General features: G+C 71.7%; 98 protein-coding genes, 1 tRNA gene and 2 pseudogenes (1 of these 101 only partly in view). 33 read left to right on the forward strand and 68 right to left on the reverse strand.

Annotated elements, in window-relative coordinates; all coding sequences use genetic code 11:
• Positions 1-184 precede the first annotated feature (184 nt).
• From ACIRJR_RS16790 to ACIRJR_RS16830, 9 genes are all read right to left on the reverse strand, one after another.
• A complete protein-coding gene (locus ACIRJR_RS16790) occupies positions 185-1,192 on the reverse strand; it encodes a LacI family DNA-binding transcriptional regulator (protein WP_403780462.1) in 1,008 nt (335 codons plus the stop codon).
• Between the two features lie 229 nt (positions 1,193-1,421).
• Positions 1,422-2,507 carry a pectinesterase family protein gene (locus tag ACIRJR_RS16795; RefSeq protein WP_403780465.1) on the reverse strand — a complete coding sequence of 362 codons (1,086 nt, stop codon included), beginning with the start codon at positions 2,505-2,507 and terminating at the stop codon, positions 1,422-1,424.
• 196 nt (positions 2,508-2,703) lie between these two features.
• Positions 2,704-3,945: a PP2C family protein-serine/threonine phosphatase gene (locus tag ACIRJR_RS16800; protein ID WP_403781903.1), complete on the reverse strand. Its 1,242-nt coding sequence runs from the start codon at positions 3,943-3,945 to the stop codon at positions 2,704-2,706.
• A 41-nt stretch (positions 3,946-3,986) separates the two neighbouring features.
• Positions 3,987-4,787, reverse strand: a complete 801-nt coding sequence (locus ACIRJR_RS16805; RefSeq protein ID WP_403780467.1) for an alpha/beta fold hydrolase — start codon at positions 4,785-4,787, stop codon at positions 3,987-3,989.
• A gap of 301 nt (positions 4,788-5,088) precedes the next feature.
• Positions 5,089-6,543 carry a family 43 glycosylhydrolase gene (locus tag ACIRJR_RS16810; protein ID WP_403780470.1) on the reverse strand — a complete coding sequence of 485 codons (1,455 nt, stop codon included), beginning with the start codon at positions 6,541-6,543 and terminating at the stop codon, positions 5,089-5,091.
• Complete coding sequence (locus ACIRJR_RS16815) at positions 6,525-7,445, reverse strand: arabinan endo-1,5-alpha-L-arabinosidase (RefSeq protein ID WP_403781906.1); 921 nt, start codon at positions 7,443-7,445, stop codon at positions 6,525-6,527. Before ACIRJR_RS16815 ends, ACIRJR_RS16810 begins: the two co-directional genes overlap by 19 nt.
• A gap of 254 nt (positions 7,446-7,699) precedes the next feature.
• On the reverse strand, positions 7,700-8,887 hold the full coding sequence (locus ACIRJR_RS16820; RefSeq protein WP_403781910.1) for a cytochrome P450: 1,188 nt from the start codon (positions 8,885-8,887) through the stop codon (positions 7,700-7,702).
• 32 nt (positions 8,888-8,919) lie between these two features.
• On the reverse strand, positions 8,920-10,209 hold the full coding sequence (locus ACIRJR_RS16825; RefSeq protein WP_403780473.1) for a cytochrome P450: 1,290 nt from the start codon (positions 10,207-10,209) through the stop codon (positions 8,920-8,922).
• Positions 10,210-10,412: 203 nt separating this feature from the next.
• Positions 10,413-11,039, reverse strand: a complete 627-nt coding sequence (locus ACIRJR_RS16830) for a proteophosphoglycan 5 (RefSeq protein WP_403780476.1) — start codon at positions 11,037-11,039, stop codon at positions 10,413-10,415.
• A gap of 146 nt (positions 11,040-11,185) precedes the next feature.
• Between ACIRJR_RS16830 and ACIRJR_RS16835 the strand changes: the two genes are divergently transcribed.
• From ACIRJR_RS16835 to ACIRJR_RS16845, 3 genes are all read left to right on the forward strand, one after another.
• Positions 11,186-11,455, forward strand: coding sequence for a hypothetical protein (locus ACIRJR_RS16835; protein ID WP_403780479.1), 270 nt, complete (start codon positions 11,186-11,188; stop codon positions 11,453-11,455).
• 157 nt (positions 11,456-11,612) lie between these two features.
• On the forward strand, positions 11,613-12,512 hold the full coding sequence (locus tag ACIRJR_RS16840) for a hypothetical protein (protein ID WP_403780482.1): 900 nt from the start codon (positions 11,613-11,615) through the stop codon (positions 12,510-12,512).
• Between the two features lie 332 nt (positions 12,513-12,844).
• Complete coding sequence (locus tag ACIRJR_RS16845; RefSeq protein WP_403780485.1) at positions 12,845-13,846, forward strand: SGNH/GDSL hydrolase family protein; 1,002 nt, start codon at positions 12,845-12,847, stop codon at positions 13,844-13,846.
• 376 nt (positions 13,847-14,222) lie between these two features.
• On the opposite strand, the gene ACIRJR_RS16850 is transcribed toward ACIRJR_RS16845, so the two are convergent.
• From ACIRJR_RS16850 to ACIRJR_RS16870, 5 genes are all read right to left on the reverse strand, one after another.
• Positions 14,223-15,347, reverse strand: a complete 1,125-nt coding sequence (locus ACIRJR_RS16850) for a lytic polysaccharide monooxygenase (protein WP_403780488.1) — start codon at positions 15,345-15,347, stop codon at positions 14,223-14,225.
• A 245-nt stretch (positions 15,348-15,592) separates the two neighbouring features.
• On the reverse strand, positions 15,593-16,726 hold the full coding sequence (locus ACIRJR_RS16855; protein ID WP_403780491.1) for a cellulose binding domain-containing protein: 1,134 nt from the start codon (positions 16,724-16,726) through the stop codon (positions 15,593-15,595).
• Between the two features lie 611 nt (positions 16,727-17,337).
• The gene (locus ACIRJR_RS16860; RefSeq protein WP_403780494.1) at positions 17,338-18,120 is read right to left on the reverse strand and encodes a maleylpyruvate isomerase family mycothiol-dependent enzyme; all 783 of its coding nucleotides are present in this window, start codon (positions 18,118-18,120) and stop codon (positions 17,338-17,340) included.
• 131 nt (positions 18,121-18,251) lie between these two features.
• Positions 18,252-18,932 carry a class I SAM-dependent methyltransferase gene (locus tag ACIRJR_RS16865; RefSeq protein ID WP_403780496.1) on the reverse strand — a complete coding sequence of 227 codons (681 nt, stop codon included), beginning with the start codon at positions 18,930-18,932 and terminating at the stop codon, positions 18,252-18,254.
• Positions 18,929-19,318: a hypothetical protein gene (locus tag ACIRJR_RS16870; protein WP_403780499.1), complete on the reverse strand. Its 390-nt coding sequence runs from the start codon at positions 19,316-19,318 to the stop codon at positions 18,929-18,931. The genes ACIRJR_RS16865 and ACIRJR_RS16870 overlap by 4 nt, the downstream gene beginning before the upstream one ends.
• A gap of 76 nt (positions 19,319-19,394) precedes the next feature.
• Between ACIRJR_RS16870 and ACIRJR_RS16875 the strand changes: the two genes are divergently transcribed.
• Both ACIRJR_RS16875 and ACIRJR_RS16880 read left to right on the forward strand, forming a co-directional pair.
• A complete protein-coding gene (locus ACIRJR_RS16875; protein ID WP_403780502.1) occupies positions 19,395-19,796 on the forward strand; it encodes a helix-turn-helix domain-containing protein in 402 nt (133 codons plus the stop codon).
• 82 nt (positions 19,797-19,878) lie between these two features.
• On the forward strand, positions 19,879-20,289 hold the full coding sequence (locus ACIRJR_RS16880) for a VOC family protein (RefSeq protein ID WP_403780505.1): 411 nt from the start codon (positions 19,879-19,881) through the stop codon (positions 20,287-20,289).
• Positions 20,290-20,394: 105 nt separating this feature from the next.
• Here the strand turns inward: ACIRJR_RS16880 and ACIRJR_RS16885 are convergent, their stop codons facing one another.
• Together ACIRJR_RS16885 and asnB are read right to left on the reverse strand one after the other, a co-directional pair.
• On the reverse strand, positions 20,395-20,856 hold the full coding sequence (locus ACIRJR_RS16885; protein ID WP_403780508.1) for a pyridoxamine 5'-phosphate oxidase family protein: 462 nt from the start codon (positions 20,854-20,856) through the stop codon (positions 20,395-20,397).
• A 267-nt stretch (positions 20,857-21,123) separates the two neighbouring features.
• Positions 21,124-22,719, reverse strand: coding sequence for an asparagine synthase (glutamine-hydrolyzing) (gene asnB / locus ACIRJR_RS16890; protein WP_403780511.1), 1,596 nt, complete (start codon positions 22,717-22,719; stop codon positions 21,124-21,126).
• A 79-nt stretch (positions 22,720-22,798) separates the two neighbouring features.
• Here asnB and ACIRJR_RS16895 point away from each other — a divergent pair, with 79 nt between their 5' ends.
• The 3 genes from ACIRJR_RS16895 (at position 22,799) to ACIRJR_RS16905 (ending at position 26,018) form a co-directional block, all read left to right on the forward strand.
• Positions 22,799-23,560, forward strand: coding sequence for an IclR family transcriptional regulator (locus tag ACIRJR_RS16895; RefSeq protein WP_403780514.1), 762 nt, complete (start codon positions 22,799-22,801; stop codon positions 23,558-23,560).
• A gap of 418 nt (positions 23,561-23,978) precedes the next feature.
• Positions 23,979-25,082: a peptidoglycan-binding protein gene (locus ACIRJR_RS16900; protein ID WP_403780517.1), complete on the forward strand. Its 1,104-nt coding sequence runs from the start codon at positions 23,979-23,981 to the stop codon at positions 25,080-25,082.
• Positions 25,083-25,361: 279 nt separating this feature from the next.
• Positions 25,362-26,018, forward strand: coding sequence for a YceI family protein (locus tag ACIRJR_RS16905; RefSeq protein ID WP_403780520.1), 657 nt, complete (start codon positions 25,362-25,364; stop codon positions 26,016-26,018).
• On the opposite strand, the gene ACIRJR_RS16910 is transcribed toward ACIRJR_RS16905, so the two are convergent.
• Positions 26,010-27,020 carry a GlxA family transcriptional regulator gene (locus tag ACIRJR_RS16910; protein WP_403780523.1) on the reverse strand — a complete coding sequence of 337 codons (1,011 nt, stop codon included), beginning with the start codon at positions 27,018-27,020 and terminating at the stop codon, positions 26,010-26,012. The two genes, ACIRJR_RS16905 and ACIRJR_RS16910, sit on opposite strands and share 9 nt — an antisense overlap.
• 72 nt (positions 27,021-27,092) lie before the next feature.
• Here ACIRJR_RS16910 and ACIRJR_RS16915 point away from each other — a divergent pair, with 72 nt between their 5' ends.
• Positions 27,093-28,424, forward strand: coding sequence for an MFS transporter (locus tag ACIRJR_RS16915; protein ID WP_403780526.1), 1,332 nt, complete (start codon positions 27,093-27,095; stop codon positions 28,422-28,424).
• Between the two features lie 73 nt (positions 28,425-28,497).
• Positions 28,498-29,013 (forward strand): GNAT family N-acetyltransferase, encoded by a 516-nt coding sequence (locus tag ACIRJR_RS16920; protein ID WP_403780529.1) that lies wholly within the window; start codon positions 28,498-28,500, stop codon positions 29,011-29,013.
• A 31-nt stretch (positions 29,014-29,044) separates the two neighbouring features.
• Here the strand turns inward: ACIRJR_RS16920 and ACIRJR_RS16925 are convergent, their stop codons facing one another.
• Entirely contained in the window at positions 29,045-30,364 is a 1,320-nt protein-coding gene (locus tag ACIRJR_RS16925) for an aminotransferase class I/II-fold pyridoxal phosphate-dependent enzyme (protein WP_403780532.1), read from the reverse strand.
• A 47-nt stretch (positions 30,365-30,411) separates the two neighbouring features.
• Here ACIRJR_RS16925 and ACIRJR_RS16930 point away from each other — a divergent pair, with 47 nt between their 5' ends.
• The 3 genes from ACIRJR_RS16930 to ACIRJR_RS16940 all read left to right on the forward strand — a co-directional run bounded on the left by ACIRJR_RS16930 (position 30,412) and on the right by ACIRJR_RS16940 (position 33,666).
• Positions 30,412-31,755 carry an MFS transporter gene (locus ACIRJR_RS16930; RefSeq protein WP_403780534.1) on the forward strand — a complete coding sequence of 448 codons (1,344 nt, stop codon included), beginning with the start codon at positions 30,412-30,414 and terminating at the stop codon, positions 31,753-31,755.
• A 180-nt stretch (positions 31,756-31,935) separates the two neighbouring features.
• Entirely contained in the window at positions 31,936-32,736 is an 801-nt protein-coding gene (locus tag ACIRJR_RS16935; protein ID WP_403780537.1) for an SAM-dependent methyltransferase, read from the forward strand.
• A 426-nt stretch (positions 32,737-33,162) separates the two neighbouring features.
• Positions 33,163-33,666: a lamin tail domain-containing protein gene (locus tag ACIRJR_RS16940; RefSeq protein WP_403780540.1), complete on the forward strand. Its 504-nt coding sequence runs from the start codon at positions 33,163-33,165 to the stop codon at positions 33,664-33,666.
• Between the two features lie 223 nt (positions 33,667-33,889).
• Here ACIRJR_RS16940 and ACIRJR_RS16945 read toward each other — a convergent pair whose 3' ends face one another.
• From ACIRJR_RS16945 to ACIRJR_RS16955, 3 genes are all read right to left on the reverse strand, one after another.
• Positions 33,890-34,909 carry an alpha/beta fold hydrolase gene (locus ACIRJR_RS16945; protein ID WP_403780543.1) on the reverse strand — a complete coding sequence of 340 codons (1,020 nt, stop codon included), beginning with the start codon at positions 34,907-34,909 and terminating at the stop codon, positions 33,890-33,892.
• 261 nt (positions 34,910-35,170) lie between these two features.
• Positions 35,171-35,446 carry a hypothetical protein gene (locus ACIRJR_RS16950; RefSeq protein WP_403780547.1) on the reverse strand — a complete coding sequence of 92 codons (276 nt, stop codon included), beginning with the start codon at positions 35,444-35,446 and terminating at the stop codon, positions 35,171-35,173.
• A gap of 180 nt (positions 35,447-35,626) precedes the next feature.
• The gene (locus tag ACIRJR_RS16955; protein ID WP_403780550.1) at positions 35,627-37,153 is read right to left on the reverse strand and encodes a hypothetical protein; all 1,527 of its coding nucleotides are present in this window, start codon (positions 37,151-37,153) and stop codon (positions 35,627-35,629) included.
• A 242-nt stretch (positions 37,154-37,395) separates the two neighbouring features.
• On the opposite strand from ACIRJR_RS16955, the gene ACIRJR_RS16960 reads away from it, so the two are divergent.
• On the forward strand, positions 37,396-37,908 hold the full coding sequence (locus tag ACIRJR_RS16960; protein ID WP_403780553.1) for a GtrA family protein: 513 nt from the start codon (positions 37,396-37,398) through the stop codon (positions 37,906-37,908).
• 26 nt (positions 37,909-37,934) lie between these two features.
• Here the strand turns inward: ACIRJR_RS16960 and ACIRJR_RS16965 are convergent, their stop codons facing one another.
• Positions 37,935-38,447, reverse strand: coding sequence for a DUF1772 domain-containing protein (locus tag ACIRJR_RS16965; protein ID WP_403780556.1), 513 nt, complete (start codon positions 38,445-38,447; stop codon positions 37,935-37,937).
• A 454-nt stretch (positions 38,448-38,901) separates the two neighbouring features.
• Between ACIRJR_RS16965 and ACIRJR_RS16970 the strand changes: the two genes are divergently transcribed.
• A complete protein-coding gene (locus ACIRJR_RS16970) occupies positions 38,902-39,780 on the forward strand; it encodes a septum formation family protein (protein ID WP_403780559.1) in 879 nt (292 codons plus the stop codon).
• Positions 39,781-39,891: 111 nt separating this feature from the next.
• Complete coding sequence (locus tag ACIRJR_RS16975; protein ID WP_403780562.1) at positions 39,892-40,692, forward strand: N-formylglutamate amidohydrolase; 801 nt, start codon at positions 39,892-39,894, stop codon at positions 40,690-40,692.
• Between the two features lie 12 nt (positions 40,693-40,704).
• On the opposite strand, the pseudogene ACIRJR_RS16980 reads toward ACIRJR_RS16975, so the two are convergent.
• The 6 genes and pseudogenes from ACIRJR_RS16980 to ACIRJR_RS17005 all read right to left on the reverse strand — a co-directional run bounded on the left by ACIRJR_RS16980 (position 40,705) and on the right by ACIRJR_RS17005 (position 47,065).
• Positions 40,705-40,966, reverse strand: a pseudogene (locus ACIRJR_RS16980) (hypothetical protein).
• A 210-nt stretch (positions 40,967-41,176) separates the two neighbouring features.
• Complete coding sequence (gene rbsD, locus ACIRJR_RS16985) at positions 41,177-41,566, reverse strand: D-ribose pyranase (RefSeq protein ID WP_403780565.1); 390 nt, start codon at positions 41,564-41,566, stop codon at positions 41,177-41,179.
• Positions 41,563-42,501: a ribokinase gene (locus ACIRJR_RS16990; RefSeq protein ID WP_403780569.1), complete on the reverse strand. Its 939-nt coding sequence runs from the start codon at positions 42,499-42,501 to the stop codon at positions 41,563-41,565. The genes rbsD and ACIRJR_RS16990 overlap by 4 nt, the downstream gene beginning before the upstream one ends.
• Positions 42,502-42,520: 19 nt before the next feature.
• Positions 42,521-44,485, reverse strand: coding sequence for a substrate-binding domain-containing protein (locus ACIRJR_RS16995; protein ID WP_403780572.1), 1,965 nt, complete (start codon positions 44,483-44,485; stop codon positions 42,521-42,523).
• Positions 44,475-46,052, reverse strand: a complete 1,578-nt coding sequence (locus tag ACIRJR_RS17000; protein ID WP_403780575.1) for a sugar ABC transporter ATP-binding protein — start codon at positions 46,050-46,052, stop codon at positions 44,475-44,477. Before ACIRJR_RS17000 ends, ACIRJR_RS16995 begins: the two co-directional genes overlap by 11 nt.
• On the reverse strand, positions 46,049-47,065 hold the full coding sequence (locus tag ACIRJR_RS17005) for a LacI family DNA-binding transcriptional regulator (protein ID WP_403780577.1): 1,017 nt from the start codon (positions 47,063-47,065) through the stop codon (positions 46,049-46,051). The genes ACIRJR_RS17000 and ACIRJR_RS17005 overlap by 4 nt, the downstream gene beginning before the upstream one ends.
• A 553-nt stretch (positions 47,066-47,618) precedes the next feature.
• On the opposite strand from ACIRJR_RS17005, the gene ACIRJR_RS17010 reads away from it, so the two are divergent.
• Both ACIRJR_RS17010 and ACIRJR_RS17015 read left to right on the forward strand, forming a co-directional pair.
• Entirely contained in the window at positions 47,619-47,996 is a 378-nt protein-coding gene (locus ACIRJR_RS17010; protein ID WP_403780580.1) for a hypothetical protein, read from the forward strand.
• Complete coding sequence (locus tag ACIRJR_RS17015; RefSeq protein ID WP_403780583.1) at positions 47,997-49,283, forward strand: caspase domain-containing protein; 1,287 nt, start codon at positions 47,997-47,999, stop codon at positions 49,281-49,283.
• Between the two features lie 246 nt (positions 49,284-49,529).
• On the opposite strand, the gene ACIRJR_RS17020 is transcribed toward ACIRJR_RS17015, so the two are convergent.
• Positions 49,530-49,617, reverse strand: a tRNA-Leu gene (locus ACIRJR_RS17020).
• Positions 49,618-49,806: 189 nt separating this feature from the next.
• Here ACIRJR_RS17020 and ACIRJR_RS17025 point away from each other — a divergent pair.
• Positions 49,807-51,144, forward strand: a complete 1,338-nt coding sequence (locus tag ACIRJR_RS17025; protein WP_403780586.1) for a DUF2254 domain-containing protein — start codon at positions 49,807-49,809, stop codon at positions 51,142-51,144.
• Positions 51,145-51,215: 71 nt separating this feature from the next.
• On the opposite strand, the gene ACIRJR_RS17030 is transcribed toward ACIRJR_RS17025, so the two are convergent.
• The 17 genes from ACIRJR_RS17030 to ACIRJR_RS17110 all read right to left on the reverse strand — a co-directional run bounded on the left by ACIRJR_RS17030 (position 51,216) and on the right by ACIRJR_RS17110 (position 73,061).
• Positions 51,216-52,286 carry a sugar phosphate isomerase/epimerase family protein gene (locus tag ACIRJR_RS17030; RefSeq protein WP_403780589.1) on the reverse strand — a complete coding sequence of 357 codons (1,071 nt, stop codon included), beginning with the start codon at positions 52,284-52,286 and terminating at the stop codon, positions 51,216-51,218.
• 41 nt (positions 52,287-52,327) lie between these two features.
• On the reverse strand, positions 52,328-53,719 hold the full coding sequence (locus tag ACIRJR_RS17035; RefSeq protein ID WP_403780592.1) for a nucleotide pyrophosphatase/phosphodiesterase family protein: 1,392 nt from the start codon (positions 53,717-53,719) through the stop codon (positions 52,328-52,330).
• The gene (gene eboE / locus ACIRJR_RS17040; protein ID WP_403780595.1) at positions 53,716-54,891 is read right to left on the reverse strand and encodes a metabolite traffic protein EboE; all 1,176 of its coding nucleotides are present in this window, start codon (positions 54,889-54,891) and stop codon (positions 53,716-53,718) included. The genes ACIRJR_RS17035 and eboE overlap by 4 nt, the downstream gene beginning before the upstream one ends.
• Before the next feature lie 3 nt (positions 54,892-54,894).
• Complete coding sequence (locus tag ACIRJR_RS17045; RefSeq protein WP_403780598.1) at positions 54,895-55,743, reverse strand: TatD family hydrolase; 849 nt, start codon at positions 55,741-55,743, stop codon at positions 54,895-54,897.
• Positions 55,740-56,378, reverse strand: coding sequence for an EboA domain-containing protein (locus ACIRJR_RS17050; RefSeq protein WP_403780601.1), 639 nt, complete (start codon positions 56,376-56,378; stop codon positions 55,740-55,742). The genes ACIRJR_RS17045 and ACIRJR_RS17050 overlap by 4 nt, the downstream gene beginning before the upstream one ends.
• Positions 56,372-57,256, reverse strand: a complete 885-nt coding sequence (locus ACIRJR_RS17055) for a sugar phosphate isomerase/epimerase family protein (RefSeq protein ID WP_403780604.1) — start codon at positions 57,254-57,256, stop codon at positions 56,372-56,374. The genes ACIRJR_RS17050 and ACIRJR_RS17055 overlap by 7 nt, the downstream gene beginning before the upstream one ends.
• Entirely contained in the window at positions 57,253-58,428 is a 1,176-nt protein-coding gene (locus tag ACIRJR_RS17060) for an SCO3242 family prenyltransferase (RefSeq protein ID WP_403780606.1), read from the reverse strand. Before ACIRJR_RS17060 ends, ACIRJR_RS17055 begins: the two co-directional genes overlap by 4 nt.
• A complete protein-coding gene (locus tag ACIRJR_RS17065) occupies positions 58,425-59,543 on the reverse strand; it encodes an inositol-3-phosphate synthase (protein WP_403780609.1) in 1,119 nt (372 codons plus the stop codon). Before ACIRJR_RS17065 ends, ACIRJR_RS17060 begins: the two co-directional genes overlap by 4 nt.
• A 95-nt stretch (positions 59,544-59,638) precedes the next feature.
• On the reverse strand, positions 59,639-63,334 hold the full coding sequence (locus tag ACIRJR_RS17070) for a ThuA domain-containing protein (protein WP_403780612.1): 3,696 nt from the start codon (positions 63,332-63,334) through the stop codon (positions 59,639-59,641).
• A gap of 363 nt (positions 63,335-63,697) precedes the next feature.
• Positions 63,698-64,702, reverse strand: coding sequence for a sugar phosphate isomerase/epimerase family protein (locus ACIRJR_RS17075; RefSeq protein ID WP_403780615.1), 1,005 nt, complete (start codon positions 64,700-64,702; stop codon positions 63,698-63,700).
• A gap of 12 nt (positions 64,703-64,714) precedes the next feature.
• Positions 64,715-65,935 carry a Gfo/Idh/MocA family protein gene (locus ACIRJR_RS17080; protein ID WP_403780618.1) on the reverse strand — a complete coding sequence of 407 codons (1,221 nt, stop codon included), beginning with the start codon at positions 65,933-65,935 and terminating at the stop codon, positions 64,715-64,717.
• Positions 65,936-65,982: 47 nt separating this feature from the next.
• Entirely contained in the window at positions 65,983-67,020 is a 1,038-nt protein-coding gene (locus ACIRJR_RS17085) for a substrate-binding domain-containing protein (protein WP_403780621.1), read from the reverse strand.
• Positions 67,021-67,097: 77 nt separating this feature from the next.
• Complete coding sequence (locus tag ACIRJR_RS17090; RefSeq protein WP_403780624.1) at positions 67,098-68,150, reverse strand: ABC transporter permease; 1,053 nt, start codon at positions 68,148-68,150, stop codon at positions 67,098-67,100.
• Complete coding sequence (locus tag ACIRJR_RS17095; protein ID WP_403780627.1) at positions 68,147-69,670, reverse strand: sugar ABC transporter ATP-binding protein; 1,524 nt, start codon at positions 69,668-69,670, stop codon at positions 68,147-68,149. The genes ACIRJR_RS17090 and ACIRJR_RS17095 overlap by 4 nt, the downstream gene beginning before the upstream one ends.
• Before the next feature lie 263 nt (positions 69,671-69,933).
• Positions 69,934-71,115 (reverse strand): ROK family protein, encoded by a 1,182-nt coding sequence (locus ACIRJR_RS17100; RefSeq protein ID WP_403780630.1) that lies wholly within the window; start codon positions 71,113-71,115, stop codon positions 69,934-69,936.
• Between the two features lie 243 nt (positions 71,116-71,358).
• A complete protein-coding gene (locus ACIRJR_RS17105) occupies positions 71,359-72,036 on the reverse strand; it encodes a GntR family transcriptional regulator (protein WP_403780633.1) in 678 nt (225 codons plus the stop codon).
• Positions 72,037-72,110: 74 nt separating this feature from the next.
• Positions 72,111-73,061 (reverse strand): beta-ketoacyl-ACP synthase III, encoded by a 951-nt coding sequence (locus ACIRJR_RS17110; protein WP_403780636.1) that lies wholly within the window; start codon positions 73,059-73,061, stop codon positions 72,111-72,113.
• Positions 73,062-73,298: 237 nt separating this feature from the next.
• On the opposite strand from ACIRJR_RS17110, the pseudogene ACIRJR_RS17115 reads away from it, so the two are divergent.
• Positions 73,299-73,515 (forward strand): annotated as a pseudogene (locus ACIRJR_RS17115) (Fe-S-binding domain-containing protein); the annotation flags it as partial.
• Positions 73,516-73,521: 6 nt separating this feature from the next.
• Positions 73,522-74,370 (forward strand): formate dehydrogenase accessory sulfurtransferase FdhD, encoded by an 849-nt coding sequence (gene fdhD, locus ACIRJR_RS17120; protein WP_403780639.1) that lies wholly within the window; start codon positions 73,522-73,524, stop codon positions 74,368-74,370.
• 82 nt (positions 74,371-74,452) lie between these two features.
• Here the strand turns inward: fdhD and ACIRJR_RS17125 are convergent, their stop codons facing one another.
• Positions 74,453-75,484, reverse strand: a complete 1,032-nt coding sequence (locus tag ACIRJR_RS17125) for a bile acid:sodium symporter family protein (RefSeq protein WP_403780642.1) — start codon at positions 75,482-75,484, stop codon at positions 74,453-74,455.
• Positions 75,485-75,600: 116 nt separating this feature from the next.
• Between ACIRJR_RS17125 and ACIRJR_RS17130 the strand changes: the two genes are divergently transcribed.
• The 3 genes from ACIRJR_RS17130 to ACIRJR_RS17140 all read left to right on the forward strand — a co-directional run bounded on the left by ACIRJR_RS17130 (position 75,601) and on the right by ACIRJR_RS17140 (position 79,473).
• Entirely contained in the window at positions 75,601-76,494 is an 894-nt protein-coding gene (locus ACIRJR_RS17130) for a LysR substrate-binding domain-containing protein (protein WP_403780645.1), read from the forward strand.
• A 218-nt stretch (positions 76,495-76,712) separates the two neighbouring features.
• Positions 76,713-78,512, forward strand: coding sequence for an AMP-dependent synthetase/ligase (locus ACIRJR_RS17135; protein WP_403780648.1), 1,800 nt, complete (start codon positions 76,713-76,715; stop codon positions 78,510-78,512).
• A gap of 124 nt (positions 78,513-78,636) precedes the next feature.
• Positions 78,637-79,473, forward strand: a complete 837-nt coding sequence (locus ACIRJR_RS17140) for an aldo/keto reductase (RefSeq protein ID WP_403780651.1) — start codon at positions 78,637-78,639, stop codon at positions 79,471-79,473.
• 219 nt (positions 79,474-79,692) lie between these two features.
• Here the strand turns inward: ACIRJR_RS17140 and ACIRJR_RS17145 are convergent, their stop codons facing one another.
• Positions 79,693-80,436, reverse strand: coding sequence for a class I SAM-dependent methyltransferase (locus ACIRJR_RS17145; RefSeq protein WP_403780654.1), 744 nt, complete (start codon positions 80,434-80,436; stop codon positions 79,693-79,695).
• Between the two features lie 63 nt (positions 80,437-80,499).
• Between ACIRJR_RS17145 and ACIRJR_RS17150 the strand changes: the two genes are divergently transcribed.
• Positions 80,500-81,468 (forward strand): LysR substrate-binding domain-containing protein, encoded by a 969-nt coding sequence (locus ACIRJR_RS17150; protein ID WP_403780657.1) that lies wholly within the window; start codon positions 80,500-80,502, stop codon positions 81,466-81,468.
• Positions 81,469-81,504: 36 nt separating this feature from the next.
• On the opposite strand, the gene ACIRJR_RS17155 is transcribed toward ACIRJR_RS17150, so the two are convergent.
• From ACIRJR_RS17155 to ligA, 5 genes are all read right to left on the reverse strand, one after another.
• Positions 81,505-81,810, reverse strand: coding sequence for a 4a-hydroxytetrahydrobiopterin dehydratase (locus tag ACIRJR_RS17155; RefSeq protein ID WP_403780660.1), 306 nt, complete (start codon positions 81,808-81,810; stop codon positions 81,505-81,507).
• A 111-nt stretch (positions 81,811-81,921) separates the two neighbouring features.
• A complete protein-coding gene (locus ACIRJR_RS17160; RefSeq protein WP_403780663.1) occupies positions 81,922-82,665 on the reverse strand; it encodes a YoaK family protein in 744 nt (247 codons plus the stop codon).
• Between the two features lie 225 nt (positions 82,666-82,890).
• Positions 82,891-85,182 (reverse strand): protein translocase subunit SecD, encoded by a 2,292-nt coding sequence (gene secD, locus ACIRJR_RS17165; RefSeq protein WP_403780666.1) that lies wholly within the window; start codon positions 85,180-85,182, stop codon positions 82,891-82,893.
• Between the two features lie 830 nt (positions 85,183-86,012).
• Entirely contained in the window at positions 86,013-86,861 is an 849-nt protein-coding gene (locus ACIRJR_RS17170; protein ID WP_403780669.1) for a rod shape-determining protein, read from the reverse strand.
• A 135-nt stretch (positions 86,862-86,996) separates the two neighbouring features.
• Positions 86,997-89,093, reverse strand: a complete 2,097-nt coding sequence (ligA, locus tag ACIRJR_RS17175; protein ID WP_403780672.1) for an NAD-dependent DNA ligase LigA — start codon at positions 89,091-89,093, stop codon at positions 86,997-86,999.
• A gap of 238 nt (positions 89,094-89,331) precedes the next feature.
• Between ligA and ACIRJR_RS17180 the strand changes: the two genes are divergently transcribed.
• The 3 genes from ACIRJR_RS17180 to ACIRJR_RS17190 all read left to right on the forward strand — a co-directional run bounded on the left by ACIRJR_RS17180 (position 89,332) and on the right by ACIRJR_RS17190 (position 92,042).
• Positions 89,332-90,267 carry a DUF1996 domain-containing protein gene (locus tag ACIRJR_RS17180; protein WP_403780675.1) on the forward strand — a complete coding sequence of 312 codons (936 nt, stop codon included), beginning with the start codon at positions 89,332-89,334 and terminating at the stop codon, positions 90,265-90,267.
• Between the two features lie 85 nt (positions 90,268-90,352).
• Entirely contained in the window at positions 90,353-90,979 is a 627-nt protein-coding gene (locus ACIRJR_RS17185; RefSeq protein WP_403780678.1) for a DUF305 domain-containing protein, read from the forward strand.
• Positions 90,980-90,986: 7 nt separating this feature from the next.
• Positions 90,987-92,042: a LacI family DNA-binding transcriptional regulator gene (locus tag ACIRJR_RS17190; RefSeq protein WP_403780681.1), complete on the forward strand. Its 1,056-nt coding sequence runs from the start codon at positions 90,987-90,989 to the stop codon at positions 92,040-92,042.
• Between the two features lie 43 nt (positions 92,043-92,085).
• On the opposite strand, the gene ACIRJR_RS17195 is transcribed toward ACIRJR_RS17190, so the two are convergent.
• Complete coding sequence (locus ACIRJR_RS17195; protein ID WP_403780684.1) at positions 92,086-94,374, reverse strand: alkaline phosphatase family protein; 2,289 nt, start codon at positions 94,372-94,374, stop codon at positions 92,086-92,088.
• Between the two features lie 102 nt (positions 94,375-94,476).
• Positions 94,477-94,893: a hypothetical protein gene (locus ACIRJR_RS17200; protein WP_403780687.1), complete on the reverse strand. Its 417-nt coding sequence runs from the start codon at positions 94,891-94,893 to the stop codon at positions 94,477-94,479.
• A gap of 173 nt (positions 94,894-95,066) precedes the next feature.
• Between ACIRJR_RS17200 and ACIRJR_RS17205 the strand changes: the two genes are divergently transcribed.
• Both ACIRJR_RS17205 and ACIRJR_RS17210 read left to right on the forward strand, forming a co-directional pair.
• Complete coding sequence (locus ACIRJR_RS17205) at positions 95,067-95,843, forward strand: MBL fold metallo-hydrolase (protein ID WP_403780690.1); 777 nt, start codon at positions 95,067-95,069, stop codon at positions 95,841-95,843.
• On the forward strand, positions 95,840-96,460 hold the full coding sequence (locus ACIRJR_RS17210; RefSeq protein ID WP_403780693.1) for a DedA family protein: 621 nt from the start codon (positions 95,840-95,842) through the stop codon (positions 96,458-96,460). The genes ACIRJR_RS17205 and ACIRJR_RS17210 overlap by 4 nt, the downstream gene beginning before the upstream one ends.
• A gap of 31 nt (positions 96,461-96,491) precedes the next feature.
• On the opposite strand, the gene ACIRJR_RS17215 is transcribed toward ACIRJR_RS17210, so the two are convergent.
• The 4 genes from ACIRJR_RS17215 to ACIRJR_RS17230 all read right to left on the reverse strand — a co-directional run bounded on the left by ACIRJR_RS17215 (position 96,492) and on the right by ACIRJR_RS17230 (position 100,511).
• Complete coding sequence (locus ACIRJR_RS17215; protein WP_403780696.1) at positions 96,492-97,517, reverse strand: MBL fold metallo-hydrolase; 1,026 nt, start codon at positions 97,515-97,517, stop codon at positions 96,492-96,494.
• A 13-nt stretch (positions 97,518-97,530) separates the two neighbouring features.
• Positions 97,531-98,769: a pyridoxal phosphate-dependent aminotransferase gene (locus ACIRJR_RS17220; RefSeq protein WP_403780699.1), complete on the reverse strand. Its 1,239-nt coding sequence runs from the start codon at positions 98,767-98,769 to the stop codon at positions 97,531-97,533.
• Between the two features lie 117 nt (positions 98,770-98,886).
• Positions 98,887-99,741 (reverse strand): SMP-30/gluconolactonase/LRE family protein, encoded by an 855-nt coding sequence (locus ACIRJR_RS17225; RefSeq protein ID WP_403780702.1) that lies wholly within the window; start codon positions 99,739-99,741, stop codon positions 98,887-98,889.
• A complete protein-coding gene (locus ACIRJR_RS17230) occupies positions 99,738-100,511 on the reverse strand; it encodes an IclR family transcriptional regulator (protein WP_403780705.1) in 774 nt (257 codons plus the stop codon). The genes ACIRJR_RS17225 and ACIRJR_RS17230 overlap by 4 nt, the downstream gene beginning before the upstream one ends.
• A gap of 237 nt (positions 100,512-100,748) precedes the next feature.
• Between ACIRJR_RS17230 and ACIRJR_RS17235 the strand changes: the two genes are divergently transcribed.
• From ACIRJR_RS17235 to ACIRJR_RS17245, 3 genes are all read left to right on the forward strand, one after another.
• On the forward strand, positions 100,749-102,245 hold the full coding sequence (locus ACIRJR_RS17235; protein WP_403780708.1) for a bifunctional phosphatase PAP2/diacylglycerol kinase family protein: 1,497 nt from the start codon (positions 100,749-100,751) through the stop codon (positions 102,243-102,245).
• A gap of 98 nt (positions 102,246-102,343) precedes the next feature.
• Positions 102,344-103,165, forward strand: a complete 822-nt coding sequence (locus ACIRJR_RS17240; RefSeq protein ID WP_403780711.1) for a methyltransferase domain-containing protein — start codon at positions 102,344-102,346, stop codon at positions 103,163-103,165.
• A 60-nt stretch (positions 103,166-103,225) separates the two neighbouring features.
• Complete coding sequence (locus ACIRJR_RS17245) at positions 103,226-103,579, forward strand: VOC family protein (RefSeq protein ID WP_403780714.1); 354 nt, start codon at positions 103,226-103,228, stop codon at positions 103,577-103,579.
• Positions 103,580-103,683: 104 nt separating this feature from the next.
• On the opposite strand, the gene ACIRJR_RS17250 is transcribed toward ACIRJR_RS17245, so the two are convergent.
• The 9 genes from ACIRJR_RS17250 to ACIRJR_RS17290 form a co-directional block, all read right to left on the reverse strand.
• Positions 103,684-104,601, reverse strand: a complete 918-nt coding sequence (locus ACIRJR_RS17250) for an arginase family protein (protein WP_403780717.1) — start codon at positions 104,599-104,601, stop codon at positions 103,684-103,686.
• Positions 104,602-104,737: 136 nt separating this feature from the next.
• Positions 104,738-105,184, reverse strand: a complete 447-nt coding sequence (locus ACIRJR_RS17255) for a hypothetical protein (protein WP_403780720.1) — start codon at positions 105,182-105,184, stop codon at positions 104,738-104,740.
• Positions 105,185-105,666: 482 nt separating this feature from the next.
• A complete protein-coding gene (locus ACIRJR_RS17260; protein WP_403780723.1) occupies positions 105,667-106,758 on the reverse strand; it encodes a glutamate--cysteine ligase in 1,092 nt (363 codons plus the stop codon).
• Between the two features lie 138 nt (positions 106,759-106,896).
• Positions 106,897-107,130: a DUF1049 domain-containing protein gene (locus tag ACIRJR_RS17265; protein ID WP_403780727.1), complete on the reverse strand. Its 234-nt coding sequence runs from the start codon at positions 107,128-107,130 to the stop codon at positions 106,897-106,899.
• Between the two features lie 113 nt (positions 107,131-107,243).
• Entirely contained in the window at positions 107,244-109,031 is a 1,788-nt protein-coding gene (locus tag ACIRJR_RS17270) for a CocE/NonD family hydrolase (RefSeq protein WP_403780730.1), read from the reverse strand.
• A 130-nt stretch (positions 109,032-109,161) separates the two neighbouring features.
• Complete coding sequence (locus tag ACIRJR_RS17275; protein WP_403780733.1) at positions 109,162-110,106, reverse strand: LD-carboxypeptidase; 945 nt, start codon at positions 110,104-110,106, stop codon at positions 109,162-109,164.
• Positions 110,103-112,103 carry a S9 family peptidase gene (locus ACIRJR_RS17280; RefSeq protein WP_403780736.1) on the reverse strand — a complete coding sequence of 667 codons (2,001 nt, stop codon included), beginning with the start codon at positions 112,101-112,103 and terminating at the stop codon, positions 110,103-110,105. Before ACIRJR_RS17280 ends, ACIRJR_RS17275 begins: the two co-directional genes overlap by 4 nt.
• Before the next feature lie 53 nt (positions 112,104-112,156).
• Positions 112,157-113,500 carry a M20/M25/M40 family metallo-hydrolase gene (locus ACIRJR_RS17285; protein WP_403780739.1) on the reverse strand — a complete coding sequence of 448 codons (1,344 nt, stop codon included), beginning with the start codon at positions 113,498-113,500 and terminating at the stop codon, positions 112,157-112,159.
• Positions 113,493-114,212, reverse strand: the 3' portion of a protein-coding gene (locus ACIRJR_RS17290) for a M55 family metallopeptidase (RefSeq protein ID WP_403780742.1). 114 nt of this gene lie beyond the right edge of the window; the window shows 720 of its 834 coding nt (coding positions 115-834); its start codon lies beyond the right edge, outside the window; the stop codon is at positions 113,493-113,495. The genes ACIRJR_RS17285 and ACIRJR_RS17290 overlap by 8 nt, the downstream gene beginning before the upstream one ends.

Here is a 114,212-nt window from a genome sequence, read left to right on the forward strand (position 1 = left end):
GGGGGCCGGGGGGCGGGCGCGGGGCGGGCGCGCCGGCGCGGGGGGGGGCGCGGGGCCGCGGCGGCCCCCCGCGGCGCCGCCGCCGCCCCCCCCCCCCCCCCCCCCCCCCCCCCCCCCCCCCCCCCACGCCGCCGTCCCACGACGGCCGGAACCCACTCCCCCCGCACGAGCCGGACCGCGCGGCTCACACCGGAGCCGGCCCCGTGCTCGCACGCACCGTCAGAACCGGCCTCAGAAGCTCCACCTCGTCCGTGCCACGCCCGGCGAGTTTCGCGACCACCTGCTCCACCGCACGCCGCCCCATCTCCTGCGCCGGAATGGCCACGAAGGTGAGCCGCACCGAGGCCTGCGTGGCCACCTGTTCGGGGCAGACGGCCACGACGGACACGTCCTCCGGCACGGCGCGCCCCTGTTGCTGGAGCAGATTGAGCAGCGGCTCGACGGCGGCCTCGTTCTGGACGATGAACCCGGTCGTGCCCGGCCGTTCGTCGAAGATACGGCCCAGGGTTCCGGCCATCGCGGCGTACCCGCCCTCGCAGGGCCGGTGCAGGATCCGCATCTCCGACTCCTGCGCCGCCGCGCGTATACCGTCCACGGTCCGTTCGGCGAATCCGGTGTGCCGTTCGTAGACGGCGGGGGCTTCGCCGATCACCGCCACCTCGCGGTGCCCGAGGCCGGCGAGGTGATCCACGCAGAGTGCCCCGGTGGCCTCGAAGTCGAGGTCCACACACGTCACCCCGGAGGTGTCGGCGGGCAGGCCGATGAGGACGGCGGTCCGGCCGGAGTCGCGGAGCAACGGGAGCCGTTCGTCATGGAGTTCGACGTCCATGAGGATCATCGCGTCCGCCAGTGAGCTCCCCGCGATCCGGCGGACGGCCGCCGGGCCCTCCTCGCCGGTGAGCAGCAGGACGTCGTAGCCGTGCGTGCGGGCGCTCGTGGCGACGGCGATCGCGATCTCCATCATCACCGGCACGTACATGTCCGTGCGCAACGGCACCATGAGCGCGATGATGTTGGACCTGCTGCTGGCCAGGGCGCGCGCACCGGCGTTGGGGTGGTAGCCGAGTTGCTGGATACTGTGCTCCACGCGTTCCCGGGTGGAGGCCGAGATCGACCGCTTGCCGCTGAGGACGTAGCTCACCGTGCTCGCGGAGACTCCGGCGTGCTGGGCGACCTCGGCAAGCGTGACCATTCGGCTTCTCCCCTACAGATGGTGACCGCAAGGGAGAGCGGGTGAAGCGCTTCGACGGCGCCCTGCTGTGCTCCCCATCGCACTCTGACATGCACAGACACCGAGGAGCCTAGACTCGCTCACAGGTAGTGTCCAGGAGTTGAGTCGAAGCGCTTCGATCCGCTGTTCCCGAACAGGGCCCCTGCCTCTGCGGACACGCGTCGCCAGGGACCCTGCCGCTCACCGTGACTCAGGACGCCGACGGTGTCCAGCCTGCCAGCCAGTCGGCGGTCTCCTGACCCGCGGCCTGGGAGTCGGTGAGCTGCGGGCGGTTGCTCCCGGCCGTCCCCGACCCCGGTCCGGTGTTCTTGTACTCCGCGAAGCGGTCGTCCTTCCAGGAGAAGCCGCTCATGTCCGTCCAGGGGGCGGATTTGACCGCGGAGCTGAGCGTGGTGCCGCGGAAGGTGGCCATCGGGTCGAGCGAGGCGTCACCGCCCGCGTGCCAGGGCCGGCCGAGGTAGAAGGACGACGCCGAGACATCTCCGGCGACGGTCGACCGGGTGATCAGGAATCCCTTGCGGTCGGCCGCGGTGCTGGGCGCGGCGATGTAGCCGGCGCTGCTGCCGTCCCACCGCTTCTTCAGTGTGATCACCGACCTGTCGATCACCGCGGTGGCGCGACCGAAGATGAAGTCGACGTTGCCGACGACGTACGAGTCGGTCATGTAGACACGGCCGAGGGTCGCCTTGGAGGCGGTGTCGAGCAGCAGGGTGTCCTGGTCGCCGGTGACGATCACCGAGTCCAGGAAGACCTTGTCAGCGGCGGTGCGCAGGGCCACCGCCTGGAGGCCGCTCATGTTCTGGTTCGCGCCCTCGTCGAAGTCGTTGGAGATCGTGAGGTTGCGCGCCTGGAAGCCGTTGGCCTCGGCCGCGACCGTCGCGCTGCCACCGGTCCCGTAGGTTCCCGATCCGTCGGGCTTCTGGGTGCCGGAGGCGTTGTCGTACACGATGACGGTGTCGTTGCGGCTGGAGCCGCTGCCCTGGAGGGTGACGTTCTGCTTGGTGGAGGGGATCTTCACCAGCTCGCGGTAGGTCCCCGGCTTGATGGAGACCACGACCCGTGCGGTGTTGCCCGCGGGAACGGCGTCGACCGCCGCCTGGACGGTGGAGTACTGCCCGCTGCCGTCCTTGGCGACGGTGAGGGTGGTCGCCGCCTCCGCTCCGGACGCCGCCCCGGACGTCCAGACGGTGGTGACGGCCAGGAGCGCCGCCGCTCCTGCGGCGGCGGCCGTGCGCGGTCCGGGGTGGGGGGCGGTGCGTCGTCGGCTGACTGCCATGACCTGAATCCGTTCGTCGGGAATTCGTCGCGAATCCGTCGGGAAGAGGTGGGGTTCCGGGCAGTAGTCGCCGCGGCCGCCCCGAAGGTTGCCGGGCTCCGGTGCCATGACCGGAGATGCCGTGCACACCTCGCCCGGACATCGCACCGGGCCCGCTCGACGGAGCGCCGCGCCGGGGGCTGAAGACGGTTCCTGATCACTTCCGTCCGGCGCCGGTCTCCTCACCGTCCGGGTGCTCAGCGCGGGGCACGCCCATCGCCAGAAGCGCGGTGTCGTCGTCGAGCCCCTCGCCGAACGAGTCCAGCAACTCGGTGACTGACGCGACGACACCGGACGCGGAGGCGGGGGCCAGGCACCGCGCGAAGTCCAGGAGCGCCGCGTCGCCATAGCGCCCGCCGGCGTCCGGGGTGCGCGCTTCGGTCAGACCGTCGGTGTAGAGCAGCAGCGTGTCACGGGGACCGAGTTCCGCGGTGGCTGTGCTGAACTGCGCGTCGGGCACCACCCCGGCCAGCTGCCCTCCGGGCGTGGGCAGGTAGTCGGCGCTGCCGTCGGCGCGCAGCAGCAAGGCAGGGGGGTGGCCGCCGCCTGCCAGGACGACGTGGAATCCGGTGCCCTCCCCCTCGGATGTGAGCAGGCCGAAGATCACGGTGCAGAAGCGGGGTTCGTCTTCCTGGAACTCACGGTTGAGGGCCGTGTTGAGGTTGGCCAGCACCCTGGCCGGCACGGGATCGGACACCGCGGCGGCCCGCAGGGTGTACCGCGCCAGCGACGTCACCACGGCCGCGCTCGCGCCCTTGCCCCGCACGTCTCCCATGAAGAACCCCCAGCGCCCGGGGGCCAGCGGGAACAGGTCGTAGAAGTCCCCGCCCACCTCGTCGGGGGACGCGAAGTGGTAGCGCGCGGCGACGTCCAGGCCCGGAACGGGTTGGAGGGTCGGCGGGATCAGGGTGCGCTGCAAGGTCGCGGCAAGGCGCCGCAGGCGTTCGCGCTCGTGCTCGGCCTCCTGCCGCGCCCGCAGGAGTTCACGCTCGTAGGCACGCCTGTCCCGGGCGTCCAGGACGGTGGTGCGAATCAGCAGTGGGTTGCCGTCGCTGTCCTGTTTGACGGTGGAGGTGACCAGGACGGGCAGCCGGCCGCCGTCCGCCGCCTTGAGCTCGAGTGCGATGCCGCTGACCTCGCCCTGCATGTGCAAGAGCGGCGAGAGGTGTGTCTCGTGGTACAGCTTGCCGCCGATGGTCAGCAGGTCGGAGAACCGCTTGTGGCCGACCAGTTCCTCGCGCCGGTGCCCGAGCCACTTCAGCAGGGTCTCGTTGACCCTGGCGATCCGGCCGTCCATCAGAGTGGAGAGGTATCCGCACGGCGCGTTCTCGTACAGGTCCTCCGCGCTGTCCTCCAGCAGGGCGGAGAACGGCAGCTGCTCCTGGTCGCGGTCCCCCACGGCCCACGATTCGTCGGGCTCGTCGCCGCCCGGGGGCACCGTCACGGTCCCTGCACGAAGGCGGCGATCGCCTCGGCCGTCTGCTCCGGGGCGCTCAGCTGGGGGCAGTGGCCCGTCGAGTCCAGGGTGACCAGCTGACTGCCGGGGATCTGCGCGTGGACGAACGCGCCGACCCCGCGCGGTGCGAGCGTGTCCCTCGCGCTCTCGGCGACGAGGGTCGGGACGCTCACCTCGGCGAGATCCGCCCGGTTGTCGGACAGGAAGGTCACCCGGGCGAACACCCGGGCGATCTCCGGGTCCGTTCGGCAGAAGCTGTTCGTCAGCTCCTCGGCCAGCTCGGGACGGTCCGGATTGCCCATGATCACCGGGGCCATTGCCGCGGACCAGCCCAGGTAGTTGCTGTCCAGCGACTCGAGCAGTTCGTCGATGTCCTGCTCGCTGAATCCGCCCTTGTAGTCGCCGTCGTCGATGTAGGACGGCGACGGGGTGAGAAGGATCAGCCCGTCGAAGAGCTGGGGCTCCCGCACGGCGGCGAGGACGCCGATCATGGCGCTGACGGAATGCCCGACGAAGGTCACGGGTCCGAGGCCGAGCTCATGGCAGATCTCGATCACGTCCTGCGTGTAGCCGTCCAGGGTGGAGTACCGCTCGGGGCTCCAGGCGGACGCATCGGACCGTCCGGCCCCCACATGGTCGAAGAGGACCACCCGGAAGTGCTTCTCCAGCTCGGGCCGGACGAGGCGCCACAGATTCTGATCACATCCGAAGCCATGGGCGAGCATCACCACCGGGCCGCCCTCCCGGCCTGTCACGGATATCCGGTTCCTCTTCCGCACGTCCATGGTTACATCCTGACACCTCCGGCACGCGACGGCTCGGTCTGCCGTGACACCCCGCTCACCTGCGGCCATCACACTCGGCGACCGTCGATGTGCGGAACGCCGGTCCGCCGGGGGCCGTCCGCTCGCCGCCCTGCTCCCACGCGTCCAGGCGGTGATCAGGAGCACCGGCCGCCGCTCCTGTCCGGGCCGCGCCGCGCACCTGGCGCAGGACGCGGCCGGGCCGACCGGCTCTTTCCCGTGCGGCCCGTGGGCTGCGCCGGGACGTCCGGGGCCGGAAGGGTCTCGGACGTCCCGGGCACTCTCAGCCGACCGGGTTGAGCTTGAACTGCTGGCAGGTGTTGTTCAGCCAGGTCCACTGCCGTACGTCCGCACCGTCGGCCGTCGAGCAGTCCGCCACGTCGGCGACCTTTCCGGTGGCCTGGTTGACGATGCGCACCCAGCCTCCGGCGTCGGTGGTGACGAAGCGGAAGCGCTGGCAGGTGTTGTCGAGCCACGACCACTGGCGCAGGTTCGCGCCGTCGGCCGTCGAGCAGTCCGCGGTGTCGAGCACCTTGCCCGTCGCGGCGTTCACCAGTCGGCTCGTGTCGTCCCCCCGGTCCTCGACGCGCCACCGCTGCTTGGCACTGCCGTCGCACGTCCACTGCCGGACGTCCGCTCCGTCGGCGGTGGACGCGGCACTCACGTCGAGGCATTTCCCGGTGGCCCGGTTGACCACGGTGTAGGCGGTCGGGGTCGCCGCCGTCTCGCCGGAGGGCCCGGCCGACGTCGTACCGAGGGCGACGGGCGTCCCGAGGTTCGGGGTGCCGTCGGAGTTCCAGCCGAACTTCTGCGCCCGCGCCGTACGCCCGTTGTCGCAGCCGTCGGACGCGGAGTCGTTGGCATGGTAGACGATCCAGCTCTCCGTGCCGTCGGGCGAGGTGAAGAAGCCGTTGTGTCCCGGCCCGTAGACCCCGGCGGCGTCGTTCCGCTGGAAGACGGGGGTGGACTTCTTCGTCCACGAGGAGGCGGAGAGCGGGTCGGAACCGGTCAGCGTGAGCTGACCGAGCTTGTAGTCGGGGGTCCAGCAGCCGCTGGCGGAGTAGACGATGAACGTCTTCCCGCCCCGCTGGAGCACCTCGGCCCCCTCGTTGACCGTGCCTCCCGATCTCTCCCAGTCGTAGGTGGGCGTCGAGATCGTCGAGAACGATCCGCTGAGCGTGTACGGGTTGGACATCGGGGCGATGACGAGGTTCTGCGTGCCCCCGCCGCTCGCGCTGCCCAGCAGGTACATGGACCCGTTGACCGTGAGCACGCTCGGGTCCAGCATCCAGCCGCTGCCCAGCTGGTTCTTGTACGTGTAGGGCCCCATCGGGTCCGCCCCCGTGCTCTGCAGCACGTGCACGCGCTGGGTGGGGTTGTAGTCGGTGATGTTCTGGCCGGCCACGAAGTACAGGTACCAGCGGCCGCCCGAGTAGTGCAGTTCGGGCGCCCAGATGTTGCAGCAGCGCGAGGCGGCGTCGCCCTGCCAGACCTGGACGCTCGGCGCGGTGGCCAGCCCGGCCAGGGTGGGCGACTTCCGCATGGTGATGACGTCGGTCCAGCTCGTCGACACCAGGTAGTAGCTGCCGTCGTGGTACGAGATCCAGGGGTCGGCGCCCTTCTGCGCCTTCACGGGGTTGGTGTACGGGCGGCCTTCGGCGGCAGACGCCGATGTCGGCTGCCCCAGGGCGAGCGCCAGCAGGAGGGCGCTCAGGAGGGTCAGTAGGCGACGGGCCATCCGCTGCTCCAGTTCAGGAGGTTGACGCCGAGCTTCGGGGTGCCGTTGTCCTGGCCGTCGTAGTAGTGGTAGACGAGCAGGTCGCCGTCGGAGTCCGCCAGGATCGACTGGCCGCCGGGGCCGATGTAGCGGCCGTGCGACTCCATGACGGGCGTCCCGCCGTTGCTGCGCATGTCGACGCCATTCTTGTCCTTGTAGGGACCGGTGACACCGGTCGCCCTGCCGACCTTGATCTTGTACGTGGAGCTGGTGCCGGCGCAGCAGGTGTCGTACGAGGCGAACAGGTAGTAGTAGCCGTTGCGCTTCACGACGGAGGGAGCCTCGATGGCCTTGGTCCCGGTCGGCCGGGAGGCCAGGGAGCGGCGGGTGGTGTCACCGGCGTACTGCTTGCCGGTCGACGGGTCGATCCGGATCATCTTGATCCCGGTCCACCAGGAGCCGAAGGACAGCCACCACTTCCCGTCGTCGTCGACGAACAGGTTGGGGTCGATGGCGTTGTAGTCGCTCGACGAGCTGGAGGTGTAGACGATCCCGTAGTCGCTCCAACTGCCCGCCTGGCCGGTGGTGGAGGCCGCCAGGCCGATGGCCGACGTGTTGGAGCCGAACGATGAGACGGCGTAGTACATCAGGTACTTGCCGCCCCGGTAGGAGATGTCCGGGGCCCAGGGGTCGGACGCCGAGGAGTAGTTCTTCCACCAGCTCGGCTTGGTGGTGAAGGCGTTCCCGGAGCGGCCGAAGGCGGTGCGGTCGGTGGAGGTGCGGAGCTGGAGGCCTTCACCGGTCGAGTAGAGCAGGTACTGACCGGACGAGCTGCGGACCATGCTGGGGTCGTGGACGACGACGTCACCGTTGACGACGCCCGGGTTGGGGTAGGCGGACGCGCTGCCCGGCACGAGTGCCATCAGGAACGCGGCGGGGAGGACGGCGAGGGTTCTCCTCAGAGTGCGGCTCACGAGGGACCTCCTTGTGGGTCGGGGGTGGGGAGTTCACCCCGCTGTCGCCGCCGGAACCCGTATGGGTTGCCGTGCCCACCTCAAATTCTCCGAAGAACCGGACGGCGTTCGAAACCCCGGACAGCCGCCCGTGATGCGGAGCCGGCGCGGACCGGAGACCGCACTCCGGTCCGCGCCTCGCCCCTCCCTGCGGCGCGCGGCCCTCAGCCGTTGAGCAGAACGGGGAAGGCCTCCATGTCGTTCTGCGTCATCACGGGGAGCTTGCGTATCTCGTCGTCGCCGATCGCGAGCCTCAGGTCAGGGAAGCGCCCGAACAGCGCGGGCAGCGCGATGCCCGCCTCCACCCGGGACAGTGCGGCGCCGGGGCAGATGTGGGGCCCGTGGCCGAAGGTCATGTGCCGGATCGGCGTCGGGCGGGTGATGTCGAAGGCCTCGGCTCCGTCGCCGTGCTGGACGGCGTCGCGGCCGATGGCCCGGTAGGAGATCACCACGCCCTCCCCCTTGGCTATCACCTGGTCGCCGACCTGGATGTCCTCGGTGGCGAACCGCATCAGCAGGTGCGTGGTGGGCGTGTCCCAGCGCAGCGTCTCCTCGACCACCGTGTCCCACGGGATCTCCCCGTCCAGCACCTTCCGGAGCTGGTCGGGGTGGGCGAGAAGGGCGCGTACGGCGTTGAGGATGAGCCCGATGGTGGTCTCGTGCCCGGCGGCGACCATGGCCTTGAGATTGCCGACGACCTCCTCCTCGGTGAGCGGCTTCCCGCCCTCCTCGGCGAGGATCAGCGCGCTGGTGAGGTCGTCGGTGGGGCGGGCGGTCTTCTCCCTCACCAGTTCGGCGTAGAAGACGTCGAGCTCGGCCAGCAGGGCCAGCCGGTCCTCCTGCGGGGTGAGCATCGAGAAGAAGGCCTTGTACTGCCGGGTCAGCATGGGGTGCAACGCCTCGTCCACCCCCATCAGGAGGCCGACCACCTTCATCGGGAGCGGCTGGGCGAACACGGCCTTGAGGTCGACCACCCCGTCTTCGCCCCGGGCGGCGAGCGCGTCCAGCAGCTCCTCGGTGAACTTCTCGATGGCCGGGCGGATCGCCTCCAGCCGACGGGGGGTGAGGGCCTGGGAGGTCTTCGCCCGCAGCCGGCGGTGCTCCTCACCGTCCACGGTGAACATGGAGCGCCCGGCGTCGATCATGCCGATCAGCGGCCAGGCATGGGTGACCTCGCCGCTCTGCCAGAGACCCCAGGCGTGCAGGTCCTTCACCAGGCGCGTGTCGACCAGGAGCCGGCGGGCCTCGGCATGGCTGGTGACGGTCCAGGCGGGGACCCCGAGCAGCTCGATGCGGGCGAGCGGGGTGGAGGCCCGCAGCCTTTCGGTCTCACCGTCGAGGTCCTGGACCATGGGGTCGATGACGACGGTCGCGTACGGGCAGTTCACAGCGGGTCTCCTGTCGTGTGTGCGGGAGCGAACCGGACGGGAAGCGCGTTCATCCCGCGCAGGAAGGCGGACGGCCGCCGGACCAGCTCCTCGGCGGGGACCGCGAGTTCGAGGTCGGGCAGCCGGTCGAGGATGACCTCGATGGCGGTCCGGGCGATGGTCTCCGCGATCTCCTGTGCCGGGAAGGGGCAGCGGTACTCCCCGTGACTGAACGCCAGATGCGATCCGTTGCCCGCGCGGTGCCCCGCGCCGGCCGATCCCAACTCCTGGCGTATCAGCGGGTCGGTGTTGGCCGCCCCCAGACCGAGCAGGAGCATGTCACCAGCGCGGATGGTCCGGCCGCCGAGCTGCGTGTCGCGGACCGCCCACCGCCCGGCGAGGATCTGGGTCGGGCTCTCCTCCCAGAGGACCTCGTTCATCGCGTCGCCGACGCTGCGGTGCCCTCCCGCGAGGGAGTCGGCGAACTGGTCCTCGGTGAGCATCAGCCGCAGGGAGTTGCTGATCCAGTCGGCGGTCGTGAGGTGCCCGGCGGCCGTGACGGCCATGAGATCGAGGGCGTACTCCTCGTCCGTGAAGGGCTCCGGGTCGGCGAGCATCCGGGAGGTGACGTCGTCGCCGGGTACGGCCCGTTTGGCCGCCACCAGCCGCTGCATGTGCTCACCGAAGCGGCCGTACGCCTCCTGGGCGCCGGGCCCGCCGTCGGCGAGGTCCTTCAGGACCCGGGCGATGTCCGCTCCCTCCTCGTCCGGGAAGCCGACGAGGCGGGCGAGGACGAGCACGGGCAGCGGTTCGGCGAACTCCACGACGAGGTCGGCGGTCCCCCGGGCACAGATGGCGTCGATGAGGCGGTCGGCCAGCTGTTCGCAGTGCTCCCGGATCTCGAAGGGGTCCGCGGCTTCGAGCGCGGGCACGACCATCTCGGAGTGCCGCCGGTGCTCGGCGCCCGCGGTGAAGTAGATGGAGGGCATGGGCCGTCCGACCATGGGGAGCAGCGGCCAGTCCTCCGGTATGTGCTCCCACTGGTTCCACAGGCCGACATCGCGGGGGAACAACTCCCCGTCGCTGGTGACCTGGTGGAGCTCGCGGTATCCGACGACCAGCCAGGCCGGGAAGCCGCCGGGGAGCTCCACGGGCACGACGGGCCCGTAGGAGTGACGCATGGACCGGTACACGGCCTGCGGCTCGGTGTGGAATTCGGGCCCGCTCAGCGGCACGGCGGCGGTCAGGACGTGCGCGGGACAGCCTCCTCCGGGTGCGGACGCTGCGGATAAGGAGGGGGTCGTCATCGTACGGACTCCTGGGAGACGGCTTCGCGCGTTGCGGCCATACGATCAACGCGCCCCCACTATAGGGAGGTTGCGTGAAGCTTTGGGCACCGATCGCCATGAGTTCCGGCGGCAGCGGTCACCGCCTCGCGGCCCGGGTCCAGGACACGCGGCGGCAGGCGTGCGGTGAGAGCCTCCGGACGCGGGGCTTCACCCCCACCGGTTCACCCTTCGAGAAACACGCGGGCCGCCTCCGCCCCTTCCCGCGCATCCCAGCCGGCCGGCACGACGGCTGCCACCAGGGCGGGGTCGACCGCGGCGTCAGCGGCGATCAGCGCGTCGATGCCGTCTTCGGACGTTTCGCGCGGCCCCGTGGCAGCCGGGTGCCGAGCGGCGGCCCGGACCGCTTCACGCGTCCGCCCGTCACTGAGCGCAGGGAGCCCCACGCTCGTGAACCCGTCATCGAGCCCGTACTCCGCGCGCTGCCAGGTGCTGCCGTCGAAGCCGTACACGAAGCCGAGGAAGAGCTCCGCGTCCCTGACCCGGCGGACGGGCGGCTCCCACCAGCCGGGCGCACCGGCCAGCAGGTCGGTCTCCTTCTCCTCGAAGAAGTCGGCGGCCTCGGCGTAGTACGTCTCCGAGTCGTTCCGGTCCTGCCCGAGCAGTACCGCCCTCCCCTCGTCGAGGCGGTGCAGGTCTGCCCAGCTGCCGTGTCCGTCGTCGTAGTGCCAGACCGGCCCGAGCGCCCGGCACCGCTCTCCGTGTCCTGAGGCAGCCCGCACGGCGGCCAGTGCCGCCCAGCGCCCTCGCAACGCTGTCGGGTCAGGAAGGTCCATCGGTACGAGGCCCACGGTCGGCTCCTCACGACGGTTGCCCGGTGGTCACCCCGTCTGGTGCCCGGAATCCGGCTTCCGCCACGCACAACGGTCCTCCCGGACGATGGAGTCGTCCGGCGAGCCGACGCCTCATCGCCCTCAAAGCGGGTACGGAGGTGAGCATGGCTCTCGTGAAACGTGTTGCTCTTGCTCCTCGCGCGGTGCGGCAGCTACGGCGCGTCCGCTCGGTGTACATGGTGGGGATACTGCTGTCCGCCCTCGGCCTGCTCTCCCTCGACGACTCGGCGGAGGGCGGAGTCCGGCGGATGGTGATCGCGGGCGTCCTCCTTCTGGTGTTCGCCGCGCTTCTCGCCCTGACCGCTGTGCAGCTGTGGCGGCACGGGCGGACCGAGCACTGCAGCACGGCGAAGAAGCTCTCACCGCTCGTCTGACATCCGCCCGCGGGACCGGCTACGTGGCGGGCCGGGTCCACCCCTCGTCGGGCCGCGCCTCGCCGTGCGATCAGGCGCGGCAGGCCGTGGCGTCCGCCGGCAGGGGCCTCGCCAACGGCCACGGCCTCCGCCGGCCATCGGTATACGCTGCCTGATCATGCGCGTATCAGCACGTAGAACGGCCGTAGGCGCCACCGCTCTCGCCACGGTCCTTCTGGCCGCGGTCACCGGTTGCTCCTCCGGCTCCGACGACGGCGGTTCACCCCTGCTCGCGGGGCTCGGAACACTGGCCGGCGACAGCAGCACGAAGCAGGTGACCTTCCTGGACGCCGCCGCCCTGCGGAAGGCCGGCAAGGGCGACTCGAAGCGGTTCACGTCCGTCGCGCAGCCGGGCAGCGCTCTGCTCAGTCCGTACGGGTCCCGCCTGTTGGGACGGGGCTTCAGGGTGACCCAGATCGACACCGCGGTCGACACGAGCGAGGCGGGCCGCTGGGAGGGCTCGTTCGACGCGTCGTCGATCACCAGGTCACTGAAGTCCGAGGGCTACACACGGACCGAGAGGGACGGCGCAGAGGTCTGGACCCACCCCGGGAAGACGGGCCCCTCGCTCCAGGTCTCCGAGGACGAGATCGCGTACTCCACCCGGGGCTCCGACCCGATGTCCGCCGTCGACCCGAAGGACGGCTCCTCCCTGGCCGACGACAAGGTGTTCCGGCGCGCGGCCGAGTGCCTGGGAGACGTGTACCGCGCGGACTTCAACCCGACGAGCTCCGGCAAACCCGTATCCATGGCCGCCTTGGGACAGCGGGCGTCCTCCGCCTCCGAGAACACGGAGGTGCTCTGCTTCGTGGTCAGGGACGACGCGACGGCCCAGGAGCTGAAGACGGAGCTGCGGGCAACGGTCAGCGACGAGGCACCGAAGTTCGACGGCACGAAGGTCACGGTAGAGAAGGGTGACCAGCCCGTGGTGCGCGCCGTGGTCCCGGACACGGCTGACCAGCGACCGGGCCGGCTGATCATCTCGGACATGGAGCTGTGGATGACCGCGGCCCGGTGACCACCGGACGGCCCGGTCTCATCGGTAGAGGTACGACAGGCTGCCCCCGCCCTCGCGCACCTGAGGGACTGGCGCACGACGGCCGAGCTCCGTTCCACAAGTCGCCCGTGTGCACTGTCCGTTGACACCTGTCCTCCCCTCAAAATCGGTTGACGTCCAGGGGTGGGATGCCGGACGTTCAGCCGTGACCCACCGAGGCGCCACAGGAACGGAGCGATGAGACGCAGATGGCTTTCAGGGTAGGGAACCCGAAATCAGGGCGCGGGAGGCGCCCGGCGGCGCCCAACGCAGCAGACGCGGCATCGTCGTACGAGCTGAGGCAACTGGGCCCCGTGCAGGGCGTATCGGAGCAGGCGCACATCGCAGGACGGGTCAAGGACCTGGGGAAGACGGTGCAGTTCAGCTGGCCCGGGGTGTACTTCGAGGGCCGCTTCCGCGGGACCGGCCTCGGAGTGGTGCTCGACTGCGCGGCCGCCGACTACGACGTCCAGGTCGACGGGGCCACAGTGGCCACCCTGGTCACACCCGGCGACACCACGCACTGGGTCAACGGCCTGCGGGACGGCGAGCACACGGTCCGGGTCGTCAAACGCAACGACACCCCGGGGGACACCAGCACGTTCGGAGGCTTCGTCGCCGCGCCCGGGGGCGCCGTACTGAGCAAGCCGGCGCCCCGGGACCGCCAGATCGAGTTCATCGGGGACTCCCTCACAGTGGGCTACGGCAATGTCTCGGGCTCCCGCGACTGCGATCCGGAGCAGCTCAAGCGGAACACCAACACCGACCTGAGCCACAGCGCCCTCACCGCCCGGCAGCTGGACGCCGATTACCAGATCAACGGCCTCTCCGGCCTCGGCATGGTGCGCAACGTCGCCGGCATCGTCCCGGACGTCACGTACCGGACCTACTACGACCGCGCCCTGTTGAACGTGGACGGCGACGTCTGGCAGAACCCGGGGACGTGGCGCCCCCAGATCGTGGTGGTCAACCTCGGCTCCAACGACTTCTCCGACCTCACCGCCGGTGAGCCGTGGACGCCCGACAGCCTCTCGGCCTCCTACCGCACCGCCTACGGCGAGTTCCTCCGGGAACTGCGGACGCGCTACGGTGCCGGCACCACCCTCGTGGCCATCGGCTTCGACAGGAACGCCGAGCATGTGCGGCAGGTGGTGGAGGCGCGTAACGACGCCGGAGACAGCGGGGTCCGCTACTGGTTCCTCGATCAGTCGGGCCTGGACTTCCTCGGATGCGACGGGCACACCTCGGCTCACGACGACCGGGTGATCGCCGACCGGCTCGCCCCGTTCCTCAGCAGCCTGCCGACGGGATGGTAGGGGGCATGGAGGAACATGACGACCCGTGAACCGGCGGGTCAGGGACCGCTGCCACCCGCCGTCCCCTCCGCCACCCCTGCACGTCACGACCGGGCCGCCATCGATGGGCAGTCGGGCGAACCGTCTCTCGGCCGGCCGGCTGCCGCCCACCCCACCGTCGCTACGAGCGCCGGGCCGAGCACTTCCCCGCCTTCGCCGGCCGAGCGGCACTCCTCATCCGGCACCGCCGACCGGCCACTGCGTTCAGGGCCTGAGCCGCTTCTGCCGCACGTCGCCGGCGGTAGCGGTGGTGTCGGTCGGCGGTGGCCTGTCAGCAGGGAAGCACGACAGCGCCGGCTCCCCGGGATGCGGGAGCCGGCGCTGCCTCTGCCGGCGGCTACGGGGTGACGCAGCCGATCGAGCCGACCGGGAGGTTGTTGCCGGTCGATGTCGCCGTGAATCCGAAGGTGACGCTGCCGTCCGGTGGGATGGACCGGTTGTAGTCGAGATTCCTGACCACGACCGTGCCGTCGGACCCAGCGGTCAGCGCGCCGTTCCACACGCTGCTGACCTTGGCTCCGACGCCGGGTGTCCACTTCACCGCCCAGCCGTCACGGGCCGTCGTGCCGTGGTTCATGACCTCGACGGACCCCTGGAATCCACCGCTCCAGTAGTTGGTCACGCGGTAGACGGCCATGCACCCGCTGTGCGGGTCGGTCGGCGTGGGGGTCGGGTCCGGGGTCGGCGTGGGGTCCGGCGTGGGCGTCGGGTCCGGGGTGGGCGTCGGGTCCGGGGTGCTGCCCGAGCCCCGGATGCCGGTGACCTCGCCGTTGCCGCCGTCGAAGACGACGTCGGAGCAGGAGAAGAAGTTCTCCTGGCTGTCCGAGCGCACCCACTGGATGAACATCACCGCGTCACCCGAGCGGCCCGAGGGCAGGTCCAGATCCCAGTAGTAGTGACCGCCGTCCGTGCCCGGGGAGCCCGTCTGGGGCGGGTTGGTGACGGTCTCGATCAGGTCCAGGTCGTCCCAGCCCAGCTCGGTGCTGGGCGAGTAACCGGGCTTGGACAGGTACACCCGGAAGGAGCCCGGGTGCGCGGCCCAGTTGCTGTGCTTGACCTGGATCGTCCGGCCGGCCGTCAGGTGCGTCCGGGGCCAGTCGGAGCGGGCGGCGTTGTATCCGGTGAAGTTGTACGGCGACCGGTCGCCGGCGCTGCACAGCTTTCCGTCCGGGACGTAACCGGCCCCCCGTCCACCCGCGTTGGAGTCGAGCACGGCGAACCAGTTGTACAGCGCCGTCGCGCCGCTCTCGCTGAGCGCGGCCTTGCATGCCGGGTTGGTCGGGTCCAGGGCGCCGGTGCTGGTCTTGGCGTCCAGCCAGCAGAGGTAGGTACGCGAGCCCGGAGTCATCGTCACGCCGTGAGCCTGCGCGTTGCCCTGGCCCAGCAGGGTCAGGGCGATTCCGCCGAGCAGGGTCGCGAACACCGCCGCCAGGGAAACAAGTTGTCTCTTGCGTCGAGCCATGGTGTCTCCTGTACCTGTGTGGGGACTTCTTCCGATTGCGCCTGTCTCCTGCTGTCACCGTCCGGTGAGGGGACCCTCGCCCCGCGGGGAAGGCGCCCGCCTTGATGGGCGAGGGATCTGGGGGTGCCGTGCGCGGACCGGGGGGTGGGCCCGGGGCGGCTCGGCGGCGAGGCGGGCGGGGAGAGCGTGGGCCGCCCCGCACTTGGGGGAAGGCGAGAGGGCGGGCCCTGGTCGTCCCGCCGGACTCAGGCGCAGCGGGCGCCGTTGAGGCTGAATCCGGACGGCTGCGAGAACGTACCGCTGTAGGTCCCCTGGAAACCGAACGTCTGGCCGGCCCCGGCCGCTATCCGGGCGCTGTGCGCGAGGCCGGTCGCCGTCACCGCTCCGGACGCCCCGCTGACGGTGGCGTTCCACGCGTTGGTGACGCGCTGCCCGGAAGGCAGGGTGAAGGACAGCTTCCAGGAGTCGACGGAAGCCGAACCGGTGTTGGCGACCGTGACGTCGGCGGTGAAGCCGCCGGTCCAGACGTTCGTCGCGTAGGTCACCTTGCAGGCCGTCACCGGGTCCCCGGGCCCACCCGGATCGCCGGTGCCCGGAGTCCCGAGGTTCACGGTCGAGGAGAAGGAGTTCACCGCGAGCCCGGCACCGTTCTGCCATGGCTCGAAGCCCGCCTGGACACTGGTGAGATACCAGTCGTTCTGCGCCATGCCGCGGGAGACGGTGTTCCGGACGAAGTCCATGACGTCGAAGCTCCAGCTGGCGACGGCCGACGGGGCGACGAAGGAGATGACGTCGTTGGCCCCGTTGCTGCCCGTCCACACCTGCCAGGTTCGCCCGCCCACGGAGGCGGTGCCGACCTGCGAGCCGATCGGCTGGATCGGACCGACCTTGTTGAACCAGATCATGATCTCGGTGCGGTTCACCCCGTCCTTCTTGGGCGTGGGGTCCAGCCAGATGTCGTACGACGCGTTGTACACGGCGTCGCCGACATAGCCGTAGGAGATGCTGCTGGGGGCACCGGCGATACCGCTGATCTGCGCCGGGAGGTTCGTCCCGGGCGAACAGTTGGTGTAGTGACAACCGTTGAAGACCGAGGGATAGGACTTCGGGGCGCCGTTCGTGGGGACGGAGCCGTCGGCCTGAGTCACCCTGAAGCCGCTGTCGGTAGCGGTGACGCACTGGGGGGCGCTGGTGCCCCAGCGGTTGTTCTGGACCACGTAGCGGCCCTGGATCGGCGTCGAACCGTACTGTTCGCAGATCAGGGTGTCCGCGTGGGCCGCCGGAGCAGCGGCCAGGACGGCCGCCACCGTGGCGAGAGCGAGGAGCAGCGCGCCGAGCAGGCTGCGCGAGGTTCTGGTTCCGTGCGGTGACGCTCGCATGGGGGGCCTCTCCAGGAGGGATGACCGGTGGGGCGATCAGGGAATCGGGAGCGCCCAGCCGTCCTGAGTTGGGAGCGCTCCCACCCGCTGGTTCTAGGGGACTGTAGGAGCGTCTACGTGTCCCTGACAACCCATCGGGACGGAATGCGGCAAACGGATTCCGAAGGGGCAGGTCAGGGGAAGGGGTTCAGCCGCGCGACTTTGGGAGCGCTCCCGAAGCGAGGCGCCCGGAGAGTTCCGGCGCCTCCGTGCCGGGCCGGTCCCGCCGGTCACCGGCCGGGTCCGCAGGATCACATGGCACCAAGGCGACCTCCGCCTGGTCCGCCTCCTCCAGCAGCAGCCGCACACGCAACCGCCCGCCGGAGAAACCGACGGGCCGTCACGAAAGATCCGGAGTCAGCCCGTGTTCGGAGAGTGCGTCGTCGCGGTCAGTGGTTCGGGGTACGGCCGTACTCGCCGACAGGCAGGTACGGTCCGATGAACTAACAGCCCGCATCGGATAGTTGTGCTCGCATCACGGAACACGGCCTCCCGGATCAGACCGTGCCGCGCGAGCAACTCCCATAATGATCACTGCGCACCCCAGGTGCGCGGTCCTACTCCAGGCAGTCCTACTGCATGTCCCACTCTTCCAGCAGGTCGAAGAGGTGCCGGTCGCCTTCGAGCTTCAGCGAGTCCAGCGGGATGCGACCGTAGAAGGCCAGGACCAGGTCGCTCGCCGTGCCCTGGACGGAGGCGTCGACCGACTCCGAGTCCCCGCCGGCGGCGGGGCCGGATCCGGACAGCCGGAAGGCCCGCGAACCACCGGCGGAGAGCGATTGGCGCCAGGAGCCGCCCTCGGTGACGTGATAGTCGACGACGGCGGGCTTGTGCGGCCACGCGACCGTCGTGGTGCAGCAGGTGAACACGAAGTCCTCGACACCATCAAGCGCCACCTCCTCCGGGAGCGGCTCCGGGGCGCCCACGGTGAGCTGGGCGTCATAGGTGTGCATCGCGATCTCCTGGAGCTGGTGCCGGGCGACGGCACCGCAGGTCCGCGGCGACTGCGACGAGCCCCACCACGTCCAGCAACCGCGCTCCGGGCCGGCCTCCCGCAACGCGTCCAGCATCTGCTGCGTCGACTCCGCCAGCCAGGCGAGCAGGGCCTCCCGCTCCGGCGGTACGGCCAGGCCCTCTCCCGCCGACTTGCCCGAGGCGTCGGGCCCAGCCGCGACCGTGGCGGCCCAGGCGCGACGCCCCCCGCCCAGGTGGTGCACCAGGTCGAGCAGCGTCCACTCGGGGCAGGTCGGCACCTGCACGTCGAGGCTGGGCGCGGAGGCGATCGCGGCCCGGAAGGCGGCCGACCGCTCGTCGATCAGGCGCAGCAGTTCAGGGAAGTCCAAGGTCTCGGTCACCCGGGCTTTCTATCACTGTGCGGCGGCGACGTAACAGCGATTTTCGCAGGTCGGCCTCCATCTTCGCGGCGCGATGATCTGGATCAAGGGCCTCACCGGAGCTGCCGCTTGATCACGACCCAATATCCGCCCTAGGGGCGCCGGGCCATCAGGTGGGCGTCGAGGAAGCCTCGCTCGGAGGCCGGGTCGTGGAGCAGCCGGGCGAACGGGACGAGCCCCGCTCCGGCCAGCAGCGCGGCCAACCGGTCCACCGGCCAGCTGTAGGCCGGCGTCACCTTGTGGTCGAAGCGGACCGGCTCCGGAGTGTCGGTCGCGAAGAACGAGACGAGGAGCAGGCCACCCGGTGCCAGGGCACGCACCTGCTCGGTGATCAGTGCCGGCAGTTCCTCGGGCGGGGTGTGGATCATCGAATAGTGGGCCAGCACGCCGCCGAGAGCACCGTCCTCGACCGGCAGGGACTCCATCCGCGCCTCGTCGAACCGAAGCGCGGGGTGGGCCTGCCGGGCATGGTCGACCATGCCCGGGGAGAGGTCCAGCCCGAAGGCGTCCAGCCCCAGTTCGTGCAGCATGGCCGTCAGATGTCCGGGCCCGCATCCGACGTCGGCCGTCAGCACGTTCCCCGTCCCGCGCACCAGTTCCGCGAAGGTGCCGATCATGGCCCGTGCGAACGGCTGTGTCTCCAGCCGGTCGGCGAACAGCGAGGCATACAGCTCGACGACCCCGTCGTAGGCCGCCCTGGTCTCGTCCTGGTGCTCCGCCCCGGGAGAGACGTCACGGCGCCTCGCATTGCTCCCACTCCGTGCCGGACTCACATGCCACCCGCTTCGGCCGCGGGATCCGCGTCGCGCACGCCGGGAAGGGCGTAACCGTGGGTCCCATGGGTCCCGTCCCGCGGAACGTCGAGGTCGTCCACGTCCACACGCCACTCCGCTCCTGACAAGGCACGGCGCGACTCGCCCACGGAGCCCGGTTCGTGGTCCAGCACCGGCAGGAGACGGCCTGGGGCGGACGGCGTCTTCGTGGAACCTGCCAGCACCTCGGCGGGCTCGCCGTCGTGGCTCTCGCAGAGGTACGGGCTCCCCTCATCCTGATTCGGGAAGGCCGGGCTGTGCGTGGCGACGACTCGCTCGACAGCGGCCGTCTCGGCAGCCGTCGGTGGCATCGTCCGGCGCACGCCGCTGTCGAGGGAGACACTCATGCCGCGAGTCTACGAAGGGGGTGTGACAGTGCCGCCGCACCGGCCCGGCCCGCCTGGCGGTGGACGCTGTGGTGGGATGGCCGGTGTGAGCCGCACCGTGGAAGAGAGCAACCGCCGCATGCTCCGGGCGCGGGACGCGATGGACCGTGCGTACGCGCAGCCACTGGACGTCCCGGCACTGGCCCGGATCGCCCACGTGTCCCCGGCCCACTTCGCCCGCACCTTCCGCTCCACCTTCGGCGAGACGCCGCACCGCTATCTGCAGCGCCGCCGCGTCGAGCGGGCGATGTTCCTCCTCCGGGAGAGCGACCGCAGCGTCACGGACATCTGTTACGAGGTCGGCTTCGGCAGCACCGGCACGTTCAGCCGCACGTTCCGCGACATCGTCGGCCTGTCGCCCAGGGCGTACCGCAAGGAATCGACGGCCGTGGACGTCCCCACCTGCTTCACGAAGGCGTGGACGCGGCCCAGCGCGTGATCCACCGGTACGCATCACCGTCCGCTCCCACTGAGCAGTTCTGGATAAGTCTTCGCCGGTCCGGCCGACTAGCGTGAAGTACATGTTCACAGCAATCACGCACTCGCAGATGTACGTCCTCGACCAGGACGAGGCCCTCGACTTCTACGTCGGCAAGCTCGGCCTGGAGGTCAACGCCGACGTCGACATGGGCTTCATGCGCTGGCTCACCGTCAACGTCCCCGGTCACCCCGACCGCCAGGTCCTGCTGGAGAAGCCAGGCCCTCCCTCGCTGTCCGAGGAGACGGCCGAGCAGGTCCGCGACCTGGTGACCAAGGGCGCGATGGGCGCCGCACTGATCCTCACCACGGACGACTGCCGCAAGACGTACGAAGCACTGAAGGCCCTGGGCGTGGAGTTCACGGATGAACCGACGGAGCGCCCGTACGGCATCGACTGCGGCCTGCGCGACCCGTTCGGCAACCACATCCGCTTCACCCAGCTGAAGGGCTGAGGCGCCGAGGGGGCAGTCCGCCAGCACGGTGCGTTCGTCCGGGAAGCCCCCCGGCGGCGGGTGAACTCGCCCAAGGCCAGGGGCGCTTCGAGGCACCCGCGGCCGTCATTCCAGCCACGTCCCGTCGCGCATGACGACCCTCCCGCGCAGTTCCGGTTCGCCCCGCCACGCACGTACCGTCCTCGGGACCACGCGTACGTAGAGAAAGGGGCCGTCCTCCACGCGTGGATCCCACCCGAACTTGTCGGTGAACGCCTCCGCCGCGTCCTGGGGCACCTCCTGGTCCGAGAAGCACTCCGCATCGCCCTGGAGGAGCACCACGTCATGAGTGTCCGGCAGTGACAGGCGCACACGCGGCTCCGCGCGGACGTTTCGCGCGGTCACGGACGTGGCGCCGGTGCACATCCACACCGCTCGCCCGTCCCACCGGAACCACAACGGCACCTGGTGCGGTCCGTGATCGGGGTGAGCCGTCGACACCCATACGTCCCGCTCGGCGACGAGCCGCTCCAGAGCGTCGTGTACGCGCTCCGCCGTCCGGCGACGGCCGGTTCCTGTGGTCTCCATGAGGACCGACCCTAGCCAGGCGGGCGCGGGAGGCGCCTGAGGCGCAGGACCTACTCCCACCGACCGATGAACCCTCAGCCGACGGCCGGGCCCCCGGGCAGCCCGGTCCTCCGGAGAGCCCGGTCCTGCGGGAAGCCCGGCGTGAGGCGTTCCGCTTGTGCGAGGCCGTTGAGCGTCCCGGCACGGCCGCCGTGCGTGCCGCACCCGGGCGGCGTCCTCGCACCCAGGCGCCCTCCGCCCGAGCATCCGACAGGTGCCGCAGGCCCCTCACACCGTCGCGAACCGGGTCAGCACCGCTTCCGGACGAATCCCCGGCAAGGCGGACCGGAAGGTGCGGTAGTAGCCGAGCTCCTCCTTGCTGCGCAGCTCAGGTGCACCGGCACCGGACGCGGCTGCCGCGAACTCCTCGTCCGTGATGCGGCCGTCCCACAGCGGGCTGAGGAGGCTCTCGGCGCCGCTGCCCGTGCCGAACTGCTCCTTGCGGCGCCACAGCAGATGATCCGGCAGCCTGCCGGTGAAGGCGCGGCGCAGGTGGCCCTTCTCCATGCCGTCGTCCTCCAGGCCCTTCATGTGCGCGGGCAGGGACATGGCGTGGGCCATGACCCCGTGGTCGAGGAAGGGCACGCGCGCCTCCAGGCCGTGGGCCATGGTCACCCGGTCGCAGCGCTGGAGGTTGAGGCCGTGCAGCGCGCCGACCGTACGCCGGAGTTCCGCGTCCAGGGCCTCGGGGGCGGCGTGTTGCTCGTGGTAGTAGCCGTAGCCGGCGAACAGCTCGTCCGCGCCTTCGCCGGTCAGCACGACCTTGACGTGCCGCGAGGCCAGTTCGGACAGGAACCAGTTGGGTACGGCGCTGCGGATGAGGCTGGCGTCGAAGGACTCCACACACGCGACCACCTCGTCCAGCACCCTGCGCGACGCCTCGGACTCCAGAACCGCCTCATGGTGCTCGGTGCCGAGGAAGGCCGCGGTCTCGCGGGCGGCGAGCAGGTCGGGTGAGTCCGCGGTGCCGACGGAGAAGGTCTTGAGCCTTCGTCCCTGACGGGCGTAGGCCTCGGCCGCGACGGCGGCGACGATGCCGGAGTCGAGACCGCCCGAGAGGAACACCCCGACCTCGACGTCCGCCATCAGGTGCCTGCGCACGGAGTCCGAGACGGACTCGAAGGTGGCCTTCTCGATCACCTGCTCCGGAACCGCGCTCCAGTCGGCCTCCGCGGCGTGGGAGGGCACCGGGTCGGCGAAGCGGTGGAGGCCGTCCTCGGGGGACCACCAGTGGCCGGGCGGGAAGATCTCGGCACGGGCCTGCGCCTCGGGCGTGAAGGCGCGCAGTTCCGAGGCGAAGTGCACAGCGGTGTCCGTACGTGCCCAGTAGAGGGGCTTGATGCCGACGGCGTCACGGGCGGCGACGAAACCGCCGCCGGGCGTGGCCGCACACAGGGCCCACATCCCCCGGAGCCTGTGCAGGCCCCGGGGGCCGTCGGTGCGCAGGACCGCCAGGGCGGCAGCGGAGTCGGAGGAGGAGCCGAAGGCGCTGGCGGGCATCTCGTCCCGCAGCTCCTGGTGGTTGTAGATCTCGCCGTTGCAGACGATCGACCAGTCGGCGTCACCGTGCGTACCACCCAGCGGTTGGTGTCCGCCGTCGAGGTCGACGATGGACAGGCGGCGGTGCCCGAGCCAGGTGTGGCCGCCGACCATGCGCGTCCCTCTGTCGTCGGGGCCACGGTGGGCCAGCCGGTCGAGCATCTCGTCGACCCCGGCAAAAGCCCCGGCGAACCCCCCGGCAGACCGTCCTGCCGACGCGCCTGCGCACTGGGTGTCGATGACGGTGTCCGCGTCGTGGCTGTGTACTGCTGCTATTCCGCACATGCCGACGACGGTAAGGGCGTTCCGTGCAAGGAACACAATCAGAGTTGCTGTATACGCACGCTCATGCATCATGGTGAGCATGACGAGCGAGAACCTGAGCAGCGTGCACCGGGCACTGGACGTGTTGCGCGCCCTCGGACAGGGCCCGATGGGCGTCCAGGAGGTGGCCACGGCGGTGGGCCGGGAGAAGTCGCAGGTGTCCCGGACCCTGAAGGTCCTGGCACAGGAGGGGTTCCTGGAACGGGATCCGCGCAGCCTGCGGTACCGCATCGGCTGGCAGCTGCTGGCACTGGCAGCCTCGGCGGGCGAGGACCGGCTGCACCGCGAGGCCCCGCCGGTGCTGCGCGAGCTGGTCCACCAGGTCGGGGAGCCCGCGTACCTCACGGTGCTCTCCGGGCACGGCGTGGTGACGGTGCTGACCGAGCGCACCTCCCGGACGCTCCAGGCCCACGAGTGGGTCGGCCGCACCTCTCCCCTGAACTGCACCTCCGCCGGACGCGCTCTGCTTTTCGGGCTCCCCGACGCGCAGGTCGAGGCGCTGCTGGTCACCCCTGAGGGCGAACTCCTGCCAGGCACGGACGCCGCACCGCGCGACGTGCCGGCACTTCTGGAGGTACTGCGCACGGAGCAGGCGCGCGGCTACGCGGTGGCCGACGAGGAGATGGAGCCCGGGCTGATCGCGGTCGCCGCCCCGGTCCACGACCACCGGGGCGATGTCGTCGCGGCGCTCAACGTCTCGGCGCCCGTGTTCCGGCTGCCGCCTGAGGCGGTACCGCAGGTGGCGCAGGCGGTCGTCACGGCTGCGCACGGACTGTCGGCCCGCCTCAACGGGGCGGGGTGACGTAGCTGCCTCCCGGGTGAAGGGGCGTCGGCCGGACCGCACCGGCACTCCGGCCGGGATGCCGCCCCCGGCGTCGCCCCCGGTCCGGCGGTCCGCCTGACCTGCCACCGCCAAGGACGGTCCTGAATGCCGGGGGCAATGGGCGACCACGGACGGAACAGCCCCCTGAAAGGGCTCTGATGACGGGCCCTCACCGTCAGGCATCGAGGCGTTCGGTGACACATCCCGAACATTGTCGAGGTCACGTCACCGACTGATCCAGCTTCCGCACGACACTGGGACCGGGGCGCAATCTTTGCCATTGTGATGACTCGACAGGGAGCCGCGAGCGGCACCTGACGAAGGATCGGCACATCAGGCAACTACGGTCGGACCAGTCGGTTCGACGTGTCACACCAAGGGAAACAACGGGGGAATCATGTCTGTTCGCAGTGGGCTCACACGCCGCACCCGGATCGCCATCATCGGCGTCGCCGCCGGGGGTGTCGCAGCTGCAATCATCGTCGTACCGTCGCTCGCCGACACCGACTCCTCGGGTCCGAAGACGGTCGCGTCCCAGAAGGAGGCCGCCTACGGGCCGGAGCCCGAGGCCGACAGCAAGCTCGTCACCCAGGCCGGCGAGTTCTCGACCATGGCCACGGCCGCGCTCTCGCCCGACACGATGATCAACCGGGCCCGCACGTGGCTCACGGCCAACAACGGCGGCCCGGTTCCTTACAGCATGGAGCGCACCTGGAAGGACGGCTACCGCCAGGACTGCTCCGGCTTCGTCTCCATGGCGCTCGGGCTGGGGAAGCCCGGCCTGAACACCGTCGGGCTCGCCGATTCCGGCAGCGGCGTCACCAAGCGGCTCAGCAGCGTGAGCCAGTTGAAGAAGGGTGACCTGCTGATCGACTACAGCACCAGCGACGGCGACTTCCGGCACGTGGTGATCTTCGAGAAGTGGGCGAACTCGGCGCACAGCGCCTACTGGGCCTACGAGCAGCGCGGTACCTACGGCACAACCCACCGGCAGCTCAAGTACGGGATCGGCAGCGACAACTACGACCCCTTCCGCCCGGTCAAGTTGGGCGGCGGATCCGGCGGGGGCGGGGGCGGGCAGACCCCTTCCCCGAGTGCCTCCTGGCCGGTCCTCAAGAGCGGTTCCAAGGGCGCGGACGTGCGGTCCGCCCAGCAGCTCCTGACCGCACAGGGCTACGCCCTCGACGCCGACAGCAGCTTCGGCCCGAAGACCCGCGCCGCGGTGATCCGTTTCCAGAAGGCCCGGTCACTGGCCGCTGACGGCGTCATCGGCCCGAACACCTGGTCCAAGCTGATCAAGACGGTGAAGTCCGGCTCCTCCGGTCAGGCGGTGAAGGCGGCACAGACCCAACTGAACGTCTACGGCTACGGCCTGGCGGTCGACGGCGGGTTCGGCACGAAGACGAAGTCGGCGACGGTCGCCTTCCAGAGGAACCACCACCTGGCGGTCGACGGCGTCATCGGCCCGAACACCTGGCGCGCCCTGCTCGGCAGCCGCTGAGGCGAAGCATCCACCGCGAGGAGAACGTGGCCGTGTAGGGCCTGGGTGCACAGGAGGGCCCCGCCGCGCGCCGAATCGGCACTGCGGCGGGGCCCGCCGCGACGGCGGGTGCCCCGGAGGTCCGTGCACAGCAGGTCGGTGTGTGCGGCGGACGCGGGCCACCGGCCCCACTCCCCACCACCACCGTCGGTACGTCACCCTGTGAAGGTCTGATCATGAATGTTCGGGTTCCTTGATCAGGCCTTGCAGACACGACTTACCTCAGAGTAACTAAGTTTCATGAACCTCTTCAGCCGCAGCTCCCTGCTCCGCCGCCCGGAGACCCGTCCGGAGGAGTCGGCCTCCGCCCCGGTGGCCGCAGGTACCGCGGTGCTGCCCGACGCCCGCCTGGCGGCCCTCACCGGGGAGTGGATGATCGACCCCGCACACAGCAGGATCGGCTTCTCCGTGCGGCATGCCATGGTGACGACCGTGCGCGGCGCGTTCCTGGAGTACGAGAGCCGCCTGTACTTCGACGGGCGCGACCCGGCACGCTCCCGCGCCGAGATCTCGCTGGCCACGGGGAGTGTCGACACCGGCGTGGAGCAGCGTGACGCGCACCTGGTCGGCCGCGACTTCCTGAACGCCGCGAAGCATCCGAGCATCACCTTCGTGAGCACCGCCGTGCAGCTCATCGGCAAGGACGTCTACCGCATGACCGGCAACCTCACGATCAGGGGCATCACCAACCCCGTGGTCCTGGACCTCACCTACATCGGTCACGTCACCGACCCGTTCGGCTACGAGCGTGTCGGGTTCGACGGGACTACCACCATCAACCGTTCCGACTGGGGCCTGACCTACAACGCCCGGCTGGCCGAGGGCGGCGCCATGGTGAGCGAGAGGCTCCGTCTGCAGTTCGACATCGCCGCCATCCGCACCCCCGGCTCAGTCTGACCCCACGTCAGCGGGGCCGCCGGCCGCACCCCGGAACGTGCGCCGGTAGGCGCGCGGCGACACCCCCAGCGCCGCGTGGAAGTGCTGGCGCAAAGCGGTACCGGTCCCGAAGCCGGAGTCGGCCGCGATCCGGTCCACCGGAAGATCGGTACCTTCCAGCAACTGCCTTGCCCTGTTGACCCGTTGCTGGGTGATCCACTGCATGGGCGTCAGTCCGGCCTCCTGCCGGAACCGCCGGTTGAACGTGCGCACGCTCATCGAGGCGTGGACCGCCAACTCGCCGAGCTTCAGGGGCCGGTGCAGGTTCGCCAGGGCGAACTCCCAGGCCGGCCCGGTCGAACACTGCTCGGGCGGGGTGACCGGGCGCTCGACGTACTGGGCCTGGCCGCCTTCCCTGTGCGGGGGCACGACGGTTCCGCGGGCGACCGTGTTGGCGACCTCCGCACCGTGGTCCGCGCGGATCATGTGGAGGCAGAGGTCGATGCCGGAGGCCACCCCCGCCGAGGTGAGGACTCCTCGGTCGTCGGTGTACAGCACGTCGGGGTCCACCTCGATCTCCGGGTAGAGCCTCCGGAACTCCTCGCACGACCTCCAGTGCGTCGTGGCCCTTCGTCCGGCCAGCAGTCCCGCCGCGGCGAGGACGAACGAGCCGGTGCAGATCGACGCCACCCGCGCACCCTCGGGGACCCGGGCCAGCGCCTCGGCCACGTCGGCGCCGATGCGCCCACGCTCCTGAGGCTCGTAGTCCTCCTGCGCCGCCGGCACGACGACGGTGTCCGCGCACTCCAGCGCCTCGGGCCCGACGGCCACGTTGAGGGTGAAGTCGGTGTCGGTCGGCACGACGCCCGGCTTCGGGGTGCAGGTGACGACCTCGTACAGGGGTTGCCCCGACGCCGAGACCGCCTGGCCGAAGAGCCGGTGCACGATGCCGAGCTCCATGGGCAGCAGCCCCGGCCGGACGAGGACGACCACCCGGTGCCCGGCCCCGCCATCCCTCGCCATGGCCAGATTCTTGCAGAAGCAGGCCATCTCGCCAGTGGCCGGGGTACCGGGGGCCCACAGACGATCGATGGCATGGACGTACATCTCGCACGGGCACGCGCCGGCCGACGGATCCACCGCGCCTGGTGGGTCGCGGGCGCCGCGCTCCTCGCCGTTGTCGTGGCAGGAGCCTTCTCGACCCTGCCCGGCCTGCTCACGGGGCCGCTGCACGAGGAGTTCGGCTGGTCCCGCGGATCGATCGGCCTCGCGGCCTCCGTGAACATGGTCCTCTACGGTCTCAGCGCGCCGTTCGCCGCCGCGCTCATGGACCGCTTCGGCCTGCGCCGTGTCGTGGTCGCCGCCCTCCTGGTCGTCGCTTCGGGAGCGGGACTCACCACCGTCATGGCCACGGCCTGGCAGTTCACTCTGTACTGGGGCCTGCTCGTCGGACTCGGCACCGGCGCCATGGCGACGGCCTTCGGCGCCACCGTGGCCCAGCGATGGTTCGTACACCGGCGCGGCCTGGTCACCGGCATCATCGCCTCCGGCAGCGTCTTCGGGCAGATGGTGTTCCTTCCGGTCCTCTCCTGGGTCGTGGACCACCACGGCTGGCGCCCGTCCCTCGTCAGCATGGTCCTCGCGGCCTGCGCCACGGCGCCGTTGATCTGGCTCGTGCTGCGGGACCACCCGGCCGACGTCGGCCGGGCGCCCTACGGTGCCGACCGGTACGTGGCGAAGCCGGTACCCGCCGACGGCACGGGGCGCAGGGCGGTGTCGGTCCTGCTCGCCACGGCGCGCACCGGCCCCTTGTGGCTGACCGCCGGTGCGTTCGCCATCTGCGGGGCCTCCACCAACGGCATCATGTGGACGCACTTCACCCCGGCCGCCCACGATCACGGCATGCCCGCCACCACCGCCTCGTCCCTGCTCGCGGCGGTCGGGGTCTTCAACGTGATCGGCACCGTCGTGTCCGGGTGGGCGACGGACCGCGGGGACCCCCGGCGCCTGCTCGCCGTGTTCTTCACTCTGCGAGGTCTGCTGCTGATGTGCCTGCCCCTGCTGATGAGCGCCACGGTGCGGCCGTCGATGGTCGTCTTCGTCGCGCTTTTCGGCCTGCTCGACCTCGCCACCGTCCCGCCGGTCGTCGCGCTGTGCCGAGAGTTCTACGGCGGCGACGGCGCGATCGTCTTCGGCTGGGTCGGCGCCGCCCACCAGGTCGGCGCCGCCCTGGCGGCGTACGGAGGGGGCGCCGCCCGGGACGCCTTCGGTACGTACGCTCCCGTCTGGCCGGCGCTGGGCGCCCTGTGCGCGGTGGCGGCGCTGTTGTCCCTCATGGCGCGGCGGCCCTCCCCTGCCGACGGGCCGGCGGGCCCACGGCCTGTCCAGCAGCGCCCGGGCGGCTCCCGGCTACCGGATGGGGCCTGAACTCCAGCCTGAACGCCTGGAAGCGTCGCACGACAATGCCCCCGGTGCCCGGGTGAGTTGACAGAATGCATGCATGATCGATGACCTTCCCTCCGGCCTGCGGGCCCGACACCTCGTCGAGGACGACCATCCCCGCGTGCTCTCCGTACTGGACGCTTGGTGGGGCGGACTGAAAGGGGAAGCGGGAGCGACGGAACGTGCGCTGCTGCTGCCCCGGCTGTACTTCCAGCACTTCACCACCACCAGCTTCCTGGTCGAGCGCGACGGTGGCGAGATCGCCGCCTTCCTGGTCGGCTTCCTGTCGCAGACAGAGCCTGACACCGCCTACGTGCACTTCGTCGGCGTCGACCCGGTGCTGCACGGGCAGGGAACGGGGCAAGCCCTCTACCGGTCCTTCTTCGCGCTCGCCCGGTCGCACGGCCGCCGCCACGTCCGCTGCATCACCAGCCCCGAGAACAGCGCCTCGCGGGCGTTCCACACGCGGCTCGGCTTCACGGCCTCCGCTGTGGTGCCGGACTACGACGGCCCCCGGCTCGACCGGGTGGTGTTCGCCATCGACCTGTCCGCGGACCCGGCGGCCACCCCCTAGCGGGCCGGCTCCCACCCTTGCCCGTCACGGTCTACCCGCCGTAGACCGCCTGTGACTCCGCGAGGACGTCCGCGAAGTCCTGTGCCAGACGCACGGCTTCGGCAGGAGTGAGGGTGGCCGTGGTGATGCGCACCGCGGGCGGGGAGGTGATGCGGAAGCGGGTACCCGCCGCGGTCCACCAGCCCCGGGTGCGCAGTCCGTTGACGACGGCCGACTCATCGCGGACCGGCACCCACACATTGAGTCCGCTGACCCCGTGGGACGGGATGCCGTGCCCTTCCAGCGCGGCGCCGAGGGCTTCGCGGCGAGTGGTGTAGGTGCGGGCCGCTTCGGCCACCAGGCCGGACACGGCGGGGTCGGTCAGCAGATCCGCGACCGTCGCCTGGAGGATGTGGCTGACCCATCCGGAAGTCAGCAGCATCCGTCCGTCGTGGCGCGCGAGGGTGGCGGGGTCGCAGGCGAGAGCCGCCCAGCGCAGATCGATCCCGAGGTGCTTGGACACCGTACGCACATGTGCCCAGCGGGGCAGGCCGCCGGACGCGAGGTTCACCGCTTCCGCGTCGGCGATCTCCGCGTTGTGGTCGTCCTCCACGACCAGCACATCAGGGAAGTCGCGTAGAACGGAGAGGAGTTGCTCCCGGCGACCGGGGGTGAACCGGGCGCCGCGCGGGCTCTGACCGCGCGGGCTGCACACCAGGGCGCGGGCTCCCGCGCGCAGTGCGGTGCGCAGCGGCTCCGGGCGGATTCCCTCGTCGTCGACCGCGACCGGCAGCATGCGAAGGCCCAACGCCGGTACCAGGTCGAGGAGATGGTGGAAGCCCGGATCCTCCACGGCCACGGCGTCCCCCGGCCTGAGCTCGGTGGACAGCAGCCTGGCGACGCAGTCCAGAGCACCGTGGGCGAACGTCACCGAGCCGGTCGCCACACCGTCGCGGGCGAACCAGGCGCGGGCGGCGTCCTCCAGCGGGGCGAGCCTCGGCGAGGCGCGGTGGGACCCCGGGACGGGCTCCACGTGGGCGGGCGGGGACAGGGCCGGGAGGCAGGCGGGATCGGGATGCCCTCCCGCCAGGTCACGCAGCCCGTCGGGCACCCGGGGGGGGCGTCGCGAGGTGACGGCCGGCGCGGACGCCACCACCGTGCCGCCACGCCCCAGGGTCACGACCACTCCACGGCCTCGGAGTTCCTTGTACGCCGCCGCGACGGTCCCGGCGCTCACGCCCAGCCCCTCGGCAAGCCGCCGCACAGGAGGCAGCGAGGTGCCCGGCTGCAACGCGCCGTCCGCCACGCGGCTTTCGACGGACGCCGAGATCTCTCTGGCCGTTCCACCCTTGATCCCATATTGTTCTGCCACAGAGATAAGTTTGTGCCAATACAAAATGTCTGTCAAGGGGGATCCAGATGGAACCGGCCCCGAGCCGCGTGCCGACCACCCGGCGCTTCACCGTCCCGGGAGGCCGCGACGGACGGCGGATGCTGGTCATCGCCGTCATCGACAAGGTGGGCACCGGCCTGTGGGCCGGAGCGGCGACGCTCTACTTCATCTACGCCGCCCATCTGTCGGTTACTCAGATCGGCGTGCTCATGGGCCTGTCCGGCGTCCTCGGCATCGCCGGGCCACCCCTGGCGGGACGGCTCGCCGACCGCTTCCCCGTGACCCGCATCCTCGTCGTGGCCCAACTCGCCCGGGGGGCCGCCCTTCTGGCCCTGCTGACGACCGACGACTACGCACTCCTGGTGTTGTTCTCGGCGCTGGGAGCGCTGCCGGACCGCGCGTCGAGCGTCCTGACCAAGCTGTTCGCCGCACGTGTCGCGGGGCCTGACCGCATCCGCTACCAGGCGATCCAGCGCACCGCCGTCAACACCGGCTGGGCCGTCGGCGCGGCCGGGGCGGCCGCCGCCCTCACCGTGGGCACCGTCACCTCCTACCAGGCGCTCCTGCTCGCCAACGTGGCTTCCTACGTCGTGATCGGGGTGCTGACCCTGCGGTGCGCGGAGCCTCCGGCTCCCAGCCGCGTCGTCGCCACGGCAGGCCCGTCCGCCGCCCGGACCGGGAAGGCGACTCCGTGGAGGGACCGCCACTACCTCGCGTTCACCGGCTCGGAGACGTTGCTGTTCCTGGACGACAGCATCCTCCAGGTCGGATTCCCCCTGTGGATCGCCCACGCGACCGACGCGCCGGTCGGGCTCGCGCCGCTGGTACTCGTCCTCAACAGCGTGCTGGTCATCGCACTCCAGGTGCCGCTCTCCCGCTTCGCGGAGACGAGCGCCGCCGCACGCCGCCTCCTCGTCCCGATCGGTGCCGCCTTCCTGGCGGGAGGGGTCGCGCTCGCCGCCTCGGCCGGTGGCGGCCCCTGGTTCGCCACCGCCGCCGTCCTCGTCGCGGCCGTCGCCTTCACGCTCGCCGAGATCCTGCACTCGCTGGCCTCCTGGGAGCTCTCCGTCGCTCTCGCGCCCGGTGAGGCACAGGGTGCCTATCTCGGCGTACACGGCCTGGCCCAGTCTGCGCAGCGCAGCCTCGGCCCGGTCGTCGTCGGAGCCGCCGTGAGCGCCGGCCCGTTGGCCTGGCCGGTGCTCGGCGCCACGTTGGTGGCGGCCTGCTTCGCTCAGCACCGGCTGGTCGGACGGTCCGCCGTACGGCCGGCACCTGCGACCGGGGACACCAGCGCACCGGAGGGACCGTCCGCCGTGGACTCCGGCCGGGCACCCACCGCAGCACCGCCACCGCCCGCACCCGGAAGCTGAGACCGGTCGGCCGCGGCCGTGCCGGACCACACCTCCGGCAATGACGAGAGCCCCGGCCGGGCACCGTGCGCACCACGTCGGCGCCGCCCCCGCTGACGGATGATGCGCGGCTGATCACCGGGGTACCGTGGCCGAACACGAGTCCGACCGGGCCGTATTGGCCGCACGAGGTGACGAACGATGAACGCATACCCGCTGCCCACGCCCCATCCCGCCAGCGCGCATCCCGCACGCGTCTACAACGTCTGGCTGGGGGGCAAGGACCACTACCCGGTGGATCAGGAGGCGGCAGAGCTCGCCGCACGGGCCAACCCGACCATCGTGCCGTCGGTCCGTGCCAACCGGGCCTTCCTCGGGCGCGCCGTACGCCACCTCGCGACGACCGGGATCCGCCAGTTCCTCGACATCGGCACGGGCATCCCCGCCGCCGAGAACACGCACGAGGTGGCCCAGCGGGCCGCTGCCGACGCACGCGTCGTGTACGTCGACAACGACCCGATCGTGCTCACCCACGCCCGGGCGCTGCTGGTCAGCGGCCCCGAGGGGCAGACCGACTACGTGCAGGCCGACGCGCGGGACGTGGACACGATTCTCGACGCCGCCTCACGCACCCTGGACCTGAGCCGGCCGGTGGGCCTGATGCTGGTGGCGATCCTGCAGTACATCAAGGACGCCGAGGACCCGTGGGACATCACGCGCCGCCTGCTCGACCGGCTCGCCCCCGGCAGCCATCTCGTCCTGTCCCATCCGGCCGCCGACGTCACCGCCCCCGAGGTCGCGGAGTCCATGCGGATCTACAACGAGCGTGCCGCCGCCCACGCTTCCGCGACTCCGCGCAGCCAGAAGGAGGTGGAGCGCTTCTTCGACGGCCTGGAGATCCTCGATCCGGGCGTCGTCACCCTGACGCGCTGGCGTCCCGGGCCGTCCGACGCTCCGGACGACTCCCTGCCCATGTGGTGCGCGGTCGGCCGTAAGGCCTGAGGAGGGCCCCTCGCCTTCCGCACACGACAGGGCGGCCGTTGGGGCCGGTCGCCGGTCGGGGCCGTCCGGTCGCGCGCATGCCGCCGGCGCGGACGGGTCTCGCGAGCGCCGGCCCAGGGGGTCACACGACTGGTGCCCTTCGAAGCGGTCGTGCCGGTGACGGAGGAACGGTCGCCCACCTCCCTGATTCCTTCAGGGGGCCACTCGAAGCAGGCCTCAGAGTCTCGACGGCGGACGTTCAGGGGGGACGTCGACGAGGGAGTGCGGGCCGCGAGCTCCCGGAGCAGGTGAAAGGCCGGGGGTTGCCTGCCGCAGGGAGTCGAGAACTGGCGTCAAACACATTTTCTACACCGATCATTCACCTGACGTTCACATTATTCGATAAGCTCCGGGCGCTCCATCCGCACCACTGAGGGGGGATTCCTCATGCACATCCGTCATGTCGTGACCGCAGCCGCGACCGCCGCTTCGGTCCTCGCGCTCGGCCTGGCCGTCGCCGCGCCGGCCCAGGCCGCCGAGTATTCCTCGGCCCTGAAGATCAGGGGCGTCCAGTACGACGCCCCGGGCAGCGACTCCAACAAGTGCTCGGGCGGCAACACCAAGAACGAGTACCTGACGATCAAGAACTTCTCACGCACGACGACCGTCAACCTCAAGGGTTACGTGGTCAAGGACGCCGTCGGCAACACGTTCACCTTCAAGGCGTCCCACACCCTGCAGCCCGGCGACTACATCAAGCTCCGCGGCGCGCGCGGCACCGATTCCGACGCCGGCAACGTCGTCTACCGCCAGAACTGCAACTTCATCTGGAACAACGACAAGGACACCGTCTACCTGTACAAGCCTTCCGGTGCCCGCGCCGACGTGCACTCCTACACCAAGACCGCCAATGACCGCGACGGCAACGGCTACATCACCTACCACGGATGATCGCCGGACGGACAGCGAAGCGAACCCGCTGAACACGCCGTCCGAACCTCAGCAGTCGGCCTGAGAGCGATGTCAGCGCTCAAGGCCTCGCGGCACTCGACGGTGCACGCCGGGATTCCGGACCGTGCACCGTCGACGGGGTGACCGTGTCGCCCCGGGCAGGAGCCGCGGCCCGCAGGAGGACGGCAGCCCCCGCCCCGGTGTGGCGGCACCGCGTGGCGGCTCACGTCGCGCTGCGCTCGCTGGCCTCCCGGAGGTCGCGGTCCACCGCCCGCTCGAACGCGGGGTCGGGCGCTTCGTCCGCACTGCCCGGACGGCCGGCACGGAGGAACTCGCGCCAGCGCTCCTGGCTCCAGCCGGCCGGGGCCGTCGTCCTCATGAAGTCCTCGACCAGGGCGCGGAAACGCACCGGGTCGGTGTGGAAGGGGAAGTGGCCGGCGCCCTCGAAGATCTCCAGGCGGCTGCCGGGCATGGCCGCGTGGGCGCCGTAGGCGTGGTCCACGGGCACGACGCTGTCGCGCGATCCCCAGAGCAGGAGCGTGGGCATGCCCTGCGTCAGATAGCAGCGGTCGAGCATCGTGACGACCTGGCCGCGCCAGTCGACCACCGCCCTCAGCGTACTGATGAAGGCGCTGCGGGAGGTGGCGTCGGGGAGGGCGTCCACCAGGTCGATCAGTTCGTCCGCGTCCTGGCCGAGGTCGGTGTCGAGCAACTTGATCAGCCGGGTGAAGAGGCCGACCTGGCTGCGCATACCGGGCAGGCGCAGTGCGGACAGCATCAGGTCGGCGCCGGGGAGGGACACCGCTCGCAGTACGGGGTTGACCTCACGTCCCACGCCGCCCGCGCTCACCAGGATCAGCCGGTCGGTGCGCTCGGGGTACTGGTAGGCGAACTGCATGGCCACACCGCCACCGAGCGAGTGGCCGACCAGGGTGGCGCGTTCGATGCCCAGGACTCCCAGCAGGTCGCGGATGCCGTTCGCGTAGGCGGCCACCGAGTAGTCGGCACGGGGCTTGTCCGAGTCGCCGTGCCCGAGGAGGTCCGGGGCGATCACGGTGTGGTGGCGGGCCAGCTCCGGGATGAGGTCCGCCCACGTCGCGGAGGAGTCGCCGATGCCGTGGATGAGCAGGATGGCAGGCCCCTCCCCCGCCATCCGGTAGGCCCGGCGATAGCCGTGGATGATCCGGTGGGACAGCTCCACACCGTGCTCGCCCTGTCGTCCGCGTACTGGTGCGCCGGCCACGGCACCGCCTCCGTCTGCTGCTCCGACGATTCCCGAGCGAGGGTAGGAAACTCCCGCGCCGAGCGGATTGCCGGGACGTTTCAGGCGGCGCCCGGGTGAGATCCCGGGCAGCCCGCCGCCCCGGCATTCGTAACACGGGCACCGCGGGCCCACCGGCAGACGCGCCCGGTGATCACCGGGGCGCCACCTGAGCGGGCAACGCCCCCTCGCCCAGCACGGTTTCGTGCACGCTCGCCCTCGGCGGGCCGGGCCGCGACCGGCTCAGCTGCCCTGCCTGCGCATTCCCGCCGCCGCCAGCACCACGGTCGGCACCGACACCAGCACCGCCCACCCGAGGCGTCGCGTGTGCAGGGACGCGCACTTCGCGTCCACGCCGTCCTCCATCAACCCGTAACCCGCACCACGTCCGTCGCTGCCGAGGACAGCGTGGCACTCGGAGTGGGGATAGCTCGAGCTGATGTCAGGTGCGCTGGTCAGCAGCCAGAGGACCACGCCGAATCCGGCACACGCCAGGAACCAGACAACCGTTCTAGCCATGCCGGGACTCTAGCCCACGGTCGCGCGGCGGGGTGACCGCCCACCGGACGCTCCGTCAGCCGGAGTGTCCGGCCTCGGGCACCGGGAGTCCAGCTCGCGATGAAGCACCCCGTCCTCCACGTCGTGACAGCGCCTCCCGCCGGGCAAGCACGTCGACGACGGGCGGGCCGGCCGATCCGGTCAGCTGGATTCTCCGGTGGCCGCCTCCAGGGCGGCGGGCCCCGGCAGGAGATACGTCCGGCGCGGTCCCGCCCCGCGGCCGGGCGGCAGAGTGACCACCCGCGTGCCCGGGCCGGCCACGGGCGGATCCTCGCCCTCGGCCACCAGGACCGCCGTCGGCACCCGGCGCGCGAGGGCACTCAGCGCCTCGGGGGTGATGCTCGCGTCGTGCCCACCGGTCTGGCGCGAGGCGCAGCCCGCGTAGTAGGCGACCGGCACGGCGTGGTCGCCGCTGACCACGCACGGCCGGCGGATCCCCAGCCGGTTCAGGGCTCCGGCCACGGCGGCGAACTCCGAGGCCGTGGCGCGACTGGTGCGGACCACATGGCTGAGCACGGAGAGCTGGACGACGAGGTGGGCGGCGAGAGCCAGCGTCAGCAGAACAGGACCGACGGGCGTGCGGGCCCGCCGCGCCCGGGCGGCGAGGTGCACCACGTGTTCGGCCACCGGAACGGCCAGCAACGCGTAGGCGGGGAGCAGGAAGCGGGGCGCGGCGTATTCGACCAGGAAGAGGTACGGGACGGCCGTCGAGGCCCCGGTCGCAGTCGCCAGAAGCGCGGCGGACCCTCGGCCGGCGCGTCGGGCCGCCCTGATGCCTCCGGCGGTCAGAAGGGGCAGCGCCACCCACCACAGAGCCGTGCCGGGGCTCTCCCAGCCGATGTCGCAGGGGCGGCACAGGGTCCGGCCCGCGAGTGAGCGCAGGTGGTCGTCGACTGCGAGGTTCCACCCGAGCCCGCCCTGGATCTCTCCGGCCCGGTCGAGCCGGGCGAGGAGACCTCCGTGACGGGCGTACGCCTCGGCGGTCCAGGGTGCCAGGCCCGCCACCGGTCCGGCTGCGAGGGCGACTGCCAGGGCAGGCCGGCGCCGGCCGGGTACCAGCACGGCCGCGAGTGCCAGCGGCAGCGCGAGCCAGAAGCCGTCGGCGGGCCGCATCAGGGTGACCAGGGCCGCGGCCGCCCCCGCGCCGACGGCCTCCGCGCGGCCCGCCGAGCCGTGCAGAACCCTCACGGCCCAGCCCGTCGCGGCCAGGGCGCCCAGCGCGCACCACAGGTTGGGCATCGCCGCCGGGCCGTAGTACAGGGCCGGCCACAGACCGGCGAACAGGGCTCCCGCGCATACGAGCACGGGGGTGGGCAGCATCTTCCGCCAGATCCACAGGGCGGCGACCAGCCCGGCGGCCGACAGCAGGGCCAGGTAGACCCGCAGCACTGTGGTGGACGTGGTGAGCGCCGCTGCGGGAGCGGCCAGGTAGGAGATCCCGCGGGCACGGGGAGCGCTGAAGAAGGCGGGCGGGGCGTTGCCGCCCACTTGGCTGACGTAGACCGTCTCGTCCCAGGACAGCCCTGATCCCGGTACGACGAAGGTGAGTTGCACCGCGACGGACACCACGGCGACAGCCGTCAGCCACGGCAGCGGTCCGCATGCCGTCCGGGCCGGGCGGAAGGCTGTGCCCTTGCGTGACGGGCTCAGCGGCGGGCACCTGTCCACGAACGCTCCTCTCGTCGCCGGGGCCGCGACGCAGGTCGGCACGGCCTTGGTCAACGAGCGGGGAGCAGCGGGAGTCACGCGGGAGAGAGCTGTCGCCGGGCCCGGGACGCGGGTATCCCCCAGGACCTTCTGGGGGATACCCCCCAGAGAAGTAGGGGCCTGGCTGCATCGCCCGGGGGACGCGCCGTCCCTAGGTTGTGGAGTGGAATTCGGAACACCGTCACGCACTCCCGGAGGCCCCCGTGACCGCCCCAGCGCATCCGACGATCCGTCCCACCACGCATCCGCTCGTCGCGGCCTTCGTGCGCTTCGTGGTGTGCGGTGGCGTGGTCGGGCTGGCGGCCGGCGGCACGCTGGTGCTGCTCGGCGAACGGATACCGCTGGTGCTCGCCAACGCGGTCGTCACCGTGGTCTCCACGGTGATCGCGACGGAGCTGCACAGCCGGATCTCGTTCCGGAGCACACGCAGGGGTTGGCGGGTCCACCTCCAGTCAGGGCTCACGGTGGCGGTGAGCTACGCGCTGACCACCGGCGCTCTGCTCGTGCTGCACGCCGTGCAGACCACGCCGTCCGCGGTGGCCGAACAGACCGTGTACCTGTCGGCCTCCGCGGTGGCCGGGGTCGGGCGGTTCGCCCTGCTGCGCGTGGTGGTGTTCACCCCGCCCCCCGCGCGTGCGGACGTCGCCGCGCGTGCCGAGCGCGAGCGTCCTGACATCCCCGCGCCTGCCGAGCGGGGGATCGTCATCGCGGCGTGAGCCGCCGGAGCTCCATGGAGCCTCCCCTACGAGCCCGCCTCCCCCTTGGCCGCGCCGTGGAGGTGTATCGCCCAGAGCAGCACGCCGAGGGATGCGGTGTGGAGGACGGCGCGGACGGTGTTCCACATGACCCAGCCGTCCTCGAACGCGGCACGTGCCTCCCCGAGCCGTGCTGGGCCCGCGTCGAGCGGCACCTTGTCGAGCGCGTCGTTGAGCGGGACGTTGCGCGTGCCGGTGACGAGGAAGGCCGCGGCGTACAGCGCGAGCGCCGCGATGATCCAGGGCAGTGCCCCCCTGCTGTGCCCCTTCGCCGCGAGTACCGTCGCCAGCACGAGCAGGGGCAGGGGCAGAAGGAAGGGGAGGAGGAACCAGCCGTTGAGGATGGCCCTGTTGATGTGCTGCATGCTCTGGACGAAGGAGCGGTCGTCGCCGCGGGCGAGGCCCGGCATGACGGCGTAGGCGAAGGCGCAGAACAGTCCGGCCATCAGGGCGGCGCCCACCGCCGAGGCGAGGAGTGCCGTGGTCTGCAGTGCTCTCATGCGTGCTCCGAATCCGGCCCTGCGGGCCCGGTCGACGAACTGGACGGCGGCCCTGCCGGGGCCGGTGCTCTTGCCGGCCCGTGCCCGGGGCCGCCTCGGCGCCCTGGCCGGCCCGGCTGTGCTCGGTGCGCCACAGCACGGCGGCATCGGTCGAGAGACGTCCGGGGCGCGCCCAATCATTGCGCTGAAGCTCTATCAGAGTCCTTTGGTACGAGTGAAGTTGATGCACCAAGTGATCGACCACCCCTCCGCTTGCCGTTCTCCGGACGCGGCTCCGGATCACGTGCGGAGGACCAGCTTCTCGGTGGGGTGAACGGGGACGGTGACTCCTCTCCGCCAGCGCGCTCGCACGGCAGGACCGCCGCGCGATATCGCCTGCACACAGCACTGTCACACTTATGCCATACGATGCGCACACCTGTTCGCAGCACTTCCGCTTGAGGATGCCCACGTCATGTTTTCCGGTGTCACGTCCCGTCCGATACGCCACATATCCGCCTCTGTAGCCCTTCTCGCGATCGGCGCGGTGGGCTGTGGCGACATCCTCGACAGCGCCAAGGACGGCGCCCAGAAGGTCGTGCGTCAGCGGTCGGTCTTCTCACTCTCCCCCGGCGACTGCTACAACCCCAACGGCGGGGTGACCGACGGCGAGGAGGCCAGCGTCGAGGTCGTGCCGTGCGGCGAGGCGCACAAGGGTGAGGTCGTCGGCGAGTTCTCCATCGACGGGAAGTCCGCGTACCCCGGGGACGAGGGGATTTCGAAGATCGCCGATGAGGGCTGCCCGACGGAGTCGCAGAAGTTCGTCTCCGACCCCTGGGCGGTACCCGAAGGGGTCGGCCTCTTCATCTACTACCCCACCAAGGCGACCTGGGCGGGCGGTGACCGAACCGTGAGCTGCACGTACGCCAAGGAGTCCGGCACCTTCACCGGCTCCCTCAAGAACACGTCGCTCAATGCCGACCAACTCGCCTACCTGAAGGGCGCGGACGCCGTGTACCAGGCGTTCTGGAACAACCAGCCGAAGGCGGATCAGATCGAGGAGGACCTGCCCGGCTACAAGAAGCAGGCCAAGGCGGTCTCCAAGGCGCTGGACGCGCACCTGGCGTCCCTGAAGAGCGTGGACCAGCCGGAGACCGTCAAACTCCGCACCGGGCTCGGGGAGGCCGCCGAGGCGTGGAAGGACGCCGCCTCCGCGGGCAGCATCGACGACTTCTACATCGCCTACGACATGGCGTTCACGGGCATCGACCCGCAGAAGACGGTCCCCGCCCGCAAGGAACTGAAGCTGTCCACCACCGTCCCGGCCGACGACGCCGAGGTCTGGGCGAGCTGACCCCGCCGACGGACCCTCCGCCGGGCCGGGCAGCCGCTGCCCGGCCCCGCGCGGGAGGATGTCCGGGCCGGGCGGGATCCGAGCCGCCTCCCGTACGGACAAGGACCCGCGTTGAACTCCGCCCTCTCCCCGTTCCGGCTCGAACCCGGCGCCTCCGGGTCACCGGTGCTGCTGCACGTCCCCCACTCCTCACGGACGATCCCGAGGCCCGTACGCGAGGGCATCGTGCTCGACGACGCAGCGCTGGAAACCGAGCTCGACCACATCACGGACTCCCACACCGCCGAGCTGGCCACCCGGTCCTCCAGGGCCTGCGCGGTGACGCCCTGGCGCTTCGTCAACGGCCTGTCGCGGCTGGTCGTCGACCCCGAACGGTTCCCCGACGACCGGGAGGAGATGCTGGCCGTCGGCATGGGCGCCGTCTACACCCGCACCACGCACCGGGAGCCGCTCCGTCCTCCCGGAACGGATCCGGAACCACTGCTCGACAGCTACTTCCACCCGTACGCCCACGCGATGACGGCGGCCGTGGACGAACGCCTCGCCGCCACGGGACGCGCGGTCGTCATCGACGTCCACTCCTACCCGTCCGCCGCGCTCCCGTACGAACTGCACGGCACCGGCCCGCGCCCCCCTGTCTGCCTGGGCACCGACGGCTTCCACACACCGCCCGGGCTTCTCGCCCGGGCGGAGGCGGCGTTCGGCGGATTCGGCGGCACGGGGCTGAACAGCCCCTTCCCAGGGACGTACGTGCCGCTGAAGCACTACGGAAGGGACCGGCGGGTCTCCGCGCTGATGATCGAGATCCGGCGTGATGCGTACATGGCCGAGCCGGGCGGCCCGTACGGCCCGGGGCTCGACGCGCTGGCCTCGGCACTGGCCGCACTGATGGACGGACTCACGGACGGATGACGGAGCCGGCTGCTACCTGGGCCGGGCGTGGGGCCGGGTCATGATCTCCATGTTGTGGCCGTCCGGATCCTTGAAGTAGGCACCCCTTCCGCCCGTTGCCGAGGTCGACGGGGAGGAACGGCCCGAACGGGGAGCCGGCCTCCAGACCGAGGACCGCGGCGATGAACTCGGCCGACAGGCTGCGGTCCTTGGCGTAGACGGCGTGATGGTCCAACTGGACGGCATCGACGCCCTGCTGGTCCCGGTGTGTGTCCTGCTGCCGCGTGTCGGACATGTCTGTCACGTCTCCGTGTCGTGGATTCCGCTGCAACGGGCGGCGCCGCTCAGCGGCGCCGGGCGGGAGAACACGACAGGGGCGGCGGGGGGGCTCGGGCCCGCCACGTGGTCATGCGGGAGCCGGGCAGCTCACTCGTACGCGGCCCAAGGCCGACCCGGCAGTCACGTGACGGCTCCTGACGGAGGCCGCTGAGTCGCGGCCGGCGTGTCAGAAGAAGACTCCGCACCTCAGCAGCACGTTCGCGTAGGGCCGGGCCTCTCCTGTCCGTACGACGAGCCGGGCAGAAGCGGTGAGTTCCTTCAGCCGGCCGTGCGGCACGTGCGTCAGGTCCGGGAGACGGGCGGCCAGGAGCCGGGCGGCGTCCGGATTGGCCTCCCGGATCTCCTCGGCCGCCGTCGCGCCCTCCACGACCAGGTCGTCCAGCAGCCCGTCCAGGACCTCGGCGAACGACGGGACACCCGCGCGGAAGGCCAGGTCGACCACGCGCGGACCCGGAGGGATGGGCATGCCCACATCGCATATCAGGACGCCGTCGCCGTGGCCGAGTTCGGCCAGGGCGCCCGCGAGGTGGCGGTTGAGGATGCCTGACTTCCTCACAGTGCCGCCACCTCCTCCGCGGTGGGGAAGGACGCCTGCGCGCCCTGCCTGGTGACGGCTGCCGCGCCGACCCGGACCGCGAACGCGGCGGCCTCGGTGAGGTCCTCGCCCAGGCCGAGCCGCCAGGCGAGCGCGGCGGTGAACGCGTCGCCCGCACCCGTCGTGTCCACGGCGTCGACCCTGGGACTCGGCACACGTACGGGAGCGCCTCCTCGCGTGTCGGAGACCAGCGCGCCCTCCGCGCCCAGGGTGATCACCACCGACCGGGGGCCGAGCACGGTGAGCCCCCGCGCCCAGGACTCCGGGGTGCCGCCCGCGCCCTCCCCCAGGATGAACCGCGCCTCGTGTTCGTTGACCACCAGGGGATCGCAGGCCGCCAGCACCTCGTCGGGGAGCGGAGCGGGCGGGGACGGGTTGAGGACGAGGCGCGCTCCAGGGCCGAGGGCTCGTGCTGCCTCGGCGACGGTCTCCAGCGGGATCTCCAGTTGTACGGAGACGACGCGGGCCGATGCGATCAGGGGTGCTGCCGCCGCGATGTCCCCGGGGGTCAGCCGGGCGTTGGCGCCCGGGGACACGACGATGCTGTTGTCGCCCGAGGGGTCGACGGTGATGAGGGCGACTCCGGTGGGCGCGCCACCGACGAGGACGCCACCGGTGTCGACGCCCGCCTCCTGCTGGGAGGCGCGCAGCAGCCGTCCGTGGGCGTCGTCGCCGACCCGGGCCAGCAGCGCCGTACGAGCGCCGAGACGGGCGGCGGCGACCGCCTGGTTGGCGCCCTTGCCGCCGGGGTGGACGGCGAGGTCGGAGCCGAGCACCGTCTCCCCCGGTCCGGGGCGCCGGTCGACGCCGACGACCAGGTCGGCGTTGGCCGAGCCGACGACCAGCAGGTCGTACCGGATGGCCTCGGTGGGCGTGGAGTCATCGTTCCCGTGCATCGGGCAGTACCTTCCGTGATCAGGAGAAGTCGGCGACGTTCTGCCGGGTGACGACCTTGACCGGCACCTTCACCGTGCTGTCGACCTTCTTGCCGTCGGCCGCACGGATCGCGTTCCGGACGGCGATCTTCCCGAGTTCGTCGGGCTGCTGGGCCACGGAGGCGTAGAGCGTGCCCGCTTCGACCGCGGTCAGGCCGTCGGGAGTTCCGTCGAAGCCGACGACAGGCACGGACTTCCCCGCCTTGCTGCCCAGGGCCTTGACCGCGCCGAGTGCCATCTCGTCGTTCTCGGCGAAGACGCCGTCGACGGCGGGGTGGGACTGGAGCAGGTTGGTCATGACGTCCAGGCCCTTGGTGCGGTCGAAGTCGGCGGGCTGGGTGGCCACGACCTTGATGCCCGGGTAGGCCCTGATCCCCTCGGCGAAGCCCGCGCCTCGCTCACGGCTGGCCGAGGTGCCGGCCGTGCCCTGCAGGACGATGATGCTGCCCTTGCCGCCGAGGCGGTCGGCGAGCGTCTTCGCGGCGAGCTTGCCGCCCGCGACGTTGTCGGAGGCGACGAGCGTCGCGGTCCTGGCCTTGTTGACGCCCCGGTCGGCGGCGACCACCGGGATGCCCGCCTCGTTGGCGCCGCGCACACCCGGGCCGACGGCGTCGGAGTCCACCGGGTTGATGATGACGGAGTCCACCCCGGAACTGGTGAAGTTCTCCAGCTGGTTGGCCTGCTGCGAGGCGTCGTTCTGGGCGTCGGTGACGGTGAGGTCGACCCCGGCGGCCTTCGCCTCCTTCTGCGCACCCTCCTTCATCTGGACGAAGAAGGGGTTGTTCAGCGTGGAGAGCGACATGCCCACCTTGGTGGTGGTGCCGGTGGAGCCGGACTTGAAGAAGGTCACGGCGGCGATCACGGCGGCCACGCAGACCACGGCGACGCCGAGCTGTGCCGCTCCCTTGCGGCCCCTTCCCGGTGCTCCGGGTGCGGCGGACGAGCCGCCGGCGGAAGCGGCTCCGGATCCTGCCTTGCGACGCAGCGTGTCGAGCAGCACCGCGAGGGCGATGACGACGCCGATGACGACCTGCTGCCAGAAGGCGGACACGGACAGGAGGTTGAGGCCGTTGCGCAGGACCGCGAGGATCAGGGCGCCGATCAGGGTGCCGGAGGCCTTGCCGACGCCGCCCGCGAGGCTGGCCCCGCCGATGACGACCGCGGCGATCGCGTCGAGTTCGTACCCCTGCGCGGCCTGGGGCTGCGCGGAGACGAGGCGCGAGGCCAGGACGATCCCGGCGACGGCGGCGAAGAGGCCGGACAGGGCGTAGATGACGAGCTTCTGCTTCTTGACGCGCAGGCCGGAGAGGCGGGCCGCCTCCTCGTTGCCGCCGATGGCGTACATGGCGCGGCCGATGTAGGTGCGGGCCAGGATCAGTGCCGCTATGAGGCCCATGGCGATCATCACGAGGACCGGGACCGGCAGCCAGCCGCCGAGCGTGTCGCCGAGCACGGAGACGGAGTCGGGGAACGGGATCGGGCGGCCCTGCGAGATGACCAGCGAAAGGCCCCGAGCCACCGAGAGCATCGCCAGGGTCGCGATGAACGAGGGCAGTTTGCCGTACGCGACGAGGGCACCGCTGACGAAGCCGCAGGCGATGCCCGTGGCGACGGCGAGGACGACCGCCAGCCAGACGGGTACTCCCGCGGACGTCGCGGACCATGCGAGGACGGTCGCGGAGAGTGCGGCCACCGAGCCGACCGAGAGGTCGATGCCCGCCGAGACGATGACGAAGGTGACGCCGAACGCGAGGATCGCGGTCACCGCGGCCTGTACACCGACGTTCAGCAGGTTCTGGGTGGTGAGGAAGTCGCCGGAGAGCAGCGACATGGCCAGCAGGAGGACGACCAGGGCGCTGAGGGCGCCGTTGTCGAGCAGGAGGCGGCGGAGGTTCTGTCCGGCGCCGCCCGCGCCCGCCCTGCTCGGATGCGTGTCAGTGGCCACGGGGGCTCTCCTCTGCGTTCTCGGTGTGCATGGTGCTCTTGGCGCTCTTGGTGTCCTGGGTGGACGGTGCTGTGACGGGGGCGCCGCTGACGGCGAGAGCCATCACGGCGTCCTGAGTCGCTTCGTCGGCGCGGAGTTCACCGGCGATGCGGCCCTGGGCCATGACGAGGACCCGGTCGCTCATGCCGAGGACCTCGGGCAGATCGCTGGAGATCATCAGGACGGCGTGCCCGGAGGCCGTCAGTTCGTTGATGAGCTGGTAGATCTCGACCTTGGCGCCGACATCGATGCCGCGCGTCGGCTCGTCGAGGATCAGCACCCGGGTGTCGGCCAGGAGCCACTTGCCGATGACGACCTTCTGCTGGTTGCCGCCGGACAGGGTGCGGACGTGCTGGCCGAGGCCCGCCATCCGCACACCGAGCTGCTCGGCTACGCGGGCGGCGGCGGTGCGCTGCCCCTTGACGTCGACGAGTCCGACGCGGGTGGCCGAGCGGAGAGTGACGAGGCCGAGGTTCTCCTGTACGGAGGCGTCGAGCACGAGGCCCTGGCCCTTGCGGTCCTCGGGGACGAGCCCGATCCCGGCGCCCATGGCTGCGGTCACGTCGTGCTTGCCCAGGCGCTCGCCGCGTACGTCGACGGACCCTGCGTCGTAGGGGTCGGCGCCGAAGACGGCGCGGGCGACCTCGGTGCGGCCCGCTCCGACGAGCCCGGCCAGGCCGACGACCTCACCGGCCTTCACGTCGAAGCTGATGTCGTGGAAGACCCCGTTGCGGGTGAGCCCGCGGACGGAGAGCAACGGCGCTCCGGTTTCTGGGCGTTCGCGAGGGTACTGCTGGTCGATGCTGCGGCCCACCATCAGCTGGACGAGCTCCGCCTCGGGTGTCGAGGCGGGCACCTGGTCGATGCTGCGGCCGTCGCGCAGGACGGTGACGCGGTCGCCGAGGGCGGCGATCTCGTCCAGGTGATGGGTGATGAAGACGACGCCGACGCCGTCGGCGCGCAGCTGCCGCACGATGCCGAAGAGTCGGTCGACCTCCTCGGAGGTCAGGACGGCGGTCGGCTCGTCCATGATCAGGACGCGTGCGTCCAGGCTGAGCGCCTTCGCGATCTCAACCATCTGCAGCCGGGCGATGCCAAGTTCACGGACCCGGGCCCGGGGCGGGATGTGCAGACCGACGCGGCGCAGGAGCACCTCGGCTTCGGCCTCCATGCGGCGGCGGTCGATCATTCCGAAGCGGCGTGGCTGGCGGCCGAGGAAGATGTTCTCGGCGACCGTCAGATCGGGTACCAGGTTGAACTCCTGGTAGATCGTGGCGATTCCGAGCCTCTCGGCGTCCTGCGCACCGTGGATGCGCACCTCCTGGCCGCCGGCGAAGATCCGGCCGGCGTCCGGACGGTAGGCGCCGGAGAGCATCTTGATGAGGGTGCTCTTGCCCGCGCCGTTCTCGCCGAGCAGGACGTGCACTTCGCCACTGCGCAGGTCGAAGTCGACACGGTCCAGGGCGACCACGCCGGGGAAGGTCTTGCGTACGCCTTCGATGCGCAGCAACTCGACTGATTCGCTCACTCGTTGCTCCCTGGGGTGGAGGTGCGCTCGCCGCAGGAGCTGCGTACGACGAGGGTGGCGGGCAGGGTGACGGACTGCGGGGGCCGCCCCTCGACGATGTCGACGAGGGCACGCACCGCGGCACGGCCGAGGTCTCCCGTCGGCTGCGCGATCGCGGTGATCGGCGGGCCGGTGTGGACGAACCACGGGATGTCGTCGAAGGCCGCGATCCCGATGTCCTCGGGAACACGCAGACCGCGTGCGCGAATCGCGTCGAGGGCGCCGAGCGCCATGAGGTTGTCGGCGGCGAACACGATCTGGGGCGGTTCGGGGAGCGACAGGAAGTGCTCGGTGGCCCGGCGGCCGCTGTCGGCCTGGAAGTCGCCCTGCCCGATGTAGGCGCCGGGGAGGGCCAGCCCGTGGGCCCGCATCGCTTCCCGGAAGGCCTCCACACGTTCGTCGCCCGTGGTCGTGGCAGCCGGGCCCGCGATGATGGCGAGCCTGCGGTGACCGAGGGCGTACAGGTGGGCGACGAGGTCCTGGATGGCGCGGTGGCCGTCCGCGCGGACCACGGGGACGGACACCCCGGGCACCCAGCGGTCCACGAAGACCATCGGGGTCCCGGCGCGGGCGACGTCCCGCAGGAGGGAGGAGTCGCCGTCGGCGGGCGAGACCAGCAGTCCGTCGATCCTTCGGTCCAGAAGCGTGCGGACGTGGTCGTCCTGCTGCTCGGTCCGCTCGTCGGCGTTGCCGATGATCACGCTGTAGCCGAGGGCGCGGGCCTCCTCCTCGACGGAGCGGGCCAGCGCGGTGAAGTACGGGTTGAGCACGTCACTGATGACGAGCCCGAGCGTGCGTGTCTGGTCGGTGCGCAACGAGCGGGCCACGGCATTCGGCCGGTAGCCGAGGGCCTCGACGGCGGCGAGGACGCGTGCGCGTGCGTCCGGACTGACGGATGGATGGCTGTTGAGGACGCGGGAGACCGTGGCGACAGAGACTCCTGCCTGGGCCGCGACATCCTTGATGCTCGCCACTTCCGGACCACCTCCTTGTGGTTTCCGTGAGCCTCGAAACCAGCGGAACGGGCCGTGGAATCGATTACACGGATGATTGGAATCGATTACATGGCTGAAAACAAGTACCTGAGCGTGGGCCGAGACCGGATCGTGACGTGACGAGCCGTGCGCACGACGGCCGGGTCCGGGCGCCCCGCCCCGGTGCGAGGGGCACCCCCAGCGCCTCGACCGGCCGGCTCGGAGCGAGCCCCGGCACCGCGCGGTGCCCGTCTGCCCGCCGCACGGAGTCTCCTCGACCGGCACGGGCTGACCCTGCCGGGCGGCACCGGCCTCGGTGAGGAGTCCACCGTGGGTCCGTGCCCGAGTTCGCTGGGGAGTGCCTCCTCCGAGGCGGGCCGAGCGCGCACCGTCCGCCGATCGGCGCGAGCGCGGCCGCACCCCTGGGGACGCCGAGAGGTCCCCACCGAAGCGGCCCGGCAGAGGGCTCATTCACACGATATTCAGAGTGATTTACCGATCCGCGACTTGGGTAGCTGTCCAGGTGCTTACGGCAGAGAACTGGGGGTTGGGCATGAAATTGCGTATTTCGATGACCGACGAGCGGGATGCCGACGAACTCTCCTCGCTGTACCGCTGGTTGAGCGATGATCCGGAACTGGCGCAGCTGGTCGAGTTCCGCCTCGATCCGGAGGAACCCGAGCCCGGAGCGATGGGCCTGGATCTGGATCAGATCGTCGCGCTCGTGTCAGCCGTGACCGGCGCGGTCGGCGCGGCGGCGGGGGTGTATTCGGGGATCACCCAATGGCGCTCGACCCGCCCGCGCGGCACGGCTCAGGTGACGGTGACGTCCGACTCGGGAGCGCCGCCGGTCGTCCTGGACGACGACGAGGAGCGTTCCCCCGACCAGCTGGCCGCGGACGCCGCCCGGGGAAACGGACCGGTGCGGTAGATGGCGGACGGTCTGAGACTCGCCGACCCCGCGGCGTCGTACGCGGTCCTCGCGGGGGTGTCGGCGTACGAGCACCTCGACGACCTGCCCGCCGTCGCGAACAACGTGGCGGCCCTGAGCGCCACCCTGTCGGACACCGGGGTGTGGGGACTCCCTCCCGACCGGATCGAGATCGTCGAGCCGGAGAAGGTGGGCAGCCGTTTCATCTGGGCGGTCGATGAGGCCGCCAAGAAGGCCACCGACACGCTCCTCGTCTACTACGCGGGACACGGCACGCCCCATGACCGGACGAGGGAGCTGTTCCTCGGCCTGCCGGGACAGAAGCCGGGCTACCCCGAAGAAACGGGCCTTCCCTACAGATGGGTGGCCAACATGCTGAACAGCACGAGAATCACGGCGCGCCACATCGTGGTGATCATCGACAGTTGCTACAGCGGCCTGGGGACACGGGGCTACATGTCGGCCGGGGAGACCCTCGCCCAGGTCGTGGAGGGCGAATTCGCCGACATCAAGGGCCATGCCGTCCTCACCTCCTCCGCCGCCAACAAGCTTTCCAAGGCACCCGTCGGAGCCCCCTACACCGCGTTCACGGGCGAGTTGCTCCGCATCCTGGAATCCGGGATCGAAGCCGGCTCCGCGCTCCTGAACGTGGAGACCCTGCACCGCGAGATTCGGCGACGTCTTCCCCAGCAGCTTCCGGATCTGGGGGCCCGCGGCTCCACCAACGTGGTCTGCTTCGCCAGGAACAGCGCCTACATACCGGCTCCGCCCGAACCCCCGGCCCAGCCGAAGAGAAGACCGCCCGTCCCGCAACCTCCGGACACCCCGCCCACCCTGCCCCCGCGCATGCCGGTGCTCGTCCGGCGGCAGCTCGAGCAGATGGCGCGGGTCAGCGGTTTCCACCTGGTGCGGTCCGGGCATCCCGAGCCACGACCGGTGGCCAGGGCGCGGCAGGTGCATTTCCTGTCGGGCGGAGAGGAGTTGATCGGCGTCTGGCAGTGGAAGCGGTCGGTGTTCGAATCGAAGAGCCTGGTGTTCACCAGCTGGGGAATCCGGGTGTCGGACAACGGTGTCTCGTTCCAGGTGTCGTACGCGGACTTCCACCAGTGCGCTTTCGAGTACCGTCAGTTCAGCGTGCCGGGCGTTGAGTTCGGCTCCGTCGACAAGACCTATCTGTCCCTGTCAGGGCCGGACGTCCACTGGACGAGCCCTCCGATCACCAACCGGTTCGACGTCCGGCACCTGGCCGACGCACTGAACGGCATCCGCAGGACAGTAATGGGGTAGCACTCCGTGGCCGGCCGACTGCGGGAACGGCAGAGGATCGGCCGGGACGCTCGCCACCCCTGGCCGGGCGGCTCGGCGTCGCGGTGCGCGGGGAGTGCCTCGCGGTCACCCACGCACCCACCTGATCAGTACGGACGCGGCCGGCCTCCGCGAACCAGCGGAGGCCGGCCGCGTCCACCACAGCAACGAAGCCGGTCAAAGCGACGAAGTGTCGCTTTGACCGGCTTCATTCGGTCGGTTGACCGCTGGTGTCCGAGGGGGGACTTGAACCCCCACGCCCGATAAAGGGCACTAGCACCTCAAGCTAGCGCGTCTGCCATTCCGCCACCCGGACAAGGTGTCTGTCGCTCCGGGGTTTCCCCCGCGGCGACAAAGAAAACAATACCAGGGGTTCGGGGTGCCTCTCACCTGCGTTTTCTGTGGTCGGTGCGGTGCCGGGTACCGCCGGCCCCTCGGATGCCCCGATGCGCACGTACCGTGGCGCGCCGCGTACACGGAGTCGCGCCGGGCTACCTTCGCGGGCATGAGTGGCAAGAGCGTCCCGAGCCGCAGGAGCGAGCACGTCCACCGGCCGCCCTCCGCGTTGACCGCGCTGCGCGAGCGACTGCGCGACACCTTCTGGTTCGCGCCGGCTGCGGGGCTGGTGTGCGCCTTCGCGCTGTGGTGGCTCCTCGCGGAGCTGGACACCAGGATCGTCACGCATCTGAGGGAGGAAGAGGCGTACCGGGCGATCGGCGACCTCCTGGCCTTCGCATCGGACACCCGGACGATCGTGACCACGGTCAGCGCGGCGATGATGACGTTCATCGGTGTGGTGTTCAGCATCTCGCTGGTAGCCGTGCAGATGGCGAGTGGGCAGCTCACCCCGCGAGTCGTCCGCATCTTCGTGCGCAGCAGGATCACCAAGCTCACGCTGACGGTGTTCCTGGCCACCTTCGCGTTCTCCCTGCTCGTCCTCACTTCCTACGAGGGCGGAGCGGAGCCCGACCCTCGGCGCGTGACGTCGGTGCCGCTGCTGCAGAGCCTGCTCACGCTGGGTCTGGTCGGCCTGAGCCTGCTGCTGTTCGTCGCCTACGTCTCGTCCACTCTCAGGCTCATGCAGGTCGGCCCGGTCCTCGACCACATCACCCGTGAGTCGCTCCGCGCCCTCGCACGGCAGCCGGGAGGGGCTGCGGAGGAACCCCTGCCGGAGCCAGGAACCGCGCATCTGGTGCACCACGGCCGGGCGGGGGTGGTGCGCGACGTGGCGGTGGCGCGGCTGGTGCGGAACGCGCGACGGCACGGGGTCGTGCTGCGACTGGTGCCCCGGGTCGGGGACTTCGTGGTGCCGGGCACACCGCTGCTCACCGTCCGCGGCGGTCCCGCCCCTCCCCCGCGCACCCTGGGACGCACGGTGTCGGTCGGGGTGGAGCGGACCCTGCACCAGGATCCGGCCTTCGGTCTGAGGCAGCTGGCGGACATCGCGCTGCGTGCCCTGTCGCCGTCCGTGCACGACCCGACCACCGCGGTGCAGTGTCTGGACCGGATCGTGCAGTTCCTCTCCGTCGCCGTCACGCTGCCGCTCGCCACGCTGCACCACCGGGACCGCCGGGGCGACGTACGGCTCGTCCAGCAGGTGCCGGGGTGGGCCGAGCTCGTGGATCTGGGGTTCGAGGAGATCCGGTGGTGCGCGGCGGACAGCCCTCAGGTCACTCGCCGGCTGCTCGCCGGGCTCGACGATCTGCTGCTGCTGGCCCCCGAGGGGCGGCGGAAGCCGCTCCTCAGACACCGCGCGCTCCTGGTGGAAGCGGTGGAGCGCACGGTTCCGGGGGCGGCCGGGCGGGCGTTCGCGCTGCGCCCGGACCGGCAGGGAATCGCGTGACCGTACGCCCGCGGTACACGCGTGGGGCCCGGTTCCGGGAACCGGGCCCCATGCGTGTGTGCCGTCAGGCGTCAGTCCCCGCAGCGGCTCTCGCGCAGCGAGTGCAGGTGCTCGCTGGACTTGCGGGCGAAGGCGAAGGACTCGACCGGGTTGTCGTGTTCGGTCTGCCAGTGGTGGTAGGTGCGGCCCCGGTGGGTGCGCGCGGTGACCCTGCTCAGGAAGTTCTCGTAGTCGATGTCCCCGTCGCCGACGTCCGTCATGTCGTAGCCGTCGACGGCGGAGTCGTTCCGGGTCCCGTCCTTCACGTGGAAGAGCGGGTACCGGTCGGGCTGCTTGAGGACGTAGTCGATGGGGTTGAAGGGTGCCGGTGTGCCGTCCGCCCGCTTGCCGAAGCGGAACTGGGCGCAGAACGCCCAGTAGATGTCCATCTCGAGGTAGACCAGGTCGGGGTCCGTCTCGGCGAGCAGGACGTCATAGAGGCGCACCTTCGGCTTGTCGGTCGCGAAGGAGAACTCCTCCGCGTGGTTGTGCTGGTAGAACTTCATGCCTCGCGCACGGGCGGCGGCGCCGTAGGTGTTGAAGTCCTCCGCCGCGCGCTTCCAGCCGTCCACTGTGGAGCCGTAGCGGAAGGGCCCGGACGCGGTGCCGATGTGCTTGAGGCCGAGGGCCTCCGCCTCGTCGAGGACCTTGGTGAGGTTCTGGGCGAAGGTGTAGGCGCCCGGGTTGTTGTCGTCGTAGTAGCCCACGTGGCTGCCGATGGGGTTGAGGCCGTGGTCCTTGGCCAGCTTCCTGAGCTGGGCGAGGCTGATGGCCCCGGCGGATCCCTGGGTGTATCCGGCGAATTCGATCTCGTCGTACCCGTATGCCTCGAGTTCGGCGAAGACGGGGGCGAAGCCGAGGGTGGATACCTTGTCGCGGAGGCTGTAGAGCTGGATCCCGAGACGGCCGGGAGGCAGGACGGGGCGTCCCCTGCCGTGGCCGTGGCCCTTGCCGCGGTCGTGCTCCTGGCCGGCCTGCGGGCCCGACGCCTGGGCGGCGGCACCGCTGAGGAGGGTCGCGGCCGTGGCTCCCGCGGCGACGCCCAGGACGTTGCGACGGCTCAGTCTGCGCGCGAGCTCGGAATCCTTCGGAGTGCGGCTCATGATCACAAATCTCCCTGTGGACGTGCGGGTGGGGCGGACTGTCAGTGCAGTCCGGCAAGCTGGAGGAGCAGGGACTTCACTTCGGTGGCCTGGACTCGGCCGCCGAACGCCTGGGGGGAGGAGCAGAGGATGAGCGGACCTTCGTCGTCGCTCGTGGGAAGGCGGCCGTGGCTGCCGCGAATGGGTGAGGGGTCCAGGGGGACGACCGCCATGCGGTAGCGCATCCCGAGTTTCTTGCGGGCCACCGCGGAGACCGCCTTGACCCGTACGTAGGGGTCCTGGGGGTCCATGAAGAGCTCTACGGGGTCGTAGCCCGGTTTGCGGTGGATCTCGACGAGCTGCGCGAAGTCGGGCGCGCGGTCGTCGTCGAGCCAGTAGTAGTACGTGAACCAGGCGTCCTTCTCCGCGACGGCGACCAGCTCTCCTGAGCGGGGATGGTCCAGGTGCTGGTCCTTCTTGCCCTCGTCGTCGAGGAGTTCCGCGATACCGGGCAGCCCGGCGAGGGCCTCCCGGGTCGCCTCGAGGTCCTCGGGCCGGCGTACGTAGACGTGGGCGAGCTGGTGGTCGGCGACGGCGAAGGCGCGTGAGGCCATCGGGTCGAGGTACTCCATGCCGTCCTGGGTGTGGACCTCCAGGAGGCCGGCGCGGCGCAGGGCGCGGTTGATGTCGACGGGCCGGTCGACGCGGGTGATGCCGTACTCGGAGAGCGCGACGACGGTGCGGCCCTCGGCCCTGGCGTCGTCGAGCAGTGGCGCCACGGCGCGGTCGAGGTCGGCCGCCGCCTGATGGGAGCGGGGGTCGTCGGGGCCGAAGCGCTGGAGGTCGTAGTCCAGGTGAGGGAGGTAGCACAGGGCCAGGTCGGGGGTGCGCGTGGCCATGACGTGCCGGGTGGCGTCGATGATCCACTGCGAGGAGACGAGGTCGGCGCCCGGGCCCCAGAAGTGGAAGAGGGGGAAGGTGCCGAGCTTCTCGGTCAGCTCGTCGTGGAGCTCCGGGGGCCGGGTGTAGCAGTCGGGTTCCTTGCGGCCGTCGGCGTAGTAGACGGGACGCGGGGTGACGGTCCAGTCGGTGTCGGCGCCCATCGCGTACCACCAGCAGATGTTGGCGACGGTGTAGCCGGGGTGGGCCCGCCGGGCGGCGTCCCAGAGCTTGTCCCCCTCGACGAGCCCGTTGTGCTGGCGCCACAGGAGGACGTCACCGAGCTCGCGGAAGTACCAGCCGTTGGCGACGATGCCGTGTTCGGCGGGGGTGGTGCCGGTGAGGAAGGTGGACTGGGCGGCGCAGGTGACCGCGGGCAGCACCGTGGAGAGCGGTGCCGTCGACCCGGCCATGGCCCGGAGGTTCGGCATGTGCTGCAGCAGCTGCGGGGTGAGCCCGACGACGTCCAGGACGAGGAGCGGGGTGGGGCGGGTGCCGGATTCCGGTGTGGTCACGGGAGCTCCTTCAGTCCGAGGTCGACGAGGAGGTCGCGGGCGAGGGTCAGTTCGGCGGCGATGCCGTCGGCGAGCTGGGTGCGGGTGCGCGGGCGCAGTTCGGCGGGGAGCGCCTGCCAGGTGTACGTCTCGACCTCGAGGTGGCGGGTGAGGGGCACGGGTCCGCCGACGAGCCGGGTCAGCGCGGACCGGAGGACGGGGAGGGTGGAGGTCAGCGGGGGCGCGGGAGGCGCGTGGAGCGGGACGTGGAAGTGGGAGCGCCAGGGCGTGCTGTCCGGCAGCGCTCCACCGGACACCGCCTCGTCGAGGTCGTCGGTCCCGCGGAGGCCCGAGGCGGTGAGGGTGCGCGTCTGGTGCAGGAAGCGGGGTTCGGCGAAGGCTCCCAGGGCGGCGCGCACCTCGGGCAGGTGCGGATGCTCGGCGTGCAGCGCCGCGGAGAGCTGGGCCTTGGCTACCGGGATCCCGGCCCTGTGCAGGGCGTCGAGTGCGGTGCCGGGGTCCTCGAAGGAGGTGGCGAGGTGGCAGGTGTCGACACAGATGCCGATGCGGTCGTGCCCCACGGAGGTGAGGGGGGCGATGGCGTCCGCGGTGGTCTCCACCGTGCAGCCCGGTTCGGGTTCGAGGCCGATCCTGATGGATTTTCCGGTGAGCTCGGACAGCGCGTCGAGCCGCTGCGCGAGGGTGAGGAGCGCCTTCTGCGCGGTGACCGCCGCCGTGGGGTCGTCGGCGAACGGGGTGCGCCAGGCTATCGGCAGGGTGGAGATCGTGCCGTCGGTGACGTCGTCGGGCAGCAGGGCGGCGAGCAGCCGGGCCAGATCGGTTGTGTGGGCGAGCCGCTCGGGATCGGTCCAGTCCGGTGTGTACACCCGGTACTTGACCTCCTGGGCCCCGAAGCCCTCGTACGGAAAGCCGTTGAGGGTGACCACCTCGAGGCCGCGGCTGTCGAGTTCGCCGCGCAGGGCGCGCAGCGCGGCGGGATCGTTGGTCAGGGCGCGTGCGGCGTCCTTGGCGAGCCAGAGGCCGATGCCGATGCGGTCCCGGCCGAGCCGTCTGCGTACGGGCTCGCAGTGGTCGCGGAGCTGGGCCCTGACTCCTTCGACGGTCTCCGCGGGGTGCACGTTGGTGCAGTACGCGAGGTGGACGGTGGAACCGTCGGGGTGGCGGAAGCGCATGGTTCACTCCCCGCCGCGGAGGATGGAGTTGCCCTCGTGGAGCGGTGCCGCCTCGGTGACACCGAGCTGGAGCCGTCCGCTCTGCCCGTAGAAGGCGACCGGGTTGCGCCAGAGCACCTTGTCGACGTCGTCCTCGTCGAATCCGGCCTTCAGCATGGTGTCGGCGACCTTGCGGGTCTTCAGTGGGTCGCTCTTCCCCCAGTCCGCGGCCGAGTTGACGAGGATCCGGTCGGTGCCGTGGTTCCGCAGGACGGTGACCATCCGGTCCTCGTCCATCTTGGTGTCCGGATAGATGGAGAATCCGGCCCAGCAGCCGCTGTCGAGGGCGTCCTCGACCGTTGTCTCGTTGAGGTGGTCCAGCAGGACCAGTTCCGGGGCGAGGGCCGATTCGCGGATGACGTCGATGGTCCGGTGCAGGCCGGCGAGCTTGTCGCGGTGCGGGGTGTGGACCAGCGCGGGAAGGCCGTGGTCGGCGGCGAGCTGCAGCTGGGCGGCGAGGGCCGTGTCCTCGGCCGGGGTCATCGAGTCGTAGCCGATCTCGCCGACGGCGACGACGGAGTCCTTGACGAGGTAGCGGGGCAGGGCGTCGAGGACGGGAGTACAGCGGGGGTCGTTCGCCTCCTTCGGGTTGAGGGCGAGCGTGCAGTGATGGGCGATGCCGTACTGGGAGGCGCGGAAGGGTTCCCAGCCGAGCAGGGCGTCGAAGTAGTCGAAGAAGCTGGCCGGCGATGTGCGGGGCTGACCGAGCCAGAAGGAGGGCTCGACCAGGGCGCGGACCCCGGCGTCGTACATCGCCCGGTAGTCGTCCGTGGTGCGGGAGGTCATGTGGATGTGGGGGTCGAAGATCCTCATCGGGATTCCTCCGTGGACGTGGGGGCGGGGACGGGCGCCGGGGCCGTGAGGCCGAGGACGGTCCGCAGACCGGCGGGGACGGTACGGCCGGCCGCGCTGCGTTCGGCGGCGAAGTCAGCGAGCATGCGCGCGAGTTCGGCGTCCCCGCGGGCCCGCTCGCCGAGTCGGTCGAGGCACTCGACGGGGACCTCGGTGAAGAGGCACTTGAGGACGGCGTGGCGCCATCCGTGCGCGTCGAGGTGGGCCGCGCCGTACGGTCCGACGGCTGCGGCGACCAGGCGGGTGTCGTTGGTGCGCAGGGCGTCCTCGACGAGCGGAAGGGCGGTGGCACCGAGGTCCAGGCGGTGCAGCGTCAGCAGGACGGCACGGCGTTCGGCGGCGGTTCCCTGTTCGTAGAGCCTGGTCACGGCGGGCAGTGCGGCACGTGCTTCGACGAGCAGCAGCGCGCGGACGGAGTCGGCGTGTTCGAGTCCGCAGTGCCTCCCCGCCGAGGCGAACCGCAGCTCCCAGGGGGGATTGCCGCTGTCCGCCTCGGGGTGGAGCGCGGCGTGCGCGGCCTCGGCGAGCGCCTCGTCGAGCCATGCCCGGGCGGCGCCCCGGAGCCGCCCGTCGAGTTCCTGGCGTTCGATCAGCACGGTGCGGCTCCGTTCGTGGTCCCGCCGGCGCGGCCCGTCGTCCCGACGGCCCGGCGCAGGAAGTCGATCGAGTCGCGGGCCATGTCCGGACCCGCGTGGGAGTGCCGGGGCAGTTCCACGACGGTGAGGCCGGTGTATCCGGTGGCGGCGAGGGCTTCGAGCACCGGCGGGAAGTCGATCTCGCCGTCACCGAACGGCAGGTGTTCGTGGACCCCGCGCCGCATGTCCTCGATCTGGACGTGGCGCAGCCACGGCGCGGCCTCCTTCACGCAGTCGGCGGGTGGTGCGGGTTCCAGGCACTGGCAGTGGCCGATGTCCAGGGTGAGCCCGAGGGGTTCCGGGTCGCCGAGGAGCGTGCGGAGGTGGTGGAAGCCGCTGAGCGTGGCGAGGAGGTGGCCGGGTTCCGGTTCGATGGCGAGGGGGACTCCGGCTCGTGCGGCCGCTTCCAGTACGGGACCGAGTGAGCCGGTCAGCCGTTGCCACGCGGTGTCCGTGGTGGTGTCCTGCGGGGTGGTGCCGCTGAAGCAGTGGACGGCGTGGGCGCCGAGGTCGGCGGCTACCTCGACGGCCCGGACGAGCAGGGCGGTGCGGGCCGCCCGGGCGTCCGGGTCGGGGTCGAGGAGGGAGGGGCCGTGCTTGCGCCGGGGGTCGAGGACGTAGCGCGCGCCGGTCTCGACCGTGACGCCGAGTCCGAGCCCGGTGAGCCTGCGGGCCACCTGGCGGGTGCGGGAGGCGAGGTCCGGGGCCAGCGGGTCGAGGTGCATGTGGTCGAGGGTCAGCCCGACGCCGTCGTAGCCGAGGTCGGCGAGAAGGCCGAGGGCGTCGTCGAGCCGGAGGTCGGTCAGGCCGTTCGTGCCGTATCCGAGGCGGAGGGTCATGTCGGGCTCACCTTCCGTGCGAGGGCGCGGGCGAGGGGTACGAGCCCCATGACCGCCAGCCCGTTCAGGGGTGCCCCGGCCCTGCTGGCGAGCGCGGCCTGCAGCGGGATCATCGCCCGGATCCCGCCGCCGACGGCGCGCTGGGTGAGGGGTGGGGAGGGGTTCAGCGCGGCGTGGAACAGGGGGACTGCGGAGGTCCGGAGGTAGGCGCCGGTGAAGGCGGCGAGCAGCAGCCCCTCGGTGGTGGCGGGCGGCCGGCGGGATTCCCCCGGCGTCGGCCTCCCGCGCAGGACGGCGCCCGCGAGCGCGGTGACACCGGCCAGTGCCGCGAGTGGTGCGGTGGTGGATCCGCCCTGCGCCTCGTGCCGGGAGACGGCGGTGACGGCGTAGGTGTGCGCGCCGAGCGCGAGGGCTGCGGGGAGCGCGGCTGCGGGGGTCCGGGCGCGGACCCGTCGTGCGGCCGAAGCGGGTGCTGTCACGGTGCCCGCGGTCGCGGGCGTCGTGGCCGCGCGTACGGCGGTCGCGGGCGTCGTGACCGCGCGTACGGCGCTCGCGGTCGCCGGTGCGGCGGTCGGGGATGTCGCGGCCGCGCCGAGCAGCAGGTCCAGGGCGCGGGCGGAGGCCATCGCGGCGGGGCCCAGCTTCGTGTGCTTGAGGTGCAGGTCGTAGGCCCAGACCGTGGCCGCCAGTCCGGACGCCACGGCCAGGGCGGGGCGTCCCGCGCGGGCGGCCAGGGCCAGACCCGCCACTGTCAGTGTGCCCGCGGCGGCCAGGGCGGCCCCCGGCGTGACGCGGCCCGAGGGGATCGGCCGGTGCGGTCGGTCGACGGCGTCCTCCTCCCGGTCCGCCCAGTCGTTGAGGGCCATGCCCGCCTCGTACAGGCAGAGCGACGCGCCGGCCGCGAGGGCCGTGCCCCGGCCGGGGCGCCGGCCGGCGGCGGCGGCTCCGGCCAGCGCGTCACCGGGCACGGTGAACAGCGCCGACACCCTGAGCAGCTCCGCCCAGGCCCGCAACCGCACCCGGGTACCGGGCCTGTCCGGCGCGGGCGCAGTCCCGCCCGCGCCGGACAGGCTGTCTGTGGGGACCCGCACGGGGGCGGCCGGGTCCGGCTGCCGTGCGCCGAGCAGGCGCGGTGAGGCGGCCACGGCGGCGAGCAGCCGCAGCGGCCTCACCGGACGTCCCGCAGACGGTCGGCGAAGGCCAGCAGCGCCGCGTACTGCTCGGGCAGCGCGGCCGGGCCGCCGTCCGGGTCCTTGAAGTAGAAGCCCAGTTCGGGGCGCGGGCCCGTGAGGCCCGCCTCGTGCGAGCGGGCCAGCAGCCGGGCCAGGTCCAGGACCAGTGGTGCGGCCAGGGCGGAGTCGCAGCCCTGCCAGATGGTCTGGAGGATCATCCGCGAGCCGAGGAACCCGTCGAAGGCGATGTGGTCCCACGCCGTCTTCCAGTCCCCCATCGCCGGTACGTCGTCGATGTGGACCTCTCCCTCCGGGGCGGCCCCGAGGGTGTCGGCGAGCACGCGTTCCTTGCCCGCGTTCTTGGCCGCCGCCGCCGCCGGGTCGGCCAGCGCCGCCCCGTCCCCGCCGCCCAGCAGGTTCGTGCCCGACCACGCCCGCACCGGAAGCGCGCGCTGGACGAACATCGGGGCGAGCACGGAGCGGAGCAGCGTCTGGCCGGTCTTGCCGTCGCGTCCGGCGTGGGGAAGCGCACAGGAGGCGACGGCGTCCTGGAGGTGCGGGCTGCGGAGCCCGGTGGAGGGGGTGAAGTTGGCGTACGGGCACCCCGTCCGGAGGGCAGCCGCCGCGTAGAGCGAGCTGGCCGGGAGACGGGAGTCGTCCTCGCCGGGGGCGGGTTCGGTCGAGGCGACGTTGATGACGACAGTGCGGGCCAGCCTGTTCCGGCGGGTGAAGTCCTCGATGTCGGCGGCGAAGGCCGCGATGAGCTCCTCGTCGGTCCGGGTGTCACCGGGGAGCGGTCCGCCCGGCCGTATCTCCGTGTCGGCGGCGCCGAGTTCGGCTGCGACGGCCGAGGGCAGCCCGTGCGGGAGGACTCCCCCGGCCGCGAGGGCCTCGGCCCGTTTGGGCAGGGGGCAGTCGAGGGTGTCGTGGCCGCCGAAGACCAGGGAGGTGAGGGGCGGCAGCCCGGTGCCGGTGAAGGGTGGTGTCTCGGTGACCATGCCGGTCGGCGGGTGGAGCCCGGCCGCGATGGCCGCGCACCCCGCGGTGGCGGTGGTGGCGACGGAGCCGCGTGCTCCGATGAACCAGACTCCGGTACGAACGGCATGTGCGTTCACGGGCTGCCTCCCAGGGGGGATGAAGAGGGGTGGTGAACGGTGGGCGGGGAAGACGTGCGCTTCCCCGCCCACCGCCGGCGCAGGAGGTGGCCGCCCTACGTGGAGGGCAGCTCCTTCAGCTGGATGTTCCGGAAGGACACCTGGTCGTCGGCTCCGTGGTTCTGGAGGCCGATGTAGCCGTTCCTGAGGCTGCGGACCGGGTCGGTGTTGGTGAAGTCGTTGATCTTCACCCCGTTGAGGAAGATCTGGAGCCGCTCGCCCTGGACCTTGATCTCGTAGCTGTTCCACTGGCCGGGCGGCCGCAGGACCTGGTCACGGGCCTTGGTGTCGGCGGATTTGAAGGTGTAGACGGCTCCCGTGGTGCGGTCCGCCGCGTCGCTGGCGTCGATCTGGACCTCGTAGCCGTTGTTCACCGCGGACCAGGGGTCGTCCGACTCGGGGAATCCGACGAAGACGCCGGAGTTGTCGTCGCCCGCCATCTTCCAGTCGAGCTTCAGGGAGTAGGACTTCAGCTCCTTGGCCTGGTAGGTGAGCAGCCCCATGCCGCCCTCCGAGCGCAGCTCACCGTCGGCCACCGTGAACTTCCCGGGGCCGGCCTGCTTCCACCCTTCGAGGGTCTTGCCGTTGAAGATCGACCGGTAGCCGGTGTCGGGCTTGCAGTTCGCCTTCACCTGCCCGGCCGCGTAGCGCAGACCGCCCAGCAGGTGCTGCCGGAAGGCGGGTTCGGCGTACGACTCCTTGGTGTGGCCGAGGCCGGTGTAGAAGGAGCGTCCGCCCTGGTACGCCTGGCACCAGGCGATCGGGTGGTCACCCTTCATGGTGCCGCCGGTGTAGGTCGTCTCATCCAGCGTGGCGAGGACCTGGGCCTTGTCCCGGGGGTTGGTGCGGTAGTTGTACCACTCGTCGGTACGGTCCCACGCCTCGTCCAGGTGCGCGGTCGCCGGGTGGTCGTGGTTCTCCACACGGACGGTCGCCGGCTGGATCTGCGGGTGCGAGTCGAAGTAGGCGCCTACGAGACCGCCGTAGAACTCCCAGTCGTACTCCGTGTCGGCCGCGGCGTGGACGCCCATGTAACCGCCGCCGGTGGAAACGAAGTTCTCGAACGCCTTCTTCTGGTCGGCGTTCAGTACGTCACCGGTGGTCGACAGGAAGACGACCGCGTCGTACCGGGCCAGGTTGCTGGTGGTGAACTGTCCGGCCTCCTCGGTGGAGTCGACCGTGATGTTGGTGTCCTTGCCAAGTTCCTTGAGCGCCGCGGTGCCCTCGGGGATCGAGTCGTGTCGGAAGCCACCGGTCTTGGAGAAGACGAGGACGCGCTTGGCGGTCCGGTCCACCGGGCTGTCCGAGAGTTCGAAGTCGTCCACGTCGTACAGCGCTCCCGCTCCGCCCTTGAACACGAGGAAGAGTTCCGTGGCCTTCTTCGGCGCGCCGCGCAGCGGCACGTCGATGTCCTGGAACGAGTCCCAGCTGCCGGTCACCGGTATGGGCGCCGAGCCGAGTATCTTCCCGGTGGGCGAGCCGGTCCGCACCTCCAGGAAGCCACCCGCGCCGGCCGAGGACGTACGGGCGGTGAGCTTGGTCGTGCCGTCCAGGATGTACGGCTCGAAGGAGATCCAGTCGTCGTTGTCGATGTCGCCGACGGTCCGGCCGCCGTTGGCACTCGTCTTGCTCGGGGTGGTGATGCCGGAGGACCGGGTGAAGTGCTCGGCCTGGCGGTGACGCGGCTGGAGCTGCGCCTGGTCACGTCCGGTCAGCGCGGCCTGTCCGCCGCCACCGCCGTCGGTGTAGGAGGCCGAGATGCCTCCGTAGATGTTGGCGTTGGGGTCGTGGCCGCCTTCCATGGCGGTCTTGATGGTTCCCTCGCAGCCGTGCTCGGTGGTGATGTCGTGGCCGTGGCTGTCGTGGCCCAGGGTGAACTTGACCTCGACCTTCGAGCAGTCGACGGTGCCGTCCTCCGGGTCCTTGACGGTCACCTTGAAGGGCACCTCGTCGCCGAACTCGAAGAGCCGGCCGTCGGAGGGGAACTGCATGTCGACGACGGGCGCGGTGTTGCCCACGGTCACGTGCACGCTCGCCGAACCGGTCCGGCCCGTCGGGTCCTTCGCCGTCACGGTGGCGGTGTAGGTGCCGTTCTTCTTGTACGTGTGCGCGGGGTTCGCGGCCGTGGAGGTGCCGCCGTCACCGAAGTCCCAGGCGTACGTGAGGGCGTCGCCGTCGCCGTCGGTGGTACCGGCCGAGGAGAACTTCACCCTGAGCGGTGCGACACCGGAGGTCTTGTCCGAGGACGCCTCGGCGACGGGCGAACGGCCGCCTGTGGCGTTCTCGATGCGGTAGAGCGCCGAGTGCTCGTCGCCGCCGAACCAGGAGAGGCCGTAGTCCAGGACGTACAGCGCGCCGTCGGGGCCGAAGGCCATGTCCATGATCTGCGTGCCGGTCCACGGGACGTCGTTGATCGACTGGACGGCACCGTCGGCGTCCTGCTCGACGCGCTTGATCCACTGCCGGCCGAACTCTCCGGCGAAGAAGTCTCCGTCGTACTCCTCGGGGAACTTCACCGGCGAGTCGAGGTCCGCGTCGTAGTGGTAGACCGGTCCGCCCATGGGGGACTCGGAACCGGTGCCGAACTCGGGCACGGAGGCGCCGTCGTACGGGATCCAGGCGGCCTGCGCGGGCGGCAGGTCGACCAGGCCGGTGTTGTACCGCGACTCGTTCTTCGGGGCGGCGCAGTCGAAGGGGGCGCCGGAGGTGCCCGTCGCGAAGTCGTAGTCGTTGAAGGCATCGTTGTCACCGGTGCAGAAGGGCCAGCCGAAGTTGGCCGGCTTCGTCACCCGGGCGAACTCGACCTGGCCCGCCGGGCCCCGGTTCGGGTCGGCGGCGCCCGCGTCGGGGCCGTAGTCACCGACGTAGAGGATGCCGGTGGCCTTGTCCACGCTGAAGCGGAACGGGTTGCGGAAGCCCATCGCGTAGATCTCGGGGCGCGTCCTGTCCGTCCCCGCGGCGAAGAGGTTGCCCTCGGGGACGGTGTACGAGCCGTCGTCTCCGACCTTGATGCGGAGGATCTTGCCGCGGAGGTCGTTGGTGTTGCCGGAGGTGCGGCGGGCGTCGAAGCCGGGGTTGCGGTCGGCCCGGTCGTCCAGCGGGGAGTAGCCGTCGGACGCGAACGGGTTAGAGTCGTCGCCCGTCGAGAGGTAGAGGTTGCCCTCGGCGTCGAAGTCGATGTCGCCGCCCACGTGACAGCACATGCCACGGGTGGTCGGGATGTCGAGGACCTTCTTCTCGCTGGCGTTGTCCAGTGTGCCGTCCTCGTTGAGCACGAAGCGGGAGAGGCGGTTCACCCCGTCGAACTTCGCGAAGTCGGCCGCGCTGCCGTTCTCCGGGGCGTCGCCGGCCGGAGTGTCCAGCGGGGGCGCGTAGTAGAGGTAGATCGCCCGGTTCTCCGCGAAGTCCGGGTCGATGCCTACGCCCTGGAGGCCTTCCTCGTCGTGCGAGTAGACGGGGACGGTGCCGGCGACGCGGGTGTCGCCCGCGCTGTCCGTGATCCGCAGCTCACCGCTGCGTGAGGTGTGCAGCACACTGCGGTCGGGGAGCACGGCCAGCGAGATGGGTTCGCCGGTCTCGGCGGCGCCCTTGGCGAGCGTGACCTGCTGGAAGTCCTCGGCGGCGGCCGGCGCCGTCGGCGCCTCAGCACCTGCGGGCGAGGTGCCCAGTGTGAGGGTCGCGGCGGCGAGCAGTGCGCCGGTGAGGAGTGCGAGTGGCTTTCGGGTGCGGAGCCGTCTGCTGCTTCTGTGCACGTGCGTCCTCCGGGGGTTCCGGTTGTTCGGGCGGGTGCGTTCTGCCGTTCCGCGCGGGGACTGCCGCGCTCGTCACCAGGGGCAGTCGAGCCCCCGGTGACGCGAGTCATGTTGTGTACACGTAAGGGACGGTAGCTGTGATCGACCTGTACGGAAAGCCCTTGTGCACGAGGTGGGTCGAGCTTTTTCCCACCAGAGGACAAAGGCGTTCCAGGGCATGCCGAACCGCCCCCGGGGGCACCGTTGCCGGTGCCCGGGAGAGCTCGGCGGAGTCCTCGGCCGCCCACGGTGGAGGTCCCCGCCGACGGTGGCGCCGGGGGTGCCCGGCCCTGGCAGGCCGGGCGCCCCCGGAGGGCTCCCCCGCTAGTCGCCCCCGCCGAAAGCCGCGTCGAACGACGCGCTCGGCGGATCGAAGTCGAAGCGCTTCAGGGAGGCCAGCGCCTCCGGAGCCCCCGTCAGCCGGTCCATGCCCGCGTCCTCCCACTCCACGGACACCGGCCCTTCGTACCCGATGGACCGCATCATCCGGAACACGTCCTCCCAGGGCACGTCACCGTGCCCCGCCGAGACGAAGTCCCAGCCGCGCCGCGGATCGCCCCACGGCAGGTGGGAGCCGAGGCGCCCGTTGCGGCCGTCGAGGCGCTTGCGGGCCTCCTTGCAGTCCACGTGGTAGATCCGGTCCCGGAAGTCGTAGAGGAAACCGACCGGGTCGAGGTCCTGCCACACGAAGTGGCTCGGGTCGAAGTTCAGCCCGAACGCGGGCCGGCGACCCACCGCCTCCAGGGCGCGGTGCGTGGTCCAGTAGTCGTACGCGATCTCGCTCGGGTGCACCTCGTGGGCGAAGCGCACCCCCTCGGCGTCGAAGACGTCCAGGATCGGGTTCCAGCGCTCCGCGAAGTCCTCGTAGCCGCGTTCGATCATGTGCGGTGGGACCGGCGGGAACATCGCGACCAGGTGCCAGATGGACGATCCGGTGAAGCCGATGACCGTGTCGACCCCGAACGCGGCCGCCGCGCGGGCGGTGTCCTTGATCTCCTCGGCGGCCCTCCGGCGCACGCCCTCGGGCTCCCCGTCCCCCCAGATGCGGCCGGGCAGGATCCCCTGGTGGCGTTCGTCGATCGGACTGTCGCAGACCGCCTGGCCGACCAGGTGGTTGGAGACGGCCCAGCACTTCAGGCCGTACTTGTCGAGCAGCTGCCGCCGCCCGTCGAGGTATCCGGGGTCGGACAGAGCCTTGTCGACCTCGAAGTGGTCTCCCCAGCAGGCGAGTTCGAGTCCGTCGTAGCCGAAGTCCCGGGCGAGCCGGCAGACCTCCTCCAACGGCAGGTCGGCCCACTGGCCGGTGAAGAGAGTGAAGGGACGGGGCATGCGCGCGACCTCCTAGAAGGCGACCGGGGTGTGGACGGAGTTCTTGGCGGCGCTCTCCTCGACGGCGGCGAGCACACGCTGCACCTGGAGTCCGTCGGCGAACGACGGTACGGGGGTGAGCCCTTCGACGATGGTGCGCACCACGTCCCGGGCCTGGTGGACGAAGGTGTGCTCGTATCCCAGGCCATGACCCGGCGGCCACCACGCCTCCAGATACGGGTGCTGGGGCTCGGTGACGAGGATCCGGCGGAAACCCGCGCTGGTGGCGGGCTCGGTGTGGTCGTGGAAGGAGAGTTCGTTGAGCCGTTCCAGGTCGAAGGCGATCGACCCCAGCTCTCCGTTGACCTCCAGGCGCAGCGCGTTCTTGCGGCCCGCCGCCATCCTGGTCGCCTCGAAGGAGGCGAGGGCGCCGGACGCCATCCGCCCGGTGAACAGCGCCGCGTCGTCGACAGTGACCGCCCCCCGTGCGGCACTGTCCGCGGTGCCCGAGAGCCCGGCCGCCGCGCCGGCGAGCACGGGCCTCTCCCGGACGAAGGTCTCGCTCACCGCCGACACCCCGGTCAGGAGCTCTCCGGCCAGGTACTGGGCGAGGTCGACGATGTGCGCCCCGAGGTCACCCAGCGCCCCGGAACCGGCCCGCTCCCGCTGCAGTCGCCAGGTCAGCGGCGACTGCGGGTCGACGAGCCAGTCCTGGAGGTAGGTGGCCCGCACGTGGCGAAGGGCGCCCAGCCTGCCCTCCGCGATCATCGCGCGGGCGTGGGTGAGGGCGGGCACCTTGCGGTAGTTGAAGCCCACGATCGCCACCTGGCCGCGTGCCGCGGCGCGCTCGGCGGCCTCCACCATGGCCTCCGCCTCGGCCACCGTGTTGGCGAGCGGCTTCTCGCACAGCACGTGCTTGCCCGCCTCGAGGGCGGCGATGGCGATCTCCGCATGGCTGTCGCCGGGGGTGCAGATGTCCACCAGCTGCACGTCGTCCCGGGCGATCAGAGCGCGCCAGTCGGTCTCCGCCGCGGCCCACCCGTGCCGGGCGGCGGCGGCCTCGACGGCCGTACGGTCGCGTCCGCAGATCGCGGCGAGAGCGGGTCTCACCGGCAGGTCGAAGACGTGTCCCGCGGTGCGCCACCCCTGCGAGTGGGCGGCACCCATGAACGCGTATCCGACCATGCCGACGCCGAGCGTCGCCGTCGGCGGCGGTGCCTCGGTCTCCTGCTCCGACTCTTCTCTACGGGCCATGCGGGCATCCTCCTCGTCGGTGGTTCGGTGGCGGCGGTGGTCCGGGATCAGCTGAAGCCCGTCGGCAGGTACTGGTCGATGTTCTCCTTGGTGACCACGGCCGAGTACAGCGTCAGCGAGGTCGGGATCTCCATCTCGGAGAGGCCCGCCACACCCTTGTTCTGGCCCAGGGCCCGCGCCAGGTCGATGGCGGAGGCCGCCATCGTGGGCGGGTAGAGCACGGTGGCCTTGAGGACACTGTTGTCCGCCTTGATGGCGTCCATCGCGGACTTGGCGCCCGCACCGCCCACCATGATGAATTCGTCGCGGCCCGCCTGCTGGATGGCCCGCAGCGCACCCACGCCCTGGTCGTCGTCGTGGTTCCAGAGGGCGTCGAACTGCTTCTGGGCCTGCAGCAGCTGCGCCATCTTGGCCTGCCCCGACTCCACGGTGAAGTCGGCGGCCTGACGGGCCACCAGCTTGATGTTGGAGTAGTTCTTGAGGGCGTCGGCGAACCCCTGGCTCCGCTGCTTGGTGAGTTCGAGGTTGTCGATGCCCGCGAGCTCGACGACCTTGGCGCTCGACTTGTCCTTGAGCTGCTCGCCGATGTAGTGGCCGGCGTTGAGGCCCATGCCGTAGTTGTCGCCGCCGACCCAGCAGCGGTAGGCCTGCGGTGAGGCGAAGATGCGGTCGAGGTTGACGACCGGGATGCCGGCCTTCATGGCCTCCAGGCCGACCTGGGTGAGCGCCTTGCCGTCCGCGGGGAGGACGACGAGGACGTCGACCTTCTTGTTGATGAGGGTCTTGACCTGGCCGATCTGGGCGGCGGTGTCGTTGGACCCCTCGGTGATCTCCAGGGTCACCTCGGAGTACTTCTCCGCCCGCGACTTGGCCTGCACGTTGATGGCGTTGAGCCACCCGTGGTCGGCCTGCGGCCCGGCGAAGCCGATGGTGACGGGCGCGCCCGGCTTGTCGTCGGCGGCGGACTGCTTGCTCGGCGCGGCCGAGGCCTCCTTGGGGTCGTTGCTGGTGCAGGCGGTGAGGAAGGCTCCCGCGGAGACGGCCGCGGTGCCGAAGAGCAGTCCTCTGCGGCTGGTTTCTGGCATGGCTGTCAAACCCTTCATCCGGTTGGTGCGTACGGAACAGCGGGTGGGTGGTCGGTGCTCTGTCACGGACGAGGTGCTCAGGTCTCCCCGCCCCGCAGGGTGCGGCGCTGGACGAGGACGGCGGCGACGATGATGGCGCCCTTGGCGATCTGCTGGACATCGCTCTGGAGATTGTTCAGAGCGAAGATGTTGGTGATCGTGGTGAAGACCAGCACGCCCAGCACGGAACCGACGATGGTGCCCCGGCCGCCGCTCAGGAGTGTGCCCCCGATGATCGCGGCGGCGATGGCGTCGAGCTCGTACAGGTTGCCGTTGGTGTTCTGGCCCGATCCGGACAGGACGATGAGCATGAAGGCGGCGATGCCGCAGCACAGACCGGAGAGCAGGTAGAGGTAGAGCCGCTGGCGTCGTACGTCGATGCCGGCGAGCCTGGCCGCTTCCGCGTTGCCTCCGATGGCGACCGTACGGCGGCCGAACGTGGTGCGGTTCAGGACCAGCCAGCCGATGACGGTGACCGCGGCGAAGAACAGGACCAGCGGGGGAATGCCCAGAACGTAGCTGTCGGGCAGGCCCAGGTCGAGGACCGACTGGACGGTGACGATCTGTGTCCTGCCGTCGGTGATCTGCAGCGCGAGCCCGCGGGCCGAGGCGAGCATGGCGAGCGTCGCGATGAAGGGGACCAACCGCCCGTAGGCGATGAGGACCCCGTTGACGAGCCCGGCGGCGAGGCCGACGATCACGGCGGTGAAGAGGATGCCCGCGAAGCCGAAGTCCTGTGTGGCCAGCGTCGTGGCCCAGACGGACGCGAGGGCCACCATCGCACCGACCGAGAGATCGATGCCTCCGCCGATGATGACCAGGGTCATACCGACGGTGACGACCCCGATGACGGAGGACTGCGTCAGGATCAGCTGCAGGTTCCCGGTGTCCAGGAACGCGTCCGGTTCCGTGAGGCCGCCGACGGCCACCAGCACGGCGAGGACACCGAGCAGCGACAGGTTGCGGACATCGGCGCGCAGGCCGAGCGCGCGCAGACCGCCGCCCTTCTCCGGAGTCGGCGCGGAGACGGGGCCCGTCACGGTCCCCTTCTCCGGCCCGTGGTGCTGCGCCGACGGTGCGGGCTGTGTCATGACGTCGGGCTCCCTTCCATGACGAGGTCGAGGACACGGTGCTCGTCGAGCTCCCTGGCATCGGCCGTGTGCACGACACGGCCTTCCCGGAGCACCAGCACCCGGTCGGCGAGGCCCAGCACTTCGGGCACTTCGCTGGATACGAGCAGAACGGCGAGGCCTTCGTCGGCCAGCCGGCGGATCACGGCGTAGAGCTCGGCGCGGGCGCCGACGTCCACACCGCGGGTCGGTTCGTCGAGCAGCAGGACCCGGCAGCCGCGCAGCAGCCAGCGGGCCAGGACCGCCTTCTGCTGGTTGCCGCCGGAGAGGGTGCGGACGGCGGCGTCCGGGTTGTCGGGGCGCAGGGAGAGTTCTCGGGTGGCGGTCCTGGCGGCCTCGCGCTCGGCGCCCCGGTCGAGCCAGCCGGCGCGTGCGAAGCGGGACAGCGAGGAGACCGAGACGTTGCGGGTCACCGACTCCGTCAGCAGCAGTGCCTGCGCCTTGCGTTCCTCGGGGGCCAGGCCGATTCCGGCGGCCACCGCGGCGCGGACGCTGCCGGGGCGCAGTGGTGTGCCGTCGACGAGGACGCGGCCCGCGGTCGGCTTGCGGGCCCCGTAGACGGTCTCCAGGATCTCGGAGCGTCCGGAGCCCACGAGTCCGGCCAGGCCGACGATCTCACCGGGCCTCAGCTCCAGGTCGACGGGCTCGAACTCGCCTTTGCGGCACAGCCCCTCGACCCTCAGCACCGGGTCGGCAGCGGCCCGGGCGGCGGGGTCGGGCCGCTGGGGGAAGACGTACTCGACGTTGCGGCCGGTCATCATGGCAACGATGTCGCGTGTGGGGGTGGACGTGGCGGGGAGACCGACCGCGACGGCCCGGCCGTCCTTGAGCACGGTCACCCGGTCACCGATGCGGCGGATCTCCTCCAGCCGGTGCGAGATGTAGACGACGGCCACACCGTCGGCGGTGAGTCCGTCGACGATGCGGAAGAGGTTGTCGACCTCGTCCGGGTCCAGCGCCGCGGACGGCTCGTCCATCACGATGAGCCGTACGTCGTGGGAGAGCGCCCGCGCCATGGAGACGATCTGCTGATGGGCGGCGGAGAGGTCGCCGACCAGGCGGGCCGTGTCGATCTCCGGGTGCCCGAGGCGCTTCAGGAGCGCGGCTGCCATGGTGCGGGCCTCGCGGGTCCGGACGACGAAGCCCGCGTTGGTGGGCTCGTGTCCCAGGAAGACGTTCTCGGCGACCGACAGGCCCTCCACCAGGTCGAGTTCCTGGTAGATGGTGGCGATGCCCAGTCGCATCGCGGTGATCGGTGAGGACAGCTGGACGGTCTCGCCGCTCCAGGTGATGGCGCCGTCGTCGGGCTGGTGGGCGCCGGCGAGCACCTTGATGAGCGTGGACTTGCCGGCGCCGTTCTGGCCGAGGAGGCAGTGGACTTCACCGGCCTGCACCTCCAGATCCACGCCGTCGAGGGCGCGCACACCGGGGAACGACTTGGTGATGCCGGACATCGTGAGCAGGGGTGGTTCTGGTGCCATGGCGAATCCCCTCGGCGAACGAGGTCTCCCCTGCTCGGCACGGAGTCCGAGAAGCGTGAGGGAGGCCGGTGAGCGGGCAGGGCGCAGTGCCGGCGGTGCCGTACTGCTGACGGAACTGCTGGGTGGTGCTGCTGTGCTCGTGCTGTGCGGCTGTGCTCGTGCGGCGTACCGGGCTCGTGCTGTGCGGCCCTGCGGGCGGAGCTCGGGGCAGGCTGCTTACGGAGGTGGTGCGGAGCGTGCCGGGCGGCTCGCCGGCCCGGATGTCAGGCCGGTGAGAAGAGGTGGTCGCTGATGAGCCTGCCCGCACCGGTCACGCCGGCGACGGGCCCCAGTTCGCCGAGGACGATGGGGAGGTTGCCCGTGGCCAGCGGCAGGGACTGCCGGTAGACCTGGGTGCGGACGCTGGCCAGCAGGTTGTGGCCGAGTCCGGTGACCCCGCCGCCGATCACGACGAGGCCCGGGTTGAAGAAGCTGACGAGGCCGGCGATGACCTGGCCGACCCTGTTGCCGCCTTCGCGGATCAGGTCCAGGGCTGTCGGGTCACCCGCCGCCGCGGCGGCGGCCACATCGACGGCAGAGAGCCTTCCGGCCGCGTCCAGCCGGGCCGCCAGGTCGGTGGAGAGGCCGGCGCGGGCCGCGTCCTCCGCGTCACGGGCGAGGGCCGCGCCGCTGAAGTGGGCTTCCAGGCAGCCCCGGTTGCCGCAGGCGCAGGCCCGCCCGTCGGGCTCCACCTGGATGTGGCCGATGTCCCCGGCGCTGCCCGTCGTACCGCGGTAGACCTCGCCGCCCACCACGATGCCGCAGCCGATGCCCGTCCCGATCTTGACGCAGAGGAAGTCGCCCACGGATCGGGCGACGCCCGCGTGCTGCTCTCCCAGCGCCATCAGGTTCACATCGTTGTCGACCATGACGGGGCAGCCCAGTTCCTGGCTGAGTGCCTCGCGGACCGGGAAGCCGTCCCAGCCCGGCATGATCGGCGGCGCGACGGGTACGCCCTCGGGGAAGCGGACGGGACCCGGGACGCCGATGCCGGCGCCGTCGAAGCCTTCGGCGAGTCCGGACTCCCGGAGCTTCGCCGCCATCGACAGGACCTGCTCGAAGACGGCGACGGGCCCCTCCCGTACGTCCATCGGATGATTGAGGTGGCCGAGGACCTCCAACTCGGCGTTGGTGACGGCCACATCGACGGATGTGGCACCGATGTCGACGCCGAGGAAGCGCAGGCCCGGGGCGAGACGGATGTTGTGGGAACGGCGTCCGCCACGGGATGCGGCGAGTCCGTCCGCCACGACGAGACCGGTCTCCAGGAGCCGGTCGACCTCGACGGCGAGCTTGGAGCGCGAGAGGTCGATCTGGTCGCCCAGCTGTGCGCGGGAGTTGGGCCCCCCGTCACGCAACAACCGGAGCAGTCGCGCCTGGTGCGTGTTCGCGGGTCGTGCCGTCATGCGTCTCACGCGTCCCTCCCCCGCCACTTCGGTCAGTCCGTCGGGCTTTGGAGGGGAACGTAGCAGCGGTTTACCGGAGTGGGAAGAAGTTGCGCACGAATCCGATCCAACTTTCTCCTCACTCAGGACAAAGATGTGTCCGGCGGGCGGCGGACTCCGTTCGGCGGACGCATTCCCACCCGTCCGCGGGCGGGCATGCCGAAGGCCGGGGCCCGCGGGCCCCGGCCTTCGGTCGGACGGCGATCACGCCTGTTCGCGCCGGTGGTACGTCTGGCGCGTGTGCTCGGTGTGGGCACGCATGATCTCGGTGGCCCTCTGCTCGTCCCTGGAGGCGATAGCCGCGATCAGTTCCCGGTGCTCGGTCCAGGACTGGGTGCCGCGCTGACGGGCCACCGGCGTGTAGTACCAGCGGACCCGGCGGTCCACCTGGCCGGCGAGCTCGGACAGGACGACGTTGCCGGCGAGCTCCATGACCTTGGCGTGGAACGCGGCGTTGGTGGCGACGGCGAGGTCCACCTGGTCGGCCGCGACGGCCCGTTCCCCCTGGGAGCACAGCTCCTCCAGGGCCTCGATGCCCGGCCGCCCGGCGTGGGCGGCGGCCAGCCGGGCGGCCTCGGCCTCCAGCAGGGTGCGGACCGAGAGGAGCTGGTCCGCCTCCTCCTCGGTGGGTTCGTGGACGAAGGCACCCTGCGCGGGACGCAGATCGACCCAGCCCTCGGTGTTCAGCCGCTGGAGCGCCTCACGGACCGGCTGACGCGACACCCCCAGGTGCCCGGCCAGTTCGCTCTCGACCAGATGCTGGCCGGGCTTGAGCGCACGCGTGGTGATCAGCTCGAGCAACGCCTCGTAGACACGCTCACGCAGCGGCCCCGGCCGCTCCAGCTTCGGCACCGTTCCTTGCGGCAGTCCTGCGGACAACATCGCGGTCCCCCTCCGGGCGCCCGGCCATTGCTTATCGTCTACAGTCTACCGAGCACAATGGCGCGACGGGGGCATCAGGGGCAGCGGATCACCTGACCCGCATAGGAAAGGTTGCCGCCGAAGCCGAAGAGCAGGGCCGGCGCACCGCTCTCCACCTCCCCCCGTTCCACCAGTTTCGACAGGGCCATCGGGATCGACGCGGCCGAGGTGTTGCCCGAATCGACCACGTCCCGCGCGATGACCGCGTTGACCGCGCCGATCTTCCGGGCGACGGGTTCGATGATCCTCAGATTGGCCTGGTGCAGCACCACGGCCGCGAGTTCCTCGGGCGTGACACCGGCCCGTTCGCACACCTTGCGGGCGATCGGCGGCAGTTGCGTGGTGGCCCAGCGGTAGACGGACTGCCCCTCCTGCGCGAAGCGAGGAGGCGTGCCCTCGATGCGCACGGCGTTGCCCATCCCCGGCACCGAACCCCACAGGACGGGACCGATCCCGGGCCGGTCGCCTCCGTCAGGGTCGGCGGTGACGACGGCGGCGCCCGCGCCGTCGCCCATCAGCACACAGGTGGAGCGGTCCGTCCAGTCGACGATGTCGCCCATCTTGTCGGCGCCGATGACCAGGGCGCGGGTGGCGGCACCGGCCCGGATCGCATGGTCGGCCGTGGCCAGGGCGTGGGTGAACCCGGAGCAGACGACGTTGATGTCCATGACGGCCGGCGCGCTCATGCCCAGGCGCGCGGCGACGCGCGCGGACATGCTCGGCGAGCGGTCGATGGCCGTGGAGGTGGCGACGAGAACCATGTCGATGTCCGTGGGCTGCATTCCGGCCGACGCCAGCGCCTTGGCCGCGGCGTGCGCCGCCAGTTCGTCCACGGGTTCGTCCGGGCCGCCCACGTGCCGGGTCCTGATGCCGACCCGGCTGGTGATCCACTCGTCGCTGGTGTCGACCATCGCCGCCAGATCGTCGTTGGTGAGGACCTTGGCAGGCTGGTAGTGGCCGAGCGCCACGACACGTGAGCCGGTCATGTACGGGTTCCCCTCGCTACGTTTGGCAGGAACTATCCAGTCTTGGTTGCTACCGCCCGGTACAGAGGCACGTAACCCCACAGGAATCCAGGCCCCGGGTTGGAGCGTCTCGAACAGCTCCCCGGGAACTTTTACGGGCACCCCCGCAGCCGCACCGGAATGGCGGATGGACAAGACACCCACTGCCGCACCTTTCGGCCGCATGAAGGCATACTGTAGACAATATCTGGGGTCAGTGCCGAGTCCGGCATACGTGCGGCAGGGACGTGGAGAGCGCGCACAGACGCGGACCACGGCCGTCCGCGCCTACTGCGGCGTGGGTCGCGACGTGCTCCCGCACGTGCGGGAGGACGAGATCCTCGAGGTCACCTCACCGCACGACAACCCGGTGACCCATGGCAACCTCTGTATCAAGGGCCGTTTCGGCTTCCAACACGTACAGAATCGGGATTGACGGCTTATGGGACGGGTCACCGAGCGTCGCCGCACCATGCGTATCCGGGACGGGGCGGTCACGACACGGCCCGACACCCTCGTCGCCGAGGAACCCCTGGAGATCCGGCTGAACGGCAAGCCGCTCGCCATCACGATGCGGACCCCGGGTGACGACTTCGCGCTCGCGGCCGGCTTCCTGGTGAGCGAGGGCGTGATCGGTGAGGGCTCCGAGGTGCAGTCGATCGTGTACTGCGCCGGGGCGACCGCCGACGGGGTGAACACGTACAACGTGGTGGACGTGAAGCTCGCGCCCGGAGTCGTGGTCCCCGACATCACGCTGGAACGCAACGTCTACACCACCTCGTCGTGCGGCCTGTGCGGCAAGGCGAGCCTGGACGCCGTCCGCACCGCGACCCGCCACCCGGTCGCCGACACTCCCCCGCTCCGGGTGGAGCCCGCACTGCTCTCCGCCCTCCCCGACCGGCTGCGCGAGGCGCAGCGGGTCTTCGACCGGACAGGGGGCCTGCACGCCGCCGCGCTGTTCTCCCCCGAAGGCGAGCTGGTGGACGTCCGGGAGGACGTCGGCCGGCACAACGCGGTCGACAAGCTCGTGGGCCGCGCCCTGACGGACGACCGGCTGCCGCTGTCGCGGTCCATCCTGCTGGTGTCGGGCCGCGCCTCGTTCGAACTGGCGCAGAAGGCGGTGATGGCGGGGATCCCGATGCTCGCGGCGGTCTCGGCTCCGTCGTCGCTGGCCGTGGACCTCGCGGCCGAGAGCGGACTGACCCTCGTCGGATTCCTCAGGGGACAGTCCATGAACGTGTACGCGGGTGACCACCGCATCGCCCTGGAGGCGACGGTGGGCCAGGGCTGAGCCGGCCCGCCCGGCGCGCTGGGGCAGGGGTCCGGCCGGCGGGGGTGCGCCCCCGCGCCGGCCGGGCCCTCTCGTGAGCGCCTCAGCTCACGGGCACGGGCTGCTGCGGCAGGGTCCCACCGTCCGGCAGCGGGTCGCGCGAGCGGCGCTTGGCGATCACCGCGCAGACCATCAGCTGCATCTGGTGGAAGAGCATCAGGGGCAGCACGGCGAGGCTCGCGTGCGCGCCGAACAGCACACTGGCCATGGGGAGCCCGGCCGCCAGGCTCTTCTTCGATCCGGCGAACTGGATGGCGACGCGGTCCTCCCGCCCGAAGCCCAGCCGCTTCGCCCCGTACCAGCTCAGTGTGAGCATGAGGGCCAGCAGCACGGCCTCCGCACCGAGGAGCGCGCCGAGCCGCAGCGGGGTGACCTGGTGCCAGATCCCGGCCACCATGCCCTCGCTGAAGGCGGTGTAGACCACGAGCAGGATCGATCCGCGGTCGACGTAGCCCAGCACCTTGCGGTGACGGCCGATGAAGCCGCCGACCCAGCGGCGCAGGAGCTGCCCGGCCAGGAAGGGCACGAGCAGCTGGAGGACGATCTTCACCAGCGAGTCGGCGGAGAACCCTCCCGCGCCGCCGCCGAGCAGCACGGCGGCGAGCAGCGGGGTGATCACGATCCCGGCGATGCTGGAGAAGGAGCCGGCGCAGATGGCGGCGGGCACGTTGCCGCGGGCCATCGAGGTGAAGGCGATCGACGACTGGATGGTCGACGGGACCAGGCACAGGAAGAGGAAGCCGTCCTGGAGCTGCGGGCTCAGCACATAGGGAACCAGTCCGCGGCTGGCGAGCCCCAGCAGCGGGAACACCATGAAGGTGCACGCCAGGACGGTGAGGTGGAGCCGCCAGTGCTTCAGTCCGTCGAGCGCCTCCGCCGTCGACAGGCGCGCCCCGTACAGGAAGAAGAGCAGGGCCACCGCTCCGGTCGACGCGCCGCCCGCCACCTCGGCGCCGGCCCCGGACACGGGCAGCAGGGCCGCGAGTACCACCGTGCCGATCAGCGCCAGTATGTACGGGTCGACCGGAAGCCAGGAAGGCAACGCGGGGATACGGCGGCTGGTGCGGCGGCTCATGTGCTCCGTGCTCTCTGGGTCGGGGGCGTGCCCTACCCATCGTGCTCCCGAACACTGCGATCGGGAATCCGGTACACCGCACTGACTGTCATCACGGTTCGCGATAGCCTCGCCGCATGTACGACCCCGTCCAGCTCCGCACCTTCCTGGCCGTCGCCCAGACCCTGAGCTTCACCCAGGCGGCGCGCCGGCTCGGCGTCCGCCAGTCCACGGTCAGCCAGCACGTCCGCCGGCTGGAGTCCGAGGCCGGCCGGCAGCTGTTCAGCCGGGACACCCACCGGGTCGACCTCACCGAGGACGGCGAGGCCATGCTGGGCTTCGCCCGGACGATCCTGCAGGCCAACGAGCGGGCGGCGGCGTTCTTCACCGGCACCCGGCTGCGCGGCCGGCTGCGCTTCGGGGCCTCCGAGGACTTCGTCCTGACCCGGCTGCCGGAGATCCTGGAGTCCTTCCGGCGCGAGCATCCCGAGGTCGAGCTGGAGCTGACGGTGGAACTGTCCGGAGCCCTGCACCGGCAGCTCGCGGCGGGCCGGCTCGATCTGGTGCTGGCCAAGCGCCGCACCGGGGACACCCACGGCGAGCTGGTCTGGCAGGACACCCTGGTGTGGATCGGCGCCCCGCAGCTGCGGATCGACCCCGACCGTCCGCTCCCGCTGATCGCCTACCCGCCCCCCGGCATCACCAGGGCCCGCGCCCTGGAGGTACTGGAGGAGCACGGCAGGGCCTGGCGTTTCGCGTGCACCAGCGCGAGCCTCAGCGCTCTGGTCGCGGCCGCGCGCGCGGGCCTGGGGGTGATGGCGCACACCCGGGGGCTCATCCCGCCGGGACTCGTGCCGGTGCCGGCGCGGGCCGGTCTGCCGGAGCTGGGAGATGTGGATTTCGTGCTGCTGCACGGGCACCGCAGGGACACCGCCCAGGAGGCGGCGGACGCCCTCGCGGCGGCGATCCTGGCGGGTGGCGACCGGCTTCACCGCGCTCCGGTCAGGGCGTCGCACCCGGACCCGGCGTAAGCGCGGCGTACAGATTCGGTGGAGATTCCCGCCCCCGCTTCTTACTCGGCGGTCAGAAGCGCGCCCGAGCCTTGCCCATCTGGCCCGATTTCTGCTGTCGGCGTGGCCAGATGCCACGACTTCGGGCCCTCCCGCGGACCCGCGCGGTGAGGTAGCGTCGCGGCGCTGTGCGGAGCGCCACAAGGAGCAGGTCATTGCGCGAGTTCACTGTCCCACCCATGGCCGCTGCCCCTCAAGTCGGCGGTCTTGCCGATACCGTCTTCGATTTCGCCGAGGAGGACCCCCACCGGACGGCCCTCGGCCGCAAGGACGCGGAAGGGCGCTGGCACGACGTGTCGGCCGCCGCCTTCCGCGACGAGGTGATGGCTCTCGCCAAGGGCCTGATCGCGCAGGGCGTCCGCTTCGGCGACCGGGTCGCCCTCATGTCCCGGACTCGCTACGAGTGGACGCTGTTCGACTACGCCCTCTGGACGGTCGGCGCCCAGTCCGTGCCGATCTATCCGACGTCGTCGGCCGAGCAGGTCCTGTGGATGCTTCACGACGCCGAGGTCGCGGCCGTCATGGTCGAGCACGAGGACCACGCCATGACGATCGGCTCCGTGATCGACCGGCTGCCGCATCTGCACCGGCTCTGGCAGCTGGACGCCGACGCGGTGGCCGAGCTCACCGACGCCGGGACGCTGATCGACGACGAGGTCGTCCACCGGCACCGCCGCGCGGTGACTCCCGACTCGGTGGCGACCCTGATCTACACCTCCGGCACGACCGGACGCCCCAAGGGCTGCGTCATCACCCACGCCAACTTCATGTTCGAGGCCGACACCATGGTCGCCCGCTGGCACCCGGTGTTCCTCTCCAAGCCGGGTGAGGAGACGGCGACGCTGCTCTTCCTGCCGCTCGCGCACGTCTTCGGACGCATGGTGGAGATCGCGGCCCTGCGAGGCCGGGTGAAGCTGGGCCACCAGCCGGAGCTGTCCGCGAAGGCGCTCATGCCGGACCTGGTGTCCTTCCGGCCCACCTTCATCCTGGCGGTGCCGTACATCTTCGAGAAGGTCTTCAACGGTGCGCGGCGCAAGGCGGAGTCGGAGGGCCGCGTCGGGGCGTTCGACAAGGCCGTCGAGGTCGCCGTGAAGTACGCGGAGGCCCTGGAGGACCGTGCCTTCGGCACCGGCCCCGGACCGTCCGCCGGGCTGCGCATGCAGCACCAGTTCTTCGACAAGGTCGTCTACCGCAAGGTCCGCGAGGCGATGGGCGGCAGGGTGCGGCACGCGATGTCGGGCGGCTCCGGCATGGACCGGCAGCTCGGGCTGTTCTTCGCGGGCGCGGGAGTCACCGTCTACGAGGGCTACGGCCTCACCGAGACGACCGCCGCGGCGACGGCCAACCCACCGGAGAGGACCCGCTACGGCACGGTCGGCCAGCCGATCCCCGGGTCCTCGGTGCACATCGCCCGGGACGGCGAGATCTGGGTGCACGGCTCCAACGTGTTCTCCGGCTACCTGGGCGACCCCAAGGCCACGGACTCCGTCCTGCACGACGGATGGCTGGCCACCGGCGACCTCGGCTCGCTCGACGAGGACGGCTATCTGACCATCACCGGACGCAAGAAGGAGATCCTCGTGACCTCCGGGGGCAAGAGCGTGGCCCCGAGCGGCCTGGAGGAGCGGGTCCGCGCGCATCCGCTGGTCGCGCAGTGCATCGTCGTCGGGAACGACCGGCCCTACATCGCCGCGCTCGTCACCGTGGACCACGAGTCGGTGGAGCACTGGCTCGCCATGCAGGGCCGTACGCCGATGCGCGCCGCGGACCTGGTGCGCGACTCCGAACTGGAGATGGAGGTGCGCCGGGCGGTGGTGGCGGCCAACACGGCGGTGTCCCAGGCGGAGTCCATCCGCACGTTCCGCATCCTCGCGCACCAGTTCACCGAGGAACACGGTCTGCTGACCCCCTCGCTCAAGCTGAAGCGGAAGGCCATCGAGACGGCGTACTCCGCCGAGGTCGACGCCCTGTACCGGTGACCGCGCCGAGGGCGTGCGGGAGGTCCTTCCGTCCTGTTCACCGGATCGCGCTACCGGGAATGCTCGGGCCGCCCCGATCGTTCCCCCGGGGAGAACCGACCGACAACGTAAGGATCGACTGCTCGTGAGCCAGGTCCCCACCCTCACACTCAACAACGGCCTCGAGATGCCGCAGCTCGGCTTCGGTGTCTGGCAGGTGCCGGACGACGAGGCCACCGCGGCCGTGACCACGGCCCTGGAGGCCGGGTACCGGAGCATCGACACCGCCGCGATCTACGGGAACGAGGCGGGCACCGGCAAGGCCGTCGCAGCCTCCGGTGTCCCCCGTGAGGAACTGTTCGTCACCACCAAGCTGTGGAACAGCGAGCAGGGATACGACTCGACGCTGCGCGCGTTCGACGCGTCGCTGGACAAGCTGGGGCTGGACTACGCCGACCTCTACCTCATCCACTGGCCCGTACCGGCCAAGGACGCCTACGTCGACACGTACAAGGCGTTCGAGCGGATCCTCGCCGACGGCCGCGCGAAGGCCATCGGGGTGTCCAACTTCCACCCGGAGCACCTGGAACGCCTCCTGGGCGAGACCTCGGTCGTGCCGGCGGTCAACCAGATCGAGCTGCACCCGCAGCTCCAGCAGGCCGAGTCCCGTGCCTTCCACGCGAAGCACGGCATCGTCACCGAGGCCTGGTCGCCGCTGGGCTCGGGCAAGGGTCTCCTCGAGGTCCCCACGGTGGTCGCCGTCGCCCACAAGCACGGCCGGACTCCCGCCCAGGCGGTGCTCCGCTGGCACCTGCAGACCGGCCACGTGGTGATCCCGAAGTCCGTGACGCCGTCGCGGATCGCGGAGAACATCGATGTCTTCGGCTTCGAGCTGGACGCCGACGACCTGGCCGCCTTCGCCGCACTCGACGAGGGCAAGCGCCTCGGGTCGGACCCGGCCGAATTCAACCTCGGCGCCTGAACCGCCCCTCGCGTCAAGTAGCCCCCACCGCGTGCGGTGGGGGCTCCTTCGCACGCGGGGCCGGCGGCGGGCGGACCGGAGCGATCAGGTCGAACGGGCGCGGCGTGATGTTCGGGGCGGGCCCGGTGAGTTCGGGCACCGCCACGTCGTCCAGCGGCCGCTCCCGAGTCGTCGGCGCGCCGCCCCCGTCTTCACACGGAACGCGTCGGGGAGGCCGTCTCAGCGGGGTACGCGGAACGCCGTCAGCCGGAACACGGGGTCGGGCCGTGCCCGGTCGGGTCCCGGCAGCGCCATGAGCTCCTCCGCGAGCCGTTCCGCCGTCCGTCCGGGGAGCGCCAGCCGGGACGCGTAGTCCCCGCGCAGAACGGCACGGGCGGTACGACGGGGGGAGCGGCCCTGCCCGTGCCCGGCGAACACGGCGTCTCCGGCCGGTTGGAGGCCGAGGCCGTCGGCGTACTCGCCGACCAGGCGGGCCGCGTCGGCCGGACGTGGACGGAGGCAGGGGGCGAGCACGGCGTCGATGTCGCTGCCCACGTCATGGCCGGAGTCCTTGTCGACCGTCGCGACGAACACCCCGCCCGGCCGCAGCACCCGGGCCGCCTCGGCAACGGCCGCCCGGACCTGCCCGTCGCCGCGCAACAGGTGGAGCAGCCAGACGGCGCTGACGGCGTCGAGCGACGAACCGGCCACCGGGAGCCTGCGTACGTCGGCCAGGACGACGGCGCCGACCCGACGGCGGGCCCGCATCAGCATCCCGTGGGAGGCGTCCGCCCCGCACACCCTCATCCCGGGTCGGCCGTGGGCGACCCGCTCGGTGACCAGCCCCGTACCGCAGCCGATGTCGAGCAGCGTACGGGCGGACGGGGGCACCAGCGCGAGGAGCGCACGGGCCGAGGCCTCGGCCCGGGGAACGCCCCCACGGGTGGCGTCGTACCGCGCGGCTTCTGCGTCGTAGTCCAGCACGCGGCAACCGTAGCGCGGCCCCCATGTGTTGCCGGTGAGTTCCGTCGGCCATAACGTGCCCGCATGGAGCTGGAGTTGAGACATCTGCGCACCGTACGGGCCATTGCCGACACCGGCAGTCTCACCAAGGCCGCGGCGGCACTGGGCCTCGCGCAGCCTGCGCTCAGCGCCCAGTTGCGGCGGATCGAGAAGGCGCTCGGCGGGCCGCTCTTCGACCGGGACCACACCGGCGCGCGGCCGACCCTCCTGGGTGAGCTGGTGCTGGAACGCGCCCGGGTCGTGCTGCCGGCGGTGAGCGGGCTCCAGGAGGAGGCGGTGCGCTTCGCCAACGCCGGTGCCGCCGTGCAGCGGTTCCGCCTCGGAGGCACCCACGGGCCTCTGCTGGGTGGGCTCGTCGACCGGCTGGCATCCGCCCACCCGACGGCCCCGGTGACCACCCACACCTCCTGGTCGGTGACGGAGATCGCCACTCTGCTGGTCGACGGCAGACTGGACTACGCGCTGATCGGCACCTGCGGGGAGAGCCCGCCACCGCGGGAGGACCGGCTGGTCTGGCAGGTCATCGGCGTCGACCCGGTGTTCGTGATGCTGCCCGAGGGTCATCCGCTGGCGGGCCGGCCGGAGCTCGAACTCTCCGCCCTGGCGGACGAGTGCTGGGCGGATGTGCCCGGCGACGGCTGCTTCGCCGACTGCTTCACGGCGGCCTGCGCGGAGGCGGGCTTCACCCCCGTGTCGGTGTACGAGACGGATACGGCGTCCGTCGTCCACCTGGTCCAGGTGGGCCGGGCCATCGGACTGTGCCGGGCCACGTTCCCGCCGGCGCCGGGGCTGGTGACCCGGCCCCTGGCCGGCTCGCCGCTGACCTGGCGTCATCTGCTGGGGAGGCATCCCCGGTCGCCAGGCACGGGCGCGACGGCGGCCGTGGCGGCGGTGGCCGGGCACACCCGCGCGGCGTACGCGGAGGCGGTGCGGCGCAGCGACGGCTACGCGGACTGGCTCACCACGCATCCCCGCTTCGGCCCGGCGGCCTGAGCCGCCCGGCCGCCCGGCGCGACGGACCGGGGCGCGCTATGCCGCCCCGTGTCCGGCGGCGACCGCCTCGACGCGCGCCGCGAGTTCGAGGTCCTTCCGTGTCACCGCGCCGCCGGCATCGTGCGTGTGCACCGCGAGAGCCACCGTGTCGTAGCCCAGAGCCAGATCCGAGTGGTGGTTGAGCTCGTCCTGGATCGCGGCGATGTGGACGGTCAGCCCGGCGGCGGCGAAGTGGGAGGGAAGCCGGTAGGTGCGGGTGATCCGGTCCCCTTCCAGCTGCCAGCCCGGCAGCTCACCCAGCCCGGCCTCGACGTCGTGCGCGGACAGCGGTTCGGTGGGCATACGCGACTCCTCGGCGTATCGGTGCGGTCGTCGATGCCCCGTGACGTTACGGTCCGGGCGCCTCGGCTGTCGCGTCCGACACGGCGACGGCCGCTGCCCCGCGCGGCGGGCTCATGGACCGGAAGCAGGTTTCGTCCAGGGTGCGTCGGAGCGTACCAGCAGGCACGCGACCGTACTCGCCGCGGTGAGCAGGAGGAACGCGAGCAGCAACGGCAGGGCGGGGTGGCCGGTGCGCACGGCGAGCGCCCCGCAGCAGGCTCCGGCCAGCAGCGAGACGGCCGACAGGCCCCGGCGTCCCGCCTTCCCGCCCGGCCCCCTCGCGAGCCGGCTGTCGGCGACGGCCCCCGTGAGGGTGCGGGTCAGGACGGTCGTGGTGAGGTCGGGTACGGCCAGTGCCCGGACGGCCGCGTTCTGTACGCCGAGCCCGAGGGCGAGCAGGGCGATGAGCGCGAGGCGGACGCCCCCTGTGTACGGTGCGCGCGAGACCAGCACGAGGACCATGGCGGCGGTGACGAAGGCGGTCTCGAGGAGCAGGGCGCGCTGCAGCTGCCGGCCCCTGTGCGCACGGGCCAGATGGACGACGGTCCCGCCGGCCAGCGCTCCCACCGCGAACGACCCGAACGCCAGGCACGAGGCGAGGAGCGGGAACCCCGGGGCTCCGGCCAGGGCGAAGCCCGTGAAGACGACGTTGCCGGTCATGTTGGCGACGAAGACCCTGCCCAGGACCAGGAAGCTGAACGCGTCGACGAGCCCGGTCAGCACGGTCAGGGCGAGCAGCAGCGGCGGCAGCGGGCCCTGAGGGCCGGTCATGTCGGGCACGAGCGTGGCCCGGGCCTCGCGCAGCACGACGGACATGAGCGGCACACTCCGATCGCTGGATGTGATCAGGATTGTGCCGCAGCCCGTCGGCCACGTCGTCGTCACGCGCCCGGACCCCCTCCGTCCGTGCGAGGCAGGACGGGACCGAGCCGGGCCCGGCCGGGCCGGATCAGCAGGCCGAAACCGGCGCCCGGGCCAGAGCCGGGCGGGACGGCTGCCTCCTAGACACGCCCTGGCTTGATCTTTGACCTGGAGATCAAGCTAGACGCGTGCCCCGTTGTCCGCGGGGTCCCTGCGGGTCCGTCCTGCCGCCGTCCGGCGCCTCGGCGCCCTCTTCGCCGCCGGGGGTGGAGTCCTGCCGCTCCGCTCCAGGAGGAGCGCTGCCGGGACGGCGGTCAGCACGGAGGAGTAGGTCCCCACGCAGATGCCGATGAGCAGGGCGAGCGCGAAGTCGGCCAGCGAGTCGCCGCCGAGCACCGCGAGGGCGACCAGGATGAACAGCGCGCCCATCCCGGTGTTGACGGTGCGTGGGACGGTCTGCAGCACAGCACGCTCGGCGACCTCCGAGACCGGTGTGCGACGGTTGCGGGCCCACAGTTCCCGCACCCGGTCGAAGACGACCACGGAGTCGTTGACGGAGTAGCCGATGACGGTGAGGAGGGCGGCGAGGAAGATCCCGTCGACGGGGCGGCCGAGCCAGGCGAAGGCGCCGACCAGAAGGATGACGTCGTGCACCAGCGCCCCGACCGAGGCCACGGCGAACGTCCAGCGGAACCGGACGGCGAGATAGACCAGTTGCACGGACACGGCGACTGCGAGGGCGATCAGCGCGTGGTGCCGCAGTTCGTCGCCGAGACTCGGCCCGATCAGCTCGTCCCGCACCTTGACCGTCTCTCCGCCCTCCTGGGCCAGCGCCGCCCTCAGGGCGCGCTCCCCGTCGTCGTCCAGCTTCCCGGTGCGCACGGAGAGGTCGCCCTCGCCCGCGGTGGTGACCTCGGCGTCGGCGAAACCGGCGGCGTCGATCGCGTCCCGGGCCGCCTGGACGCCGACGGGGCGACCGGTGGAGTACTCGACGAGCCGCCCTCCGGTGAATTCGACACCCAGGTCGACACCGCGCACGAGGATGCCGGTCACGGCGACGAGGACGAGTGCGGCGGAGAGCGTCAGCCAGCGGCGCGGTGAGCGGAACATCCGGGGGTCCCGCGCGCTCAGCCAGGTGCGGACGCGGCCCGGCCGTGCGACGCCGTTGACGCCCCGGTAGTCGTTGACGAACCGGGAGCCCGCCGCGATCTCGGTGAGCGCGCGGGCGACGACGAGCGCCGAGAACATGGAGGCCAGGACCCCGATGGCGAGCGTCACCCCGAAGCCCTTGACCGGGCCGGAGCCGAGGAGGAAGAGCAGGGCGGCGGCGATGAGGGTCGTGGCGTTGGAGTCGGCGACAGCGCTGCGGGCGTTGCGGAATCCGGCCGTGAGCGCGGAGCGCAGTGTCCGGCTCGACCGGTCGGCGTACTCCTCCCTGGCCCGTTCGAAGACGAGGACGTTGGCGTCCACCGCCATGCCCACGGAGAGGACGAATCCGGCGAGGCCCGGCAGCGTCAGGGTGACTCCGAGGGCCACGAGGGCGGCGTAGGAGATCACTCCGTACGCCGCGAGGGCAAGGGCGGCGAGCGCTCCGAAGAGCCGGTACACGAAGGTGATGAAGAGCGCGGTGGCCGTCGCGCCGATGAGTGCGGCCCGGACGCTCGCGTCGATGGCCGCGGCCCCCAGGGTCGGCCCGACAGTCCGCTGTTCCACGATCTCGACGGGGACGGGGAGTGCGCCGCCCTTGATGAGCAGCGCGAGGTCGCGTGCCTCGTCGGCGGTGAAGGAGCCGGTGATCCGGGTGGAACCGGAGGGCAGGCCGGTCCCGCAGCCCACCGACGGGGCGACCTGGGGCGAGGAGATGACCTTGCCGTCGAGGACGATCGCGACCCGGCGCCGTTCGTCGCCGGCCGGGCTGCAGGCGGCGTCGCCGGTGAGCCGCTTCCACTCTCGGCCCCCGTCCTGGTGGAAGTCGAGGGAGACCGTCCAGCCCGTGCCCTGCTGGGCGTCGAATTCGGCGGTGGCGTCCTTGACCCCTGCGCCGGAGAGCCGCTCCGGGCCGACGGCGAGGAGACCGCCCTGCTCGTCGGGGAGCGTCCTCGTCCCGTCCGGCCCCGAGCCGGGTCCCCGCACCGCGTGGAAACCGAGCTGGGCCGTCCTGCCGAGGACCTCGGCGGCCTTGCGCGGGTCCTGGACGTCGGGCAGTTCGACGATGATCCGGTCCTCGCCCGAGCGGGTCAGGACCGGTTCGGCGAGACCGAGCGAGTCGATGCGCTGCCGCAGCACCTCCAGGGTGCGGTCGGTGCTCTCCCGGTCGGCCTTCGCCGTGCCGGAGTCCTTGGCCTGCAGCACCATCCTGGTGCCGCCCCGGAGATCGAGGCCGAGTCCGGGCGTCATGGTGGTTGAGATGAACACGGAGACGAGCAGTACGGCGGCAGCCAGAACCGCTCGCACCGCGGTGGCGCGAGTCATGGGTATCCCCTCGAGTGGGCGTCGTCCGCCCTGGGCTCAGAGAGGGCGCGGCGACAGGTCTGCGGGACAGGACCGGTGAAGGGCCGGACGACCGGCCGTCACCCTCGGAGGGCCCCTCACGCCGGGCAGTTCCGCCCGGATCCGCACGGGCGCGGAGTGACTGCCTCCCCCTGCCCCGGACGTGGCACCCGTCGGCGGGACGAGCCCCCGCGGGGACGGGGGCAGGGCGCCGTGGCCGGTCGGCGGAACCTGGTGCGGGGCGTTCGGCCGGTCGGCATGCGCGCGCGGGCCCGGCAGGTGTCCGGCCTCCGCCCGACGGGCGGGAAAGGGCAGGGCAGTCGCCTGCTGCCGGGAGGACCGTGTGGCGCCGCCGAGCGCATGTGCTGCGTCGGGTACGGCCTGCGCCGTGCCCCTGGAGGCGTCCCCGTACGGAGGCGCGACGGAGACACCGGGCCCCGAGGCCGCCCGCGACACGGGTGCGGCGGGCGGAGCACCGTGCCGGGCGCCGGGCGCTGCGGGCAGGGTGACGGGCGCTGCGGGCAGGGTGACGGGTACGGCGGGCAGGGTGACGCGCACTGCGGGCAGGGTGACGCGCACTGCGGGCAGGGTGACGCGCGCGGCGGGCAGGGTGACGGGTACGGCGGGCAGGGAGGCATGTGGGGCAGCGGGTCCTCGTACGGGAAGCGCGGCTCCGGCTGCCGCGGGGATGCCGCCGAGAAGTGCCAGGACGGCCAGGAGCAGCCCGGCCAGGAGGTGCCGCACATGGTGCGGCGATGTGTCGCGCCGCTCCCCGCGGGGCGCGTTCCCCCGGGAGGCGCCCGGGAGGGGGCTCACCTCAGCCGGACCGGGACGACCGGCACCGCACCCGCACCGGCGGCACCCAGGACGGAGTCCAGGATCAGCGCGGCACCCCGGACGACAGCGGTCGCCGGGTCACGGTCGACGCGCACCCGCACACCGAGGTGGGCGGCGATCCTGCCGGTGACATCGCTCCGGAGTGCTCCCCCGCCGGTGAGCACGGGGCCGCGGCGCAACGCCCCGCGTACCGCGCCGTACCGGTCCTCACGCCACATGGCCGTGACCATACCGAGGACGTTCCGTACAGTCGCGGCCGGCAGTGAGGACGCTTCGAAGTCGCTGAGTCCCGCCTCGGCCTGGCGGGCGTCGACGACCGCTCCGTCGACGAGCAGGGCGACCTCGGTCAGTTCGGCTCCCATGTCGACGACCAGGACGGGACCGCCGTCCGGCCCTCCCGCACACGCGGCGGCGGCACTGGCGCTGTCGATCACCACCCCGTCGGACGGGCCAAGAGCGGCGAGGACTTCCCTCGCCGATGCGCGATGCTCCTGTCCGGCCAGGACCGGACGGCTCAGCACGATCACGCTGTCCTGCCGGTGCGGTCCCAGCGCCAGGTCGGCGAGGCGGTTCAGCGCTCCCGCGCAGGACTCCGCGTCGACGATGCGTCCACGGCGGACCGGCCGGGAGGTGCCGGCCTCCCCGTGCGCCGGCCCGCCGGGGACCAGGCCCTGCTCCGGGACCCAGGCGCGGGTCCCGGAGCTGCCCAGGTCGATGGCCAGCACCCGGGTGGGACCGGGGCGGTGGCGCTCACCGGTTCGGGCGTCCGGCCGCCGGTGGAGGAACCGCCGGCCGTGGAGCCGCCCCTCACGCGCAGAACGCATCGGTCCCCGCCTTCCCGTCCTCCACCACACACCGAACTACCGATAGCAAGGCACGATCGAAACCTCACTATGCAATACAAGGTCAGGAAAGGCCATAGCCTTGGTCATTCCGAGGACTGCGCCCGCGTGCGGCCTTCATGCCTCCGAGGCAAGGTGAGCCTCGACGAGCTCCGCGAATTCCTCGGGGGCGGCTATCCGGACTCCCAGATCCTCTGCCTTGGTCCGCTTGGATCCGGCCTTCTCCCCGGCTACGAGCAGACTCGTGCGCTTGGAGACGCTGGAGGAGGACTTCCCGCCGGCCCGCTCGATCAGCTCGTTCATCTGATTGCGCGAGAGCTTCTCCAGAGCTCCGGTCATCGCCCCGGTGACCACGACGGTCATACCGGCGAGCGGCAGCCCGGCCGCATCCTCGCCCTCGGCACCGGCCTCGGGCTCGGCTCCGGGCTCCGGCGGCGGGGTCGCGCCGGGCTCCGTCATGTTGACCCCGGCGGCCACCAGCTTGCCGATCAGGGGCGCCAGCTCCTCCAGCTCCTTGACGACCGCCGCCGCCTTCTCCTTGCCGATGCCGTCGACCCGCTGCAACTCCTCCGCGTCGGCTGCGACGATCCGGTCCATCGAGGCGAAGTACCGTGCGATCCTCCGGGACATGGAACGGCCCGTGCCGCGCACGCCGAGGGCGCAGAACACCCGGGACAGCGGCCGGGTCCTGGCGGTCTCGAACGCCGCCAGCAGATTGTCCGTGGACGTCTCCCCCATCCGCTCCAGGGAGAGCAACTGGTCCCGGTCCAGCGTGAAGAGATCGGCGAAGTCCTGGACGAGGCCCGCGTCGACGAGCTGGACGACCCGGGTGGCACCAAGTCCCTCGATGTCGAGCTGGTCGCGACCCGCCGCGTAGGAGACGGAGGCCACAAGGCGGCAGTCGCGCCCCCGGGTGCAGCGCCAGCGCTGCTCGCTCGTGTCGATCGCCGAGCCGCACTGGGGGCAGGCCTCGGGGAATTCGATCGGCTTCTCCTCACCGGTGCGCAGATGCGCCACGGGGGCCTCGATACGGGGGATGATGTCGCCGGCCTTGTAGACCATCACCTGGTCACCCAGGCGCAGGTCGCGACGGGTGATGTCGGCCGGATTGTGCAGCGTGGCGTAGCCGACGGTGGATCCGTCGATCTCGACGGGCTCCAGTACGGCGCGCGGGGCGATGATCCCGGTCCTGCCGACGTTCCATTCGACGCCCAGCAGCCGGGTCACCTTCTCGACGGCCGGCAGCTTGTAGGCGATGGCCCAGCGCGGGGCCCGCGTCCCGGATCCCGCGTCGCGCTGGTCCGCCGCCAGGTCCGCCTTGATCACGATGCCGTCGATCCCGAACTGCAGCGAGGGCCGCAGAGCGGCGATGTCCTCGACCCCGGCCTGCACCTCCGCGATCGTGGTGACGGTGCGCGGGGCGACCGCGGTGTCCGCCGCCGTGTGCACGCCGAGCCCGGCGGCGTACTCGAGGACCTCGCTGTGCGGGAGGGCGGCCAGAGTGGCCGTCAGCTCACCGGAGTCCGGGAGCGCGAGCGCCCCGTAGGCGAAGAAGGTCATCTCCACCCTGTACGGACGGTCCTTGGCCCGCAGCGTGCCGGCCGCGCCGTTGCGCGGGTTGGCGAAGGGTGCCGCACCGTGCTCCGTGCGCGCCGCGTTGGCCCGCTCGAACTGGTCGTTGGTCATGAGGATCTCGCCGCGCACCTCGAGGGTGACGGGGGCGCCCAGCCGCTCGGGCAGCCCGAGCACCGTGCCGATCGCGTGCGAGACGTCCTCCCCGGCCGTCCCGTCTCCGCGGGTGATCAGCCGGTCGAGGCGGCCCCGCTGATAGCGGGCGGCGACAGCGAGGCCGTCGAGCTTGGGTTCCACGCTCCAGGCGGCGACGGGTCTGCCTATCCGCCGCTCCACGGACGCGGTCCACGTGACGAACTGCTCGGCGGAGAAGACGTTGTCGAGCGAGAGCATCGGGACGGTGTGCGGCACGTCCCCCGACGCCGCCCCGCCCGCGACCTTCCCGGTGGGCGAGGCGTCGAGCACCTCCTGCGGATGCTCCTCCTCGTAGGCCGCGATCCCCCGCACCAGCCGGTCGTACGCGTCGTCGTCGAGCCTGCTCTCACCTGCGGTGTAGTACGCGGCGGCAGCGCGCTTCGCCTCCTCGACCGCGGCGGCGTAGGAGGCGGTATCGGCGAGCACACCAGCTGGGTTCGTCGTCATGGCCACCATCCTGCCTCCCCCCACTGACAACGCCCTCCGGCTCTCACCCGCCCCTGCCTTCAGGAGAGCGCTCTCCCGCAACCCACCGCTCCAACTTCGTTCAAAAGGTAGGTAAATGAAGGCACTTCCCACAGTCTTGACATGTCTTGGTCACACTTCTACGTTCACTGAGAGAGCGCTCTCTACCCTGGTCGGACAACCGGCCAGAGGAACCCCACTTCCTCAGAACAGGAGTGCCGTGCTCTTCCTCAAGAGACGCACAAGCGAACGCCGCGGGGGCCGCTCCCTGCCACCTTGGCGCTACCGTGTCGCGGGGCTGGCGGCCGCCGCACTGGCCCTGTCCCTCATCCAGGCCGGCTCGGGCAACGCGGCCGGCGACCGGTCCCCGCGATCCGGGCCGGAGGCAGCCGCCGACGTGGTCAGGGTCGCCGAGTTCCTCGCGGAGTGCCCCTACACGCACCGTGCCCCCGACGACCCGATCGTGCTGCCGAATCTGCCCGGTGCCTCGCACATGCACAGCTTCTTCGGCAACGATTCGACCGACGCCCACTCCGACCTGGCCTCGCTGGAGAAGGCGGGCACCAGCTGCTCGCCCTCGACCGACCTCTCCTCGTACTGGGTTCCCACCCTGTACGACGGCGACAAGGAGGTGGAGCCGACCGGCACCACCTTCTACTACCTCGGCGAGGGGGTGCGGGACGACATCATCCGGACGATCAAGCCGTTCCCCCGCGGGCTGCGCATCGTGGCGGGCAACGCCAAGGCGACCGGTCCCGACGACAACACCATCTCCCGCTGGTCCTGCCTGCACCACGGCGAGGTCAACCCGTCCCACGACTTCGTCAACTGTCCGGCGGGCTCCATGATGGAGAGCTATCTGGACTTCCCGCAGTGCTGGAACGGCACCGATCTCGACTCGGCGGACCACAAGAGCCACATGGCCTATCCGGTCGGCGGGGCGTGCCCCTCGACCCATCCGGTCCCGGTTCCCAAACTGCGCCAGGTGCTGCGCTATCCGGTCAACGGTGACCCGGCACGACTACGGCTCGCCTCGGGGCGCGGTTACACGATGCACGGTGACTTCTTCAACGTGTGGCCCGAGGCCGAGATGGCACAGCGGGTGCGCGACTGCATCAACGCGATCATCAAGTGCGGTGCCGACGGCACTCCCTGACAGCAGCACGTCATCCACCTGTCCGACAGCGCCCGTCCGGCCCGCAGGGCCCGGGCGGGCGCCCCCGCGCAAGGACCACCTGCCGATGGCGGCTCGTCGCATCACCGCAATGCTCCTCCTGCCCGCCCTCCTGACCGCGTGCGCCGGCCAAGGGGAACAACGGGCGGATCCAGGGTCCGGTCCGCCCCGCACGACGGCCGGGCCCGCGCCCTCCGCGGACCCGACGGACGCCGCCTGGGTCCAGTTGATGATTCCGATGGACGAACAGGCCCTTGCCCTCCTGGACCTCGCGGCCCGCAAGGCGACCGACGCACGGCTGCGGTCCTGGGCCGCGGGCCTGCGGACCGCTCAGGCCGCCGAACTGGACGCGCTGCGGGGGCTGAGGAAGCGGATGGGGCTGCCGGACACCGACCTGCACGAGGGACACGACATGCCGGGCATGGTGACGGCCGAGGACCTCGCACGCGCCCGTGCCGCCGAGGGCACCGCGTTCGACGCACTGCTCGTGACCGGGATCCACGGCCATCTGCGCCAGTCGGAGCAGGTCTCGCGCTCCGAAAGGGCCGCCGGGGGCGAGGCGGAGGCCAGGGAGCGGGCGCGGGCCCTGGTGGCCGCGCGCGGGAAGCAACTGGCCGCGCTGACGGCGTTGTGCGCGGGCAGGGCCGCTGACGTGCCGGAACCCTTCGCATGCCCGTCGGATCACCCGGTATAAAGACTCCATGACTGCCGACGTCTCACCGCCCGTACGCCCCGCCACCTTGGAGGACGTGGCCGCGGTGGCGGGCGTCTCCCGGGCCACCGTGTCCCGCGTGATCAACGGCGCGACCACGGTGGACCCGGCCCTGCGTCGCGTGGTGGAGGAAGCGGTGGCCGCCACGGGCTACGTCCCCAACCGTGCGGCGCGTTCGCTCGTGACCCGGCGGACCGACTCGGTCGCCCTGGTCGTGTCCGAGCGCGAACGCCGCCCGGTGTCCGAGCCGTTCATAGGCCGGATGTTCTCCGACCCCCACTTCGGGCGCGTGGTCGCCGGGCTGATGGACGTACTGCGCCCCGCCGGCATCCAGATGGTGCTGATGCTGGCCGACGACGAGGCGTCCCGCGGGCAGTTGCTGTCGTACCTGCGCCAGGGGCACGTCGACGGGGTCGTGCTGATCTCCTCGCACGCCGACGACCCGCTGCCCGGCCTGCTCCACGACACACGGCTGCCCGCCGTGCTGGCGGGCCGTCCCCGTCTGCACTCGCCCCTCACCTACGTCGAGGCGGACCAGCGGGCCGGGGCCCAGATGGCCGCCGAGCATCTGGCGGCCCTGGGGAGGCGGCGCATCGGGACGGTGGCGGGCCCGCAGGACATGCCCGCGGGGCAGGTGCGCCTGACCGGCTTCCTGGACGCGCTCGAACAGCACGGCATCGGGGACGTGGTGACCGCGGAGGGCGGCTTCACCCACGCCGGCGGCGCTTCGGCCATGCGGCAGCTGCTGCGTGAACGGCCTGATCTGGACGGAGTGTTCATCGCATCCGACCTCATGGCGCTGGGCGCTCTGCCGGTACTCCTGCGGGCGGGCAGGGAGGTGCCCGGGGACGTGGCCGTGGTGGGCTTCGACGACAGCAACGCGGCCGTGGCGTGCGATCCGCCGCTGACGACCGTGCGTCAGCCGGTGGAGGAGATGGCGTCCGAGATGGCCCGGCTCCTCCTGAAACAGATCGGCAAGCCCGGTGACGGGCCGGCACCGTCCGTGGTCTTCCATCCGACGCTGGTGCGTCGCGCGTCCGCCTGACGCACGGCGCCGTTCACACGTGCGGGCCGGGCACGGCGCCCGTTCACACGTGCGGGCCGGGTGCGGCGTCGTCGGGGCCGGTGAGGGAGCGGAGCGGTTCGGCCGCACGGACCGGCCCGTCGGTGCGGACCGGCTCACCGGTGGTCTCGGCGTCGGCGCCCTCGATCGGAGAGGACTCGTCGAGGTAGGGCCCGTCCGCGCGCACCGCCCCGGCGGCCCCCTCCTGCTGGAGCGGCACCTGAGGCCCGGAGAGCTCCCGCAGCCAGCGCGCCAGCACCCGGTGCACGGCCTCCGCCCCCACCGGGCCGGCCGGAGGCACCCCCGCGGGACCGGCCGGAGAAGTGCCCCGCGGCGCCTCCGCCGCCATGGCGTCGAGCGGGTCCGTCAGCGTCCGGGGCCAGAGCAGGAACGGCCGTGACTGCTCGCCGCCGAGCCCGCCGTGCGAGCCGATCTGCTCCTCGAAGGCGTGCACCTGGCCGGTCTCGGGGTCGTACATCGAGTTGACCATGACATCCGCTACGTGCGGGAAGGTGTCCGTACGCCGCACCGCGTCCGCCGCGCCGGCCCCGAAGACGGCGATCGGCCCTTCCCCGTCCGTCAGCTCGGACACCGGGACCTGCGCCCCGTCCCGTCCGAGCACCACCGAGCCGTGCTTCTCGCTCCGTACGAGCAGGAAGCCGATCCCGGGATGGGCGGCCAGCGTGCCGAGCAGGGCCGGGTAGCGGCGGTCGAGCTGCTCCCGCGAGGCCCGTCCCTCTATGTCCGGGAACGACAGCAGCCCCAGGTTCCCCGAGGCCAGCACGACGGGGTCGGAGGCTTTGGGGTGTTCCGCGTCCCGCTCCCCCGCGACCGGCCTGTGCAGCGCGATGCGGACGGCGTCCCGGGCCTCGGAGGCACTGCGGGTGCGCTGCGCCCGGCGGGGTACGGGCAGTCCGCAGCCGGCCCGTACGAGGTCCTTGAGCGTGAGGCCGTACCGCCCCGCGAAGGTCTCGCCGGGGCTCTGCCCGTGGTCGGACAGCAGCACGATCCGGTAGCCGCGCGGGGTGTGGTCGGCGATCTTCATGATGAGGCCGAGCGAACGGTCGAGGCGTGAGAGGACCTTCTCGGCGTCCCTGCTGTGCGGCCCGGAGTGGTGGGCCACCTCGTCGTAGGCGACCAGGTCGGCGTAGACGGCGGTGCGCCCCGCGAACATGTCACCGATCACCGCCGCGACCACCACGTCGCGTTCCACGACGGTCGCGAACGCCCTGATGAAGGGGTAGAGCCCGCCGCGCTTCACCCGGGGGGACTCCTTCCGCACCCGTGCGCGGACCGACTGGCCGATCTCGCGGCCCACCTCGGCGACGAAGGACAGGGCGGTGCGGACGGCGTTGGCCGGGTCGGAGAAGTAGGCGAAGTAGCCGGCCCGGGAGCGGCTCCCCTTGCCCAGCCGGGCGGCCATCGACAGGACCAGGGCGAGCTGGTCGGCTCCGCCGCTGAAGAGGTTGCCCCGGCTGGCTCCGTCGACGGTGAGCAGGCCGCCGTCATGGGTGCGGGCGATGGCCCTGCGCTGGAGTTCGAGGGCGCTCGCCGGTCTGCTGGAGACCATGGCGGTGCCGGTCTCCTTCTCGAACCAGCGGAACGCCGGGACGTCGAAGTTGCTGCCGTGCAGGATGCCGAGCTGGCTCGCGCCGGTCTGGCTGGACCAGTCGGTCGTCCACGGGGTGAGCCGGTGGCCCGCCTCGTCGGCGAGCAGACCGGCCACGGTCGGCATGAGGCCGTCGGCCGCGGCCTGTTCCAGGACGTCGTGGCCCACGCCGTCGAGCTGGACGAACACGATGCCGGGCGCGCCGCCTCGCCCTCCGTCGGCGCTCAGCGGCGTACCGCTGCGTCTGCGGCGCCGGTCGGCGAGCCGGGAGAGCCTGCGCCGGTAGGCGTCGTCGTCGCGCACCGCGAGAGCGGTGGAGGTCGCGGAGGCCACGGCGGACATGACGGCCGCCACGACGACGGCGGTCTCCGGAGCGGCGTCCCCCCGCCCGTCCGGGATGAGGCGCAGGGCGATCAGCAGCAGTGAGCCGTTCAGGAAGAAGACCAGGGCGCCCAGCACGAGCGCGGGCACGATCAGCAGCGCTCTGACGAGCACGGGCCACACCAGGGCGGAGAGCAGACCGAAGGCCCCCGCGCCCCAGGCAGCGGTGAACGCGGTCCTCGTGACGGTGTCGCCGTCGTCGGCCTGGAGCTGGAAGTCGGGCAGGATCCCCGCGAGTGCCAGCAGGGTGAGGGTGGAGACGGCCCACACCGAGACCACACGTATGAGGGTTCCCCCCGCCGCACGCCATCGCCCGTCACTCACGCCGTTCCACCTCACGTCCGGGCCCGGTGCTCGTCATGGGCCCGCATCAAGCCTTTCACAGCCCTTTCGGGACCTTTCGGGCCCCCGGTCGCTCCGCGGGGGTCAGCAGCCGTCGTACCCCGCGGTCGGCATGGAGAGCCTGCGGTGGACGCTCGCCTTCGTGCGCGCCGTGTAGACGGGCTCCTCCAGGCCGGCGAACTCCAGACGGACGCCACGGCGCTCGCACTCCGCGGCGAAGTCCCCCGCAGAGGAGAGCGCCCGCGCGAGCACCCGGTCGTTGGGCGCCACGAACACCTCGACCTGCCCGCCCTCGGCGGCCGGCCACAGGGCGCGATGGTCGGGGCGCAGCCCGTAGACGCGGAGCTGGCGGGTGACGACGTATCCCCGGTCCGCGGCCCAGCGGGCGCACATGGCGTGCTGGCTGCGGGTGTCGACGAGGAAGGGGTCGCCGTCGAGCTCTTCCAGCGGTGTGAGACTGGCGATGGCCGCCACCCGTACGTCCGCGACGACGTCGCCCATGAACGGATCCCCCCGTACTCGGATACTGGCCCCGACCCTACCCCTGCCGTAGCACTCCGTAACCGTCCGCAGCCGTGCCGGAACCGGCGTGAAGGAGCACGCGGGGATGGGACGGGTGCGGAGCGCCTACCCTCGTACGGGAACGGCGCAGCCACGGATGAGGAGGCGGGGCGGTGGAGGTCACCTGGTGGGGTCATGCCACCTGCACGATCGAGGACACCGGGGTCCGGGTACTGACCGACCCGTTGTTCGCGCGGCGTTTCGCGCACCTGCGCCGCCGCCGGGGCGAGGTCCCGCCTCCGGAGGCCGCGGTCGCCGACGCGGTGCTGATCTCCCACCTGCACTCCGACCATCTGCATCTCCCCTCCCTGGCCCGTCTCGTCCCCGGCAGCCTGCTGATCGTGCCCCGAGGCGCCGTCGGGGCCGTTCCCGGCCTCCGGCGGCTGCGCCGGGTCCGCGGGCTGCGCGTCACCGAGGTCGGGCCCGGGGACGTCGTACGGGTCGGCGAGGTCCTGGTCCGCGCGGTCCCCGCCCTGCACGACGGACGCCGCCTGCCGGTCGGCCCGCACCGGGTGCCCGCCCTCGGGTACGTCGTCGAGGGTGAGGCCCGTACCTACTTCGCCGGGGACACCGGCCTGTTCGACGACATGGCCGAGGTGGTCGGGCCGGTGGACGTCGCGCTGCTGCCGGTCGGCGGCTGGGGGCCCAATCTGGGCCACCACCATCTGGACGCGACCCGCGCGGCGCAGGTGCTGACGATGCTGGAGCCGCGCTCGGCGGTCCCCGTGCACTACGGCACGTACTGGCCGATCGGGATGGACGGGGTCCGGCCGCACGAGTTCCACTCGCCGGGCGACGAGTTCGTGCGGCAGGCGGCGCGGGTGGCACCGGAAGTGGCGGTGCACCGGCTGGGGCACGGCGAGCATGTGAGACCGGAGGCCCGTAGGTGATAGACGAGGTCCTGCGGCAGCTGCCGACGGAGTCGACGCAGCAGGCCGTCGGCTACCCGACGCTGTTCCTGCTCGTGGCGGTGGGGGCGTTGGTGCCGGTGGTGCCGACGGGGGCGCTGGTGAGCACGGCTGCCGTGGTGACGTTGCACCAGACGTCACCGTTCGCCCTGCTCGTGGTCTTCGCCGTGGCGTCCTGCGCGGCGTTCCTCGGGGACATATGCCTCTACTGGCTGGGGCAGCGCGGTGTGCGGTCCAGGAACGGTTCGAAGTGGCTGGAGGCGATCACCCGCCGGGCCGCCCCGGAGCGGCTGGCGCAGGCGCAGAGGAAGCTGGACGAGCACGACACGATGGTGCTGGTGCTGTCCCGGCTGGTACCGGCCGGGCGCATACCGGTGATGCTGGCCTGTCTGCTCGGCAGGATGCCGCTGAAGCAGTTCGCCCGTGGCGACGTGCCCGCCTGTCTGGCCTGGGCGGCGACGTACCAGCTGATCGGGATCCTGGGCGGCTCGCTGTTCGCCGAGCCGTGGGAGGGCGTGCTCGCGGCGGTGGTGCTGACGCTGCTGATCAGCGGGACTCCGGCGCTCTGGCGGCGGCTCCGGGCGCGCATGGCCGGCTGAGGGGCCGGTGCGCGGGCGGGACACGGCCGGGTCAGGCTTCCAGGACACGTGAGCCGCCGACCGGCAGGTCCCAGAGGTCGGCGCGCGGGTGTCCGGCGCGCTGCCAGGCGGTACGGAGCCGGGTCAGCGGTTCGAGCACCGGTTCGGCGGAGAGCACGAACGTCGCCCAGTGCATCGGGGCCATGGCGCGGGCCCCGAGATCCTCGTACGCCTGCACGGCCTCTTCGGGGTCGGTGTGCACGTCCGAGAGCCACCAGCGCGGTTCGTACGCCCCGATCGGCAGGATGGCCAGGTCCAGGCCCGGATAGCGGCGGCCGATCTCCTCGAACCAGTGGCCGTAGCCGGTGTCCCCCGCGAAGTAGAGCCGCCGCCCCCGTGCGTCGCCGAGCACCCAGCCACCCCAGAGGGACCGGCAGGTGTCCAGGAGGGTGCGCTTGGACCAGTGGTGGGAGGGGACGAAGTCGAAGCGGACCCCGCCCAGTTCCGCCGATTCCCACCAGTCGAGCTCGGTGACGCAGGTGAAGCGGCGGCGCCGGCACCAGCGGCCGAGGCCCGCGGGGACGAGGAGGGGGGTGTCCCTGGGGAGCCTGCGGAGCGTGGGGGCGTCGAGGTGGTCGTAGTGGTTGTGGCTGATCAGCACCGCGTCGATGTGCGGCAGTTCCTCCCAGGGGACACCGACGGGGGTGATCCTCGCGGGGGTGCCGAGGATGCGCCGCGACCAGACCGGGTCCGTGAGGACCGTGAGTCCGCCGATGCGGACGATCCAGCTGGCGTGTCCGGCCCAGGTGACGGCCATGGTGTCCGTGCCGACGACGGGCAGCGGCTGGGGTGCGTACGGCAGCCGGTGGATCCCGCGGAGCCCCTCGGCATTGGGCCGGAGGGCGCGCTCCCTGGCCAGACGGGTCATGCCCCTGACACCCGGGAGCGGGGCGGTGAGCCGGTCGGCGAAGGTGCGGGGCCAGGTCCGGAGCTCGCCGAGACGGCGCGGCGCGGTGGCGGGACGCCCCGGAGGCGCGTGGCCGGCTCCGGCGAGCGGACGCTCGGTCTGTTCCGTCATCGAGAGGCTCCTGTCATCGGAGTTCATCGAGGGCTGCTGCGAAAATGCTCAGTGCTCGGGCGACATGGGGCAATTTCAAGGGCTCCACCGCAGTGAGGGACTCCATCTGCTGCTCCGGGGTTGAGCCGAGCAGCGGTCCGGTGCTCAGCCGCACCCGCAGCGCGCCCAGTTCGTCACCGAAGCGGTGTCCCCCGGGAGCGGGGGCGCCGAGCCGCTTCGTCAGGTACTCCTCCAGCTCCATGGAGTCCGCGACGCCCCGGGCGGCCAGCCGGGTGCGCAGCGGGCCGAGGTCGGCGTAGAGATGGCGTCCGGCCTGCGGGGGCCTGGCCAGTGCGCCGGCGGTGAGCACCGCCCGGTGCGCCGCGGAGGCCACCTGGGCCTGGAGGCGGGCCGCCTGCCGGATCCTGGCCGTGACGGCCTCGGGTTCGCCCAGTGCGTGGGCGGCGGCCCTGGCGACCGGTTCCGCGACGAGGGCGCCGAGCGCGGTGAGGACGTCGAGCACCCGGGCGCGGCGCGCGGCGGCAGGCCCGGTGGCCGGGAAGCGCGCGACGGCGACCGGCCATGCGGACGGGGTGAGCGCCCCCGCGAGGTCGGACAGGACGGTGACGTCGTCGGGACACATCTCGGCGGGGCTCAGCAGGACGGTGTCGTGCGGCCGGTGCAGGGTGTCGCGCCAGGTCTCGTCGCTGACGATGTGCAGCCCTTCGGAGACCGCGGCCTCACACGTCTCACGCACGAGTTCCGGCGGTGCGAGGGTCGCGGTCGGGTCGTCGGCCACGGAGAGCAGGAGCAACCGGGGCCTGCCGCCCTCGGCACGCACCCTGCGTACGGTCTCCAGCAGGGCGTACGGGTCCGGGATGCCGCCGCACTCGGCGGGCGTCGGCACATGGTAGGCGGGCCTGCCCAGCAGCCGGGCCTGCGGCATCCACGCGGCGGGGCAGGGCCGCGGCATGAGCACATCGCCGCCGTGCGCGGCGATCAGCGCGAGGATCAGGGGCTGGGCGCCGGGGGCCGCCGCGACGCCCTCGGGGCCCCCGTGCAGGCCCCGACGCCCCCAGTAGCCGCAGGCCGCCTCCCGCAGGATCGTTCCGCCACCCGGCGGCTCGGGGTGGGTACGCGCGGCGGACGCGGCCAGCACGCCGACGAGTTCGGGCAGAGCCGGCAGACCGGGGTCCGGGGCGGGCGGCCCGTACCGTACCGGGCCGTGGTCCTCCCCGAGGGGGTGGGGCCGCGTCCGCTCACTCCCGTGCATCCCGGGGCCTCCCTCCGCCTGCGTAGCCCTCAGGGCCCTTTATACGGAGGTTCCCCGGGGTCCGCCCGCGCACCGGCTCCGGAAGGCGGCAGAAATACGCATCGCGTCCCCGGGCGCTCATCCGGCGAACGGCGCCCCCGGCAGTCCCTGCCCCGCGTCCGGCAGGACGAGCAGGGAGCCCGACAGCGGATGGGGGGCCTCCAGGCCCGTCCGGGCGGTGGAGACGTACAGGTCGCGCAGACCGGGCCCGCCGAAGGCGCACGCCGTGGGCCGCCGGACCGGCAGCTCCACGACCCTGTCCAGCCGGCCGTCGGGGGTGTAGCGCCGCACCGCCGCACCGTCCCAGAAGGCGACCCACACACAGCCCTCGGCGTCCACCGTCAGCCCGTCCGGCCACCCGGGACCCTGCTCGACGGCGGCGAAGAGGCGCCGGTTCAGGACGCGCTCCCCTTCCACGTCGAAGACGTCGACGCGCCGCGTGGGGGTGTCGACGTAGTACATCAGCCGGCCGTCCGGGCTCCATCCGGTGCCGTTGCTGACCGTCACCGTCTCCTGGACACGGCTCACCGTGCCGTCCGGGGCTATGCGGGACAGGGTGCCGCCCCCGTCCGCCTCGTCGTAGCGCATGGTGCCCGCCCAGAGCGCGCCGTCCTGGGCCACGGCCGCGTCGTTTCCGCGCCGCCCGGGTACGGGTTCGTGGACCAGCCAGGAGAAGGCGCCGTCGGCGTCGTACAGACCCGTGCCGTCCCTCAGGACGACCACCAGGCCGCCTCCGGCCCGCGGCTTCGCCGCCCCCACGTGCTGGCCGGTGGCCATGACCGTACGGCGGCCGGTCGAGGGGTCGTAGGTGTGGACGCGGGCGGAGAGGATGTCGACCCAGATCAGCCGCCCCGCGGCGGGGTCCCAGGTAGGCCCTTCCCCCAGTTCCGCGTGCTCGCGCACGGCGACGTCCACCCCGGGGAACGGGCTCATATCTGACTCCGGTGGTGTCCCAGCCGGCCGGACAGCGCGTCGGCGCCGCCCGCGGCGAGCTGCGCGAGTTCCGCCTCGCGCTCCTCGCTCCAGCGGATCATCGGCACGGAGATGGAGAGCGCGGCGACGACCCTCCCGGACCGGTCCCGGACGGGCGCGGCCACACAGCTCACATCGGGATTCGACTCCCGGTGCTCGACCGCTATGCCCCGCTTGCGTACGACGGCGAGCGCGGCCCGCAGCTCCGCGGGGTCGGTGAGGCTGTTGTCGGTCATGGCGATGAGCTCGCGCCCGTCGAGGCGGGCGTCGAGCTCCGCCTCCGGAAGCGCGGCGAGCAGCAGCTTGCCGACGGAGGTGCAGTGGGCGGGCAGCTTGCGGCCGGCGGCCGAGACCATGCGGACGGCGTGGGTGGAGTCCACCTTGGCGATGTAGATCACCTCGGCGTCCTCCAGGATCGCCACGTGGACGGTCTCGCCGCAGGTCTCGGCGACCTCACGGGCGACCTGCTGGCCCTCGGCCGCGAGGTCGAGCTGTTCGGCGTAGCGGCTGCCCAGCTGGTAGGTGCGCACGCCCAGCCGGTAGCGGCCCGGCTGCTCGGGGACCGTCACCAGGTAGGACCGTGCGGCGAGCGTGGTGAGCAGTTCGTGGACAGTGGTCCGCGGCAGTTGGAGCCCGCGCGTGACCTCGGGGGCGGAAAGGGTTCCCTCGCCCTGGAGGAAGAGTTCGAGAACATCCAGCGCCCTGGTCACCGCAGGGACGAGTCGCCCCATGATCGCCCGCCAATCTCGTTCGACACTCCGGCCAATGGCCGGAATCACGAACGCAGGCTAACGGCAGGGAACTTGTCCGGGCAATGTCCACGGCACCACGGAACGGGCCCCAGGGTGGCAAATCGTGACAATCTGCGTGATTCGATCGCAACCCTTTCCAGCTCCGGCCGGAATTGGACCGAGCGTCTTCCGCGCGCCTCCTGGTTCACCGCCCGGTCGCAGGGTATTCGCTGTCCCATGTCGACAACCAGCAGTCTCCCGTCCCCCGGCCCCTTGCGGGCCTGGTTCCACCAGCGCGATCTCGCCGTGTTCCAGCGTGTGGCCGAAAGACACTGGCCCGGCGCCGAGCCCGTCCTGCCACGGCTGAGCCGCAGCGCCAACCACGGCCTGCTGTGGTTCGGGGCCGCCGCGGGGATGGCGGCGCTGGGCTCCAGCGCGCGGTCCCGCAGGGCGGCACTGCGCGGGGTGGCCTCACTGGCCGTGGCCTCGGCCGCGATCAACACCGTGGGCAAGGGGGCCGTCCGCAGGGAGCGCCCGATAGTGGACCTGGTTCCGGTCATAAGGCAGCTGAAGCGCCAGCCGTTCACCACCTCCTTCCCGTCAGGGCACGCGGCGTCCGCCGCGGCCTTCGCGACGGGTGTCGCCCTGGAGTCGAAGGGCTGGGGAGCGGTCGTCGCCCCGGTCGCCCTGGCCGTGGCCGCGTCACGCGTCTACACCGGCGTCCACTATCCGAGCGATGTCGTGGCCGGTGCGGCGCTCGGCGTGGGAGCGGCGTTCGCCCTGCGCGGCGTCGTACCGACCCGTGGACAGCTGCCCGCCCCCGGCCGGCCGCCCGCAGAGGCCCCGGCCCTGCCGGCCGGCCAGGATCTGGTGGTGGTCGTCAACCGGGAGTCCGGCTCCGCGACCGCGGCGGCGGCCATGATCCGCGACGCGCTTCCGCTCGCGGAGACGGTGGAGTGCGCACCCGCCGACCTGTCGGGATGCATGGAGAAGGCCGCACGACAGGGCAAGGCGCTGGGCGTGTGCGGGGGCGACGGCACCGTCAACATGGCCGCGGCCGTCGCGGCGACCCACGGCCTGCCGCTCGCCGTGTTCCCCGGCGGCACCCTCAACCACTTCGCCTACGACCTCGGCATCGAGACCGTGCACGACACCGTCACGGCCCTGACCGCCGGCGACGCGGTCCGCGTCGACCTGGGCCGCTTCCGGCCGGGCCCGCAGGGACCGGGCGGGGCGCACGGATACTTCCTCAACGCCTTCAGCCTGGGTGTGTACCCGGAGCTGGTACGGACCCGCGAGCACTGGGCGCCGAGGATCGGCGGCTGGCCCGCGGGCGTGCTCGCGGCCTTCGAGGCACTGCGCGGCGCCCGCCCTCTGACCGCCGAACTCCAGGGCAGGCGGCGGCCGTTGTGGCTCCTCTTCGTCGGCAACGGACTGTTCCAGCGGGTGGGGCCCGCACCGGGCCGCCGGCACAACCTGGCGGACGGCCTGCTGGACGTACGCGTGGTCCACGGCGGCCGGACCCCCGGACTCCGACTGCTCGCCGCGGCGATCGCCGGGCCGCTCACCCGGTCACCCGTCCATGCGGCCGTACGGCGCCGCAGGGTCCGGCTCGCCGGTCTCACGCCGGGCACTCCGTATGCCTACGACGGCGAAGTCGCGCACTCCGGAAAGGAGTTGCTGATCGACAAGCTGCCCGAGGCGCTGACGGTGTACTGCCCGATGCCGGTGTAGGTCTGTCCACATCACAAGACGCCCATCTCAGAATCCGACATCGCGACGTACCTTTGGCCCATCGCCCGCGACTGAGGTCCGAGAGAGGACGTACGGCCATGCCGAAGGAAACCGCCGTCTACACACACGGCCACCACGAGTCGGTTCTGCGCTCGCACCAGTGGCGGACCGCCGCCAACTCGGCCGCCTATCTCATCGCCGAACTCCGACCGGGCCAGGCGGTTCTGGACGTCGGCTGCGGACCGGGCACCATCACCGCGGACATCGCCGCGCTGGTGGCGCCCGGCCGGGTGACGGCGGTCGACACCAGCCGCGGCGTCCTGGACCGCGCGGCGGACACCTTCGCCGAACGCGGTCTGGAGAACGTGGAGTTCACCGTGGCGGACGTCCATTACCTGGACTTCCCCGACGACTCCTTCGACATCGTCCACGCCCACCAGGTCCTCCAGCACGTGGGTGACCCGGTGCAGGCGCTGCGCGAGATGGGGCGCGTCTGCCGGCCCGGCGGCGTGGTCGCGGTCCGCGACAGCGACTACGCGGCGATGACCTGGTACCCGGAGGTGCCCGGGATGCCGGAGTGGCTGGAGCTGTACCGCCGGGTGGCCCGCGCCAACGGCGGTGAGCCCGACGCCGGCCGCCGGCTGCTGTCCTGGGCCCAGCAGGCAGGCTTCACCGACATCACCCCGACTGCGGCCGCCTGGTGCTTCGCCACCCCGGAGAACCGCGCGTGGTGGAGCGGGCTGTGGGCGGACCGCACGACCGCCTCGGCGTACGCGAAGCTGGCGGTGGACGGCGGGCACGCGAGCCCGGAGCAGCTGACGGCGGCCTCGGAGGCCTGGCGCGCCTGGGGCGAGGAGCCCGACGCCTGGTTCATGGTGCCGCACGGCGAGCTGCTCTGCCGGGTCCCGTCCCGGGTCTGATCCAGGGGTCGCAGCAGGAACCGATCACATCGCGCCGGGTCGGCAACTACCCTCGTGGGCATGGAGATCCTGGGAACCACGCTGCGAATCTGCGTCGACGACCTGGAGGCCTCGGTGGCCTTCTACGAGGGGCTGACCAGCACTCCGGCGCTGCGCTTCGAACGCGGTGGGGTCTCGGTGGCCGCCATCGGCTGCTTTCTGCTGATGAGCGGCCCCGAGTCGGAGCTGGAGGTGCTGCGCAAGGTGTCGGCGACGATCGCGGTCAAGGACGTCGACGAGGCCAACGCGGCGCTGACCAGGGTGGGTGCGACGGTCATCGCGGGCCCGGTGCCCACCCCCGTGGGCCGCAACCTCATCGCCCTGCACCCGGACGGCTCGGTCTTCGAGTACGTCGACCGGAACGCGTCCGCCTGACGGTGGCCGGCCGGAGCCGGGGCCCGCTCACCTCGTGGACGTGGACGGGCAGGTCCGGCCTGGCCGGTGTGGTTCGGGCGCCGACGGGAGCGCCGACCGGACGGTCACCCGGCCGGTGTCTCCGGCCCCTCCTCGGCGAAGGCGTCGACGACGAGGTCGGCGAGGAGGGCGCCGGCCGTGCCCTCGGGGTCCAGGTCGGGGTCGTAGATCGTGACGTTGAGCCCCACGCAGCGGGGTGACCGCACGAGGGTGCGCAGCAGCGTGGCGAGTTCATCGGGGAACAGACCGCCGTCGTCCGGGCTGTCGACGGCGGGCATGACGCTCGGGTCGAGCACGTCGGCGTCCAGATGGACCCAGAAGCCGTCGAGGACGGGGACTTCCAGGGTCTGCACGACGGCACGCGCGATGTCCGCCGGCCCCCATTCCCTGATCTCCCCCACAGTGGCGTTGGAGATCCTCAGGGCGGTCATCTCGGCGCGGTCCTCGTCGCCGTCACGCATGCCGAAGAGGCGGATGTCCTCGTCCTTGAGATAGGGCCGCAGCCCTTCCAGGTCGGTGAGGCCGGCCTGACCCCGCCCGGTGGAGAGCGCCAGCTCCTCCCCGCCCGCGGCACCGATCCGGTCGCTGTTGCCCGGGTGCCTGAAGTCCGCCGACCCGTCGATGGCGGCGAGCCCGTACCGGCCGATGCGCCGCAGGGCGAGAGCGGCGCCCAGCTGGATGGAGCAGTCGCCGCCGAGGACGACCGGGAACTCACCCGCCCTGACGTGCCCTTCGATGCGGTCGGCGAGCGTCCGGGTGTAGCGGGCGATGGCTTCGGCGTTGAAGACGCCGTCGCCCTCCTGCCAGTCACCCAGGTCGTAGCGCGGCGGCACGACGACACCGCCCTCCAGTGCCCCGAGCCGCTGCACGACGCGCTGCTCACGGAGTGCGCCGGCGAGTTTGTAGCAGCCGGGGACGGTGCCGGGGGCGGGGGGCCGGAGCCCGAGATTCGACGGGGCGTCAAGCACGACACGAGTACGCATACGGCCATCCTCACCGCCCTGGCCGGAGGATGTCTCCCCTTTTCCGGGAGTTCGCGGATGCTGGACACGCTGCCCCACGGCTGCGGGGGATCCCAGGACCGTCCGCGGACCGGAACGATCCGGCTCGCCGCCGTGATCAGCTCGCGGCAGGTACGCGCTCCGCGCGGAGCGACACGGTGGCGAGGAAGGGGCCGTCGCCGCCGAGCCGGAGCATCGGGGGCAGGCTGTCGCCGAGGGCGTCCGAAACCTCGGCGGCCGGGTGGCCGAAGAGGTTGACGCCGCGGAGGACGACTGGACAGGCAGACGGCCCGGTGAGCGTGAAGGGGTCGCGGGTGAGGCTGATGCCGGCAAGGCCACGGGTGTCCTGGTACCGGCCGCGGCGGTCCGCGGTGTCGCCGTATGCCTCGAGCGTCAGGCCCCGGTACTGCGCACCGAAGGCCCAGCGGGCACCACAGACCCAGCCGTCGCGAACGTCCGCGACGGTGGCGACGGCCCACTGGGCGGTGCGCTCGTCCATGCCGAGGCGGAGGGTGCCGGCACCGCCGGGGAGCCGGAGACCGACTTCGGGGAGCAACTCGAACATGCGGAGATGGTCCCGACGAACGGCACCGCGCCACAAGCGGAAAACGACGACCACCTCGGTTCGCGGACCTCGTGGCAGCCGCCACCACTGCCCTCGTCGCGGGCGCGCCCACAGCCGTCGCGCCTCCACGGATGCCTGCCGTCGAGCGATGGGGAGACCCGAAGTCCCGCCGGGGAACCAGACCGCCGGGCGAGCCGCCGGAGTCCGCTCTTCGCGTACCGCGGGCCGATCGCCGCGGCCGGGCCGGGCGTGAGCGTCCGGCCCGGGAAGGAGCCCAGGCCGCGGCCGAGGGCCTTCGCCGTGTTCGCCGGATCGGCACCGGGCCTGGAGGTGCTCGTGGCGCCGCCCGGACCGCCGCCGGAGCCGGACGATCCGCCGGTGCGGCCGCCGGTGTCCGTGCCGGGCGTCTGTCCGAGGCGGTCGACGTGCAGTCCTCGGGCGCATCGCCGGGTGGCCGTGCGGCCGGCGGGCCCCGCGCCGGGTCAGCCGCCGAGCGTCCTGGCGGCGCACTCGGTGACGACGGTCCGGAGGCTGTCCGAGTCCGCGAGCAGGTCACGCTGGACCCGGGAGCCCGTTCCCCGCTTCAGCACCGTGTGCAGCGCCTTCTCGGCCTCCACGAGGTCCCCGCTGTCCTCCAAGGCGTCACCCACGTGGGTGAGCAGCGCGTGCGCGACGTCCGCCGCGGGCTCGGGCCGCAGGGTGAGCGGATGGATCAGCCGCCCCTCCAGACCCGAGCGAGCGGCCTGCCAGGAAGCCATCCGCAGCACACTCACCGACGTGGGGTCCGGTGAGCCGCCGGCCCGCCAGGCGCGTGACGCCGTTTCGACCAGACCGCGTACGAGCGTGGCGAGCAGCACGGTGTCGGCCGGGTCCAGGCAGACGTCCGCCACCCTGACCTCCACGGTGGGGTAGCGGTGCGAGAGGCGCGCGTCGAAGTAGATCATCCCCTTGTCGCGCAGGACTCCCGTGTCGACCATCGTCCGGACCTGCTCGTGGTAGCGGTCCGCGGAGCCGAACACCTCCACCGGGCCGGCCGAGGGCCAGCGGCCCCAGACCCTGCTGCGGTAGCCGTCGTACCCCGTGTCCTGGCCGTGCCAGAAGGGGGAGTTCGCACTCAGGGCCAGCAGGACCGGCAGCCACGGCCGCACCCGGTCCAGTACGGCGACGCCCTCCTCGTCCGACTCCACCGACACATGCACATGGCAGCCACAGGTCAGCTGCTCCTGCGCGGTCAGGCCGAAGCGCTCCGCCAGCCAGCGGTACCGCTCGTCCTCCCCGATGGAGGGGCCGACCGGCATCGGAGAGGTGGCGAGAGCGGCCACGGCGGCGCCCACCTCCGACGCGCTGCGGGCCGCCTCGGCCCGCCAGCGGCGTATCTCCTCGGCCAGGTCCGCCATCACCTCGCGCGGCTCGGTGCCGAACTCCAGCTGCTGGTCGTGCAGTTCCGACTCGAAGACGGAGTCGCCCTCGGCCCGGCGTTCCGCCAGGGCCAGCACCGCCGTCGACAGCGTCCGGGGGTCGCCGCTCTCCGCGTCGACGAGCAGGAGCTCTTCCTCGACTCCGACAGTCCGCACGTCCGTGTCCTCTCCGCCGCCGCCCGGCACGCCCGTGGCGGGTGATGACCCGCGCGTACCCCCGGCGCCACCGTTCAGGCGGGAAGCCGGGTGCGGACCGGGCCCGGGGAGCGGCGTCGAGGGAGCGCGGACGGCGGATTACCGGGCGGCACGCCTGCGGAAGAGATAGGCCCCGCAGAGCCCGCCGGCCACGAAGACCCCCAGCAGAGCCGCCCAGAGCGGCATGGTGACCTTGGGGATGATGACGCGGATGGTGACGTCCCCGGTGTTCACGCAGATGAAGACGATCGTCAGCACCGCCAGCACGGTGACGGCGATCCGGGCCGGCGTGAAGGCACTCGTGTTACCGCTGGATACGTCCTTGGGGCTCATGAGCCGCCCTCCCTGGGTCCTGGTGCCGAGGCCGGGGAACGGCGGTCCCCGGACCTCAGGATGACTCCGTCCCGGGTCCGGGGAGCTGTGGAGCAGGGCCGTTCGGGTGAGGGTCAGCCGACCACGGGGAGTTCCAGGACGCCGGTGTCCTGGGGGGCGCTGACGACGGTGACCGGTTTGACGCCTCGGTTGCCGAAGTACGCCGTGTCACTCCCGGCGATCACGAACCGCAGCCGGTGCCCGGCCTCGTACCGGTGCACGATGCCGGGCAGCTCGACGGTGAAGGGGCGGGTGACGTCGGGGACGCGCACCGGGGCGACCAGGCGGTTGACCAGTTCCTGGGTCCCGTCGGGTGCCACGTCGTACACCTTCGCGAAGAGGACGAGCTTGTCCGCGGCGTCGCCGCTGTCCTGGACCCGCTCCGCCTTGGGCGAGACGACCTTCAGGGTCGCCTTCGGCGCGCCGACGACATCGACGGGGTCCGTCAGCGGGGCGCTGGTCCAGCCGAGGTGGGTGCCCTTGGTGTCGTACGGCGCGGGGTCGGGGAGCCCGATGATTCCGGCGAGGGAGCTCTCCGAGTGGCTGGTCGGCAGGAGCCAGTTGGTGTACTGGCGGCTGCCACGGGTGACCTCCGAACGGCTGTCCACCAGTGCGCCGTCACCGGACAGGTACATCGTGCGGGACGCCCCGGGGACGGCGGCGGCCGTCCCGTAGCCGCTCGCCCAGTCGCGGTAGTAGGCGAACTCGGGTCCGGTGGAGGTGTCCTCGTCGTGGTGGAGGTAGCGGTCGAACCAGGCGAGGATCCGCTGCCCGACGTAACTGGTCTCCAGATTGCCCGTGGAGAGGTCGAGTTCGCCGGGCACCTGCCCGCCGCTGTGGCCCCAGGCCTGCCAGATCATCTTCGTCGTGGTGCCCTGGGCCTTCAGCGCGCGGTAGCTGGCCGTGGCCTCGTTGAGGTCGAACAGGCTGTCGGCCTGCCCCTGGACGAGCAGCGTGGGCGCGGTGACACCTGACAGGTAGGAGGCCGGTGAGACGCTCCGCGCGTACGTGAGCATCTCCTGGGTCGCGGCGGCGGGGTAGCGGCCGGAGTTCAGGAGGCGGATGGTGTCGCACGCCTTCGCGGCGAAGTGCAGGCAGCCGAGGCTGCCGAACCGCGACGGGTCGAGGCTCGGGACCAGCAGGGGCTGGCCCTCGCCCATCAGGTAGAAGCCGTTGGTCCACTGCCACTTGAAGACACCGGGCGTGCCGGAGGAGACCCCCCGGGCCGCCCCGGTGCTGTTGGGGGCGAGCGAGTACGCCAGGTCGTTCCAGGTGATCAGAGGGACGAGTGCGTCCACCCGGTGGTCGGCGGACGCGGTCGCCATCTGGATGGCCCCGCCGTACGAGCCGCCGATCATCCCGACCACCGGGTCGCCCGGTGCGTCCGAGGTCACGTAGTCGGCCTTGGTCCCGTCGTCGGCGGCGCGTGTGCCGGCGAGGAAGTCGATGAGCCCGGAGGCCGCCTTGCCGTCGATCGCGGGGTCGTCGAGCGTGATGAGGCAGCCGGACTTCCCGAAGCCCAGGCCGGAGTAGACGAGGGAGACGTATCCGCGTTCGGCGAAGGACCTGCCGATGACGTCGGTGGAGCCGTCGTCCTTGCTGCCGCCGAAGCCGTTGGTGGCGAGGACGGCCGGGGCCGGGTGCCGCGCGTCGGCTCCGGCCGGGCGGTAGAGGTCGGCGTCGACGGTGCAGGACCTGTCGCCGGCCCGCACGGTGAACTCCAATGGGGTGACGGTGTACTGGTCCGCCGCCGACGCGGACGGAGTGGCCGTCAGGGCCAGCGGGGCGAGCAGCGCCGCCCCGGTGAGCAGGGTGAGCGGACGGCGGAACCTGGACACAGCACGCGACACATGGGCCTCCACACCGAGGACACATTACCGACCGGTAAGTACCGGGCCAGGCCCATGCTGTGACACAGGTCATACCGATGTCAACGCGCGGGAGCCGAGTTTCCCGGGATGGCCCGCCCCGCACCCGCCGGCCGACAGGTCCTCAGACCAGCGCGGGTACCTGGGCGGTGAGTGTGCACCGGCCGCCGCCGGCCGGCGCGTCCAGCACCGCCGGCACGCCGAGCGGGACGGTCAGCGCCGTGGGGCCGTGGCCGAAGCCCAGTTCCTCGACGACAGGGATGCCGAGACCGCCGAGCCGGTCGGCGAGCACGGACCGCACCCCGCCGTAGGGTCCGCATGCCTCCCAGGAACCGCACACCACCCCGGTTATCCCGTCGAGGGCGCCGATGCGCAGGAGCCGGGTGAGGATGCCGTCCAGCCGGTACGGCTCCTCCCCGGTGTCCTCGAGCACCAGGAGTCCGCCCCGGGCGGAGGTCCGGGCACCCGGAGTGCCGGCGTCGGCGGCCAGCAGGCTGGCGCAGCCGCCGAAGGTGATCCCCCGAGCCGTGCCGGGGACCAGCGCGGCCGCCGCGTCCAGCCCCAGGGTCCGCACCGACTCGGGCTCGAACAAGGTGGTCCGAAGTGCCTGCTGGGTGGCGGCGTCCTTCAGGAACACCTCGGTCCCGATCATCGGTCCGTGCAGGGTCGAGAAGCCGGCCCGCAGGGCGAACGCCTCGTGCAGCACGGTGATGTCGCTGTAGCCGACGAACACCTTGGGCCCGGCCGCGCGCATCGCCGCCCAGTCCAGGAGGTCGACCATGCGGTGGGCGCCGTATCCTCCCCGGGCGCAGAGCACGGCGTCCACGGACGGGTCGCACCACGCCTCCTGGAGGTCCCGCGCACGGTCCTCGTCCGTACCGGCGAGGTGGTCGAGTTCCGGGTGCGTGTCGAGGGCGTGGGGGGCGGCGACGGGGTCGAGGTCCCAGCCCCGCAACAGGTCGAGGCCGCGCTCCATCCGTTCGGCGGGCACGGGGCCGCTGGGGGCGACGACCGCGACCCGGGCACCCGGCCTCAGCCTGGCCGGGCGGGCGAGGGGCTCCAGAGTCACTTCCTCAGCTCCAGCCGGGGTACGTCGGTACGGTCGATGCCGAACGTCTGCGCGTAGAGGGAGAGTTCCGCCTCCAGGGCCCGCTTCACGGTGCCCGCGCGGCGGAAGCCGTGGCCCTCCCCCTCGAAGGAGATATAGGCGTGCGGGATCCCCCGTCCCTCGACCGCCGCGAGGAAGCGCTCGCACTGGACGGGCGGACAGATCGGGTCGTCGAGCCCCTGGAGCAGCACGAACGGCGCGGTGAGGCCGTCCGTGTGGTGGACGGGCGAGCGCTCCCTGTACCGCTCGGGCACCTCGGCGTACGGGCCGACGAGCGATTCCAGGTACTGCGACTCGAAGTCGTGCGTCTCGCCGGTGGCCCAGCCCTCCAGGTCGAGGATCGGGTAGCTGATGGCCCCGCAGGCGTACACGTCCGTCTGCACGAGGGAGGCGGCGGCGGTCCACCCTCCGGCGCTCCCGCCGCGGATCGCCAGACGGCCGCGGTCGGCGGTGCCCTCCTCCGCCAGCCCGAGGGCGACGGCCGCGCAGTCCTCCACGTCGACCACGCCCCACTGTCCGCGGAGCCGTTCGCGGTAGGCGCGGCCGTAGCCGGTCGAGCCTCCGTAGTTCACCTCGGCGACACCGATCCCGCGCGACGTGAAGTAGGCGATCTCCAGGTCGAGGACGAGCGGGCTGCGGCCGGTGGGACCGCCGTGCGCCCAGATCACGTAGGGCGGCAGCTCACCCTCGGGGCCGGCGTGGTCGGGGTGGCGCGGCGGGTACACATGGGCGTGGATCTCACGCCCGCCGGGCCCGCTGAAGGTACGGACCACGGGCTCGGGGAAGTAGCCGGGACCGACCGCGTCCCGGTGGGGCACACCGACGGTCCGGGTGTGGCCCGTGGCGGTGTCCAGCTCCACGACCTCGTACGACGTGTGAGGGCTCGCGGCGATGCCGACGACCCTGGTGTCCTGCACGGCCAGCGTCTCGGCCCACGCGGTCCAGGGCCCCACGGCGTCGACGAGCTCGCCGGTCTCCGGGTCGAGCAGGCCCAGTGAGGTGGTGCCCCGGCCGTGGATCACCGCGATCAGCCCGTTGTCCAGGAGCTGGAACCAGCGCAGGCCGATCTTCCACAGGGGCCCGCCGAACTCCTCGTTCCGCACGCCGCAGAGGCGGCTGCCGGGTACGGCCGCGTCGGCGACGGCGTCGGGCCTGAGCCGCTGGAGTTCCCACCAGCCGCCGACGTCCGACACGAAGACCAGGGAGCCGTCCCGGTCCCACTCCACCTGGACGACGGACTCGTCGGTGCCGCCGACCAGGGGCCTGACCCCGGTGAACGCGCCCTCCGCGGTGACGTCGGCCGTCTTCACGACGGTGCCGTCCCAGGGCATCCGCGGGTGGTCCCACGCGATCCAGGCGACCCGGCGGCCGTCGTGCGACAGCTTGGGCCCGGTGACGAACCGGTCGCTGTCGTCGCTGAGTTCGCGTACGGCGCCGCGGTCGCCTGCCGCCGATCCGTCCAGCGGCACCGCGGCGATCAACCGTCGCACATCGGTGGGGGACTCCCCCGTGAACTCCTCCAGGACGCACCACACCTCGCCTCGGGAGAGATGCAGCTGCGGGTCCACCCAGCGCAGCCCGCCGCCGATGCCGGAGACCGGCGTGAGCGGCCACGGCTCGTCGGGCCCGTCCGGCGCGTAGGCGTAGAGCCGCTGGTCGGGGAAGTGGACGAAGACGACCAGCGGCCCGCCCTCGCCGCGCGCGGCGCCCGACCACGGCACTCCGCCGTACTCGATGACGCGGCTGCGCGGGTTCCACGGCTCGGGGAGCACCGACCGGGTGCTGCCGTCGGCCGTACGGCGCACGAGGGCGCGCCTGCCTCCTTCGGCGGGGCGCGGTTCCGTCCACCACACCTCGTCGCCGACGGTTCCGACGAACTCCGGCCGGCCGTCGTGCGCGGCGGTCAGCTCCGCGTCGATCGGTGACGGCCACGTGCCGTACGCCGCTGTGGACACCATGGTCGGTTCCCCCTCTTCGGTCAGGCGGTGCGGTTCATCCGGTGTGCCGGTCGTCAGGCGTTGCGCAGGAAGTGGTCCAGGACCCGGACGCCGAAGTGCAGGGCCTCGACGGGCACCCGCTCGTCGACTCCGTGGAACAGGGCCTGGTAGTCGAAGCCGGCAGGCAGCTTGAGCGGGGAGTAGCCGTAGCCGGTGATGCCGAGGCGGGAGAACTGCTTGGCGTCGGTGCCGCCGGACATGCAGTAGGGGACGACGTGCGCCTCGGGGTCGAACAGCTCGATGGCCGTGCGCATCTTCCGGAACGTCGACGAGTCGACCGGGGCTTCGAGGGCGACCTCGCGGTGCTGGAACTCCCAGGTGACCCCGGGGCCGGTCAGCCGGTCCAGCGTCTCGCGGAACTCGTCCTCGCCGCCGGGTACCATCCGCCCGTCGATCTGGGCGGAGGCATGGCCGGGGATCACGTTGACCTTGTAACCGGCCTCCAGCAGCGTCGGGTTGGTGCTGTTGCGTATGGTCGGCTCGATCAGCGCCGCGGCCGGGCCGAGCTTGCCGAGGATCTCGTCCACGTCGAACCCGGGGGCGTCGGGGTCGACACGGATGTGGTGGAGCGCGGCGATCTCGGTGAGGGCCGCCCGTACGGTCGGCGTCAGCCGTACCGGCCACTCGTGCTCGCCGATCCGGGCTACGGCGGCGGCGAGCCTGGTGACGGCGTTGGCCCGGTTGACCTTGGAGCCGTGGCCGGCCTTGCCCTCGGCGGTGAGCTTCAGCCACCCCGTCCCGCGCTCCCCCGCCGCGACGGGGTAGAGCGACATGCCGGGTCCGGCGTGGAAGGTGAAGGCGCCGGACTCGCTGATGCCCTCGGTGCAGCCTTCGAAGAGCTCCGGGTGCCGGTCGGCGAGGAAGCCCGCGCCGTCGTGCGCGCTCGCCTCCTCGTCGGCCGTGTAGGCGATGACGATGTCGCGACGCGGACGGAGGCCCGCGCGCGCCCAGGCCCGGACGACGGCGAGGATCATCGCGTCCATGTTCTTCATGTCGATGGCCCCGCGTCCCCACACGACGCCGTCGCGCACCTCGCCGGAGAACGGGTGCACGGTCCAGTCGTCGGCCATGGCGGGCACCACGTCGAGGTGACCGTGCACGAGGAGGGCGTCGGCGGACGGGTCGGTGCCCTCGATCCGCGCGACGACGTTCGTCCGTCCCGGGGTGCGCTCCAGGAGCGCGGGCTCCAGGCCCGCCTCCGCGAGGCGCTCGGCGACGTACTCGGCGGCCGGGCGCTCGCGGCAGCTGCCGTCGCCGCGGTTGGTCGTGTCGATCCGGATCAGCTCGGAGGTGTACGTCACCGACTCCTCGAGCGCCCGCTCGTCCACGGGTCCGGTGGGGTTGCCCGCCTCAGCCATACTGTTCCTCCACGGCGGCCGACACGATCGTCGTCACCGCCTTGAACGTGCGAATACCTTCGTACATCGTCCCGCTGGTGTAGGCGACGCGCCGCTCACCGCTCGGCGCCACGCCGGGAACCACGGTCGCGGCGCCCGCCAGATGCTCGGCGTCGAACTCCAGCTCCACCGTGTACGACCCGCTCGTCACGGGTGCGCGGCGGACGGCGAGCGCGGTCGCCCCGGCGGCCGCCGCCCTGATGTCGGCGGCGGTCCGGGCCGGGGTACGGCACACGGCGGCGTACCGCGAGACGTGGTCCTTGACCGCGACCGTGCGTGCTTCCGGGGCGTAGCCCGCGGCGTCCACGCAGGTCAGGTCGTCTCCGGTGACCAGGACGACCGGCACGCCGTACTCGGCCGCGACATGGGCGTTGAGCAGGCCCTCGCTGGCTCGGACGCCGTTCAGCCAGACCCCGGTGATGGAGTTGGCGAGGTAGGTGTGGGCGAGCACGCCCTCCGTGCCGGCGCCCGTGTGATAGCCGACGAACGCCACGCCGTCGACGTCGCCGTGCTGGATCCCCTCGACCATGGAGAGGGACTTGTGCTTGCCGGTGAGCATCTGGACCCGCTCGTCGAGCTGCTCCAGCAGCAGGTTGCGCATGCTCCAGTGCGCCTCGTTGACCAGCACCTCGTCGGCGCCCCCGTCGTAGAAGCCGAGCGCCGCCGCGTTCAC

Source organism: Streptomyces sp. NPDC102402, assembly GCF_044765765.1.
Lineage (GTDB): Bacteria > Actinomycetota > Actinomycetes > Streptomycetales > Streptomycetaceae > Streptomyces.

Bases quoted from the DNA above. Each gene is read 5' to 3' on its own strand.
- ACIRJR_RS16790 (WP_403780462.1), bottom strand. From the start codon at position 1,192: ATGGTCACGCTTGCCGAGGTCGCCCAGCACGCCGGAGTCTCCGCGAGC.
- ACIRJR_RS16795 (WP_403780465.1), bottom strand. From the start codon at position 2,507: ATGGCAGTCAGCCGACGACGCACCGCCCCCCACCCCGGACCGCGCACG.
- ACIRJR_RS16805 (WP_403780467.1), bottom strand. From the start codon at position 4,787: ATGGACGTGCGGAAGAGGAACCGGATATCCGTGACAGGCCGGGAGGGC.
- ACIRJR_RS16810 (WP_403780470.1), bottom strand. From the start codon at position 6,543: ATGGCCCGTCGCCTACTGACCCTCCTGAGCGCCCTCCTGCTGGCGCTC.
- ACIRJR_RS16815 (WP_403781906.1), bottom strand. From the start codon at position 7,445: ATGGCACTCGTGCCGGGCAGCGCGTCCGCCTACCCCAACCCGGGCGTC.
- ACIRJR_RS16820 (WP_403781910.1), bottom strand. From the start codon at position 8,887: ATGGTCCAGGACCTCGACGGTGAGACCGAAAGGCTGCGGGCCTCCACC.
- ACIRJR_RS16825 (WP_403780473.1), bottom strand. From the start codon at position 10,209: ATGACGACCCCCTCCTTATCCGCAGCGTCCGCACCCGGAGGAGGCTGT.
- ACIRJR_RS16835 (WP_403780479.1), top strand. From the start codon at position 11,186: ATGGCTCTCGTGAAACGTGTTGCTCTTGCTCCTCGCGCGGTGCGGCAG.
- ACIRJR_RS16840 (WP_403780482.1), top strand. From the start codon at position 11,613: ATGCGCGTATCAGCACGTAGAACGGCCGTAGGCGCCACCGCTCTCGCC.
- ACIRJR_RS16850 (WP_403780488.1), bottom strand. From the start codon at position 15,347: ATGGCTCGACGCAAGAGACAACTTGTTTCCCTGGCGGCGGTGTTCGCG.
- ACIRJR_RS16855 (WP_403780491.1), bottom strand. From the start codon at position 16,726: ATGCGAGCGTCACCGCACGGAACCAGAACCTCGCGCAGCCTGCTCGGC.
- ACIRJR_RS16870 (WP_403780499.1), bottom strand. From the start codon at position 19,318: ATGAGTGTCTCCCTCGACAGCGGCGTGCGCCGGACGATGCCACCGACG.
- ACIRJR_RS16875 (WP_403780502.1), top strand. From the start codon at position 19,395: ATGGCCGGTGTGAGCCGCACCGTGGAAGAGAGCAACCGCCGCATGCTC.
- ACIRJR_RS16880 (WP_403780505.1), top strand. From the start codon at position 19,879: ATGTTCACAGCAATCACGCACTCGCAGATGTACGTCCTCGACCAGGAC.
- ACIRJR_RS16885 (WP_403780508.1), bottom strand. From the start codon at position 20,856: ATGGAGACCACAGGAACCGGCCGTCGCCGGACGGCGGAGCGCGTACAC.
- asnB (WP_403780511.1), bottom strand. From the start codon at position 22,719: ATGTGCGGAATAGCAGCAGTACACAGCCACGACGCGGACACCGTCATC.
- ACIRJR_RS16895 (WP_403780514.1), top strand. From the start codon at position 22,799: ATGACGAGCGAGAACCTGAGCAGCGTGCACCGGGCACTGGACGTGTTG.
- ACIRJR_RS16900 (WP_403780517.1), top strand. From the start codon at position 23,979: ATGTCTGTTCGCAGTGGGCTCACACGCCGCACCCGGATCGCCATCATC.
- ACIRJR_RS16905 (WP_403780520.1), top strand. From the start codon at position 25,362: ATGAACCTCTTCAGCCGCAGCTCCCTGCTCCGCCGCCCGGAGACCCGT.
- ACIRJR_RS16910 (WP_403780523.1), bottom strand. From the start codon at position 27,020: ATGGCGAGGGATGGCGGGGCCGGGCACCGGGTGGTCGTCCTCGTCCGG.
- ACIRJR_RS16915 (WP_403780526.1), top strand. From the start codon at position 27,093: ATGGACGTACATCTCGCACGGGCACGCGCCGGCCGACGGATCCACCGC.
- ACIRJR_RS16920 (WP_403780529.1), top strand. From the start codon at position 28,498: ATGATCGATGACCTTCCCTCCGGCCTGCGGGCCCGACACCTCGTCGAG.
- ACIRJR_RS16930 (WP_403780534.1), top strand. From the start codon at position 30,412: ATGGAACCGGCCCCGAGCCGCGTGCCGACCACCCGGCGCTTCACCGTC.
- ACIRJR_RS16935 (WP_403780537.1), top strand. From the start codon at position 31,936: ATGAACGCATACCCGCTGCCCACGCCCCATCCCGCCAGCGCGCATCCC.
- ACIRJR_RS16940 (WP_403780540.1), top strand. From the start codon at position 33,163: ATGCACATCCGTCATGTCGTGACCGCAGCCGCGACCGCCGCTTCGGTC.
- ACIRJR_RS16950 (WP_403780547.1), bottom strand. From the start codon at position 35,446: ATGGCTAGAACGGTTGTCTGGTTCCTGGCGTGTGCCGGATTCGGCGTG.
- ACIRJR_RS16965 (WP_403780556.1), bottom strand. From the start codon at position 38,447: ATGAGAGCACTGCAGACCACGGCACTCCTCGCCTCGGCGGTGGGCGCC.
- ACIRJR_RS16970 (WP_403780559.1), top strand. From the start codon at position 38,902: ATGTTTTCCGGTGTCACGTCCCGTCCGATACGCCACATATCCGCCTCT.
- ACIRJR_RS16990 (WP_403780569.1), bottom strand. From the start codon at position 42,501: ATGCACGGGAACGATGACTCCACGCCCACCGAGGCCATCCGGTACGAC.
- ACIRJR_RS17010 (WP_403780580.1), top strand. From the start codon at position 47,619: ATGAAATTGCGTATTTCGATGACCGACGAGCGGGATGCCGACGAACTC.
- ACIRJR_RS17015 (WP_403780583.1), top strand. From the start codon at position 47,997: ATGGCGGACGGTCTGAGACTCGCCGACCCCGCGGCGTCGTACGCGGTC.
- ACIRJR_RS17025 (WP_403780586.1), top strand. From the start codon at position 49,807: ATGAGTGGCAAGAGCGTCCCGAGCCGCAGGAGCGAGCACGTCCACCGG.
- ACIRJR_RS17030 (WP_403780589.1), bottom strand. From the start codon at position 52,286: ATGAGCCGCACTCCGAAGGATTCCGAGCTCGCGCGCAGACTGAGCCGT.
- eboE (WP_403780595.1), bottom strand. From the start codon at position 54,891: ATGCGCTTCCGCCACCCCGACGGTTCCACCGTCCACCTCGCGTACTGC.
- ACIRJR_RS17045 (WP_403780598.1), bottom strand. From the start codon at position 55,743: ATGAGGATCTTCGACCCCCACATCCACATGACCTCCCGCACCACGGAC.
- ACIRJR_RS17055 (WP_403780604.1), bottom strand. From the start codon at position 57,256: ATGACCCTCCGCCTCGGATACGGCACGAACGGCCTGACCGACCTCCGG.
- ACIRJR_RS17075 (WP_403780615.1), bottom strand. From the start codon at position 64,702: ATGCCCCGTCCCTTCACTCTCTTCACCGGCCAGTGGGCCGACCTGCCG.
- ACIRJR_RS17080 (WP_403780618.1), bottom strand. From the start codon at position 65,935: ATGGCCCGTAGAGAAGAGTCGGAGCAGGAGACCGAGGCACCGCCGCCG.
- ACIRJR_RS17085 (WP_403780621.1), bottom strand. From the start codon at position 67,020: ATGCCAGAAACCAGCCGCAGAGGACTGCTCTTCGGCACCGCGGCCGTC.
- ACIRJR_RS17090 (WP_403780624.1), bottom strand. From the start codon at position 68,150: ATGACACAGCCCGCACCGTCGGCGCAGCACCACGGGCCGGAGAAGGGG.
- ACIRJR_RS17095 (WP_403780627.1), bottom strand. From the start codon at position 69,670: ATGGCACCAGAACCACCCCTGCTCACGATGTCCGGCATCACCAAGTCG.
- ACIRJR_RS17100 (WP_403780630.1), bottom strand. From the start codon at position 71,115: ATGACGGCACGACCCGCGAACACGCACCAGGCGCGACTGCTCCGGTTG.
- ACIRJR_RS17105 (WP_403780633.1), bottom strand. From the start codon at position 72,036: ATGTTGTCCGCAGGACTGCCGCAAGGAACGGTGCCGAAGCTGGAGCGG.
- ACIRJR_RS17110 (WP_403780636.1), bottom strand. From the start codon at position 73,061: ATGACCGGCTCACGTGTCGTGGCGCTCGGCCACTACCAGCCTGCCAAG.
- fdhD (WP_403780639.1), top strand. From the start codon at position 73,522: ATGGGACGGGTCACCGAGCGTCGCCGCACCATGCGTATCCGGGACGGG.
- ACIRJR_RS17125 (WP_403780642.1), bottom strand. From the start codon at position 75,484: ATGAGCCGCCGCACCAGCCGCCGTATCCCCGCGTTGCCTTCCTGGCTT.
- ACIRJR_RS17130 (WP_403780645.1), top strand. From the start codon at position 75,601: ATGTACGACCCCGTCCAGCTCCGCACCTTCCTGGCCGTCGCCCAGACC.
- ACIRJR_RS17135 (WP_403780648.1), top strand. From the start codon at position 76,713: ATGGCCGCTGCCCCTCAAGTCGGCGGTCTTGCCGATACCGTCTTCGAT.
- ACIRJR_RS17150 (WP_403780657.1), top strand. From the start codon at position 80,500: ATGGAGCTGGAGTTGAGACATCTGCGCACCGTACGGGCCATTGCCGAC.
- ACIRJR_RS17155 (WP_403780660.1), bottom strand. From the start codon at position 81,810: ATGCCCACCGAACCGCTGTCCGCGCACGACGTCGAGGCCGGGCTGGGT.
- ACIRJR_RS17160 (WP_403780663.1), bottom strand. From the start codon at position 82,665: ATGTCCGTCGTGCTGCGCGAGGCCCGGGCCACGCTCGTGCCCGACATG.
- secD (WP_403780666.1), bottom strand. From the start codon at position 85,182: ATGACTCGCGCCACCGCGGTGCGAGCGGTTCTGGCTGCCGCCGTACTG.
- ACIRJR_RS17170 (WP_403780669.1), bottom strand. From the start codon at position 86,861: ATGCGTTCTGCGCGTGAGGGGCGGCTCCACGGCCGGCGGTTCCTCCAC.
- ligA (WP_403780672.1), bottom strand. From the start codon at position 89,093: ATGACGACGAACCCAGCTGGTGTGCTCGCCGATACCGCCTCCTACGCC.
- ACIRJR_RS17185 (WP_403780678.1), top strand. From the start codon at position 90,353: ATGGCGGCTCGTCGCATCACCGCAATGCTCCTCCTGCCCGCCCTCCTG.
- ACIRJR_RS17190 (WP_403780681.1), top strand. From the start codon at position 90,987: ATGACTGCCGACGTCTCACCGCCCGTACGCCCCGCCACCTTGGAGGAC.
- ACIRJR_RS17200 (WP_403780687.1), bottom strand. From the start codon at position 94,893: ATGGGCGACGTCGTCGCGGACGTACGGGTGGCGGCCATCGCCAGTCTC.
- ACIRJR_RS17215 (WP_403780696.1), bottom strand. From the start codon at position 97,517: ATGACGGAACAGACCGAGCGTCCGCTCGCCGGAGCCGGCCACGCGCCT.
- ACIRJR_RS17220 (WP_403780699.1), bottom strand. From the start codon at position 98,769: ATGCACGGGAGTGAGCGGACGCGGCCCCACCCCCTCGGGGAGGACCAC.
- ACIRJR_RS17225 (WP_403780702.1), bottom strand. From the start codon at position 99,741: ATGAGCCCGTTCCCCGGGGTGGACGTCGCCGTGCGCGAGCACGCGGAA.
- ACIRJR_RS17230 (WP_403780705.1), bottom strand. From the start codon at position 100,511: ATGGGGCGACTCGTCCCTGCGGTGACCAGGGCGCTGGATGTTCTCGAA.
- ACIRJR_RS17235 (WP_403780708.1), top strand. From the start codon at position 100,749: ATGTCGACAACCAGCAGTCTCCCGTCCCCCGGCCCCTTGCGGGCCTGG.
- ACIRJR_RS17240 (WP_403780711.1), top strand. From the start codon at position 102,344: ATGCCGAAGGAAACCGCCGTCTACACACACGGCCACCACGAGTCGGTT.
- ACIRJR_RS17245 (WP_403780714.1), top strand. From the start codon at position 103,226: ATGGAGATCCTGGGAACCACGCTGCGAATCTGCGTCGACGACCTGGAG.
- ACIRJR_RS17250 (WP_403780717.1), bottom strand. From the start codon at position 104,601: ATGCGTACTCGTGTCGTGCTTGACGCCCCGTCGAATCTCGGGCTCCGG.
- ACIRJR_RS17255 (WP_403780720.1), bottom strand. From the start codon at position 105,184: ATGTTCGAGTTGCTCCCCGAAGTCGGTCTCCGGCTCCCCGGCGGTGCC.
- ACIRJR_RS17265 (WP_403780727.1), bottom strand. From the start codon at position 107,130: ATGAGCCCCAAGGACGTATCCAGCGGTAACACGAGTGCCTTCACGCCG.
- ACIRJR_RS17280 (WP_403780736.1), bottom strand. From the start codon at position 112,103: ATGGTGTCCACAGCGGCGTACGGCACGTGGCCGTCACCGATCGACGCG.
- ACIRJR_RS17285 (WP_403780739.1), bottom strand. From the start codon at position 113,500: ATGGCTGAGGCGGGCAACCCCACCGGACCCGTGGACGAGCGGGCGCTC.